The organism is Arthrobacter sp. UNC362MFTsu5.1 (assembly GCF_000685965.1).
Taxonomy (GTDB): Bacteria; Actinomycetota; Actinomycetes; order Actinomycetales; family Micrococcaceae; genus Arthrobacter.
On sequence record NZ_JMLE01000019.1, the window covers coordinates 1 to 93,550 of the forward strand.

78 protein-coding genes and 2 tRNA genes are annotated in these 93,550 nt (G+C 64.4%); 35 read left to right on the forward strand and 45 right to left on the reverse strand.

What is annotated here, in order from left to right; genetic code table 11:
• Positions 1 to 9: 9 nt before the first annotated feature.
• Positions 10 to 273, forward strand: coding sequence for a hypothetical protein (locus BS38_RS0116640; protein ID WP_028271826.1), 264 nt, complete (start codon positions 10 to 12; stop codon positions 271 to 273).
• A gap of 124 nt (positions 274 to 397) precedes the next feature.
• On the opposite strand, the gene BS38_RS0116645 is transcribed toward BS38_RS0116640, so the two are convergent.
• Complete coding sequence (locus BS38_RS0116645) at positions 398 to 1,360, reverse strand: EamA family transporter (RefSeq protein ID WP_051628988.1); 963 nt, start codon at positions 1,358 to 1,360, stop codon at positions 398 to 400.
• Positions 1,361 to 1,518: 158 nt separating this feature from the next.
• Here BS38_RS0116645 and BS38_RS0116650 point away from each other — a divergent pair, with 158 nt between their 5' ends.
• Positions 1,519 to 2,061: a CGNR zinc finger domain-containing protein gene (locus tag BS38_RS0116650; protein WP_028271828.1), complete on the forward strand. Its 543-nt coding sequence runs from the start codon at positions 1,519 to 1,521 to the stop codon at positions 2,059 to 2,061.
• A gap of 98 nt (positions 2,062 to 2,159) precedes the next feature.
• Here BS38_RS0116650 and BS38_RS0116655 read toward each other — a convergent pair whose 3' ends face one another.
• The 3 genes from BS38_RS0116655 to BS38_RS0116665 form a co-directional block, all read right to left on the reverse strand.
• A complete protein-coding gene (locus BS38_RS0116655; RefSeq protein WP_028271829.1) occupies positions 2,160 to 2,534 on the reverse strand; it encodes a hypothetical protein in 375 nt (124 codons plus the stop codon).
• Positions 2,535 to 2,616: 82 nt separating this feature from the next.
• A complete protein-coding gene (locus tag BS38_RS0116660; RefSeq protein WP_028271830.1) occupies positions 2,617 to 3,213 on the reverse strand; it encodes a hypothetical protein in 597 nt (198 codons plus the stop codon).
• An 84-nt stretch (positions 3,214 to 3,297) separates the two neighbouring features.
• Positions 3,298 to 4,650 carry an MATE family efflux transporter gene (locus tag BS38_RS0116665; RefSeq protein WP_028271831.1) on the reverse strand — a complete coding sequence of 451 codons (1,353 nt, stop codon included), beginning with the start codon at positions 4,648 to 4,650 and terminating at the stop codon, positions 3,298 to 3,300.
• A gap of 146 nt (positions 4,651 to 4,796) precedes the next feature.
• Here BS38_RS0116665 and BS38_RS0116670 point away from each other — a divergent pair, with 146 nt between their 5' ends.
• Positions 4,797 to 5,231, forward strand: a complete 435-nt coding sequence (locus BS38_RS0116670) for a DoxX family protein (RefSeq protein ID WP_028271832.1) — start codon at positions 4,797 to 4,799, stop codon at positions 5,229 to 5,231.
• 96 nt (positions 5,232 to 5,327) lie between these two features.
• Here BS38_RS0116670 and aztD read toward each other — a convergent pair whose 3' ends face one another.
• Positions 5,328 to 6,689 carry a zinc metallochaperone AztD gene (aztD, locus tag BS38_RS0116675; protein WP_331280057.1) on the reverse strand — a complete coding sequence of 454 codons (1,362 nt, stop codon included), beginning with the start codon at positions 6,687 to 6,689 and terminating at the stop codon, positions 5,328 to 5,330.
• Positions 6,690 to 7,096: 407 nt separating this feature from the next.
• Between aztD and BS38_RS27840 the strand changes: the two genes are divergently transcribed.
• Together BS38_RS27840 and BS38_RS25490 are read left to right on the forward strand one after the other, a co-directional pair.
• Complete coding sequence (locus tag BS38_RS27840) at positions 7,097 to 11,578, forward strand: rhamnogalacturonan lyase family protein (protein ID WP_269319513.1); 4,482 nt, start codon at positions 7,097 to 7,099, stop codon at positions 11,576 to 11,578.
• 109 nt (positions 11,579 to 11,687) lie between these two features.
• Complete coding sequence (locus BS38_RS25490) at positions 11,688 to 12,704, forward strand: acyl-CoA thioesterase (RefSeq protein ID WP_043439034.1); 1,017 nt, start codon at positions 11,688 to 11,690, stop codon at positions 12,702 to 12,704.
• Positions 12,705 to 12,713: 9 nt separating this feature from the next.
• On the opposite strand, the gene dnaB is transcribed toward BS38_RS25490, so the two are convergent.
• Positions 12,714 to 14,096, reverse strand: a complete 1,383-nt coding sequence (dnaB, locus tag BS38_RS0116690; RefSeq protein ID WP_028271834.1) for a replicative DNA helicase — start codon at positions 14,094 to 14,096, stop codon at positions 12,714 to 12,716.
• 691 nt (positions 14,097 to 14,787) lie between these two features.
• Between dnaB and BS38_RS0116695 the strand changes: the two genes are divergently transcribed.
• Both BS38_RS0116695 and BS38_RS0116700 read left to right on the forward strand, forming a co-directional pair.
• A complete protein-coding gene (locus BS38_RS0116695; protein WP_028271835.1) occupies positions 14,788 to 15,255 on the forward strand; it encodes a hypothetical protein in 468 nt (155 codons plus the stop codon).
• Positions 15,256 to 15,257: 2 nt separating this feature from the next.
• Positions 15,258 to 15,839 carry a hypothetical protein gene (locus BS38_RS0116700; protein ID WP_028271836.1) on the forward strand — a complete coding sequence of 194 codons (582 nt, stop codon included), beginning with the start codon at positions 15,258 to 15,260 and terminating at the stop codon, positions 15,837 to 15,839.
• Positions 15,840 to 15,896: 57 nt separating this feature from the next.
• Here the strand turns inward: BS38_RS0116700 and BS38_RS0116705 are convergent, their stop codons facing one another.
• Both BS38_RS0116705 and BS38_RS0116710 read right to left on the reverse strand, forming a co-directional pair.
• Positions 15,897 to 16,271, reverse strand: a complete 375-nt coding sequence (locus BS38_RS0116705) for a TFIIB-type zinc ribbon-containing protein (RefSeq protein ID WP_043439048.1) — start codon at positions 16,269 to 16,271, stop codon at positions 15,897 to 15,899.
• A 68-nt stretch (positions 16,272 to 16,339) separates the two neighbouring features.
• Positions 16,340 to 16,966, reverse strand: a complete 627-nt coding sequence (locus BS38_RS0116710) for an FMN reductase (RefSeq protein ID WP_028271838.1) — start codon at positions 16,964 to 16,966, stop codon at positions 16,340 to 16,342.
• 150 nt (positions 16,967 to 17,116) lie between these two features.
• Here BS38_RS0116710 and BS38_RS0116715 point away from each other — a divergent pair, with 150 nt between their 5' ends.
• Positions 17,117 to 17,539, forward strand: coding sequence for a DUF1801 domain-containing protein (locus BS38_RS0116715; RefSeq protein ID WP_028271839.1), 423 nt, complete (start codon positions 17,117 to 17,119; stop codon positions 17,537 to 17,539).
• A 140-nt stretch (positions 17,540 to 17,679) separates the two neighbouring features.
• Here BS38_RS0116715 and rplI read toward each other — a convergent pair whose 3' ends face one another.
• The 4 genes from rplI to rpsF form a co-directional block, all read right to left on the reverse strand.
• Positions 17,680 to 18,132: a 50S ribosomal protein L9 gene (rplI, locus tag BS38_RS0116720; protein ID WP_028271840.1), complete on the reverse strand. Its 453-nt coding sequence runs from the start codon at positions 18,130 to 18,132 to the stop codon at positions 17,680 to 17,682.
• Positions 18,133 to 18,149: 17 nt separating this feature from the next.
• Positions 18,150 to 18,389 (reverse strand): 30S ribosomal protein S18, encoded by a 240-nt coding sequence (rpsR, locus tag BS38_RS0116725; RefSeq protein ID WP_003800144.1) that lies wholly within the window; start codon positions 18,387 to 18,389, stop codon positions 18,150 to 18,152.
• A gap of 126 nt (positions 18,390 to 18,515) precedes the next feature.
• Positions 18,516 to 19,091 (reverse strand): single-stranded DNA-binding protein, encoded by a 576-nt coding sequence (locus BS38_RS0116730; protein ID WP_028271841.1) that lies wholly within the window; start codon positions 19,089 to 19,091, stop codon positions 18,516 to 18,518.
• 55 nt (positions 19,092 to 19,146) lie between these two features.
• A complete protein-coding gene (gene rpsF / locus BS38_RS0116735) occupies positions 19,147 to 19,452 on the reverse strand; it encodes a 30S ribosomal protein S6 (RefSeq protein WP_011693941.1) in 306 nt (101 codons plus the stop codon).
• A 266-nt stretch (positions 19,453 to 19,718) separates the two neighbouring features.
• On the opposite strand from rpsF, the gene BS38_RS0116740 reads away from it, so the two are divergent.
• Both BS38_RS0116740 and BS38_RS25495 read left to right on the forward strand, forming a co-directional pair.
• Positions 19,719 to 20,387, forward strand: coding sequence for a DUF1345 domain-containing protein (locus BS38_RS0116740; RefSeq protein ID WP_028271842.1), 669 nt, complete (start codon positions 19,719 to 19,721; stop codon positions 20,385 to 20,387).
• A 126-nt stretch (positions 20,388 to 20,513) separates the two neighbouring features.
• The gene (locus BS38_RS25495; RefSeq protein ID WP_231511295.1) at positions 20,514 to 21,866 is read left to right on the forward strand and encodes a hypothetical protein; all 1,353 of its coding nucleotides are present in this window, start codon (positions 20,514 to 20,516) and stop codon (positions 21,864 to 21,866) included.
• Between the two features lie 50 nt (positions 21,867 to 21,916).
• On the opposite strand, the gene BS38_RS0116750 is transcribed toward BS38_RS25495, so the two are convergent.
• The gene (locus BS38_RS0116750; RefSeq protein WP_028271843.1) at positions 21,917 to 23,302 is read right to left on the reverse strand and encodes a M18 family aminopeptidase; all 1,386 of its coding nucleotides are present in this window, start codon (positions 23,300 to 23,302) and stop codon (positions 21,917 to 21,919) included.
• A 63-nt stretch (positions 23,303 to 23,365) separates the two neighbouring features.
• Complete coding sequence (locus BS38_RS0116755; protein WP_028271844.1) at positions 23,366 to 24,274, reverse strand: intradiol ring-cleavage dioxygenase; 909 nt, start codon at positions 24,272 to 24,274, stop codon at positions 23,366 to 23,368.
• A gap of 604 nt (positions 24,275 to 24,878) precedes the next feature.
• Here BS38_RS0116755 and BS38_RS0116765 point away from each other — a divergent pair.
• Both BS38_RS0116765 and BS38_RS25500 read left to right on the forward strand, forming a co-directional pair.
• Positions 24,879 to 25,364: an Hsp20/alpha crystallin family protein gene (locus BS38_RS0116765; RefSeq protein ID WP_028271846.1), complete on the forward strand. Its 486-nt coding sequence runs from the start codon at positions 24,879 to 24,881 to the stop codon at positions 25,362 to 25,364.
• A 69-nt stretch (positions 25,365 to 25,433) separates the two neighbouring features.
• A complete protein-coding gene (locus tag BS38_RS25500) occupies positions 25,434 to 25,739 on the forward strand; it encodes a hypothetical protein (RefSeq protein ID WP_197024969.1) in 306 nt (101 codons plus the stop codon).
• A gap of 62 nt (positions 25,740 to 25,801) precedes the next feature.
• Here the strand turns inward: BS38_RS25500 and BS38_RS0116775 are convergent, their stop codons facing one another.
• The 10 genes from BS38_RS0116775 to BS38_RS0116820 all read right to left on the reverse strand — a co-directional run bounded on the left by BS38_RS0116775 (position 25,802) and on the right by BS38_RS0116820 (position 39,985).
• On the reverse strand, positions 25,802 to 27,235 hold the full coding sequence (locus tag BS38_RS0116775) for an amino acid permease (RefSeq protein WP_028271847.1): 1,434 nt from the start codon (positions 27,233 to 27,235) through the stop codon (positions 25,802 to 25,804).
• A 228-nt stretch (positions 27,236 to 27,463) separates the two neighbouring features.
• Entirely contained in the window at positions 27,464 to 28,270 is an 807-nt protein-coding gene (locus BS38_RS0116780; RefSeq protein WP_028271848.1) for a response regulator, read from the reverse strand.
• Positions 28,267 to 29,595, reverse strand: coding sequence for a sensor histidine kinase (locus BS38_RS0116785; protein WP_028271849.1), 1,329 nt, complete (start codon positions 29,593 to 29,595; stop codon positions 28,267 to 28,269). Before BS38_RS0116785 ends, BS38_RS0116780 begins: the two co-directional genes overlap by 4 nt.
• Positions 29,596 to 29,633: 38 nt before the next feature.
• Complete coding sequence (locus BS38_RS0116790; protein WP_028271850.1) at positions 29,634 to 30,560, reverse strand: ABC transporter permease; 927 nt, start codon at positions 30,558 to 30,560, stop codon at positions 29,634 to 29,636.
• 3 nt (positions 30,561 to 30,563) lie between these two features.
• Entirely contained in the window at positions 30,564 to 31,508 is a 945-nt protein-coding gene (locus BS38_RS0116795; protein WP_028271851.1) for an ABC transporter ATP-binding protein, read from the reverse strand.
• A gap of 127 nt (positions 31,509 to 31,635) precedes the next feature.
• Positions 31,636 to 33,156, reverse strand: coding sequence for a bifunctional phosphatase PAP2/diacylglycerol kinase family protein (locus BS38_RS0116800; RefSeq protein ID WP_028271852.1), 1,521 nt, complete (start codon positions 33,154 to 33,156; stop codon positions 31,636 to 31,638).
• Between the two features lie 95 nt (positions 33,157 to 33,251).
• On the reverse strand, positions 33,252 to 34,454 hold the full coding sequence (locus BS38_RS0116805) for an MFS transporter (protein ID WP_028271853.1): 1,203 nt from the start codon (positions 34,452 to 34,454) through the stop codon (positions 33,252 to 33,254).
• A complete protein-coding gene (locus BS38_RS0116810) occupies positions 34,451 to 35,221 on the reverse strand; it encodes a DeoR/GlpR family DNA-binding transcription regulator (protein ID WP_028271854.1) in 771 nt (256 codons plus the stop codon). The genes BS38_RS0116805 and BS38_RS0116810 overlap by 4 nt, the downstream gene beginning before the upstream one ends.
• Positions 35,222 to 35,384: 163 nt before the next feature.
• Positions 35,385 to 38,225, reverse strand: a complete 2,841-nt coding sequence (locus BS38_RS0116815; protein ID WP_028271855.1) for an FAD-binding and (Fe-S)-binding domain-containing protein — start codon at positions 38,223 to 38,225, stop codon at positions 35,385 to 35,387.
• Entirely contained in the window at positions 38,225 to 39,985 is a 1,761-nt protein-coding gene (locus BS38_RS0116820; RefSeq protein WP_028271856.1) for an L-lactate permease, read from the reverse strand. The genes BS38_RS0116815 and BS38_RS0116820 overlap by 1 nt, the downstream gene beginning before the upstream one ends.
• Before the next feature lie 145 nt (positions 39,986 to 40,130).
• On the opposite strand from BS38_RS0116820, the gene BS38_RS0116825 reads away from it, so the two are divergent.
• A complete protein-coding gene (locus BS38_RS0116825) occupies positions 40,131 to 40,823 on the forward strand; it encodes a GntR family transcriptional regulator (RefSeq protein WP_028271857.1) in 693 nt (230 codons plus the stop codon).
• A gap of 12 nt (positions 40,824 to 40,835) precedes the next feature.
• On the opposite strand, the gene BS38_RS0116830 is transcribed toward BS38_RS0116825, so the two are convergent.
• The 5 genes from BS38_RS0116830 to BS38_RS0116850 all read right to left on the reverse strand — a co-directional run bounded on the left by BS38_RS0116830 (position 40,836) and on the right by BS38_RS0116850 (position 48,531).
• Complete coding sequence (locus BS38_RS0116830) at positions 40,836 to 42,518, reverse strand: ABC-F family ATP-binding cassette domain-containing protein (protein ID WP_028271858.1); 1,683 nt, start codon at positions 42,516 to 42,518, stop codon at positions 40,836 to 40,838.
• Between the two features lie 30 nt (positions 42,519 to 42,548).
• Positions 42,549 to 44,354, reverse strand: coding sequence for an S-layer homology domain-containing protein (locus tag BS38_RS0116835; protein WP_028271859.1), 1,806 nt, complete (start codon positions 44,352 to 44,354; stop codon positions 42,549 to 42,551).
• A 151-nt stretch (positions 44,355 to 44,505) separates the two neighbouring features.
• Positions 44,506 to 46,497, reverse strand: coding sequence for a penicillin-binding transpeptidase domain-containing protein (locus tag BS38_RS0116840; protein WP_028271860.1), 1,992 nt, complete (start codon positions 46,495 to 46,497; stop codon positions 44,506 to 44,508).
• A gap of 58 nt (positions 46,498 to 46,555) precedes the next feature.
• Entirely contained in the window at positions 46,556 to 47,209 is a 654-nt protein-coding gene (locus tag BS38_RS0116845; RefSeq protein WP_028271861.1) for a response regulator, read from the reverse strand.
• Positions 47,206 to 48,531 carry a sensor histidine kinase gene (locus tag BS38_RS0116850; RefSeq protein WP_028271862.1) on the reverse strand — a complete coding sequence of 442 codons (1,326 nt, stop codon included), beginning with the start codon at positions 48,529 to 48,531 and terminating at the stop codon, positions 47,206 to 47,208. The genes BS38_RS0116845 and BS38_RS0116850 overlap by 4 nt, the downstream gene beginning before the upstream one ends.
• Before the next feature lie 200 nt (positions 48,532 to 48,731).
• Here BS38_RS0116850 and BS38_RS0116855 point away from each other — a divergent pair, with 200 nt between their 5' ends.
• Together BS38_RS0116855 and BS38_RS25505 are read left to right on the forward strand one after the other, a co-directional pair.
• A complete protein-coding gene (locus BS38_RS0116855; RefSeq protein ID WP_028271863.1) occupies positions 48,732 to 49,841 on the forward strand; it encodes an ABC transporter permease in 1,110 nt (369 codons plus the stop codon).
• A 51-nt stretch (positions 49,842 to 49,892) separates the two neighbouring features.
• Positions 49,893 to 50,603 carry an ABC transporter ATP-binding protein gene (locus BS38_RS25505; protein WP_043439041.1) on the forward strand — a complete coding sequence of 237 codons (711 nt, stop codon included), beginning with the start codon at positions 49,893 to 49,895 and terminating at the stop codon, positions 50,601 to 50,603.
• On the opposite strand, the gene BS38_RS0116865 is transcribed toward BS38_RS25505, so the two are convergent.
• Positions 50,567 to 50,926, reverse strand: a complete 360-nt coding sequence (locus tag BS38_RS0116865) for a winged helix-turn-helix transcriptional regulator (RefSeq protein ID WP_156037161.1) — start codon at positions 50,924 to 50,926, stop codon at positions 50,567 to 50,569. The genes BS38_RS25505 and BS38_RS0116865 overlap by 37 nt on opposite strands.
• A 122-nt stretch (positions 50,927 to 51,048) precedes the next feature.
• Here BS38_RS0116865 and BS38_RS0116870 point away from each other — a divergent pair, with 122 nt between their 5' ends.
• Positions 51,049 to 51,696, forward strand: a complete 648-nt coding sequence (locus BS38_RS0116870) for an NAD(P)-dependent oxidoreductase (RefSeq protein ID WP_028271865.1) — start codon at positions 51,049 to 51,051, stop codon at positions 51,694 to 51,696.
• Positions 51,697 to 51,763: 67 nt separating this feature from the next.
• Here the strand turns inward: BS38_RS0116870 and BS38_RS0116875 are convergent, their stop codons facing one another.
• The 5 genes from BS38_RS0116875 to BS38_RS0116895 all read right to left on the reverse strand — a co-directional run bounded on the left by BS38_RS0116875 (position 51,764) and on the right by BS38_RS0116895 (position 57,730).
• Complete coding sequence (locus BS38_RS0116875) at positions 51,764 to 53,203, reverse strand: phytoene desaturase family protein (RefSeq protein ID WP_028271866.1); 1,440 nt, start codon at positions 53,201 to 53,203, stop codon at positions 51,764 to 51,766.
• Positions 53,196 to 54,665, reverse strand: coding sequence for a glycosyltransferase family 87 protein (locus BS38_RS0116880; protein WP_028271867.1), 1,470 nt, complete (start codon positions 54,663 to 54,665; stop codon positions 53,196 to 53,198). The genes BS38_RS0116875 and BS38_RS0116880 overlap by 8 nt, the downstream gene beginning before the upstream one ends.
• A 184-nt stretch (positions 54,666 to 54,849) precedes the next feature.
• Positions 54,850 to 55,071: a hypothetical protein gene (locus BS38_RS27165; protein WP_156037162.1), complete on the reverse strand. Its 222-nt coding sequence runs from the start codon at positions 55,069 to 55,071 to the stop codon at positions 54,850 to 54,852.
• Between the two features lie 583 nt (positions 55,072 to 55,654).
• The gene (locus BS38_RS0116890) at positions 55,655 to 56,239 is read right to left on the reverse strand and encodes a histidine phosphatase family protein (RefSeq protein ID WP_442853350.1); all 585 of its coding nucleotides are present in this window, start codon (positions 56,237 to 56,239) and stop codon (positions 55,655 to 55,657) included.
• Positions 56,240 to 57,730, reverse strand: coding sequence for a CCA tRNA nucleotidyltransferase (locus tag BS38_RS0116895; protein ID WP_028271869.1), 1,491 nt, complete (start codon positions 57,728 to 57,730; stop codon positions 56,240 to 56,242).
• Positions 57,731 to 57,938: 208 nt separating this feature from the next.
• Here BS38_RS0116895 and BS38_RS0116900 point away from each other — a divergent pair, with 208 nt between their 5' ends.
• The 5 genes from BS38_RS0116900 to trxA all read left to right on the forward strand — a co-directional run bounded on the left by BS38_RS0116900 (position 57,939) and on the right by trxA (position 63,796).
• Complete coding sequence (locus BS38_RS0116900) at positions 57,939 to 58,439, forward strand: NUDIX hydrolase (RefSeq protein ID WP_028271870.1); 501 nt, start codon at positions 57,939 to 57,941, stop codon at positions 58,437 to 58,439.
• 57 nt (positions 58,440 to 58,496) lie between these two features.
• Positions 58,497 to 60,491: a murein biosynthesis integral membrane protein MurJ gene (murJ, locus tag BS38_RS0116905; RefSeq protein WP_442853351.1), complete on the forward strand. Its 1,995-nt coding sequence runs from the start codon at positions 58,497 to 58,499 to the stop codon at positions 60,489 to 60,491.
• A 167-nt stretch (positions 60,492 to 60,658) separates the two neighbouring features.
• Complete coding sequence (locus BS38_RS27425; RefSeq protein ID WP_028271872.1) at positions 60,659 to 62,260, forward strand: ABC transporter substrate-binding protein; 1,602 nt, start codon at positions 60,659 to 60,661, stop codon at positions 62,258 to 62,260.
• A gap of 216 nt (positions 62,261 to 62,476) precedes the next feature.
• The gene (trxB, locus tag BS38_RS0116915; protein ID WP_028271873.1) at positions 62,477 to 63,433 is read left to right on the forward strand and encodes a thioredoxin-disulfide reductase; all 957 of its coding nucleotides are present in this window, start codon (positions 62,477 to 62,479) and stop codon (positions 63,431 to 63,433) included.
• 36 nt (positions 63,434 to 63,469) lie between these two features.
• Positions 63,470 to 63,796, forward strand: a complete 327-nt coding sequence (gene trxA, locus BS38_RS0116920) for a thioredoxin (protein ID WP_028271874.1) — start codon at positions 63,470 to 63,472, stop codon at positions 63,794 to 63,796.
• Between the two features lie 6,375 nt (positions 63,797 to 70,171).
• Here trxA and BS38_RS0116930 read toward each other — a convergent pair.
• The 8 genes from BS38_RS0116930 to rpmH form a co-directional block, all read right to left on the reverse strand.
• A complete protein-coding gene (locus BS38_RS0116930) occupies positions 70,172 to 71,356 on the reverse strand; it encodes a ParB/RepB/Spo0J family partition protein (protein ID WP_028271875.1) in 1,185 nt (394 codons plus the stop codon).
• 65 nt (positions 71,357 to 71,421) lie between these two features.
• Entirely contained in the window at positions 71,422 to 72,486 is a 1,065-nt protein-coding gene (locus BS38_RS0116935) for a ParA family protein (protein ID WP_081818950.1), read from the reverse strand.
• Between the two features lie 87 nt (positions 72,487 to 72,573).
• Positions 72,574 to 73,224: a 16S rRNA (guanine(527)-N(7))-methyltransferase RsmG gene (rsmG, locus tag BS38_RS0116940; RefSeq protein ID WP_028271877.1), complete on the reverse strand. Its 651-nt coding sequence runs from the start codon at positions 73,222 to 73,224 to the stop codon at positions 72,574 to 72,576.
• 19 nt (positions 73,225 to 73,243) lie between these two features.
• A complete protein-coding gene (locus BS38_RS0116945; protein WP_028271878.1) occupies positions 73,244 to 73,810 on the reverse strand; it encodes a Jag family protein in 567 nt (188 codons plus the stop codon).
• Positions 73,810 to 74,790, reverse strand: a complete 981-nt coding sequence (yidC, locus tag BS38_RS0116950; protein WP_028271879.1) for a membrane protein insertase YidC — start codon at positions 74,788 to 74,790, stop codon at positions 73,810 to 73,812. Before yidC ends, BS38_RS0116945 begins: the two co-directional genes overlap by 1 nt.
• Before the next feature lie 16 nt (positions 74,791 to 74,806).
• Entirely contained in the window at positions 74,807 to 75,202 is a 396-nt protein-coding gene (gene yidD, locus BS38_RS0116955; RefSeq protein ID WP_028271880.1) for a membrane protein insertion efficiency factor YidD, read from the reverse strand.
• Entirely contained in the window at positions 75,195 to 75,605 is a 411-nt protein-coding gene (rnpA, locus tag BS38_RS0116960) for a ribonuclease P protein component (RefSeq protein ID WP_028271881.1), read from the reverse strand. The genes yidD and rnpA overlap by 8 nt, the downstream gene beginning before the upstream one ends.
• A gap of 42 nt (positions 75,606 to 75,647) precedes the next feature.
• Positions 75,648 to 75,785 carry a 50S ribosomal protein L34 gene (rpmH, locus tag BS38_RS26825; RefSeq protein ID WP_003800212.1) on the reverse strand — a complete coding sequence of 46 codons (138 nt, stop codon included), beginning with the start codon at positions 75,783 to 75,785 and terminating at the stop codon, positions 75,648 to 75,650.
• Positions 75,786 to 76,253: 468 nt separating this feature from the next.
• Between rpmH and dnaA the strand changes: the two genes are divergently transcribed.
• From dnaA to BS38_RS0117020, 12 genes are all read left to right on the forward strand, one after another.
• Entirely contained in the window at positions 76,254 to 77,675 is a 1,422-nt protein-coding gene (gene dnaA, locus BS38_RS0116965) for a chromosomal replication initiator protein DnaA (RefSeq protein ID WP_028271882.1), read from the forward strand.
• Positions 77,676 to 78,210: 535 nt separating this feature from the next.
• Positions 78,211 to 79,335 (forward strand): DNA polymerase III subunit beta, encoded by a 1,125-nt coding sequence (gene dnaN / locus BS38_RS0116970; protein WP_028271883.1) that lies wholly within the window; start codon positions 78,211 to 78,213, stop codon positions 79,333 to 79,335.
• Between the two features lie 41 nt (positions 79,336 to 79,376).
• Positions 79,377 to 80,327, forward strand: coding sequence for a phosphogluconate dehydrogenase (NAD(+)-dependent, decarboxylating) (gnd, locus tag BS38_RS0116975; protein WP_156037165.1), 951 nt, complete (start codon positions 79,377 to 79,379; stop codon positions 80,325 to 80,327).
• A gap of 45 nt (positions 80,328 to 80,372) precedes the next feature.
• Complete coding sequence (recF, locus tag BS38_RS0116980; protein WP_028271885.1) at positions 80,373 to 81,578, forward strand: DNA replication/repair protein RecF; 1,206 nt, start codon at positions 80,373 to 80,375, stop codon at positions 81,576 to 81,578.
• Positions 81,575 to 82,132, forward strand: coding sequence for a DUF721 domain-containing protein (locus tag BS38_RS0116985; protein WP_028271886.1), 558 nt, complete (start codon positions 81,575 to 81,577; stop codon positions 82,130 to 82,132). The genes recF and BS38_RS0116985 overlap by 4 nt, the downstream gene beginning before the upstream one ends.
• Before the next feature lie 412 nt (positions 82,133 to 82,544).
• A complete protein-coding gene (gyrB, locus tag BS38_RS0116990; protein WP_028271887.1) occupies positions 82,545 to 84,635 on the forward strand; it encodes a DNA topoisomerase (ATP-hydrolyzing) subunit B in 2,091 nt (696 codons plus the stop codon).
• Positions 84,636 to 84,696: 61 nt separating this feature from the next.
• Positions 84,697 to 87,405, forward strand: a complete 2,709-nt coding sequence (gene gyrA / locus BS38_RS0116995) for a DNA gyrase subunit A (RefSeq protein ID WP_028271888.1) — start codon at positions 84,697 to 84,699, stop codon at positions 87,403 to 87,405.
• On the forward strand, positions 87,402 to 88,058 hold the full coding sequence (locus BS38_RS0117000) for a DUF3566 domain-containing protein (protein ID WP_028271889.1): 657 nt from the start codon (positions 87,402 to 87,404) through the stop codon (positions 88,056 to 88,058). The genes gyrA and BS38_RS0117000 overlap by 4 nt, the downstream gene beginning before the upstream one ends.
• A gap of 98 nt (positions 88,059 to 88,156) precedes the next feature.
• A tRNA-Ile gene (locus BS38_RS0117005) sits at positions 88,157 to 88,230 on the forward strand.
• Between the two features lie 23 nt (positions 88,231 to 88,253).
• Positions 88,254 to 88,406 carry a DLW-39 family protein gene (locus tag BS38_RS27665; protein WP_231511296.1) on the forward strand — a complete coding sequence of 51 codons (153 nt, stop codon included), beginning with the start codon at positions 88,254 to 88,256 and terminating at the stop codon, positions 88,404 to 88,406.
• Positions 88,407 to 88,477: 71 nt separating this feature from the next.
• A tRNA-Ala gene (locus BS38_RS0117015) sits at positions 88,478 to 88,553 on the forward strand.
• Between the two features lie 172 nt (positions 88,554 to 88,725).
• Entirely contained in the window at positions 88,726 to 89,640 is a 915-nt protein-coding gene (locus BS38_RS0117020) for a DMT family transporter (RefSeq protein WP_028271890.1), read from the forward strand.
• A gap of 24 nt (positions 89,641 to 89,664) precedes the next feature.
• On the opposite strand, the gene BS38_RS0117025 is transcribed toward BS38_RS0117020, so the two are convergent.
• Positions 89,665 to 90,540, reverse strand: a complete 876-nt coding sequence (locus tag BS38_RS0117025; protein ID WP_028271891.1) for a glycosyltransferase — start codon at positions 90,538 to 90,540, stop codon at positions 89,665 to 89,667.
• Positions 90,541 to 90,671: 131 nt separating this feature from the next.
• Positions 90,672 to 91,607, reverse strand: coding sequence for a hypothetical protein (locus BS38_RS0117030; RefSeq protein WP_028271892.1), 936 nt, complete (start codon positions 91,605 to 91,607; stop codon positions 90,672 to 90,674).
• Positions 91,608 to 91,761: 154 nt separating this feature from the next.
• Here BS38_RS0117030 and BS38_RS0117035 point away from each other — a divergent pair, with 154 nt between their 5' ends.
• Both BS38_RS0117035 and BS38_RS0117040 read left to right on the forward strand, forming a co-directional pair.
• Positions 91,762 to 92,307, forward strand: a complete 546-nt coding sequence (locus tag BS38_RS0117035) for a peptidylprolyl isomerase (RefSeq protein WP_028271893.1) — start codon at positions 91,762 to 91,764, stop codon at positions 92,305 to 92,307.
• A 6-nt stretch (positions 92,308 to 92,313) separates the two neighbouring features.
• On the forward strand, positions 92,314 to 93,195 hold the full coding sequence (locus BS38_RS0117040; RefSeq protein ID WP_028271894.1) for a rhomboid family intramembrane serine protease: 882 nt from the start codon (positions 92,314 to 92,316) through the stop codon (positions 93,193 to 93,195).
• Positions 93,196 to 93,550 lie beyond the last annotated feature (355 nt).

A 93,550-nucleotide genomic window follows, 5' to 3' on the forward strand; every position in this document is an offset into this window, starting at 1 on the left:
AGAAAACTAATGGCTATTTGGGGTGCAGACATTGTTCAGCTCAAGGCGCTCGGAACCAAGCTTCAGGCTGGTTCGTCGGAGATTGAGAAGCAGAAGTCGCTGCTGACGAAGGCTCTCAACGGCACGGACTGGAAGGGCCCGGATGCGGAGAAGTTCCGCAGCGAATGGTCCGGTTCGCACGTGACGGCGCTGGCCAAGGTGGCGCAGGCGCTGGAGGAAGCCGGCAAGCAGGCAACCAAGAACGCCGCCCAGCAGGAAGAGGCTTCCCGCTAGGAAAGCCGCCTGCCCGCCAGGGATGGACTTCGGGAAACCACCGTTTCCTGCCGGATGCCCCGGACGCAACCATGCGTCCGGGGCATCCGCGTTTCAACCGGTGATACGGGAATCGTGCGTCCGCTTAGGGAACGGGCTCGACGTCGTTGGCATGGTCCAGCGGCGCCCGCACCGGCACTGCCGGAATGCCGGCGCCGCGAAGCTCGTCAACCCGGACCAGCACCACGCCGCCCACAATCAGCACCCCGCCGAGCAACTGGACGGGACCGGGCAGTTCGCCGAGCAGGAGCCACGCCCAGATGACGGCGAAGAGCACCTCGGTGAGCGACACAAAGGATGCCACCTTTGAACCAAGTGCGCGGGCGGCCACAATGCCGGAAACATAGGCCAGCACCGTGGCCAGCACAATCAGTCCGCCCAGCGAGACCCACCATGGAGTGATCCATGGCCCCAGTTTGGTGTCCGTGGTGCTGAACGCCATGGGCAGGAGCCCCGTGGCTGCCGCCAGCCACATCACTGCGGCACCCACCATCAGCCCGCCGGACGCCAGGACGATCGGCGGCAGGGTGTCATTTTCCTTGGCGGTGATAAAGAAGTAGATCGCCAGGCAGACCGCGGCGGCGATTCCCCACAGGACGCCGACGAAATCGATCTTCACGGCACCCGTCAGGTCGAGCACCAGGACGAGTCCGCCGAGCGAAAGCAGCGTTCCGGCAATGGTGAGCGTCCGGGGACGCCTGCGGCTCGCGGCCCAGAGCCAGAGGACGATGATTACCGGGGCCAGGTATTCCAGCAGCAGGGCAACGCCGACGGACAGGCGCTCGACGGCGTTGAAGTAGAAGAGCTGGCACGCCGCCACACCGATGAGGCCGAAGAGCAGGATGGTCAGCCAGTTGTTCTTCAATTGGCTCCAGCGGCCGCGCAAGGCAGGAATCGCGGGGATGGCGAGGATTATGGCCGCACCGGTGAGGCGGGCGGTCACCGCCGCGCCGGGTGTCCAGCCGGTTTCGAGCAGGGATTTGGCGAAGGATCCGGAAAGGCCGAAGACCGCCGAGGAAAACAGCGCCACGCCGAGCCCGGACGCCATGAAGCCTGCAGCGGACCGGCGGGCGAAGCCCTGCCGGGAAGCGGCGCCCTGGACGGACGCTTCGGCGCGTTTGCTTACGGCAGGCACGGCTGCCTCCTGTCAGGAGTAAAGTGGGGTAATGGTCATGACATTACGCCCGGACCCTGTAAGGAGTCAAGATGGTTTTTGCCCCTGACACTGAAGTTGCCCTTCGCACCGTGGTGGGGCTGATCAACAGCGCGGCAAACGGCGAGGAGCATCTGGCCACTATGGCGGACCTGGACCGCTTCCTCGAGACGGAAGGCTTCTCGGGCGCACGGTCGCGGGACGCGGCCGAACTGGCCAGCGTCCACAAACTGCGGAGCCAGCTTACTGAGCTGTGGACCATGGACGAGGACTCCGCCGTCGATACGGTGAACCGCCTGCTCCGCGACGCAAATGCACTTCCGCAGCTGATCAAGCACGACGAATGGGACTGGCACCTGCACGCCACCACCCGAGACGCTCCGCTGGCGGACAGAATGGGAACCGAGGCTGCCATGGCACTCGTGGACGTGATCCGAAGCAAGGAAATGGACCGGATGCTGGTGTGCGCGGCAGAGGATTGTGATGCCGTGGTGCTGGACCTTAGCCGGAACCGGTCCAAGCGCTATTGCGACACTGGAAACTGTGCAAACCGGGCCCACGTGGCCGCCTACCGCGCGCGGAAAGCCGCCTCATAGGAGCGATCTGCGGAAGTTTGGCGCAGGGGGAAGTTTGGTGCCGGGGGAAGCGGTGCGGGGAACCAGCGCCGGGGAAACGCGGAACCGGTCCGGCGGATCTAGCGGGAGTCGCCGGGCGCGGAATCCGGGGCGTCGGGAGCCTGGGCGTCGGGGCGTCCTGCCTCCGGCCGGGCTGAATATCCGCCGTGCCCGGAGGACCTCTTGGAACTCAGATTGACGCCGGACCCCTTGCCGAGGTGGTCTGCATTTTCCTTGTGGCTCATCGAGAGCATCGCCGCGATGACCAGCGTCACGATGAACGCTATTCCGGCCCCCGTGAGGGCGAGGTCGAAGCGCGGCGTCCGGGAGCTGCCGCCGGAGGCGAAAATGAGCACGGCAAAAAAGGCCAGGACAGCCCAGAATGCGGAGAACATGAGGGGTCCCTTGACCGAGGTCCGCAGCTTGCGCGGTTCTCCTGGTTTCCGTTGTGCCAAGGTGTTTCCTCCCATGCGGCGCGGCCGGGGCCGGGCAGCTTAAGTAAAGCCATTGTTCTACACGAAGTAGAACCGTTCCCTACTAGTTTACGGCCTCGCTGGAAACGGTCCGCGCATCGTGCCGCAGCGTCAGGGCGGCCAGGATCCAGAGGACGCCGGAAATGATCGCCCCGCCGCCCGCAACGCCGAGCAGGGCGTGCGCTCCGAGGCTAATGAAGAAGGGCAGCGCCACGGCAGTTCCCAGGCCGATGACACCCGAGGCCAGCCAGTCGCGCGCCAGGACGCTGCGGCCGCGGAAAAGGATTCCGAGGTAGAGTTCCGCCGCCCCCAGGAGTCCCAGGCCCAGGGCCGCCAGGACACCGAAGACCAGTTCACTGCCCAGGAACACAACCGCCACGCCGGCTCCGGTCATGATGGCCCCGGCCGCGGCCAGGACCTTGCCTGCAGGCGTTTTGGCGTCAAGGCCGAACTTTCCGATTCCGCGGAGCAGGGTCACGCCCACAGCGAGCAGGTACAGCCCGCCCGCCCAGCCCATTTCAGAGGCCGACGGCGACGCCCAGAAAACTGTCACCGCGCCGAAAGCGAGGGCAAGGACTGCCCTGGTGAGCACCGGTTTCCACAGGTCCGCGGCAGGAGCGGTCAGGGGAGCAGAATTGGGAGGAGATGCTGGGAGGGTCACGGGTCCAGTTTAGTGCGCAGCCGATTCGACGCGAACCGGCCGGCTTAAGGCCGGCCAGACCTGTTGGCCGGGCCTGAACGCCGACTACGTCGAACCAAGGACCATCCACCGGTCCGTTCTCGCTCGCAAACCTAGTGTCACCGCCCGGGCGCACATGTAGCCCAGCGAGAAGGCCGCCCACAGCCAGGTGAGCCCAGCTACTCCGTCGACGCCGGAGATCCGGACAGCGGCCAGCAGGGGCAGATACACCGCGAGGTTTACGACGCCGGCGATGGCCAGGTACTTGGCGTCGCCGGCGCCGATGAGGACGCCGTCCAGCACAAACACATAGCCGGCCACGGGCTGTCCGGCTGCCAGCACCCACAGGGCGAGCGTCAGCGCGGCCTGGACACCGGCGTCGGACGTGAACAAGGCGCCCGCCCACGGGGCCGCAACGGCCAGCAGCGCTCCGGTGACCACGCCGAATCCCGCTCCCCAGCGGATCATGGTCCGGGTCAGCTCACGGGCCGTGGCGGGATTGGCCGCCCCCAGTTCTTTGCCGATCAGGGCCTGGGCGGCGATGGCCAAAGCGTCCAGGGCGAATGCCAGGAAGGTGAAGATGGTCATGGCCAGCTGATGGGCTGCCAGGTTCACCGGCCCCTGGGCTGTGACCACCAGCACGGTTGCCAGGATCGCAATCCGCAGGCTCAGCGTCCGGAGCATGAGCCACGAACCCACCTTGGTCATGGAACGCACGCCGTGCCAGTCCGGCCGGAGGGAAACTCCGTGGTCGCGCGCATTTCGCCGGACGATCACCAGATACACCAGGGCCATCGCCCACTGGGCAATGCTGGTGCCCACAGCCGAGCCGGTCACGGACCAGCCCATGCCGTAAACCAGCGCCAGGTTGAGGAGGATGTTCAGGGTGAACCCCGCCGAGGCCACGGCCAGCGGGGTCCGGGTGTCCTGGAGGCCCCGCAGCACCCCGGTGCCGGCGAAAATCAGCAGCATGGCCACGAGCCCTGGCATGGACCAGCGGAGATAGTCGACGGCGAACTGGCGGACATCGCCCGTGGCGCCCATCAGATCGACCAGGAGCTCGGCGCCGGCGAACCCGGCCGCGGCGAGGACCAGACCCAGCCCCAGTGCCAGCCAGACGCCGTCCCGGCCTGCCGCGAGGGCTTTGGAAAGGCTGCCTTCGCCAATAGCCCGGGCCACTGCCGGGGTGGTGGAGTACGCGAGGAACACCATAAGGCCCACGGCCGTGTGGAGTACCGCGGAAGCCAGGCCGACGCCGGCGAGCTGGGAAACGCCGAGGTGGCCCACTATGGCCGAATCCGCCAGCAGGAAAAGCGGTTCTGCGATGAGCGCGCCAAATGCCGGAACGGCGAGACGGAGGATTTCCCGGGAGTTCCTGCCGGGGGGAACAGTCCGGGCGGCGGCGCGTGATTCTGGCACGGAGCCAGCCTAACCGGAGAGAACCGTCACATGCCGCCATAATTAGTTGACTCTTCAAGTAATGAGATGGCAAGGTTAAGACTGAATCCTCAACCGCGCTGCTCCCGACGCGCGGTGACGCCCCACGATCCGAATGGCGAACCCCCATGAACCAGTCCACACTGACCACCACAGCACTCACCGTCCTCCGCGTCATTGCCGGCTTCCTCTTTGCAGCCCACGGCTGGCAGAAGTTCAACGAGTGGACCATTGCCGGCACGCAGGCCGCGTTTAGCAAGATGGGCATCCCGGCAGCCGAACTGGCAGCCCCGGCAGTAGCCACCCTTGAGCTTGTTGGCGGCATCGCCCTGATCCTCGGCGTGCTGACCCGCGTCTTCGCACTCCTGCTCGCCCTGGACATGCTCGGCGCCCTGTTCCTGGTGCACGCCTCCGCGGGCGTTTTCGCGGCCACCGGCGGCTACGAACTGGTGCTGCTCCTGGCAGCGGGCGCCCTGGCCATTGCCCTGACCGGCGCCGGCAAGGTGGCCGTGGACAGGGCACTGTTCGGCCGCAGCAACTCCAAGCTCAGCGCCCTCGCCTAAAGCGAACACCAATACCCCGCAACGCCGGGCCGGTCACGCGAGTGGCCGGCCCGGCGTCGTCATATGCGTGGCTGGAAGTATTCCCAATGGGGAATATTAACCGGAAACTCCGGTCAGTTCATTGGGTACGTGCCGGAGATCAGCGGATTTGCCCACCTTGCCGGAGGCAAGGTCCACTGCGTGGATCGCGCTGCTTGAGGGCTCGGTGACGTAGGCGGTGGCCCCCTGCACAAACAGCGCGGGGCGTGGGTCCTGCCATGTTTCGGATTCCTCCCAGGCAGCAACCACTGGAATCGTCGACGTGATGTTACCGGTCAGCGGGTCGATGATCCGCAAGGAACCATCGGTTCCCAGAACCAGGGCTTCGCCCGAGGGCCCCCTCCCCAGCGACCGAAACGAATAGCTTGTGCCAAGTTCAACGAGCCGAAGTGCCGCCGTCTCTGTGTTCACCAGGGAGACCCGAGTGGGCCGCTCCAGGATTGCATCCTTGTCCACCTTGTAGTCGCCCAGGACGACTGGCGATTCGGGCGTACCGGCCTGGTTGCCCATGCGTCCGTACGCATCGGGGCTGGGCACTTTGGTAATCCGCCCGTCCCGGTAGACAAGCATGCCGTCTTCGCAGCCCACCACAACAGCATCCGGACCGGCCACCGCCTCTCCGTGGACACCCGGGCAGTCTTCATTGCGCAGCAGCTCCGCCCGGTCCTGCCCGGTTCCGGCAGCCAGCACGGCGATTCCCCGCCGGGACTCGTCGTTACCGAGGGTGACGAGCAGCTTTCCCTCCTCCAGCGGCACCGCCACGCCATGGTGGGCTTCCGGCGCAGTGTAGACGTCGCTTTCGGGACGTGCCGCTTCTGACGCCAGCCCGGACGGCTCGAAAATTTCGACCTGTCCGGAACCATCGCTGAACAGCGCGGTCCTGCCGGCATGGAAGACCGCGTGGCCGGACTTGCTGGCTTGGAACCCAACGTCCGTCAGTGCCGGCCGGGCGGCGTAGGAGTGCCCGTGATCGCCATGTTTTTCGGTCCACACTCCGGCATCAAAGACCTTGAACTCGCTTCCGGTGGAGACCAGGACATGCCGGCCATCCCCCGCGGGGTTGAGCCTGTTGAAGCCGTCAAGGTCCGCCTCCCCCACCACTTTCAGTGAGGCTGCGTCGAGCACCGTGATCCCGCCGGCGTGCGTCAGCACCAGCCTGGGGGCGGGCCCCTGGATTTCCCGGGCCGCATCGGGCGAGGCCGCCGGATGCCCGGCGGCTTGCGGGTCGGTTTCTGCGCCCGGGGCGCCACCGCCCCGCCCGGGATCGGAGGCACAGCCGCTCAGCATGAGCGCGGCCGCGGCGATTACCGCCACCCCTGACAGACGCATCGGGGTTGCCCGCGGGCTGGGGCTCCCCGCCGGATTCAGGGTTCCAGTGGAGGGCTTGAGGCAACGCAAAGCGTTAGTTCGAATCATCATAGGCTAAATGATAGTGATTCTCATTAGCTTGGCAAACCCGGCGACTCGTCACTGACGGCCATATGACTAAGTTGTGACATTGCATAACAAAATCTCACAGAAATGAAACAAAATCCTTGACCTTTGAAACGATCCACTGATAGACCTGTTCCGTACACCACGGATATACAGGCCTGACCGTGATGTAACTTCTGTAACATCGAACCGCTCACCGGGGCGCCCCTCGCAGCCCAGGTTTGACATTGCGCGGATCAGGTAAGGGGTGTCCACGATCGGACACCCCGGCCCGCCATCGGTTCACTGCACCCACTCGCTCCACGCCGACATGCCCGACTCCCTGAAATTGAAACGATACAAGTTCACTTCGACCTGGTTGGTATGTCCACAGCTCATCAAAGGAGATGTTCGTGAGTTATCCCCCTCAAAGAAGCACCCCTCAAAGAGGCACCCGGCAGGACACCGGCTCCGGTGCCCCGCCAAGCGGAAAATCCGGGATAGGCGACGTCCGCGCCGCCAACGAAACCCGGTTGGCCGGCGTACGGTCGTCCTCCGGCGTCCGATTCCCCGGCGCAAAGGCAGTCACGGCAGCAGTCGCCGCGGCTGCGGTGGCCTTCACCGGCCTGCCGGCGGTGCACGCCGAAACTGCCCTCCCGCCAGCCGGTTCGGGCTTCCGCTTCGACTTCGGCCCGGGTGCTACCGCCGACGGCTACACCCAGGTGAATGCCTCCCAGGCATACAGCGCCGCGGCGAGGTTCGGCTTCACTGACACCACCCTGACGTCCGGCGAAGACCGCGGCACCGCCGACCCGCTGCGGTCCGACTTCGTCCAGGCCCAGGGTGGAAGTTTCCTCGTTGATCTTCCCAACGGCGACTACACCGTCAAGCTCATTGCAGGCGACGCCGTCGCTGCCACCAATATCGCGATCACCGCCGAGAAGATCGCCAAGGTCCAGCTCACGGACAAGCCCGCGGGACAGTACCTGGAAATGGAATTCCCCATCTCCCTCGTGGACGGCCAGCTGAATCTTGATTTCAGCGGCACAGCGGCCAAGATCAACTCCCTGGTTATCGCTGCCCGTGCACCGAGGTCCGCCACTGCGGATCCCGCCGTCTACCTCGCCGGCGATTCCACTGTCCAGACCTATGACGCCGGCTACATCCCGCAGGCCGGTTGGGGCCAGATGATCGAACGGTACTTTGATGAGAAGGTCTCCTTCTTCAATCACGCGATCGGAGGACGCAGCTCCAAGAACTTCATCAGCCAGGGACGGCTGGATGAGATTCTCCGCGTCATCAACCCCGGCGACTACCTGATGGTGCAGTTCGGCCACAACGACGCCACCGTGGGCGTTGACGACCGGTACGCCTCCCCCGCCGACTACAAGGAATACCTGCGCACCTACGTCAACGGGACCCGCCAGCGCGGAGCCACCCCGGTGCTGGTCACACCGGTGGGGCGGCGTGATTTTGACGAAACCACCGGGAAATTCAACGTCAGCTTCCCCGAATACGTGGACAAGATGAAGGAACTGGCCGCCGAAGAAAACGTGGCAATGGTGGATCTTTCGGCGCTGAGCCGGGCCTACTTTGACGAAATCGGCCCCGAAGACACCAAGTCGGTCTTCCTCCACGTCGATGCCGGGGTCTACCCCAACCGTCCCACCGGAACCGTGGACAACACCCACTTCCAGGAGTACGGCGCCATCCAGATGGCACGCCTGCTGGCGGGCGGCATAAAGCAGCTCAACATCCCGCTGGCCGCACGCGCCAAAGAGATCGTCCCACCGTCGGCCGTTCCTGCGAAGCCCCAGGGCCTGGTGGCCGGCAGCATCTCCAATGCCGGCGCGCTCCTGAAATGGCAGCCCACCGAGGGCGCGGACATCTACAAGGTATACCGGAAGCTGTTGGCCGAGCCGGACACCGCCTACAAGCTGGCCACCACGGCCACCGTCCCCACGGCAAACCTGGCGGGCCTTTCCGAAGGCACCGCCTACAGCGTGCGGATCGCAGCAATGAACGGCAAAGGCCTTTCCGAACCCGGCGACGCACTGTCCCTGACCACCAAGGAAGCCAAGTACAAGTTCGACTTCGGCCCGGTGGGTGCACCGGTTGAAGCCGGCTACGCCGAGGTCAACCGCACCATGGCATACAGCAAGGAACGCGGTTACGGCTTCAAGGACCTCTCCGTCCTCAGCGACCGAGACCGCGGCGCCGTCACCACCAACCTGCTTCGCGACTTCGTACTCAGCGGCTCCAGTTTCGAATTCCAGCTGGACGTGCCCAACGGCACCTACGCGCTGAAGACCTACCACAGCGACTGGATCGGCTCCACGCGGACGGACGTGGCAGTAGAAGGCAAAGGCTATGGACAGGTTTCTTCCGGCAAAGCCTCCTCGGCGGAAAAGATCGTCAACCAGGTCCTGGTGACCGACGGCCAGCTCAACGTGACCATTAGCGGTTCCGGCCAGCGGCTCAACGGCCTGGAAGTCACTCCACTCCTGGTGGGCCCCACCAACCTGCGCACCACCGCAGTGGACGCTTCGGCTGAACCGGCGGTGGTGGAACTCGCCTGGGACGCCGTGGCCGACGCCGCCAGCTACAAGGTGTTCCGGCAGGCAAACTTCGAGCCGCAGCCGCAGCTCGTTGCTGAGCACATCACGGAAACAACGTTCAAGGACACCACAGCGTTCGCAGGGCTGCCCTACAAGTACCACGTGGTTGCAGTGGACAGCACCGGCCTTGAGTCAGTACCTTCCAACACCGCGGAGGTCTCCCTCACGGACCCGAACACACCCGTACCCGCGGCGCCTTCCAAGGTGGACGTCAAGGCAATCGAGAAGAGCAGCGTCAGCCTCAAGTGGCAGAAAGTCGGCGGCGCATCCGCCTACCACGTGTACCGCTCGACGTCGGCAGACGGCACCTTCTCCTACGCCGGGCGCGCCACCGAGGTGACGTTCACGGACACCACCGTGCTGACCACCATCAGGTACTACTACCGCGTCACCGCCATCAACAAGGGAGGGGAATCAGCAGCGTCGCCCGTGATCGGCACTGACAGGGTCACCGTGGTAAACCGGCAGGTGGAGAAGCTGGACCGCGCCCCCGTGGCCCTGCTCACCGGAGAAGGCGTCCGCGTGGGCTGGCGCATGCTGGGCCTGGATCCCGAACAGATCGGCTTCCATGTCATCCGCGACGGCGTTCAGCTCACCGTGGATCCGATCAGGAACAGCACGTCCTACCTCGATGCCGGCGGAACGGCCTCGTCCAAATACGTGATCAAGGCGGTGGGTGCCGGCGCAGACCAACTGACGGCCGAGTTCACGCCGATGTCCCGCAACTACCTGGCGATCAAGCTCGACAAGCCGGCGGACGACTACACCAAGGACGGACAGCCCTACAGCTACTCCGCCGGAGATGCGAGCGTGGCCGACGTCGACGGCGACGGCACGTACGAAATCATCCAGATGTGGTCCCCGTCCAACTCCAAGGACAACTCGCAGGCCGGTTACACCGGCACTGTCTACGTCGACGCCTACAGGACGGACGGCACCAAGCTCTGGCGCATCAACATGGGCCCGAACATCCGTGCCGGCGCCCACTACACCCAGCTGCTTGCGTACGACTTCGACGGCGACGGCAAGGCCGAAGTCGCTATGAAGACGGCGGACGGCACCCGGGACGCGGCCGGGACGGTGATCGGCAACCCGAACGCTGACTACCGGACCAGCAGCGGCTACGTCCTGACCGGCGATGAGTTCCTCACCGTCTTCCACGGCCTGACGGGCACCATCATGGACACCGTGAAGTACGAACCGCCGCGCGGCGACGTGGCGGCCTGGGGCGACGGCTACGGTAACCGCGTGGACCGCTTCCTCGGAGCGGTGGCCTACCTGGACGGCGAACACCCGTCCATGATGTTCAGCCGCGGCTACTACACCCGTGCCGTGCTGGCGACGTATGACCTCGTTGCGGGCAAGATCGTCAAGCGCTGGATCTTCGACTCCGATGTGTCCGGCACGCAGTACCGCGGGCAAGGCAACCACAACCTCTCCGTGGCGGACGTGGACGCCGACGGCAAGGACGAGTTCATTTTCGGGTCCATGACCATCGATGACAACGGCCAGCCGCTCTACACCACCGGGCTGGGCCACGGCGACGCGATCCACACCAGCGACCTCGATCCGTCGAGGCCCGGACTGGAGACCTTCGCGGTGCACGAGGACATGGGCTCCAGCGGAAACCGCGGAGCGACGTTCCGCGATTCCCGGACCGGTGAGGTGCTGTGGAGCATTCCGGCGATCAAGGACACCGGGCGCGGCGCAGCCGGGGACATCGACCCCCGCTACGCGGGGGCCGAAGGCTGGGCAATTGGCGGCACCGCGGCATGGAACTCGCCCGTGGGCCAGCTGATGTCCGCCAAGGGCGAGCTGATCGCTGAGAAGATCCCGGCCGCCAACTTCCTGGCCTGGTGGGACGGCGACCTGCTGCGCGAGATCGTTGACCACGATTTCGACGACGCCACGTACAGCGGTGTGCCGACCATCAGTAAGTGGAACTGGAACACCGAGTCCGGCGACAAGCTGCTGACAGCCACGGGAGCCAAATCCAATAACGGCACCAAGGGCACGCCTGCCATCCAGGCCGACCTCCTGGGTGACTGGCGCGAGGAAATCGCCTGGCCGTCGTCGGACAGCACGGAGCTGCGGATCTACACCACCACAGCTTCCACCGACGTCCGTCTGCGGACCCTGATGCACGATTCCGTGTACCGGCTCTCGGTGGCCCGCGAGAACATCTCGTACAACCAGCCGCCGCACCCGGGCTTCTTCATCGGTGAGGGCATGGAGATGCCGTCCCAGCCGGACATCGTGTACACCGGGGCCCGCTAAGGATTCCGGACCCCCGGCGACGGACGCCGCCCCACCCCATATGGCGGGTGGGGCGGCGTTTGTGTCATCCGGACCCGTTAGTGCGCGCGGTGGTCAGTAAACTCTCAGCATGAGCGAGTCTGCCGCCAATTCAGTGACCCTCCGCTTCCTTGCGGCCCCCATGGACGTCGGCCACAGCGGTTCCGTGGACGCCGGAACCGTGCTCGAGTGGGTGGACAAGGCGGCCTATGCCGCAGCAGTCGGCTGGGCAAAGTCCTACTGCGTCACGGCTTACGTGGGCAACATCCACTTTGCGGACCCGGTCAACAGCGGCGACATGGTCGAAGTCACCGCCACGATCGTCTATACCGGGCGCTCTTCCATGCACATCCGCACCGTCGTGTCCTCGGGCGACCCGAAGGGCGGCCCCGCCACCATGCGCAGCCAGTGCATGGTGATTTTTGTGGCCGTGGGTGCGGACGGAAAACCGGTGCCGGTCCCGCAGTTCGAACCTTCCACGCCCGACGAGATTGAGCAGCGCGACCACGCCCTGGCCCGGATCAAGGTGCGCGAAGACATTGTGCAGGCGATGAACGCGCAGCAATATACCGACGCCGGCACCGCCGAACGGGTTGTCCTCCGGTTCATGGCCGCCCCTACCGACGTGAACTGGGGCGGCAAGGTGCACGGCGGCATCGTCATGAAGTGGATCGATGAGGCCGCCTATGTGTGTGCGTCCCGGTACTGCGGCAAGGACACCGTCGCGGTGTTCTCCGGCGGGGTGCGTTTCTACCGGCCGCTGTTGATCGGCCACGTGGTGGAAGTGGAGGCACGGCTCGTGTACACCGGCACCAAGGGCATGCATGTTGCCGTCCACGTCCGGTCCGGCGATCCCAAGGGCCGGGAGATGAACCTGACCACGTACTGCCTCACAGTCATGGTGGCCAGGGACGCGTCCGGGAACTCGGTGCCCATTCCGCCATGGGTTCCGGTTTCTGAAGAGGACAAGCGCCTGCACGCCCACGCCCGGGAACTGCTGGAGATCCGGGGCCGGGCCCCCGGAAACCGGCTACCCAACCACCTGCTGTCAGCTGGCGGCGTTCAGGCCGGCGGGGCGCCTGCCGGCGGGGTGCAGGCGACCTCGTAGTCCGGCCGGCTAGAAGCCGCCGCCGCCGGCGTCCGCCGCCATGTTGGCGAACCGCGAGTAATGCCCCTGGAAGGCCACCACAATGTCCTTGGTCGGGCCGTTACGGTGCTTGGCGATGAGAATGTCAGCTTCGCCGGCGCGCGGCGACTCCTTGTCGTAGACGTCCTCGCGGTGGAGCAGGATCACCATGTCGGCATCCTGCTCGATCGAGCCTGATTCACGGAGGTCCGAAACCATGGGCCGCTTGTCCTGGCGCTGTTCGGAGCCACGGTTCAGCTGTGACAGCGCAATCACCGGCACCTGGAGTTCCTTGGCCAGCAGCTTCAGGGCACGGGAGAACTCCGAGACTTCCTGCTGGCGGGATTCCACTTTTTTGCCGGAGCTCATGAGCTGCAGGTAGTCCAGGATGACCAGCTTGAGGTCGTGCTGCTGCTTGAGCCTGCGGCATTTGGCCCGGATTTCCATGAGCGACATGTTGGGGCTGTCATCAATGAACAGCGGGGCCTCGTTCATCCGGCCCATGGTGGTGGCGATCTTGGACCATTGTTCGTCCTTGATGGTGCCCTTGCGGAGGTCCTGGAGGCCGATGGTGGCCTCCGCGGACAGGAGGCGCATGGCGATTTCGTTCCGGCCCATTTCCAGGGAGAACATCACCGTGGCGAGGTTGTTCTTGATGGCCGCGGACCGGGCAAAGTCCAGGGCGAACGTGGACTTACCGACAGCCGGGCGGGCCGCGATGACAATCATCTGCCCCGGGTGCAGGCCGTGTGTGAGCTCGTCCAGTTCGTAGAAGCCCGTGGGCACGCCCGTCATGCCTTCGTCGCGGTGGCCCGAAGCTTCAATCTCGTCCACCGTGGATTCCATGACGTCCTTGAGGACAACGTAGTCCTCAGCCGTCCGCCGTTCCGCCACCGCGTAAATCTCCGCCTGGGCTTGGTTGACGAGGTCTTCCACTTCGCCGTCCGAGCCGTAACCCAGCTGGACGATCTTGGTGCCGGCATTTACCAGCCGCCGCAGGACGGCACGTTCGGCAACGATCTCTGCGTAGTATCCTGCGTTGGCGGCAGTGGGTACGGTCTGAATAAGCTCGTGCAGGTAGGCGGGTCCGCCGATCCTGTTGATCTCTCCGCGCTTGGTCAGCTCGTCAGACACAGTTACGGCGTCGGCAGGTTCGCCGCGGCCGTAGAGGTCAATGACGGCCTCGTAGATGGTCTCGTGGGCGGGACGGTAGAAGTCCTGGCCCCGCAGGATCTCAACGACGTCGGCGATGGCGTCCTTGGACAGCATCATGCCGCCGAGAACTGATTGCTCGGCAGGGATGTCCTGGGGCGGCTTTCGGTTGCCTTCGGAACTCCGGGTGCCCTCGATTGAGTCCAGGTGCGTAACTGACAAAGCTGCCGTCCTCCGTTGTGTACCGCGGCGTATCTCTTTAAGCCGTCGGTGCTGTGTTGCCATGTGCCATTGGGCTGACCTGCGAAGCCGGGCCTCGCTGTGCGCCATGACCAGAACTACCACCCGGCACTGACAGTCTTCCCGTGCAGGAAGGTGCCTGCACCCGCAGTTCCTGCCGAATCCCTGGTTATCCCCAGTTTGCGGAGGTTATCCACAATTGCTTGTAGGACTCTGCATCCGGACCGCCCGCAGGGGCTCGGTCCGGACTGCGGAAATCAAGTACCAATGCCCCAAAAACAGGTATCCCGCTACGTTAGTACCCCTGCCCGCGGCCACCAAGCCCACATACATGCACACCTGTGGATAAGTTGTGGATTAAGGGGTCCTGCTTGTGCACAGCCTGTGTGGCAACCTGTGGAAACAAAAAAACTTTGAGCCACAATAGGCGCCTGACCTGCGAAAACGTCCGAAATGCCATGTGGATGAAAAATACTTCTAAGGAACATTCATCCACAGCTTTCAGGTTCCCACTGGGGATACCGGCCGGTAACCCGGGCGGAAGTGACGAAAGATATACCCGGGCTGTGATCTACATCATCACGAAGGCGTCGAATTGACGGCCGCCCGGCCGGGCTGTATGCGAGCCGCAGAATATGCTGTGGATAACAGCGAACTGGCATAAGCTCTATGCATGGGCGATGTGTTGATAGTTATACTGCCTGCCCTCATCCTTGTGGCAGTCATCTGGGCCGTGACCACGGCCCTCAAGCCTCGGGACACCGGCATCTCAGACGCCGAGCGGTATCAACTTGAGCTGGCCCTGCGGTCGCAGGCACATTATGCCGCCCAGGTGAAAGCGGCCACCGCCGCCCGGGCGCGGGTTGATGCCGCCACCCGGCCAAGCCAAAACGAGCAACAGCAGTCACAACAGGCCGACCATGCGCGGGCGGCCCTGCACGCCCAGGCGGGGTCAAGCCCGGGCGTGGGAATGCACGGCTATCAGGGCCCGGTCCTGCCCGGAGGCCAATTGAACCCGCAGTTCGCCCTGCAACTGCAGTCCATGGCCCGCAACGGCCAGAAACTGCAAGCCATCAAGATGCTGCGGCAGGCAACGCATTCAGATCTTTTGACCGCCAAGAATTATGTAGATCGGCTATAGCAATGGAATCACTGGTGATCCCCGTCCTGATCCTTCTCCTCGTGGGAGCCGCAGTCCTGCTGGCGGCCCGCGCCGTGGGTCGCCGGACCTCCGGCCCGAAGGCTTCAGCCGCCACGGCAGCCGGCAGCACGCCGCCCGGCGAGCCGGTGGAACTGGCCCGGGCCGCGGCAGCGAAGCTCAATGAAGACCAGCACCGCAGGCTGTACGCCCTGATAGCGCAGGGGCAGGCCATGGCGGCCATCAAGCTCTACTACGAAGCCTCAGGCGAGGGCCTGCGGGCCTCCCGCGACGCCGTCGGCGCCCTGGCCGCCCACCCCCAGCCGTTTACCCCAGCGGCCCCTGAGGTGCCGGAACATGACGATGACGACGCACCCGAGCGTTTCCCGTACCGGTACCGCGCGATTGCCAGCAAGGGCGATGTCACCCGGGAGGTCAGCAGCAATATGCTTAACGACGAGATCTACGGTCGGATTCGCACGCTGGCCAAGAGCGGCGACACTGAGGCGGCCGCAACGGCCCTCACCAAGCATTCGGACATTTCACTTAAGCAGGCCCGCGAGTTTATCGCCCTGCTCGACGACTGAGCGGCCCGGACTCGCGCACTGCCGTAGGGCTGAGGGCACGCCGTTCGGGCGGGGCGCCTAGAAATCGAAGAGCTCGCCGAGCCAGCCTTCCTTTTTCTTGGGCCGCCGCCGGTCGTCATAGCGCCGGTCGTCATACCGGGGTTGATCGTAGCGGGGACGGTCCCGCCGGTCGTCATAGCGGCGATCATCCGGCCGCCTGTCGTCCCGGCGCGGATCCGGATTGTTGTACAGCGGCGGCGGAATAAGTCCGGGGACGGGGGGCGCGGCCGGCGCAGCCGGCGTTTGCGGCCCTGCCAACTCGGCGGCGCGGTCAATGATCTTGTCCAGTTCGCCGCGGTCAAGCCACACGCCCCGGCACTGCGGACAGTAATCGATCTCCACTCCGCTGCGCTCACTCATGACCAGGTCTATTGAATCCACAGGGCATTTCATGTTCCGCACAACGACTGGAACTGCGGAAAAGTTCGACATGCACCGGGCGGGTCCGCCGGAGGTTGCACCTAGCGGCCGTTCGAGATTCCCGCCAGGAGCTGTTCAAAGGGCAGCGACTCAGCGGCGTCCGTCTTCCGCCGCGTCGGCGCGGCCGCGACCAGGGCCGCGAATTCATCGGCGGCCCGGTCGATCCGCACCGAAAGGGGCGTGCCGCCGTCGTCCGTGTTGCCCCAGTCCTGGGGGCCGGCGAAAACGCCAGTAGCAGCCACCCGGGTCCGCAAGTAGCTGAACAGGGGACGCATGGCATAGTCCAGCACCATCTGGTGGCGGTCGGTGCCGCCGGTGGCCCCGAGGAGGACGGCCTTGCCCTCCAGGGACTTGGGATCCAGGACGTCGAAGAAGGACTTGAAAAGGCCGCTGTAGGAGGCGCTGAAGACCGGCGTGACAGCAATGATGCCGTCGGAATCCTCCACGCCGGCGATCACGTCGGCAAGCCGGGGTGCCGCGTAACCGGTGACGAAGTTGTTGGCAATATCCACAGCGAGGTCACGGAGTTCCACCACGTCAACGGCCACCGCGTACCCCGCGGCAGCCAGCTGGCGTTCGGCTGCGGCAGCGAGCTGATCGGCCAGCAACCTGCTCGACGACGGTACGCCAAGTCCGGCGGAGAGGACGGTAATGCGGCGGGTTTCCACGGTTTGCTCCTGAAGGTCATCGGTAAATCCAGAGTACATGCGTTTGCATCTATCGACTAAACCCGGCTGTGCCTGGGTTTATTCCGCAGCCCGGGATCACTGCCGTGCGGCCCTGCTGACAACAGTGGCGGCGTCTGCCAGACTGCCGTCATGGCTGAAAACAAGACCCAGGCGACGGACGCTTCCGTGGAGGAGTTCCTGGAGGGCGTGGAGAACGCGGCACGCCAGCGGGACGGCCTGCGGCTTCTGGCACTTATGAAGGAAAACACCGGCGAAGCGCCCGTGATGTGGGGTCCGAGTATCGTCGGTTTCGGCAGCTACCACTACCGTTATGAGAGCGGTCGCGAGGGGGACACGGTCGCCGTCGGGTTCTCCCCGCGGAAGGGGAGCCTTTCGCTGTACGGGCTTACTTACGCGCCGGAGGCGGCCGAGCTGCTGCCCCGCCTGGGAAAACACAAGGTCGGCGCGGGATGTCTCTACATCAACAAACTGGAGGACGTGGATGAGGCGGTCCTGGCCGAACTCATCCGGGCCGGGCACCGGCACTCCACCACCGTGATGCACCAGGAATAGGACCCGGAAGAAACCCTGCATTGCAGGCAGTACCCGGTGTTAAGAACAAAGGCCCCCGCGCCCGGTTCCCAAGGGAATCCGAATACGGGGGCCTCCAGCAGTTCAGGACTGCGTAGTGCTCTGGCGTTAAGCCGGAGGAACTACTTGCCTGCGACTACGTCGAGTTCGATCACTGCGGCAACGTCGTCGTGCAGACGGACGTTGGCCTGGTAGGAACCGACCGACTTGATGTGTGCCGGCAGTTCAACCTTGCGCTTGTCGATCTTGCCAAGGCCAGCGGCCTCAACAGCGTCGGCCACGTCGCCCTGCTTGACGGTGCCGAACAGGCGTCCGGTCTCGCCAGCCTTGACAACGAGCTTGACCGGCTTGGCGGAGAGTGCAGCGGCCTGCTTCTGAGCGTCTTCCAGGGAAGCGTGCTCGCGGGCGGCGCGGGCAGCCTTGATGGACTCAACCTGCTTCTCGCCACCCTTCGACCAGGTCAGGGCGAAGTTGCGGGGCAGCAGGTAGTTACGTGCGTAACCGTCCTTGACCTCGACAACGTCGCCAGCAGCACCGAGACCGGTTACTTCGTGGGTCAGAATGAGCTTTGCCATTTTAGTTAATCCCTTCCTTAGCCGCGGCCAGCGCCGGAGTAAGGCAGCAGAGCAACTTCGCGGGCGTTCTTGATTGCCTGGGCGATCTTGCGCTGTTCCTGCACCGTGACGCCGGTGACGCGACGGGCGCGGATCTTTCCGCGATCGGAGATGAACTTGCGCAGCAATGCTACGTCCTTGTAGTCGATGACAGTGATGTCAGCGGCCTTCAAGGGGTTGGACTTTGGTTTGGGCTTACGGAGTTCAGCCTTAGCCATCGTGGAGCTCCTATTCTAGGGAGCCCGTGGATATTGATCCACGGGATGGTGGTGGTTCGACGGCGGCACTCACCCGGGAGCCGTGAGGCATCCCGGCGGGTTCCGGCGCCGGACCTTAATTATTGGTTAGAAGGGAGGTTCGGAATCCGGGCCGTTGCCCCAGCCGCCGCCTGCATTACTGACCCCGGGCGTTGCCCAAGGGTCTTCCTGCGCTGCGGGCTGGTTGCCGCCCCAGTTTCCTCCGGTGTTGCCGCCCTGGTTTCCACCCTGGCCGCCACCGAATCCACCGCCGCTGTTGCCTCCGCCGAAGCCACCCTGACCACCCTGACCGCCGGAGCGCTGGGTGCGGTTGACCTTGGCGTTGGCGTAGCGCAGGCTCGGGCCGATTTCATCGACTTCGAGCTCGATAACGGTGCGCTTCTCGCCTTCTTTGGTTTCGTAGGAACGGCTCTTCAACCGGCCGGAAACGATAACCCGCATGCCCTTGGTGAGGGATTCTGCGACGTTTTCGGCTGCTTCACGCCACACGGATGCGCGGAGGAACAGGGTTTCCCCGTCCTTCCACTCATTCGACTGGCGATCAAAGGTGCGGGGCGTAGAAGCGATGGTGAAATTCGCTACTGCCGAACCTGACGGTGTGAACCTCAGTTCGGGGTCATTGGTGAGATTACCGATGACCGTAATAGTGGTTTCGCCTGCCATCTACTGCCTCCTTGTTCGTTCCTGCGGGGTAAAGATTGAATGCACGGAGCTGAAATTACTCAGCAACGACCTTCTGCTCTTCGGGGCGGGTGATCTTGGTGCGCATGATGGTCTCATTGAGACTCAGCTGGCGGTCAAGTTCCTTGGCGGTATCCGGCTTTGCGGTGAAGTTCACCACTGCGTAGATACCCTCAGACTTCTTCTTGATTTCGTAAGCCAGGCGACGACGGCCCCAGATGTCAACCTTTTCGATGGTTCCACCATCGTTGGTGATGACGTTCAGGAACTTCTGAAGCGACGGCTCAACGGTACGCTCTTCGACCTCGGGGTCGATGATTACCATCAATTCGTAAGGACGCATATGTGAACCCACCTCCTTTGGGCTAAGCGGTTACGGCATTTCCGTAACAGGAGGTTCATTTGCGGTGCCATGCTCATCCAGTCCCCCAAACGGAGGCAGGACGCAGCACAGACTTCAATATCTTAGTGCATTTAGGCCTGTTTCGGCGATTCGTGGCCCTTTCAGGCTAGTCCCGGGGCCATACAGGGCGGAAACGCTCCGGCCGCTATGTGGAAAAGCCGTGCGAAGCCGGGTCCGGCGTGTTTGTTTGGCTAGAGTAACGACACATGGACACCAGACCTCCGCCCGCCACGGTCAAACGCAGCCGGCTGCGGTTCTTTGCGATGGTCGCGGCAGGAACTGCGGCCGCTGCGGCAACCGGTTTTTCAGGACTGTGGGTGGAGGCGCCGGCGGTCGGATGGGGCAGCGCCGCCCTGGTTTACGTCGTGTGGGTCTGGCTTGTGGTGGGCAGGTTGGGACCTGCAGAAACACGCGCGCACGCGACCTCCGAGGATCCGTCCCGCAGCACCACCGACCTGCTGATCCTGGTGGCCAACGTCGCCAGCCTGGCTGCAGTTGCCGCAGTGGTGGTGGACTCCCACAGAGCCGACGGCGGCTCGCGGCTGAGCGGGGGGCTGCTGGCCCTGGCATGCGTCGCCTTGTCGTGGATCCTGGTGCAGACTCTCTTCACCCTCCGCTATGCCGAGCTGTACTACAGCCCTGGAAAGAGGGGCGTCTCCGACGCTGGCGGCATAGATTTCAACCAGGATCGGCCGCCGCAATACACGGATTTCGCCTACTTGGCCACGAGCCTCGGCATGACTTACCAGGTGTCCGACACCAACCTGCAGAATCACCTCATCAGGGCGGAAGCGCTCAAACACAGCCTGCTGTCCTACCTTTTCGGCACCGTCATCCTTGCCACGACCATCAACCTGGTGATCGGACTCGCCTGACGCCTGCGCTGCTGCCGGCGGGCGGCACGATGCCGCAGTGATCGGTAGCGGTCCTTGACCCGCACGACGCCGAAGAGGACCATGTCAAAAGTACCGGTCTCACCTCGGCGACATTAGGGGTAAGCCATGGAAAAAATCACTCCCCGCAGAACGGCATCAGCCAAACGCTTTGGCCTCGGTATCCTTATTGGATCCGCTCTGCTTGCCTCAGGGCCGTCGCTGGTTTGGGATCAGACACCGTCCTCGGCTGCCCCCGCCCAGGCAGTGGCCGCCGCCGACCCCCTTCAATTGCGACAGGTTGACGGTGGCCCGGAGTATTTTGCGAAGTATCCCAAGTCATTGCCTGCCGATCCCTCGTATTTTCCAATTGGCGTTTGGCTGGAAAGCCTCATGGAGCCGACAGATGCTCCGAGGGATCATCTCGTCGGTATCAACCTTTATGTCGATCTGACCAGCAGTTCAGACATCACATTCGCCACCAACCAGGGAATGCGCGCCCTGACCAGCAACCCGGTATCCGGGGCCGTAGGGTGGGTCATCGCGGATGAACCGGATATGTGGGCCGGCCCCGGAGACGCTCCATGGACCCGCAACTGGCCGGGAGCGGGCCCGATTTGCACGCCGGAGACAGAGCGCTGCGGCTATACCATCCAGCGCGAAATGCGCAAAGGCATACCAACCGGACAACTCGTGTATGCCAATTACGGAAAAGGCGTGACCTTCTGGGAGACCAATGAGCAGGCGTCCATCTTCGTCAATGAATTCCAGGACGTGGTGTCCGCGGATAACTACTGGTTCACCGATCCGTATATCTGCGGCCCCTCCGAAGGCGGTGCCGTGCTTGCCGCCGGCGCGGAGCTGTCGCCCGAGAAATGCAGGCTTGCGGCCAACTACGGCTGGACCGTCGACCGCGTGCGTTCCTTGGTGCAGCCGGCCATGAGCAAACCCGTCTGGGCATTCGTGGAAGTCGGCCATCCGTTCACGGATCCTAAGGCTCCCACCATCTCGGGACCGGAAGTCCGTGCTGCTGTCTGGAGCAGCCTTATCCACGGGGCCAGGGGGATTGTTTACTTCAATCACAACTTCGGCGGCGCCTGCCTGTCCCAGCATGTGCTGAGGGAGTCTTGCGGGGACGCAGTCAGGCCGTGGGTGACGGATGTCAACGGACAGATCAACCGGCTGGCACCGGTGCTCAACGCACCATTCCTGGATAACGCGCTGTCGCATGGCGAGGGTGTCGACGCGGCCGTCAAAGTGCATGACGGATCACTGTATGTCCTTGCCGGTTCCGCGCAGGCAGGGCAGCAAGATGCCCTTTTCCAGATGAGCTGCCTGGCGGGCGCTGACGCGGCCGTCACGGTCCTGGACGAAAACCGGACTGTGGCAATGACCAAGGGCGTCTTTAGCGATCACTTTGCCGACGGCAACGCCGTCCACCTTTACCGGGTCGACGGAGCCGCTGCATCCTGCGTCAGATAGCAGGTAGCCCGCGGCGGCCGCGGCCTGCCTCCGCCAGGGTCCGGAAGGACCTACGCCGCTGTCCGGAAGAACAGTTCGGTCACCCGGGCCAGCCGGAACGGGTCCTCGACGCCGCAGAGTTCACGGGCGGAGTGCATCGACAGCAGCGGCACCCCCACGTCCACGGTCCTAATACCCAGGCGCGTCGCCGTCAGCGGCCCGATCGTGGACCCGCACGGCATCACATTGTTGGACACGAACTCCTGGTACGGGACGTCCGCCTCACCGCACAGCCGTGCCCAGAAGGCGGCACCGGGGGCGTCGGTCGCGTAGCGCTGATTGGCGTTGATCTTGAGCAACGGGCCGCCGTTGAGGACCGGGCGGTTCACGGGGTCGTGGCGCTCGGCGTAGTTCGGATGCACCGCGTGGCCGGCGTCGGCGGAGACGCAGAACGACGCCGCCAGGGCCTGCCGACGCTGGCTCACCGACGCGCCAAGGCCGTCCGAAACGCGCACCAGGACGTCCTCCAGGAGGGGTCCGCAGGCGCCCGAGCGCGAGTTGGAACCGATCTCCTCGTGGTCGAAAGCCGCGAGGACGGCGATCGGGCCGCCGTCCGCCTGCTCCCCGGCCTCGGCGTGGGCGATGATCGCGGCCAGGCCGGCATGGGTGGCGGACAGGTTGTCCAGCCGTCCGGACGCGAAAAATTCACCCTTGGCCCCGAAAACCGCGGCAGGCTGCGTGTCTGCCACAACGACGTCGTATCCGCCGATCTTTGACGGATCCACCGGCGCGGAGCCGGGATCCGCTGCCGTGGCCCGTTCGGCCAGCAGCGCCAGCAGGTCCTCGCCTGCCGGATCCCCCAGTCCGAAGACGGGGTTCATGTGCTGCTGCTTGTCCAGTGCCAGGCCCTCGTTTACCGCCCTGTCCAAATGGATGGCGAGCTGGGGGAACCGGAGCAGCGGCCCGGTGGCGGTCAGGCACTGCGTGCCGTCCAGCATCACCAGCCGTCCGGCCAGCTGCAGTTCCCGGTCCAGCCAGGAGTTGAGCAGCGGGCCGCCGTAGACCTCCACGCCGGCCTGCAGCCACCCGAACTTTCCGGTGGTGGGCTTGGGCTTGAGCTTGAATGACGGCGAATCGGTGTGCGCCCCCAGGATATTAAAGCCCGTGGTGGGTCCGGCACTCTCCGGTGTCACCCAGGCGATCAGGGCCCCGTCGCGGACTACGTAGAACCGCCCGGCGGCGCCCGCACCCGGACCGCCGGCGCCCGGACCCGCGTCACCCGGACGCGTGCCACCCGGACTGCCGGCCGGCCACGCGGCCAGTTCATCGAGCCCGGTGAAGCCAGCCTCATCCAGCCGCAGCGCGGCTTCCTGGACTGCATGGAAGCTCGACGGCGACGCGCTGACATACGCGCCGAGGTCCTGGATGTGGTCTGCGGCAGTGGCGTGGGAAGGCATGGCTCCGAGTCTAGCGGGGCCGCGACGGCCCGCGCCGAACCCCGGTTCCGGGAGGCACCGCACCTACACCGTGACGTTGAGTCCGGCCGTGTAACCGGCGGCCGACGAACCGGACATGGTGGCCAACTGGTAGATGCCGCCGTCGTCGCCAAAGACGTTGTCTGAGGTGAGCGTGGTGTTGGGAAAGTTCCGGGCGCTGGTCTCATAGCCCGTCGTGGCGTAGACCTCGTTGCAGGCCGCCTCTGTCATGGCGATCTGGGAGACAGCCAGTACCTGCCCTGCCACCGTGGCATTGCTCATGGATTCGAAAACTTCGAAGTGGATATGCGGCCAGCGGCCGTTGTACGCCCCGGGATAGATGGTGGTGAACGTAACCTGGCCGTTGGCATCCGCTTCCTGCACCCCGCGGAGGAAGTTCTCGTTTTCGAGGCCGGCGTCGTACATGGAGTACTTGCCGTCGCGGTCGCAGTGCCAGGCGTACACGGCGGCTCCGGCGAGGGGTTTGCAGCCGTTGGCGTTGTCCAGGAGCGTCAGGGTGACCGTCAGCGGGATGCCTTCGGCCTTGGTGGTGGAAGTCCCGAAGCTGGCCGTGATGTCCTGCCGCACGACGCCGGACGCCTCCAGGACGTTCGGGCCGTTGGAACCGTCTCCCGGGTAAGGTCCCGCCGTTTCCTGCGGAATTTCCACCCCGCATTCCGCGATGGCCCGGGTCAGCGTGGGTGACGCCGTGGCGGACGCCGACGCTGAGGGCGTGGCAGTCGCCGGGGCAGACGGCGTCGCCGTCGCGGTGGTGGAACTGCTGGCGGTTCCCGGTGTGGAGCCCGGCGTGCAGGCTGCCAGCGCGGCGGCCGCTGTGCCGGCACCGAAGAACAGGCCCAGGGAACGGCGGCTCATCAAGGTGGAGAGGTCGAACTCCAAGCCGCGGTCGTGATTGGGGTGGGGTTCGTGGGGCGGCTGCGGTGAAGTGGTCATGGACCCATAAAACTCCGAAGGGCTATGCCGCGCATAGGCCCTTCCTGTGTGCACGCTGTGTTGCTGTGGAGGATGCCGGAGACTGCACTGCAGCTGGGTGGGCGTTGGCGGTCCGTGCCTTGACCGGCTCACTGATGGGAGGGCACAGGTTGCTGATCAATCCGGTGCCCGCGCATTCACGCATCGCCTCGATGCCGGCGGCCGCCGCCCTGGTGTCCGGAAATGACCGGGAAACGCCCAGTTCCGAACCGTCCGGCCCTATCATCCTGAATCGCACGCCCGATGCCTCGTCCACATAAAGTTCGAATCGTCCCGCCATGGTTTCCTTCCAAAAGGTGGTCGTGGGGATCCCAAACGATGCTGCCCGGTGGTGTCCGGCGGAAGAAGGGGCAAAAGTCCTTTTACCCGTGAGTAACTCCGGTCCTGCGCCGACGTGCGCCATTGCGCCATTGCGACGGCGCGGACCATCCGGGGACTTTGGGCCCTGTTGGTCGTTACGGGATGGGTATCTACTGGTCTGTGAGCCGGGCCGCTGCGTTGCTGCCTTGCCAAAGGAAAGCCCTGCCAGTAACCCGTCCTGCCAGGCAACAACCAGGAGAGAGCCATGTCCGGTGCGTTGAAATGGTCCCCGTTCGAGTCGGCCCGATGGCCGTCTGCCCAGGATGGGTCAGACAGGAAACCGTCGCAGTTCACCGGCTCCAACGGGCGGTCCTTTGAAACCACCGACAGCCTGGTCCCCATCCTCGTCGAGGAGGTCAGCGTTGACGAGTACGTCGACCAGGAGGCACTCGTTGTCCGCGCCTACCTGCCCGGCGCTGACCCGGACACGGACATCCAAGTCTCCGTGGCCGGGGGTGTGCTGCACATCCGTGCGGGGCACGAGCACGCCGGCGGCCGATCCGAGGGCACCCGCATTCAGTCCGGGCAAAGGTACCGCCCCTTCGACCGCAACCTGCCTTTGCCGGAGGGCGTTACGGACGAGGACATCAAGGTGACCTTCAGGGACGGCGTCCTCGAAGTCAGGACCCCGCTTCCCGCGGTGCCCGGAACGGACGCTGCAGAGAAACGGCTCCCCATCAGCCGCGGTTAACGGCGGCTCCGCCAATCAACAGCCGGGCAACCGGGAAAGAGGCAAAATACACATGGAACGGCGCGCCCAATGGAACTGAAATCACAGTGGCACCTGCTAGATCCCGCCACCCGCAGGTGGCTCATGGACAACCCGGGCTGCGTCGTGCTGCCCCGGACGATCGCGACCCGCGTTGCGAGTGTTGCGGACGAACCGGTGGTCCGCGACCAGCACGGTGCAATTCAGCTCAGCGCGGCCGACGTCAGCTTCATCCGCACCCGGGTTCACAGTGCCGCGACCAGGGAGCACCGTTTCTTCGACGCCGTGCAGCCCGGCAGCCCGGCTCCGGCGGATGCCGGAAATCCGGAGAGCGCGGAGTCCGGGCACCTGGACTGACGGCACCCGGACTCCGGTTTGGGGGCGGCTGGTGCCGCACCTGCTGAGATGTAACCTTTGGTTTACGACGCCGGACCGGCACCAACGCCGGCTTCCTCTGCCGTTGCTTCCTCTGCCGCGGGCTGTTCCGTTCCGGCGCCGGTGGCGCCGAGACCCTTGCGGTAGCGCCAGACGCCGACACCGACCACCACTGCGGCCAGTGCCAGTGAGAGCAGCAGGGACTCCCGGGTGGATTCCAGGATCACCATGCCGATCAGGAGTGCAATGATGCTGGCAATGGCTACCCAGGTCAGGTACGGGAAGAGCCACATCTTGAGGGCCAGGTCCTTGGCGGCGGCACCCATGCGCCGGCGGAGGATCAGCTGTGACGACGCGATGACCAGCCAGACGAACAGCGCAATAGCACCCGAGGTGTTCACGAGGAAAAGGAACACCGTGTCCGGCGCGATGTAGTTCAGGCCAACGGTGATGAAGCCCACCACGGTTGAGGCCAGCACGGCAGCGGCCGGCACGCCGCGCTTGGAAATTTTCGTCCATGCCCTCGGTGCGTCACCGCGGCGGGAAAGTGAGAAGAGCATGCGGCTGGCCGTGTAGAGCCCGGAGTTCAGGCAGGAGAGCACCGAAGTCAGCACCACGACGTCCATGATGGTGCCGGCGCCGGGAATCCCGAAGAGTTCGATCACTGCGACGTAGGGGCTCTTTGCCACGGAGGCGGAGTTCCACGGGAGGAGGGTGACCACAATGGCGATGGAGCCGATGTAGAACACCAGGATGCGCCACACGGTGGACTTCACGGCCTTCTTGACGGCGTCCACCGGATTCTCGGATTCGCCGGCAGCGATCGTGGCGATTTCAGCGCCGAAGAACGAGAACACCACCACCAGGATGCCGGCCAGGACCGCACCCGGGCCGTTGGGGAGGAAGCCGCCGTTATTGACCAGGTTGTCCAGTCCGGGGGCGGGAACTCCCGGGATGAGGCCCAGGATGGCGGCAACGCCGAAGAGCAGGAACAGCACGATCGCGGCCACCTTGATGGAGGCAAACCAGAATTCGAATTCTCCGTACGATTTCACCGATCCCAGATTGGTGAGCGTCAGCAGCACCATAAGCACCAGCGCCCATACCCATTGGTCGATGCCGGGAACCCAGCGGTGCATGATGGCGGCACCGGCCGTGGCTTCGATCCCGAGCACAATGATCCAGAACCACGCGTACAGCCAGCCGATGCTGAAGCCTGCCCACCGGCCCAGGGCCTTGTCTGCATAGGTGGAGAAGGATCCGGTTTCGGGGTTGGCTGCAGCCATTTCGCCGAGCATCCGCATCACCAGGATCACGACGATACCTGCGGCCATGTAGGCGAGCAGAATGCCGGGGCCGGCCTGCTGGATGGCAGCACCGGAACCCACAAAGAGTCCGGCTCCGATCACGCCGGCAATGGCGATCATGGAAAGGTGCCTTGGTTTCAGGGACTTGGAGAGCTGTTGGTCAGCGTGCATGGAAGCGCCGTCCTTCGTTGAGGGTGTGGGCCCCGGACGGACACGGATTCCGTGTGTCAGGCCACATTTCTTTTTCACCCTAGACCGGATGCCGGAGGACAGATCTTGTGCAGTCGAACATTTTGACGGCCCCCGAAAAGGAGCTTCCCACAATGCCGAGCATCAATGGGCAACAAAAGTGGCTTACCGAGCAACTTTGAAATGTGCTCGAAATCTACCTCTGAGTAGCTAATAGTCCGGATTGCTGGGCACTACCAACCCAGTCTCGTAGGCGTAAACCACGGCCTGCACCCTGTCCCGGAGATGCAGTTTGGCGAGGATGCGGCGCACGTGCGTTTTCACCGTGGCCTCGGACAGGAAGAACCTGTGGGCGATCTCGGCGTTGGACAGTCCCTCGGCCATGGCCCCCAGCATTTCCCTTTCGCGGGGCGTCAGGGCTTCCAGCAGGGGGTCCTTTTGCTGCTCTTCGCCATGCGGATTCCTGCCTTTGCCAACTGCCGGCACGGAGGCGGCCGTTCGGTGTCCGCCAGTCATAATGTCAGCCGTGGCCGCAGGGCGTCCGTTCACCGCAAAGTCTCCGGGGACGGCCGAGGGATGGTCTCCGCGGACATACGCTTCCAGCAGTCGGCGCGTGACGCGGGGGGCCACCACGGCATCTCCGCTCGCCACGACCCGCACCGCGCTAACCAGTTCAGCAGGGGCCACGTCTTTGAGCAGGAACGCGGAAGCGCCCGCCTGCAGGCCGGCGAAGGCGTATTCATCGAGGTCGAAGGTGGTCAGGATGATCACCTTCGCGGCGGACCCCGAGGAGGCCACCGCCCGGGTCGCTTCGATGCCGTCCAAGACCGGCATCCGAACATCCATGAGCACCACGTCGGGGTTCACCTCCCTGACCTGCCGGATTGCCTCCGCCCCATCGGAGGCTTCTCCCACCACCCGAAGGTCATCCTCACCCTCAAGGATCAGGCGGAAGCCCATCCTCAGCAGCGGCTGGTCATCCACCAGCAGGACTGTGATCGGTGCATTGCCATTCATGTTTTTCCTTGGTCCCCATTCCAATTCAACACTGCCCTGACGCGCCATCCGCCCCCGGCGGGGCGTCCGGCTTCCACCGTACCGCCGTAAATCCCGGCCCGCTCGCGCATGCCCGTCAGGCCCTGCCCCGACCCCAGGGGCCTGGCACCGCCGGCCGCTGCCACCGGCGCGGCGGCGGCCGCGTGACCCACGGTGCCTTTGCCGTCGTCGAGCACTTCAATGGTGACGGTACCGTCAGTGCGCGCCATATTCACATCCACCCGGCCAAGCGCCCGTCCGTAGCGGAGGACGTTGGTGAGTGACTCCTGCACAATCCGGTAGACGGTCAGTTGGAAGGCCGCGTCCTCAGGCAGGGCGGGTCCGGTGTGCGAGTAGTGCAGCGGCAGCCCCGCGGTGCGGAAGCCCTCCAAAAGTTTGGCCAGGCTGTTCCCTGCGCTCAGCGGCTGCCGGGGAGCCTGGCCTACCGGTGATTCGTCGCGCAGGACGCCCAGCACGCGACGCATGTCCGCCAGAGCGGTTCGTCCGGTCCGGGAAATTTCCGCCAGGACCTCGGCGGCGCGGTCCGGACTCTTCCTGACCACCACTGCCGCGCCGTCGGACAAGGTGAGCATCACCGTCAGGGAGTGCGCCACGACGTCGTGCATCTCCCTGGCGATCCGGTTGCGTTCGGTGACCGAGCCCAGTTCGGCGGTCCGGGCCGCCCACGCGGCGATTTCCTGTTCGTGTTCCTGCCGCTGCCGGACGGAGATGCCGATACCGGTGGCAATGATGTTGGACAGCGTGATGGTGATGCCGGCAACGATTCCAAACACCAGCTGCGAATTCTCGGGTGCCGCCGGTCCGCCGCTGGGAAGGGCACGTTCCAGCGGGCCGACGAGGGTCAGGAAATACAGCAGGGACAGCGGGGTGTTGGATAACGCCAGGGCGGTGATGGAGAACCTGCGGGGCCGCTGCACCGCCAGTGCATAGAGGGCAAACCACAGGCCCGCGGAAACATTGGAGCCCCAGGGGTGCAGGAGCGTGATGCCCACTTCCAGCACCGCCACGGCGGCAACAACGGCCACCGGACGGGTCCGGCGGAAAGAGAGCGCCGCGGCGACGGCGGCAAGCAGCGCGGTGGCTGCCCAGCCGCCGTCGAGCACGGCGTCCACCGCGGTGGGCGTGACCAGGAGCAGGTAGCACAGCACCACCACCGCATCCATCGCCCGGGGGTGCCGGTGGAGGTACCGGCGGAGCCGGCCCCGGCGGCGGTCGGCGAGTGCGGCAAAGGACACATCGACCTGGGTGAGGGCTGATGCGTCCTTTGCCGGCAGTACTTCATGCATGTGTTGAGCCTAGACGGCGGACCGGCCGCCCTGCCCGCTCAAACGTCCCGCTTCTTCAGCAGGACCATGGCGAGGACCGCCGGAACCACCACCCAGGCGCCGAGCACCAGGGCAGCCTGCCAGACCTCGAGGTTCCCGTCCACGTGTTCAACGGCGGTCAGCGGCGTCACGGTGTTGCCGGGAAGGTACTTGCGGGCTTCTTCGAAGAAGTCGCCGGGAATCAGCTGGAAGGCGATCGGGGCCACGAAGAACAGCCCCACGAGGCTCATGATCCCGCCCGCGGAATTGCGGATGATGCTGCCGAGCGACATGCCGATGGAGGCCACTGCGGCCACGTAGAGGCTGTTGACCACCAGCAGTTTGACGGACTGGGAGCTGGCCAGGTCCAGGCTCAGGCCGTAGTTGTCCAGGATCGGAACGGACACCAGGCCGGCGACGAGGGTGGAAACGCCGGTCAGGACGAAGGACACCACCACTACCACGAGGAACTTCGCCACGAAGGCCGGGATCCTCTTGGGCACGGCCGCGAACGTGGAACGCGCCATTCCGGTGGTGAATTCTGAGCTCATCAGCAGCACGCCCAGGGACCCGAGGATCAGCTGGGCAAAAGCGATACCGGAGGTGGGGGCACTCACCGCGATGTCACCGCCCTGGGCCGCCATCTGGGCTGCGGCCTCCGGGTCGGAGGCCATCTGCTCGCGGAACTGACCGGTGGACCACGCCGCCAGGGCCCCAAAGCCCACCATCACCAGCATGGTGGAGCCGAGCAGGATCAGCGTGGAGAGCAGCGTGCGGAACTTGATGAATTCCGAGTTCAGCACGCGCAGGAAAGTGGGACCGGGACCCGGGGAAACGGGACCGCCGGCTGAATGGGCGGCCTGCCCGGAGGGCGCGCCGGCCTGGGGTGCTGCGCCGCCCTGGGCCCTGCGGCCCGAAGGGTTGGGTTCCAAAGTAGTTGAGCTCATGGCTTATTTGCCTCCGGTCTGGGCGGGAACGGGGGCTCCCGTAGTAATGAGCGAGTGGTATTCGACCTCGTCCTTGGTCAGCTCCATGTAGGCCTCTTCCAGGCTGGCCTGGAGCGGGGTGAGTTCGTAGATCATGACGTGGTTCTCAAGGGCGGTCCGGGCGATCTGCCGCGGATCCAGTCCCTTGACCTCCAGCAGTTCGTGGTCCTGGGCCTCTATGGAAACTCCCGTTCCGGCAAGGAGGTGCATCAGCTGGTCCGGCTCGTCGGTGCGGACGCGGGTGCGGCTCGCGCCCTTCCCGGTGATGATGTCCTTGATGGGGGCGTCAGCGATGATTTTTCCGCGGCCGATCACAATCAGGTGGTCCGCCGTCACGGCCATTTCGCTCATGAGGTGGCTGGACAGGAAGACGGTCCGGCCCTCGGAGGCCAGGTACTTCACCAGGTTCCGGACCCACACCACGCCCTCCGGGTCCAGCCCGTTGACCGGCTCGTCCAGGATGATGGTCTGCGGATCCCCCAGTAGTGCCGCGGCAATACCCAGCCGCTGGCCCATGCCGAGCGAAAAGCCCTTGACCTTTTTCCTTGCGACGTCGGCCAGGCCGGTCATTTCGATGACCTCGCTGACACGCTTTTTGGGAATGCTGTGGGTGGCGGCCATGGCCAGCAGGTGGTTGTAGGCAGAACGGCCCGTGTGGACGGCCTTGGCGTCCAGCAGGGCGCCCACCTCACGCAACGGAGCCGCGTGCTTGGTGAAGGGGACACCGTTGACGGTGACGGAGCCCGACGTCGGCGTGTCCAGTCCCATGATCATCCTCATGGTGGTGGATTTGCCGGCTCCGTTGGGGCCGAGGAAGCCGGTGACCTGGCCGGCCTGGACAGTGAAATCCACTCCGCCCACGGCGGTTTTGTCGCCATAGACCTTGGACAGGCCTCTTGCTTCAATCATGGAAGCGTTCCTTTGCGTAGCTGCGGATGCGGTGACGGCTTCTGCATGCCGCAGATCCGTTCGTACCACCCACGCTACAGACGCAACGTTCCCATTTCGCCGGTCTCAGGGATGATTCAGGGTGGAATCAGGGTAGTCCCAAGGGATGACCACCAGGCGGCGGACAGTAGTAGGTGAGCGCTCCGGGCAACACGGAAAATTCGACGCGGCGCACACCCGGCAGGGCTTCACCGTCCACCGCCAGCGCCATGGGGGACTCTGCAGCGTCCACGGTTACCGTGGTCGATTCGCTCAGGTGGGTGATCCGTGACGTGGCCACGGTGCCAGTCAGCACGGACCAGAGCAGCCGTAGCCGCGCGAAGGACTCATCCGCGGTGATCATCCGCAGGTCCAGCACGCCGTCGTCCATCACCGGGCGCACCAGCGGTGCATGGTCGCGGGGGTAGTAGCGGCCGCGGCCAATGTAGAGGATCCACAGCTTGTGGCGGACGCCGTTCACAATCATGGTGGTGGGGGTGCCGGCCGCGAACGTCCTGAACATGGCAGCCACCCCGGCCAGCGGTTTTCCGAGGGCAGGCTGAAGCTGTTCGCGCCGCCGGACCAGGTTGGGATAGAGGCCGATGCTGGCCGTATTGAGCATGATCCGTTCCAGCTTTTCGGGGTTTCCGGCGAGGCCCCGTTCCACGTGGACATGCCCCACATCGGCCCGAGCGGCCGAACCGGAGGACGCCGCCTCCACGGCATCCTCAAGGGTGGAAGTTCCGGCGTCCCGGGCGAAGTGGTTCAGCGTTCCGCCGGGGAGCACCAGGAGGGGGAGGGACAGTTCGACGGCGGCCGCCGCGGCCGTACCCACGGTTCCGTCGCCGCCCCACACACCGAGCGCCTTGACTCCCTGGCCCTCGGCCGCAGCCCTGATCTCGGCGGCTACATCGCCATCCTCATCAATCTCGTGTATATGCGCTAAAGGGAATACATCCTGGAGAGCCTGGACGGTTTCCGGCGCATAGGAGCCGCCCAAGGTGTTGACGGCGATGCTCAGGCCTTCGCCGCCGGGCAGCTGTGCCGCCTGGACTGCGTCGCGGGTGGTCGCCGGGAAGGGCGGACGGACGGGCCACCACTTCCGGGTGATCATGGCTGCGCCGGCACCTAGGGCGGACCCGAACAACACATCCGTAGGCCAGTGGGCGCCGGTATGGACCCGGGAGTAGGCAACACCGGCGGCAAGGGGCGCCAGCGCGGCTCCGATGGCAGGCTGGACGAGGCCCACCCCCACGGCAAAGGCCGCCGCGGATGCCGAATGGCCGGACGGCATCGACGAGCTGGTGGGCTGCGGGTTGACGAACCTGAACACGGGAAGATGCTCCGGCAGCGGCCTGGCCCGCGGCAGCAGTGTTTTGAACACCACATTGGTGACCGCCGATGCCACGCCCTGGGCAATCAGCCCGTGCAGCGCCGCACGCCGGGGTTTGCCCGGGATGAGGGCCAGTCCTCCGGCCACCGCAAACCACAGCTTTCCATGGTTTGCCGCCGCCGAGAGCCGGCGGAACAGGACATCATGGTTTCCGCCGGGCAGGTTGGAGACGGCTTTGAGCAACGTCCGGTCCAGCCCGGCCAGCATGCCCGGGCCTTTCCTCAGCATCCTTCGCATTTCCCCACCCTACCTCCGGCGCTGCGGAACACCGGGTTGGCTGCAGGGGTGGCTGGGTTGGCTGCCGGGTGACTGCCCGGTGGCTGCGGCGGGTGCTACTCGTTGCGGAGCGGCGCACCGGGCAAGGGTTTCGCGGCGCCCGCGAGGAGGAGCGCCACAAGGATGGGCACCATGATGGCGAGCAGGGCGAGATGGATCCCGGTGAGGTCACCGAGGTAACCGAGGAGCGGCGGTCCGGCCAGGAAGGAGATGTAGCCCAGCGTGGACACCACGGACACCCGGGCAGCAGCCTTCTTGGGGTCGTCCGCCGCGGCGGACATGCCCATCGGGAAGGCCAGCGCCGCCCCGATTCCCCACAGTGCCGCGCCCGCCGTCGCGAGCCACACATTGCCTGCCAGGACGAAGAGGCCAAGTCCCGCGGCTGCCGCGGCCATACTGGCCCGCAATACGGCAACACGGCCATATTTGTCGATCACGAACCCGCCGCAGAACCGCATCGCCGTCATGGCCAGGACAAAGACTGCGAACATCAGCGCGCCGGTGGATTCGCTGGTGCCGAGACCGTCCACGGATGCTTTGGCGATCCAGTCGTTCCCGGCCCCTTCGGTGAGGGTGGCACCGAGGACCACAACGCCGATCAGCAGTGTGCGGCTGTCCCGCCAGGCAGAGTCACCCTTCGGCGTTGCGGCTTCCCCGTCGGAAGGGATCTCGGCGGCGATGTGCGGCAGGAAGTAGCGGGGAGCCACCATGGTGAGCACCGCAACGACGGCGGCGATGACCAGCAGGTGGGCAGGCAGCCCCACTCCCATGCCGGAGAGGCCGGCGCCGATCAGGGCTCCCACAAAGGCGCCGCCGCTGAACGCGGCGTGAAACTGCGGCATGATGGTGCGCTTAAGCCGGTGTTCGACGTCGGCCCCTTCAATGTTCTGCGAAACGTCCCACAGTCCCACGCCAATTCCGAAGAAGAACAAGGCGACGGCGGTGCCGGGCACTGACTCGGCGAGCAGCGAAAGGGCGATGCCCACCCCGGCCAGCGCTGCCAGCAGCCCGCTGGCGCGGACGGCATTGGCCGTACCGATCCGCCCCACCACCCACCCTGCCGTGGGAAGGGCGATCAGCGAACCGACCGCAGTGCAGAGCAGCAGCGTTCCCATTTGTCCGGAGGTCACGTGCAGGATTTCGGTGACGGCGGGGATGCGTGCGGCCCAGCTGGCAAACACGAGTCCGTTGATCCCGAAAACGAGGAACGTGGCGGCGGCCGCGGCGTTCAGCTTTTGGGTGGTGACGGCGATGCTCATACGTTCACTACTTTCACTGAGTGTTTTCCAAGTTGTGTGAGTTCCTGCGGGCTGAACACCCGGTCCGTGACGATGACGTCTACGGTTTCCAGCGCGGCCACGAGCGCCACCGCGGCGGCATTCCATTTGGAGCCTGCGCAGGCGGCGATCACCCGTCCGGCGGATTCGAGGCCGGCGCGTTTGACGGCGGCATCGTCGAGGTCGTGGGCCAGCAGTCCGTCTTTGAGGTTTACTGCGCAGGGCGTCACCACTGCGGTGTCAAAACGCAGGGAGCGGATGTTGGCCTCCGCCAGCGGGCCCCGGAAGCACAGCTCGCCGGGGATCAGGCTTCCGCCCGGTACCAGGAGGGCGGGGCGGTGCCCGGCCTGGCCCTCCGCTGTTAATGCGTTGAGGGCGGGCAAAGACATGGGCATCAGCGTCAGTTCACGTTGCCGCAGGTGACGGGCGATTCCGGTGGCGGTGGTTCCGCTGTCGAGCCACACGTGTTCCCGGTCCTGGAGGAGACCCGCCACGCCGGCGGCGATCCGGGCTTTGGCGTCCTGTTCTTCCAGGTCCCGCTGCCCGTAGCCGGGATTTTCGCCGCGGAGCACCAGGCTCTTCGCCCCGCCGTGCACCCGCCGGAGTACGCCGTGGACTGCAAGGACATCCAGGTCGCGGCGGATGGTGGCGCCGGACGCGCCGCACTCGGCCATCAGCTCGTCCACGGTCACCTCTTCACGGCTCCGCAGCAGTTCACCGATCAACCGGTGCCGCTCTTCAGTCCTCATGTACAAATGCTAACCGGAAATGATCATTTAATCAGAATCCATGAGCGTATGGACTCAAGCGGATCCAACGCTCTCTCACCTTTCGCACCCAAACCACCAACGCTCTCTCACAGGGTGAAAGAGCGTTGGTGGAAAACCCGCAGGAAGTGAGAGAGCGCCCGGCTTACCGGGTGACTTCCTCCAGCAACTCCAGCACGTGCCGGTACTGGGCGCCCGTGGCGCGCGTCATGCCCAGCTCGCAGGTGCGGTTGCACGAGGCGTGGGCGGCTGCATCCATCTCCGCCACCTCCGCAGCCTGCCTGGCCGTCGCCGACTCCGTCAGTTCGGGGTGCAGCATGCCCCGGTCCCCCGCGAACGCGCAGCAGCCCCAGTTTTCCGGGATCTCAACGCGGTCGGCCACTGCTCCGGCAACGGCGCCCAGGGCATCGTTGAGGCCCATCCGGGTGGACGAACAGGTGGGGTGCAGTGCCAGGGACTCCAGCTTCCCGTGGTCCGGCAGCCGCGGCAGGATCTGTTCCGCGGCGAAGTCGACGGCGTCCACCATGCGCAGCTCACGTTGGCCCGGCGCGGGCGTGTCCGATTCGACGGCCTGCCGCAGCCCTTCGGTGCACGAGGACGCGTCGCAGACGATGGGAAGTTCACCGTCCCGGGTGGCTTCCCTGAGGGCGGCCAGGGTCTTTTCCCGCATCGTTGCCTGGCCTGCGGACATGCCCTTCGAGGACCAGGGGGTGCCGCAGCAGAGCCCGTCGATGCCTTCCGGGACGAGGAGGGTGAGCCCGGCGCGGTCGCACAGCTGTTCAAAGCTGTACTGGACACCGCGTCCTTCGGTGCCGTGTTCCCCGGTGTAGGGGCCCGCGCCGGCGGGTCCGAACATGGTCCCCACGCACGCCGGGAAGTAGACCGCGTCAACGTCACCTGCCGGCGTCGGGCGCTTCCGCGCAGAACCGCCGCCGGGCAGTTCGGCGGAGTACAGCGGCACGGTGTCCTTCCCGAGGACGGCCCGGGCCGCCTTGTTGGGCGGCGTGATGGCGGCTGCCGGGAGCTTGTCCACCACCGTCAACGCCAGCGAGGCCCCGCGCGTCACGCCTTCCCAGTGCTTGGCCGCGGCGTTCCACGCACCGTTGGCGAGCGGACCGGCGTCGGCCTTCCGCATGCGTTTCACGAGCGATCCCGTGTTGATGTCCACCGGGCAGGCAGTCTGGCACATCCCGTCCACGGCGCAGGTGTCCACGGATTCGTAGTCGTAGTCCTTTTCCAGTTCCCGCACCAGTGCCGTATCCCCGGCCAGCCTGGCTGATTCGATGGCGCGCAGTGTCACGATCCGCTGGCGCGGCGTGAGCGTGATGTCCTTGCTGGGGCACACCGGCTCGCAGTAGCCGCACGAGACGCAGCGGTCCACTTCCTCGGCCACGGGCGGCGCCGTTTTGATGTGCCGGAGGTGAGCCAGCGGATCCTCGTCCATCAGCACGCCCGGGTTGAGCATCGCGGCGGGGTCGAAGAGGCGCTTGATGGTTCGCATGACCTCGTACAGCTCATCGCCGTACTGCCGGCGCACGAAGGGAGCCATCACACGCCCTGTCCCGTGCTCGGCCTTCAGCGATCCACCCTCGGCCAGCACCAGCTCCACCATGTCCTCCGTGAACGCGCTGTAGCGGTCCAGTTCGGCCGGGCTGGCGAAGCCGTCGGTCAGCATGAAGTGGACGTTGCCGTCCTTGGCGTGGCCGAAGATCACGCTGTTGCTGTAGCTGTATTTGTCGAAGAGCCGGATCAGCTCACGGCACGTCCTGCCCAGCACCGGAACCGGAACCACGATGTCCTCCAGCAAAGCGGTGGTGCCCTGGGGGCGGGCGCCGGCCACGGAGGCGTAGAGTCCCTTGCGCAACTGCCAGAGCTGCCCGCGTTCCCGCGCGTCTCCGGTGAACCGGGCCGGGGCGGACAGCCCCAGCGCCGGGAGGACGCCTTCGCCGTTGAGCTGCAGTTCCGCGAGGTCACCGGCACTGCCGGCGGAGTACTCCACGAGCAGGGCGGCATGCTCCCGGACTGCCAGGTCATGCACGACGGCGGGCGTCCCCTTCAGGGACTGCCCCACCTTCAGGGACAACGCATCCATGAGCTCGATGGTCGCGGCGCCCGTTTCGACGAGGGCCGGCAGCGCAGCGTTGGCGGCCTCAAGGTCGGGGAACACGAGCAGGCCGGCGGCGGCGTGCTGGAGCCGCGGAATAGTGCGGAAGACAGCCTCTGCCACAAAGCCCAGGGTGCCTTCGCTGCCGACGATCAGGTGGGCCATGATGTCCACCGGGGACTGGAAGTCCAGCAGGGAGTTGAGGCCGTAACCCATGGTGTTCTTCATGGAGAACTGCTGCCGGATTTTGCGCACGGAGTCCGCGTTGTTCCGTACCCGCCCGGCCAGCCGGGCCAGGCCTGCGTAGATCTCCGGTTCCAGGGCGCGGAGCTTCCGGTCCGCGTCCGGCGCTCCGGTGTCGATCACGGTGCCGGAGGGCAGCACCACGGTGAGGGATTCCAGGGTGCGGTAGGTGTTGTCCACGGTGCCGCAGTTCATCCCGGAGGAGTTGTTGGCCACCACGCCGCCGACGGTGCACGCCGCCTCGCTGGCCGGATCCGGGCCGAACTTCCGGCCGTAGCGGGCGAGCCTCGCATTGAGCGCCCGCACGGTGACGCCGGGCTGAACGCGGACGCGCGCGCCGCCGTCGAGCACTTCAATCTCCCGGAAGTTGCGGCGGACATCCACCAGCACGCCGTCGGTGACCGCCTGGCCGCTCAGGCTGGTGCCGCCGGAGCGGAAGGTCAGCGGCACGCCCTGGGCGGCACTGGCCCGCAGCAGCCCGCCCACTTCCGCTGCACTCCCCGCCGTCACCACGGCCTGCGGTATCAAGAGGAAATGCGAAGCGTCATGGGCGTTCGCGTGCAGGTCGATGGCGCGGGTCCTCACCTGCGCGGGATCCTTCACCGCCGCACGGAGGCCGGCCGTGTCCAGCGGCGCCATCAGGGGACCATCCAGCCGAGTACGGGGGTGGACTGGAGGAAGATCAGCACGGTGATGAGCGCCAGCAGGCCCAGGCTCCAGCCCAGGAGCTTCCGGAAGAGGGTCCCCTCGGCGCCGTCAAGGCCTACGGCGGCCGAGGCCACGGCGAGGTTCTGCAGCGAAAGCATCTTGCCCATCACACCGGCGGAGGAGTTGGAGGCGGCCATCAGCACCGGTGAAAGGCCGGTCTGCGCGGCCGCGGTGGCCTGCATCTGGCCGAACAGCGAGTTGGAGGACGTGTCCGAGCCGGTGAGGGCCACACCAATCCATCCGATCAGCGGTGAAAGGATGGCGAAGAAGCCGCCCGCGGAGGCCAGCGCGAAGCCGAGGGTGGTGGTCTGGCCGGACAGGTTCATTACGAAGGAGAGCCCCAGGACGGCGGTGACGGTGACAATCGTCCAACGCAGCTGGACCACGGTGTCCCGGTAGATCCGCAGGCCCTGTGATGCAGTGATTTTGTACAGCGCCATGGTCAGCAGGCCGGAGAACATGAGCAGGGTGCCGGTCGCCTTGAGGTGGTCCAGCTTGAATTTGGTGGCTGCGACCGGCCTGCCGGCGGAATCGGTGATGTCCAGGCCGGGCCAGGCGAACGTCACGCTGCCCACCTGGCTGAGCCAGGTCTTGACGGCCGGAATCTGTGCCACCGAGAACACCGCGATGATGATCAGGTAGGGAGCGATCGCCATCCAGATCTTCCGCGGTTCGGGCCGCGAGTTGTCGGCGGGCACCGCGGTACCCCGGTCGGGCGCAGGAGCCGCCTGTTCGGCGCCGGTCACGGAACCGGCGGCGGTCATGGAACCGGCACCGGGGCGGCCGTCGCGTGCGGCGGTGCCGGCCACAACGACGGCGGCAGCGGCGTGCGCAGCTTCCGGTGCGGCGTCGACGGTGCCGCCCATTCCGACGGTTTCTTTCGGCTGCCAGACCTTCAGCATCAGCAGCACGGCGGCAACAGTCACGACGGCGGCGACAACGTCAGTGAGTTCCACGGCGAAGTAGTTGGAGGTCACGAACTGGGCCGCTCCGAAGGCGACGCCTGCCACCAGGGCCACGGGCCAGGTCTGCTTCACGCCGCGCCGGCCGTCAACGATGAACACCAGCAGCAGCGGCACGATCAGTGCAATGAACGGCGTCTGGCGTCCGGCCATCGAGGACAGGTCGTGCAGCGGTAGGCCCGTCACACCGTTCAGGGCGATGATGGGCGCAGCCATGGCGCCGAAAGCCACGGGAGCGGTGTTGGCCAGCAGCGAGACAACGGCCGACTTCAGCGGCTTCATGCCGGCTGCCATCAGCATGGCCGCGGAGATCGCCACGGGTGCGCCGAATCCAGCGAGGGATTCCAGCAGCGCGCCAAAGCAGAAGGCGATCAGGATGGACAGGATGCGGAGGTCGTTGGAGATGGAGCGGATGGTCCGACCCAGCACTTCGAACCACGGGGTGGCCACGGTGAGCCGGTAAATCCACAGCGCGTTGACCAGGATCCAGAGGATCGGGAACAAGCCGTAGAAGATGCCGGCCGCGGTGGCGCTCAGGGCCTGGTTGACCGGCATCTGCCAGCCGACGATGGCTAGCACCAGGGACAAAGCAAGGCTGGCGAGGGCGGCCTTGGGTGCCTTGACCTTGAAGACACCCAGGAGGACGAAGAGCAGGACGAGGGGAAGCGCAGCGCAAAGGGCTGAAATCACTAGGGACCCGGCAATGGGGTCGAGGATCTGCTGAAACATGTGTCTCCAGATTTGTGTTAGGCGTCACAACACCGTGGCGCCCTTCGATTGTCTAACAAGTACACATGCTGGTCAAGAGAGTCTTGTTGACTTGTCTGGCAAGATTGAGGTGAATCAAGAAACTCTTGGCGGGAATGGAGCTTCGGTGGCCGGGCGAATCACAGCAGTTTCGATCGTGGACGCGATCGCCGCGGATCTGCGGGCGCGGATTTTCTCCGGTGATCTCGGTTCCGGCCATACGCTCACCGAAACAGACGTGGCCTCCACCTACGAGGTGGCGCGTCCCACGGCGAAGGCGTCCATTGAGAAGCTTGTGGCCGAAGGTCTGCTGGACCGCGGGACGCACAAGACCGCCCGCGTGGTGGAACTCGGACCGGATTCCGTGCGGGACATCTATCTGGCCCGCGCCTATTTGGAAAGCGAAGTGCTCCGGCGGCTCGCGCGCACCAAGGACGTGCCGGAAGGGGCCGTGCAGGCCAACCGGGACATTGCTGCACTGCAGACCGGAGCCCCGCTCGACGTCATCGAACCTGACATGCGGTTCCACACCAGCCTGATCGACGCCGTCGGCAACGAACGCATCAGCAGGATGTACCGCTCGCTCGTGGGCGAGGTGAAGCTGTGCATGGTCCGCATCCAGTCCCTGCACCTCCTGGACACTGCGCTGATCCAGGCAGAACACCAGAGAATCCTCGAACTGATCGAGGCTGGCCAGGGGGACGCCGCCGCCGAACTGCTCGACGAGCACCTGGGTCGCGCGCGGGAACGGCTGGTCTCCGCCATGGGGGGAACTGCCGGACCGGAAGCCGACCTTCCCTCGGATCTGCTGCCCGAGTAGCCCGTCCCGCGGCTACCGGACGCGTTCCACGCGCTTCTCGTCCCAGACCGGCTCGGCGGATTCGTACACCTTGCCGTCGGAGCCGAACACCAGGAAGCGGTCGAACGTCCGGGCGAACCAGCGGTCGTGCGTCACGGCCAGGACCGTTCCTTCGAAGTGGTCGATCGCCCGTTCCAGGGCCTCGGCCGAGTGCAGGTCCAGGTTGTCCGTGGGCTCGTCGAGGAGCAGGAGGGTTGCCCCGGAAAGCTGCAGCAGCAGGATCTGGAACCGCGCCTGCTGGCCGCCGGACAGGGATTCGTACTTCTGCTCCGACTGTGACGCCAGGCCGTATCCGTCCAGGGCACCGGCTGCAGCCTCGCGGCCCAGCCCCGAGCGGTGTTCGTCGCCGCGGTGCAGGATCTCGAGCAGCGTCTTGCCCAGAAGGTCGGGCCGGACGTGCGTCTGCGCGAAGAAGCCGGGACGGATGCGGGCGCCAAGTTTCACGGTGCCTTCGTGCGGCACTTCGGCGATGTCGACGTCGGACACCGGCAGGTGTTCCCGCTCGGGATCTGTTCCGCCGGTGGCGAGCAGGCGCAGGAAGTGGCTCTTGCCGGAGCCGTTGGAACCCAGTACGCCCACGCGGTCGCCGAACCACACCTCGGTGGAAAACGGCTTCATCAGCCCGGTCAGTTCCAGCCTTTCGGCCACAATCGCACGCTTGGCGGTGCGGCCGCCCTTGAGCCGCATCTGCACGTTCTGCTCGATCGGCAGGGCCTCGGGCGGGCCTGCTTCGAGGAACTTCGCCAGCCTGGTCTGGGCGGCGTGGTACCGGTTGGCCATGTCGGAGCGGAACGCGGCCTTGTTCTTGTACATGTTGACGAGTTCCTTGAGCTTCACGTGCTCCTCGTCCCAGCGTTTGCGCAGCTCCTCGAAGCGGGCGTTGCGGTCAGCGCGGGCCTCGACGTAGGAGCCGAAGCCGCCGCCGTGGACCCAGGCCCCTGCCCCGTTGATGCCGGGTTCAAGCGTCACGATACGGCTCGCGGCGTTGTTGAGGAGTTCGCGGTCGTGGCTGATGAAGAACACAGTCTTCTTCGACTCGTTGAGCTTGGCCTCGAGCCAGCGCTTGCCCGGGACGTCAAGGTAGTTGTCCGGTTCGTCGAGGAGCAGCAGTTCGTCCGGGCCGGCAAAGAGTGCCTCCAGCACCAGCCGCTTCTGCTCGCCGCCGGACAGGCTCGACGCCGGGCGGTGCTGCGCGCGGTCGAACGGGAGCCCCAGCGCGGCCATGCAGACCTCGTCCCAGACGGTTTCGACGTCGTACCCGCCGGCGTCTCCCCAGTCCACGATGGCCTGGGCGTACTGCATCTGGGTGGGCTCGTCGTCGTGCTCCATCATGGCCAGCTCGGCTTCGTCGACGGCTCGGGCGGCGGCGGCCAGGGCGGGCGGCGCAGCGGAGACCAGCAGGTCGCGGACCGTGGATTCGTCCCGGACCTGACCCACGAACTGGCGCATGATGCCCATGTTGCCGGACCGGCCGATCACGCCTTCATCCGGGACCAGGTCGCCGGAGATGATGCGGAAGAGCGTCGTCTTTCCCGTTCCGTTGGGTCCGATCAGCGCCGTCTTGGTGCCGTCCGGGACCTTGAAGGTCACCCCGTTGAGCAGCTGCGTGCCGTCGGAGAGGAAGTAGTCGATGCCGGAAACGTCAATATGAGCCACGCGTTCAATCTTCCCATGCCTGCGTGGGGGCTAGGCGGGGCGGCAGCCTCCGTTGGCATCCTGGTAGGTGTCCAGCCGGTGGATAAAGGCGGCCATGGCCTCACGCGTGATGGCGTCCAGGGGCCGGTACGTTCCGTCACCCCAGCCCTTGGAGACTCCCGAATAGTTGGTCCAGGCGATCTCGCCGTAGAAAGGCGCCGGAACAGGAACGTCCTTGAACGGCGCGACCGGCGGCTCCGAATAGCCCAGGGTGGCAGGCAGCCGGCAGTATTCGCCGCTGTACCTGTAGATGAAGGCGGCCATGGCCTCACGGCTCATCGATGCTCCCGGCCGGAAAGTGCCGTCCTCCCAGCCGTTGGCCAGCCCTTCCGCCTCGAGCCATGCGATCTGCTTGTAGAACAGGCTTCCGGTGGGGACGTCAACGAACGGTGACTTAGCCGGCGGAGTGTAGGCGGGGCTCCCCGCGAGCCGGTACATGAAGGCAGCCATGGCCTCGCGGCTGATTGCCTGGTACGGCCGGTAGGTTCCGTCGCCCCAGCCGGTGCTCAATCCGGTGTCGTACATCCAGATGATGTCCGAACGGAAGCCGGATCCGCTGATGTCGGTGAAGGGCTCGGGGGCCGTGATGGTGACACCTGCCGCGTCCCCGGACACGTAATCGATCCTGACCCTGGTGCCGGCGTGGGTCACGAATGTGCTTCCGGCCTGCCAGGCGTGGTTCGTCGCGTAGTAGCCGTCGAAGGGAATGGTGGACGGCATGAGCAGCAATGAGGAGACTGCTGTGGCGCCGCCGCGCTGGACGATCTTGACGCCCTTGTTGCCGTTCACGGCGAGCCGGGCGTCATAGCCCACGGGCAGCCGGAGCTCCATGAAATAGACCTCCCCGCTTTTGGGGTCCGTGAATTTCAACGCGCGATTGGCTTCGGTTCCTGCCCAGGCCTTGAGGGTGTAGCTCTTGCTTCCGGCGGCAATCCCCGTGTTGCGTATTTCGTCACCGCGGCCGAACCCTCCGGCCTCCCAGTGGCTGGAGCTGATGGTAGGCAGCTCGAACCAGCGCGAGGCGCCCATGAGGTCCATGGTGTCGCCGTACTCCCGCACGGAGCAGGAGCTGTCCATGTAGTTTCCGTTGATATCGGATCCGACGTCCGCCTTGCCGCTCAGGCACTGCAGGCTGTCAGCGTGCATCAGGCCCAGGACGTGTCCGAACTCGTGGGCCACCACGTTGTTGGTGAAGTTGCTCGGCAGGGGCATCAGTATGCGCCCGCCCTGGTTTCCGGCGCTCCATCCCGCTCCCAGTGCCCCCCACGACAGTTCCGTCATGGGCACGAACACTACGAGCGCTTTGTAGGGCGCATTGACCCAGCCCAGCTCGCGCGTCACGGTGTCCATGATCTCGTAATAGGTCTGGGTGGACTTTGCCGCCGATGGAACACCGGTCCGGGTGGTCGCCACGGACATCGAGAGCCGGTTGTTGGACATGGTCTTCCAGAAAGCACTGGATGCACTGATTCCGGCTTTTGCGGCATTCAAGTCAATGGCCGCCGTCTGCTCCGCCGATTTGTCAGCAAGCTTTACGGTCACCAGGGTCACCTGGATGTCTCCGGCCCGGGTCAGGCTGCTGGCGGCCCCCTGCGGGGTCTCCGCCTCCCGGATGGCCCTGAGGGCTTCGGGCTCGAAGGTGTGGTCCGAGTGCGGTGTCCCCTCCGCAGTCGAGGAGACGGGAGGCACTGCCGGGTCGGACGGGGCCGCCTGCGCCGGAACGGCAAGGACGTTGATCGAGGCCATCGAAAGAAGCAGGGCCGATAGGACGGCGGCCGTCCGGTGAATGAGCTGCATCGGGCGTCAGTGCTTCTTTCAGTGTTCAGAAATCAGGTGCAGTAAGCCGCCACGGGGCGAGCCCTCCCAGAATATGGTTCGCTTGCGTACTTTCCCGGTGCACTCGCCAAAAACTGACGGAATCCTGCGCCGAACCTGCGCTAACGCCGGGTTAACCGGCGGCGACGAGGAAGTCCTTGAGCAAAGGACCGGATGTCGTCGCTCCCAGGCCGCCTTCTTCGACGAAGACCGCCACGGCCAGATCGCCGTGCACCGCCACGATCCAGGCGTGCGTCTTGGGCGGGTTCTCATTTCCGAATTCCGCCGTGCCCGTTTTGGCTCCCACGGGTTCCCCCGGCACGGAGGCCAGGAATCCGGCGTGGCCCGAGGTGACCACGGCGCGCATCATGTCGGCCAGCGCGGCCGCTTCCGCCGCCGTGACCGGCTTCTCGGCGGCCTTGGCCGGAGCAGGAGCCGTGGAGGACGACGACGATGTCCCGTCCGCCGTCGGCGTTCCGGACCCTTCGGGGGCTGCTGTGCCGGAGCCGGCTTCCGCGTTCAGGACGAGGACGGGTGACACGGGGGAGCCCTTGGCCACAGAGCCGGCCATGACGGCAGCAGCCAGCGGCGAAAGCAGCACCTTGCCCTGGCCGATCATGGAAGCGGCATGCTCGGTGCCCTCCGCCTCGCCGGGGACCGAGCCGAGGAAGGCGGCTGCCCCCAGCCCGGGCGCCTCAACGGCAACACCAAGCGAGGTGGCCGCGGATTCAAGCTGCGCCTGGCTGACGGAGTCGCGGGCCGCAATGAAGGCCGTGTTGCAGGAGTGCGCGAACGCGTCCCGCAGGGTGACGGATCCCAGGGAGCTTTCCGGATAGCCCTCCGCGTTCTTGAACGTCCGGCCGTCCACCGTGAGCGTCGGCGTGCATTCAACTTTGGAGTCCGGGGTCAGGCCGTTGCGGATCATTGCCAGGGAATCAACCATCTTGAACGTTGAGCCGGGGGCGTACTGGCCGAGCAGGGCGGTGTTGTAGCCGTTGCTGCCGGGTCCCGAAGCTGCTGCCAGGACAGCGCCGCTGGAGGGGCGCAGGGCCACGATGGCGGACGCCGGCCCGACCTCGGCCAGGACGTCCTCGGCGAGCTGCTGCAGGCGCGGGTCCAAGGTGGTTTTCACCGGCGTTCCCTGTTTCATGTCAACCTGGAACAGGGTCCTGCGGCCATTGTTGGGCAGCGCTTGTTTCTCCTCGGCCGAGAGCCCTGCCTTTTCGGCATAGACCTGGATTCCGTCAGTGCCGCGGAGCTGTGCATCATATTGCTGCTGAAGCCCACCCGTTCCGGTGGTGTCCCCGGCCTTGAGCGTCCCGCCGGATTTTTCGATCTGTTCGGCATTCGCCTCGGCGGCCGTCCCCAGGAGGGCGCGGGCGAAGGTGCGGGTCGGCGCCAGGGGCAGGAGGCCGGCGATGGACCGGGCGCCGGGGATCTGGCCAATTTGTTCGTCGGTAATGGTCCGGCCGTCCTGGCGCAGGGTGATGGCGGTGACGAATGCCTCGGGACCGGCTGCCTGTACCTGCTGCGTGTACGCGGCCGGGTCCACGCCCACCAGCTGGGCGAGTTTGGCGGCGGATGCGGCGGGGTCGGCTGAACCCAGCTTGGGCTTGTCGATGCCAACGTTCACCACCGGCCGGTAAGTGACAAGCTTGGCGTCGCCGGCGCCCAGGATATCCGCACGCTGGGGCGCCTGGGCGCCCGCGCCAATGACTTCGCCTTCTGCCAGTTCGGGCACCAGCAGGGCAGGCTTCCACACTGTCAGCCATTTGTCGCCGGACTTCTTCAGTTCGGCTGTCGCGGTGTACTTCCACTCTCCGGAGCCGATCTTCCAGGTGTAATTCAGCGGGACCGTCGCGGTGTCCTTCTCCAACGTCAGCTCTCCGGATTCCACGGCCGGTTTGGCGGGATCCAGAGCCTGGAAGACTTCTTTCAGCTGTTCGTTGGCGGCTGCGGACTCCTTGCCCTCAAAGGCGACGGAGCCTACGTCCAGCGCAGCCATGGCAGAAGCGAGCTTTTTCGCTGCGTCCTGCGCACCGGCACGGCCGTCGTCGCAAGCCACCAGCGATCCGCCAACTATGAGTCCCACAAGGGCAAGCGAAAGTTTCTGAAAGTTCCCCATCGCGCCATTATGCCCGCAAGCCCGGACAATGTTCTTGTCACATGGCGCCGGCCCGCAGTCAGGGGCGGATGATCCGGCGCTGCGTGGCCACGGAAATCGCCGCGGTGCGGTTGTCCACGCCGAGTTTTCCGTAAATGTGCACCAGGTGGGTCTTGACGGTGGCCTCGGAGATGAAAAGCTGCCGGGCGATGGCACGGTTCGGCAGTCCGGTGGCGAGCAGCTGCAGCAGTTGGATTTCCCTGGCGGACAGTGCGGGTTCAGGGTTCCGGATCCTGCCCATCAGCCGGGCGGCCACCTCGGGAGCCAGCGCCGTCCCGCCGGCCGCTGCGGAGAGGACGGCCTGGCGGATGTGCTCGGGCGGGGCATCCTTCAGCATGTAACCGCTGGCGCCGGCTTCGACGGCGGCCAGGATATCGGCGTCGGAATCATAGGTGGTGAGGATCAGCACCGGCGGTGCAGGCGTGCCGGCCTCGCCGGCCTTGATCTTTTGCGTGGCCGTGACACCGTCCATGCCCGCGCCCATTTGCAGGTCCATCAGGACAACGTCCACTGGCTCGCCCAGGGCGCGGAGCCTGGCCAGCTGGGCGAGGGCGGCAGCACCGTCGCCTGCTTCGGCGGCCACTGTGATGCCTTCGAAGTCGCTCAGCATGGCTCGGAGCCCGGCGCGCACCACCGGATGGTCGTCCACCAGCAGGATCCGGATGCCGCTCATGGCCGATCCCCGCCGGCTGGTTTCCCGTGTGCCGGTTCCGCCGTTGCCGATGTGTCCACGAGCGGGAGCCGGATGGCCACCACTGTTCCCTCGCCCGGGGCGGACTCGATGTCGAGGGTGCCGGCCAGCGCCGCCACCCTCTCCCGGAGCGACCGCAGGCCGTATCCGGAACCGTCCTGCGGCTGTGGTTTGTCCGGCCCGACCCCGGATCCAGCCGCTTCCGGGCGGAACCCGACGCCGTCGTCGTAAATGTCCATGGCCACTTCGGCACCCAGAAAGGACAGGGTCACGACGGCGGTGCTTGCCTTTGCGTGGACCCACACGTTCGCAAGGCTCGCCTGCGCCGCACGGAGGAGGGTGGTGGAGTACGGGTTGGGCAGCTCCACGGGCGTGCCTTCGAGGTCGAAGCGGCACCTAAGGCCCGCCCCGCGTGCCGCCGCCTCGGCCTCGGTCTTTTCGCAGAGCCGGCGCAGGCTCCCCGCCAGGGACATCTGCTCAAGCGCCGGTGACTGCAGGCCGCGGACAAAGTTGCGCGCCTCGGCGAGGTTGGCGGACGCTGTCTCCTGCACCGTGCGGAGCCGTTCGCGGGCTGTGGCGGTGTCGCCGTCGTCGAGCGCCTTTTCAGCCGATCGGCCCATCAGCACAATGCTCGAGAAGCCCTGGGCCAGGGTGTCGTGTATTTCGCGGGCCAGCCGTGCGCGCTCGGTGAGGGTACCGGCGTCGTGCTGGCTGCGGGCCAGTTCGCCACGCGTCCGTCGCAACTCCTCGGCCGCGAGTCGCTGGTTCTCCGCTTCAAGGTACAGCGCCCGGTACGCGAGGCCGGTGATCACGGCGAATGCGGCACCGAACACGGGCCCCAGCACCATCGGCAGCTCCAGGGCAGGCCCGGCTGCGCCCCTGTTGTGGAACCAGAGCGCCACCACCACCAGCACCGTGGACACCGCAATGACCGGGAGGGCCACGCGCCGCCGCAGTACGTGGAGCTGCAGGAAGAAGAGTGGAAAGGCCAGCCAGACGAAATCCGCGCTGGACCAGATGAGCACCAGCCACAGGGCGGAGACTGCCCCGAGCCACCACGGTGCATACCGCCGCGGATCAAAGCGGTTCGCATCCGTGGAGTGGCGTTTCTCCAGGACCGTGCCGACGAGGTAGACGGCGGCGAGCACCACGGCAAGGACCAGGGTAAACCAGCCGGACAGCTCCGGACCGGACATCAGCACGCGCGCCATGGCCACCAGAAGCAGGACGGCGAAGCCCACGTGGAGGCTGATTCTCAGGAGCCGCAGGATTATCGCGGAACCGCTGGGTTCGCCCTGGATCACCACGTGCCTCGCATCAATCCAGCGTATCCTCCGCGACTCCCGTTTCACGGTGAAATCGGGCCCGGCTCCCGGAGATCAACCATTTGGTTGAGCCGCTGCTCCACCCGCTGCCTCCTGATGGCCAATCGGGAGGCCGATGTGCGCTGCCTCCCGTGGCGGAAGAGTGGAAAGCAACACCACACCACCACGAAAGGAACCACGTGTTTCTAGCCATTCGCGATCTCCGCTTTGCCAAAGGACGCTTCGCCCTGATGGCAGCGGTCATCGCCCTGATCACCTTGCTGCTTGTGATGCTCTCGGGACTGACCGCCGGCCTGGGCAACCAGTCAACGTCGGCGATCGCCGGGCTGCGGACCGACCAGATCGTCTTCGGCGCCCCGGCCGGCACTCCGGCCAAGGCGTCGTTCACCGAGTCGGAAGTGACCCGGGAGCAGCTGGCTGCCTGGTCCGCGCGGGACGGCGTTGCCGGGGTGGAGGCGCTGGGCATCAGCCAGGTCCGGGCGCAGGCCGTTGGCTCAGCCGGTGCGCCGGGCGGCACCGCAAACGTGGCCGTTTTCGGCGGAAGCAACGGTTTGTCCGCGGGCCCGGGCCGTCTCCTGCCAGATCCCGCGGGTGACGGAACGGTTGTGGTGGGCGAAACCCTCGCAGCGGACCTGCACCTCAGCCCTGGCAGCCTTCTGGCAGTGGGCGGCCTTGAACTTGCCGTTGCGGGCATCGTCCCGGACCAGTGGTATTCACACACCGGCGTGGTCTGGACGTCCTTGAATGACTGGCGCCAACTGGCCCGCATTGGCAGCGGATCGGTGGGCACCGTACTGGCGGTGACGTTCGACGCCGGCGCCCAGGTTGATGTGGACGCCGCCAATGCTGCGGCCGGGACGGTCAGTGCCACCCGTGACGGTTCGTTCCAGGCCCTCGGATCCTTCAAGAGCGAGAACGGCTCGCTGATGATGATGCAGGCGTTCCTGTACGGCATCTCCGCCCTCGTGATCGTGGCGTTCCTGACGGTGTGGACCGTTCAACGGACCCGGGACATCGCCGTGGTCAAGGCCATGGGCGGCTCGCCCGGCTACGTACTCCGGGATGCCATGGGACAGGCCGTGATGGTGCTGGCCGCAGGGACAATTGCCGGCGGCGGAACGGGCCTGCTCGGCGGCTTCGTGGCGGCGCAGGCGGCGCCGTTCCTGCTCACCCCGGCCACCACGCTGGCGCCCGTCGCCGGCATCCTGCTCCTGGGCCTGTGCGGCGCCGCAGTGGCCGTCCGCGGCGTCACGAGGGTTGACCCCCTCCTTGCCCTCGGCGGCAACTGACTCTCCCCCGTGGTCCCCTCCACACGTATATTCCTTGAAAGGCATACTCCATTGGATACCCCGCTCAACCTGGTCAACGTAACGCTCGAGTACCCGGACGGAGACACCACCCTGAAGGCGCTGGACTCCGTGAACCTCGCACTCGGCGCAGGGGAGTTTCTCGCCCTCGTAGGACCGTCCGGATCCGGCAAGTCCTCCATGCTTGCAGTCTCGGCGGCGCTCATCCGTCCCACGTCGGGCGTGGTGACCATCGACGGGCAGGAGGCCACCGGCCTGCGGGACGCTGAGCTGACAGCACTGCGCAGGGAGCGGATCGGCATCATCTTCCAACAGCCGAACCTTCTACCGTCCCTGACCGCGGCCGAACAGCTCCTCCTGGCCGATCATCTGCGCGGGAAACCCCTGGCTGCGGCCCGCACGCGGGCCGCGGAACTTCTGGACGTCGTCGGACTCGGTGCCGTGCGGGACAAGCGCCCGCATCAGCTTTCCGGCGGACAGCGTCAACGCGTCAACATAGCCCGCGCCCTGATGGGCCGCCCCAAGGTCCTCCTGGTGGACGAACCCACCGCGGCCCTGGACCACGAGCGGAGCGGAGCGATTGTCCGGCTCCTGCGCGAGGTCACGGACGAATTCAACGTGGCCACCGTGATGGTCACCCACGACACCGAATTTGTGCCGATGACGGACCTGGTTGCGAGCATGCGGGATGGGCGGATTTCTGCCCTTCAGCCTGCCAAGGCCCCTTCACGGGCGTCATCGTAGGCTTCCCTGGCGTCCAGAATGCTGGGGACATTTGACTCGGCCCATTCCCTGAGCACGGTGAGCGGGCCCAGGAGGGACACCCCCAGGTCCGTCAACTGGTAATCGACGCGGGGCGGGACCTGGGCGAACACCGTTCTGGTGATCAGGCCGTCCCGTTCCAGCGTCCTGAGCGTCTGGGTGAGGACCTTGGGGGTGATGACGTGGACGTGCTTGCGCAATTCGGAGAAACGGACCGGTCCGTTGGCCAGGACCTGCACCACCAGGGAGGCCCACTTGTCACCGACCCGCTGAAAGACAACCCGTGAGGGGCACTTCGGATCCATGATGTCTCCGCCCGGCCAGGCGTCAAGCTGGTTCGTATCGATGAGGCATCCTCGTTTCTTTCGCGCCCCTAGGTATCCTAGAGATACTGTGAATTTCTACGATACCCAGTGCGAGGAGCGGCATGAAAATCGCGGTGTACGGCGCCACCGGTATGGTGGGCGGTCAAATCGTCAAGGAATCGCTGCGGCGGGGCCACGAAGTCACCGCTATTTCGCGGACCGGCGCCGCACTCCCCGGCGCCACGGCCTGCAGCGCAGAACTGGCGGACACACGTATGTTCGCCAGCATTGCCAGCGATCACGACGCCGTGGTGCTGGCCACGGTGCCCAGCCGCACGGGCGGTGATCATGGCGAATGGCTGGCTGCCATGAAGGCAGCCTTCGGCAGTGCCGGTGCGACGCGCCTGCTGGTGGTAGGGGGCGCGGGCGCTCTGCAGATTAACGGTGTGCGCCTGTGTGATTCCCCCGAGTTCCCTGAGCCCTACCGCCCCGAAGCCCGCACCATGGCCGCCGCCTACGATGAAATTCGATCTGCTCCGGAGTCCCTTGACTGGACCATGCTTGCGCCCGCTCCCGTCATGCAGCCGGGCATCCGCAGCGGCAAGTATGTGACGGCGGACGACTCACCCGCCGGCCGGTCCATCACCACCCAGGACTTTGCCGTGGCAATGCTGGACGAGCTGGAAAATCCGTCCCACCATCGGGCACGCTTCACGGTAGCGAACACGGATGCCAATGCTGTTGGCGAGCCGGGGTACCCCGTTTCCTGATCCGGAGGTGCCCCGGCACTCGGCCACGCGCCACCGCCTAGGGCCCTGGGCGCCTGGAGCCCTGGGGCTAAAGACCGAGCCGGGGAAGCGGCAAACCGAATATGTCTTTGAGGGCATATTTAGCGGCGTGGAAGCCCGGCATGCCGGTAACGCCGGGGCCAGGCGGGGTGGAGGAGGAACACAAGTACACGCCCGGCAGGGGAGTTCGCCACGGGACGGGACTGACCACGGGCCGCTGTACCAGTCCGCGGAGATCCATCAGCCCCGCCGCGAAGTCGCCGCCCACGTAGTTCTGGTTGTATTCCGCCAGTCCGGCCGCCGTCGTCACCTGCACCTGCACCACAAGGTCCCGGAAACCAGGGGCAAAACGTTCCAGCTGCGCCGTCACCGCCTCAGCCATATCCACGGTTGACCCGGCGGGGACATGGCAGTACGTCCACAGGATGTGCCGTCCTTGCGGGGCGCGGGAATCGTCAAACCGCGAAGGCTGGGAGACCAGGACGTAGGGACGATCCGGGTGCTTTCCGGCGGCCACTTGGTTTTCGGCTTCGGCCATCTCTGCGCGCGTGCCGCCCACATGGACCGTGCCGGCATCGGCCAATTCTGCCGCCTGCCACGGAACCGGTCCGGCGAGGATGAAATCGACCTTGCAGGCGGCGTTGCCGAACCGATAGGAGGCCAGGGAGCGGCGGTACCCGGCGGGCAGGCTGTCCCCGGCCAGCCTGAGCAGTGCCGGGGGAGCGATATCCAGGAGTGTCGCCCTGACGGCCGGCAGTTCCGCCAGGGAATCGATCCGCCGGCCGGTTTCCACCGTCCCGCCATGCGCTTCAATGTCCCGGACCATGGCACTGGCGATGGAAGCGGACCCGCCCACCGGAATGGGCCAGCCTTGCGCATGCGCCAGCGTCCCCAGCATGAGCCCCGCACCGGCGGGCGCCAGCGACGGCAGGGCGCCCACGGAGTGCGCGGCAACACCCGTCAGGAGGGCCGGTGCCAGATCGTCCCTGAATCTGGCGTTCCACGCCGCTGAGCCCTGCTCAAGGGTCCGCAGCCCGAACAAAACGGCGGCAACGGGGTCGTGCGGAATCCGCAGGAGCTGGTTCAGGGTGAAGTCGGCAACGCCGGCGGCCCGGGCGACGAGGGGTGCCATCAGGCGGCGGTACGCGGGGCCGTCCCGTCCTAGCCCCGCAGCAGTGCGGTCCAGGGAGCGGTACGCCAACGCGGCCCTGCCCCCGTCCAGGGGCGACGCGAAGGAAAGCTCCGGCGTGATGAGGTCGATGCGCCGCGCCAGCTCGAAGTCTTGAAAGAACGGGGAGGCAAGCGCCATGGGCTGGACTGCCGAGCAGATGTCGTGCAGGTGGCCGGGCTGCATCAATTCGGAGGTCCGAAGGCCGCCGCCTGGAGTGGCAGCCTCCTCAAACACCTGCACCTTGAGGCCGGCGCGGGCCATGGTCACCGCTGCCGCCAGGCCGTTGGGACCGGAGCCGACGACGGCGACGTCAGGCATCGCTGGCCGCCCGCCGCCAGGGGAGCACCGATGCGGCCGGATTCGCCGGATCCAATCGCAACCAGTCGGGTGCGCCGTCGAACGGCCCTCCTTGGGGATCGTCCAATGAGTGGCGCCGGATGATGTCGTAGCCGGGGTCCCAGATATCCCAGGCGACCCGGACCATCAGGTACGCGGTGGCAATCATGTGCAGGCCCACCGCCAGCACGTAGTAGGGCATGTCGATGTTGTGCTGCGTCGGGCCGCCGCTTGTCACCTGCCCCAGGTACATCCAGACCGCCGCCCAGTGCAGGCCTTCGATGCCCTGCCAGATCAGGAAATCGCGCCAGCGCGGGCGGGCCAGGGCCAGGAGGGGGACCAGCCAGATGACGAACTGGGGTGAGTACACCTTGTTGGTCAGGATGAACGCCGCAACGATCAGAAAAGCCAGCTGGGCGAGCCTGGGGCGTCGCGGTGAGGTCAGCGCCAGCAAGGCAATGAGCACGCAGCTGATGAGGAACAGGTTGAGGGCGAGGGTGTTGATCGCCTCGGGCCCGAGGGGCGTCCATTGCAGCCGCCCGGCCACCAGGTTGTAGGCGAACCAGGGGGAGCTGTAGCCGGCCGGGCGGTCCTCGGTGAACTGGTAGAAGTACTTCCAGCCGGAGGGGTTCATTGCAGCGATGGGAAGGTTGATGGCTAGCCACGCGGCGGCGGCCGCGGCGGCGGTGACCAGCAGGGGCCGGATCTTTCCGGTCCGCAGCGCCAGCAGCAGGATCGCTCCGAAGACCAGGACCGGATACAGCTTGGTGGCCGTGCCCAGGCCGATCAGCACGCCGGCCAGCACCAGCCGGTCACGGGCGAAGAAGTACATCCCGACGGCCAGCAGGCACACGGCCCACATGTCCCAGTTGATCACCCCGGCAAGGATGATGCCGGGGGCCACTGCCACCATGGCGGCGTCCCACGGCCGGCGCCGGCTCATGCGCGCGGTTGCCAGGACCGTGACGATCCAGACGGCGGCGATGAGAGTGGCATTGACGTCGAAGTAGCCGAGAATGCGCGCATCGGTGGCGCCCTGCCCCGGGACCAGCATGGCAGTCAGGCCGGCAATGATTCCCATCAGGACGGGATATTCGAAGAAGCTGCCTTCACTGAAGAAGGGAAAAGTGCCGTCGCCCAGTCCGCGGTTGCGGAAGAGTTCCGGGAAATCCGAATAACAGGTGGAGTAGAACTGGCCTGGCGACTCCCAGCCGTTCGCGCGGCAGTAGTTCTTGACCATGATGCTTGCCAGGGCGGCCAGAACCGTAAGGATGATCAGGACGCGTTCAACGGTGAATATACCCGGCGAGACGACTCCGGGTTCAGCCCGGCGCCCCATGGGCCCGCCGATCAGCTCGGTGAAGTTCCTGAGCAGGAGGTCACTTCGGCTCGGGATAACCAGGCGGGACCGTTTCCGGTGCGCCGGCGGCATTGTCTCCTGCATTCCTCGAGCTTACCGTCGCAGTTGCGCACCAGCCGTCCCGGCTTGGCGGTGTACCGGCCAACAAAAAGCCCACGCGTCGCCGCGTGGGCTTTTTGTGCATGAATCTTGCTCGCCGCCATTGGTTCTCCTGGATTTTTCCGTTACCGGCTGCAGCTCGGTACTGAAGGGAACGACGATCGTTTGCTCAGCGAAGGACGCCGCCCATCTGGTGCAGGACGACATACACGTCTTCACGGTTCTGGTCGAGGAGCTGGCCGTTGAACAGCGTCTTCTCCTTCAACGCCGGCTGCCAGCCAAAGCGCAGAACGCGCCGGAGCCATTTCATCGTGGGTACCTCCTTCCGGGGTGTTGTCAGGCGTCGTCGGCCGCGGTCGACTTGTTGCATGGTGCTGGCGGTGCTGCTCACGTGTGGTCCTTTGATGTGTGGTTGTGCCCGGAATTGGGCATGACAAATAAAGCCAATTAATTAACGGAATTAATGGCACTAAATTAGGCATGGAAATGCCCGGTGAATTAGCTCCGGCATAAAGACCAAAGCAGATGATGGATTTCGCTACGCGAAGAGTGGCCCCAGAGGCAGCTACGCCGCAGACCCCAACAAGAAGCGGGGTTCTGAACTATGGGGTGTTGCGTAACCGCATGGGGCCCGCCTACGGATGACTGCCGGGAGCTTCCTGAATCGGGAAGCCGTTACCAGGATTCGGCCGGGAGGCCGGAATCGCTAGGTTAGGAGGCGGTCACTCCGTGAAAAGGGCGCGTGGCAGCAACTGAGGCCGGGGTGGCGGTGATGGTCATCTTCCATCCGCTAGTCAAAGTAATCATTTTTCCCAACCTCCTTTTCTGTTCTGCCGCTGTTCGGTTGACTAACCGGACAGCACGCGCCGACGACCCTGGCAAAACGCACTGGAGTCAGGAATAAAATTACACCAGCAATGGAGCATTTGACTAGTGAATTTAAGCAATTCCCGGAAATATTTGATAAATCGTCTTTATAGTCCCCAGCGGACCACGGCCGGGGTCCTCTTGTCCCATCCCAGCGTGCAGACTTTCGCCGTCCCCAGGATGAAATGCCGGCCCTCGTGCGGGTCCAGTCCCAACCAGCGTGCGGTCAGGATCCTGGAGAAGTGTCCGTGGGCCACAATCAGTACGTTGTCCAGTCCGGATTCGAGCACGCGGGCCACGATCTTGTCCGCCCGGGCAGCCACTTCCTCAAGGGCCTCGCCGTTGGGCACGCCGTGGGTCCAGATCAGGTATTCCGGGTTGTCCTTGCGGATCAGGTCGGAACTGATGCCTTCGTAGTCGCCGTAATTCCATTCCACTGCAAGGGGTTCCTGTTCAGCGTCGGGGAATCCCGCAAGTTCCGCCGTCCGGCGTGCCCGCCGCAGGGGGGAGGTCAGCACCAGGTCGAAGTCAACGCCGTCGAGAATCTTCCGCGCCTCCACGGACTGCTGCTCGCCCTCCACCGTCAAGGGCAGATCGGTGAGTCCGGTGTACTGGCCGCTCTTGGACCATTCAGTCTCACCGTGGCGCAGGATCCAAAGCTGGGGGCGTGCGGTGCTGTTAGCTGAAATCACTTATGACTCCTCAGTAGTGGAAAGTTCGACGCCGGCGGCCGGCTGCTGTTCTGCGGCCTCGGGCTGGCCTGCCCACCACTCCCGCAGCCTGGCCTCTGCCACTGCGGGATCGAGCGGGCCGTGCTCCATGCGCTCGTCAAGCAGGAATTTGTAGGCCTTGCCCACCACCGGCCCGGGCTTCAGCCCGAGCAGGGCCATGATCTGGCCGCCGTCAAGGTCAGGCCGCACAGCTTCCAGCGATTCCTGCTCGCGCAGCGCCGCAATGCGCGCCTCGAGGTCGTCATAGGCGAAGGAAAGCCTGTCGGCCTTGCGCTGGTTGCGTGTGGTCACATCAGACCGCGTCAGCCGGTGCAGGCGCTCCAGGAGGGGTCCGGCGTCCGTCACGTAGCGGCGGACCGCGGAGTCGCTCCACCCGGCCTCGCCGTAGCCGTAGAAGCGCATGTGCAGCTCGACCAGCCGCGCCACGGCCTTGATGGTGTCGTTGTCGAAGCGGAGGGCCTTCATCCGCTTCTTGGTCAGTTTGGAACCCACCATGTCGTGGTGGCGGAAGCTCACGGCACCGCCCGGTTCGAAACGGCGCGTCGCCGGCTTGCCGACGTCGTGCATGAGGGCAGCAAACCGCAACACAAAATCGGGGCCGGGCACGGCGCCGTCGGAATCCGTTTCCAGGGATGCGGCCTGCTCCAGCACCTGCAGGGAATGCTGGTAAACGTCCTTGTGGCGGTGGTGTTCGTCGGCTTCGAGCCGCAGCGCGGAAACTTCCGGCAGGACGAATTCGGCCAGTCCGGTGTCCACCAGGAGGTCGATGCCCACGCGGGGGTGGGATCCGCAGATGAGCTTCACCAGTTCCTCGCGGATACGCTCCGCGGAAATGATGGTGATCCGTTCCGCCATCCGGGTCATGGCCTCCTTCACGTCTGCACGGACGGCCACACCTAGCTGCGAGGCGAAGCGGGCCGCCCGCATCATGCGCAGCGGGTCATCGGAAAAGGACGACTCCGGCGAACTTGGCGTGGCCAGCAAGGAGGCATGGAGGTCGCGGACGCCGCCGAACGGATCAACCAGCTCCATCGAGGGCAGCCGCAGCGCCATCGCGTTAATGGTGAAGTCCCGGCGCAGGAGGTCATCCGTGAGGGATGAACCGAACGCGACGACCGGCTTGCGCGACTCCGGGTCGTAGGCCTCGGCACGGTAGGTGGTGATTTCGATCTGGAAGCCGGACTTCCGCATTCCGATGGTGCCGAATGCCCGTCCGATCTCCCAGAAGTTGTCCGCCCATTTCTTGATCAGCGCCAGGGTCTGGTCCGGCGTGGCGTCCGTGGTGAAGTCCAGGTCAGGGGAGAGCCTGCCCAGGAAGAGGTCACGAACGGGACCGCCCACCAGCGACAATTCGTGGCCGGCGTCGACGAAGCGCTGCCCGAGCTCCAGGACCACCGGGTCCACCTGGAAATCGACGGTGTGCGGGTCGGACTTTTGATGTGCGTGCGCCATAGTTACTTAAGCTTGTCAGAAAACCACGCCAACAAGCACCAATCGGGGCCGCCTAACCGCGCCGTTACACCGTTGCTTCGGGAATCTACGTCACACGCAGTCCACTTTCTTGTCATGTTCCGGTCATCAGGAACGGGCAAGAGTCGTTAGAGTGGACTTCATGGCCCATCCCGTACCGAGTGCTCCTGGCAGGAGGACAAACCCACCGTTGCCGTCGGCAATCGGTGCCCATGTCGCGCCCGCCCAGCACCCGGGACCGGCCTCGCTGCCCACCGTTGAGGAAATCTCCGCCGGCGGCGTTGTTGTTGATACGTCCGACGGCGAACTGAGGGTTGCGATCATCGCCCGCCTTAACCGCGGGGGTCGCCTCGAGTGGTGCCTGCCGAAGGGCCATCCGGAGGGCAAGGAAAAGAACGAGGAAGCGGCCGTCCGCGAGATCGCCGAGGAAACCGGCATCAGCGGAAACATCCTGGCCCCGCTGGGCAGTATCGACTACTGGTTTACCGTCAGCGGGCACCGCGTCCACAAGACCGTCCACCACTACCTGCTCCGGGCCACGGGCGGCGAGCTGACTATCGAAAACGATCCCGACCAGGAAGCCGTGGATGTCGCCTGGGTGCCCATCCAGGAGCTCGCCCGCAAGCTGTCTTTTCCGAATGAGCGCCGCATCGCGGACCTCGCCAGGGAAGTCCTGCCGGAACACCTCTGAGGTTCTGTGACTGATTCCAAGACTGTCCAGCCAAGCGAAGCCCGCTCCAGTGCCGTCATGGCGGCCGGAACCCTCGTCTCCCGGTTCCTGGGCTTCGGCAAGACCTGGATGCTGGGTGCAGCCCTTGGCCTCGGCTCCACGGTCAATGACACCTTCATCAATGCCAACAACCTGCCCAACCTGATCTTCCTCCTCGTGGCCGGTGGTGTGTTCAACGCCGTCCTGGTTCCCCAGATCATCAAGGCCAGCAAGGCCCCGGACAGGGGAGCGGACTACATCAGCCGCCTGCTCACCCTGGCTGTCCTGGTGCTTCTCAGCCTGACGCTGCTGGTGACCCTCCTGGCTCCATGGGTCATTGAGCTGACCACGCAGGGGTATTCGGCCGAACAGAAATCACTCGCGGTGTCCTTCGCGTTCTGGTGCCTGCCGCAGATCTTCTTTTACGGCCTCTATGCCCTGCTCACGCAGGTGCTGAACGCCAACGGGGCGTTCGGACCGGCCATGTGGGCGCCCATCCTGAACAACATCGTGGCCATCGCCGGCCTGGGCATGTTCATCTGGATCCTCGGGGCCAACGTCACCAATCCGCACACCCTGGACAACTGGGGACCCACCCAGACGTTCCTGGTGGCCGGGTTCTCCACCATCGGCGTGGTGGCCCAGACCGCCATCCTGCTGATTCCTGTATTCCGCCTCCGGCTGGGACTCCGCCCAAAGTTTGGCTGGCGCGGCGTGGGCCTGGGGCAGGCCGCAAAGCTAAGCGTCTGGACGCTCCTTACTGCCGCCGTCGGCCAGCTCGCCTTCCTGTACGTGATGCGCATTGCCACCATTCCGGGTACCGAACGCCTGCGCCTCGAGCGTGCCGGGGATCCGGCGGCCGGTTTCCTGCCGGGAAACGCCGTGCTGGAAGTTGCCAGCCAGCTGTACCTGCTGCCGCACTCGATCATCGCCCTCTCACTGGCCACCGTTCTGTTCAACAGGATGACGCGGGCCTCCCAGGACGGCGACAGGGGGGCCCTGCGGGACGCCCTGTCCCACGGCTTGCGGACCATGGCGGTGGCCACGGTTTTCGGTGCGCTGGCTCTCTTCGCGCTGGCCGGCCCGCTAGGCATGTTCTTCTCCGGCGGCAAGGTGCAGGACGGCGTGATGCTCGCGCAGACCCTGACCATCCTGGCCCTCAGCACGCCGTTCATGAGCGCCAACTTCATGATGTCCAGGGTCTTCTACGCCAACGAGGACGCCCGCACTCCCTTCTACATCCAGCTGGTCCTGGCGATCGTCAACGTGGTGGCGGCCTTCGCCATCCAGTTCCTGCCGTACGACCAGATCATTTTTGCCATCGCCATCCTGTACACGGGCGGGAATATCCTGTCCGTGATTGTGAGTGCGCACTTCCTCCGCCGCCTGCTGGGGCACCTTGACGGCCCCCGCATCGCCAATTCGTACATCCGGATGGGCTACGCGGCTTTGGGGTCCGCCGTGGCCGGCGCCGGTGCGCTGTGGCTGATGGGCAGCTACAGTGCCGACGGTTTTGCCTGGAGCGGCCGGATCCAGGCCTTGGTGACCATCGTCGTCGTCGGGCCCGTGATGCTGGTGGCGTACCTGTTCCTGCTGAAACTTTTCCATGTCACCGAGCTTCGCGACCTGCTGCAGCCGCTTCTGGGCAGGCTGGGGCGGGGATCCGCGCCATCCGCACCGACGGGCGCTGCGGCGGATACGTCGCGGGACACCGCAGGACTCCGGGAACGCACGACGCCGGAGCGCGCCACCGTTTCGGTTGACACCGGCCTGATCCCCCGCATTTCCGGAGAGTTCGATGCGGCATCGTTCCGTGCGGGACCGCAGGTTGAGGAACCGGCACCGCACCATGACGAGCACCAAACCGCTTCCGCAGGCGAGTACCTCCCGTCCGAGGATGTACCCACCACCGCGCGGGGGGGCTTCATGCGCGAGGAAATACCGCTGCCCGGACGCCGCACCTTCCAGGGACCGGCCGGGCGCAACCCGCACTTCAGCGCACGGTCGGAAGGCCGGCGGAAGAAAAAGAGGTGAACTGGCGCGGTTTCACCGTGCCTGTCTCACACGGCCGTAACGCACCATCGGCTAGGATCAGAAGCTAACTAGGGTAGTAGTAACAGACCAGAAATTAACCGGCTAACCGGCGTATCCGCTTTCGCATGATTAAGGCGGGGATTCCCCGGGCAGTCTAGGAGGAACCCGTGTCCCACCCGATCGATGTTGGATCAGTGCTCGGCGGCCGCTACAAGGTCACCGCCACCGTATTGACCTCACACGACCATGATCTGGTGCTGGATGGTGTTGACCAGGTCCTCAACCGGCCGGTGAGCATCCTGGTTGCGGGTCCGGACAACGCGGAGCAGGTGGCCCAGAGCGCCCGCGAGGTGGCCACCGGTGAACGGCCCGGAAACGTGCAGATCCTCGACCTTGGCGTCAGCGAGTCCACTACCTACCTGATCACCAACCACACCTCAGCCGCCGATCTCCTGGACCTCGTGGTTGCCTCCAACCCGCCGTACGTGGAGCCCTTCTTCACGGACACGCTGGGCAGCGAAATCTTCGGTACCGCCCGGTCCCACGAGCCGGAAACCTATGACGGCCTGTACGACGAGGAAGAAGTCGACGCAGGCTACATCAACTACGGCAACAACCAGCCGGCCGGCCAGGACCGCAAACCTTCGTCCCCGCCGGTGGTCCCTCCCGTGGTGCCGCCCCGCACCGCGCCCGTTCGCCCGGCGTCGGCTCCCTCCGTCGGTTCCGCCGGATCCGACTCGGGCCAGGCACGCGGTCAGGGAGCCGGCGCAGCAGCAGCCGCCGGCGCCGCTGCTGGCGCTGCGGGGCTGGCCGCCGGTGGCGCAGCCGCAAGCAAAGCGTCCTGGGAACCCACCACTGCACCTCAGGCGACCACTCCGCAGCAGGCCGTACCTGCCGCACGGAACACGGAATCGCTCAATGCCCCGGCACCTGCAGCCGAATCACCCAAAGTCTCCCTGTGGGCGAACAACGACTATGACTACCCGGAAGAAGAGGCACCCTCCACCGGGCCGGCCAGGACTGCCCGTGAACGGATGGCAGCCACCTTCCCCGCATTCGCCGGCGGCGGCCGTGGCGACGAAACAGACGATTATTACGACGACGACGAGCCCCCGGAGCGCGAGCCGAGGTCAATGCGGTGGCTCGTGGGAGGGCTGCTCGCTGCCGTGCTGGTGGTAGGCCTCATCTTTGCCGTCTCCAACCTGGGGAGTCTGTTCAAGACCGAACCGCAGAGCAACCCCGCCCCCGGAACGACAAGCAGCGCGTCCCAGCCACAGTCCAGCGCCGAGCCGACAGCAAGCCAGTCCACCGCGCCGGCGGCAGGTCCGCCCGCCGTCGAGGGCGTCTCCCGCCTTGGCGACTTCGACTTTGCCGCCACCTACGATGGCGACCTTTCGAAGACGTTCGACGGCAATGCGGCAAGCTACTGGTCGGACATGGAGTTTGCCACGGACAACTGGGGCGGACTTGCTCCCGATGTTTCCCTGGTGGTGAAACTGAAGAGCCCCTCCAAGGTTTCGTCCATCACCCTCAGCCAGCTTGGCGGTTCCGGCGGCAATATCAGCGTGCTGACAAATGACCGTCCGTCCCTAGAAGGTGCCAAGCAGGTCGGGACCAACAGCTTTACCTCTCCGGATCTGACCATGCCGCTCCCGGAACCGGTCACAGCGCAGTACGTGATCGTGTCCATCAAGAACCTGCCCAAGCTGGCTGCACCGAAAACCCGCTTCGGCTACGGTCTCCGCCTCGGCGAGATCAAGGTTCAGTAGCGGCCCGACACCCGGCCGGCACGGGACAGCCACGGGCAGCAACACCTTCCGGGCCCGGTAACACGGCTTCTTCCGGAACGACTAGGCGGTACCCTGAGTGGTGGCGCCTTGTTGGCCTACCTCCATGCCCGGAATATTCAGGATCAACAATGGGTTGTGCCATGTGGCCGGCCAGCAAAAGCAGGCGCATCGACTAAGGAAGAGGTTCACCGTTCAGTGAGCACCGCAGAAAACACCGCGTCCCAAGTACGTGATGTCATCATCGTCGGCTCCGGCCCTGCAGGCTACACGGCTGCAGTCTATACGGCACGTGCCAACCTTAAGCCGCTGCTCCTTGCCGGTTCCGTCACGGCCGGCGGGGAATTGATGAACACCACCGACGTGGAAAACTACCCCGGTTTCCCTGAAGGCATCATGGGTCCTGACCTCATGGAGAACTTCGAGAAGCAGGCAGCCCGGTTCGGCACGGAGATCCAGTTCGAGGACGTCACCGCTTTGGACCTCGACGGCGACATCAAAACCGTCACCATCGCGACGGGGGAGACCTTCCAGGCCCGCGCCATCATCCTGTCCACCGGATCGGCTTACCGTGAGCTCGGCCTTCCGAACGAAAAGCGACTTTCAGGGCACGGCGTTAGCTGGTGTGCAACCTGTGATGGTTTCTTTTTCAAGGACCAGGACATCGCCGTCATCGGCGGCGGCGACTCGGCCATGGAGGAAGCACTGTTCCTCACCAAGTTCGCCAAGTCAGTCACCGTCGTGCACCGCCGGGACACGCTCAAGGCTTCAAAGATCATGGGCGACCGCGCACAGGCCCACGAGAAGATTAACTTCGTGTGGAACACCGCTGTCGAAGATGTCCTCGGCGGCGACAAGGTCACCGGCCTGAAGCTGAAGAACCTCGTGGACGGCAGCGAATCCGAACTTGCTGTCACCGGAGTCTTCGTGGCCATCGGAAACGATCCCCGCACCGAACTCATCAAGGACACGCTGGAGATCACCCCGGCCGGCACCATTGCCGTTGAGGGACGCAGTTCCAAGACGAGCGTCAAGGGTGTGTTCGCTGCCGGCGACGTCGTGGACCCCACCTACCGCCAGGCCATCACCGCCTCCGGCTCGGGCTGTGTCGCAGCCATCGACGTCGAGCACTACCTCGCAGATTTCCACGCCTAACAGCGCACTATTGATCCGAAGGGAAACAACAAAACAATGAGCAACGCGAAAGACGTAACCGACGCAAGCTTCAGAACGGATGTACTCTCGGCCGACAAGCCGGTCATCGTGGACTTCTGGGCAGAATGGTGCGGTCCCTGCCGCAAGCTTGGCCCCATCCTGGACGAAATCTCCGTTGAGTACAGCGAGAAGGTCAATGTCGTCAAGGTGAACGTGGATGACAACCCGGCAATCGCAGCCGAATATGGCATCACGTCCATTCCCGCCGTCTACCTGTTCCAGGGTGGCGAAGTGAAGAACACCGTTATCGGCGCCAAGCCGAAGCAGTTCTTTGAGAAGGAATTTGCTGACGTCCTCTCGTAGTACGTTGCCCGTCTAAGCGGCATCATGCGTAACCCGCAGTCCGGGTTAGCAGCAGCGGTGGCCATCACCTGAACAGGTGATGGCCGCCGCTTTTTGTTTCCCTGGTTTGAGGATTCTCGCTGGGGGCGGGCGAGGGTGGGCGGCTTCGCGGTTGCGGGGGCGGGGTCGGGCTGCTTCGCGGGCGGCGGGTAGGCTTCGCGGTTGCGGGTAGGCTTCGCGGGCGCGGGGGCGTCGCAGGCAGGGGCGGCGTCGAGCTGCCCGACCGGTAGATCGTGGTCGGGGGGGATGGCTGCGAACTGCCAAGCCGGCAGGCTAACGAGGGCGTCGGCGCGAAGGGCGGCGTCGAGCTGCCCGACCGGCAGATCGTGCGCGGTTGTGGCCGTCGTCGCAGGTGACGGCGGCTGCGAGCTGCGCGACGGCACGCACGCGGGCAGGGGAGCCTCTCCGCGAGCCGCGACGGGGTGGTTCCCGACCTACTGCCGTCCAGCGAAACCCTGCACGCGCGATGGAAACTGCCATAGTAACTTTGGCCGGTTGTTTCGAATAGATAACTTGTTCAGAGCTGGATCTCGATGCGAATTCCCTTGCTTGGCTTACGGGAGGGTGTCCTGGGGGATTGCTGTCTGCTCAGATGTTGCGGTGTTCCCGGTCAACTAGTGGTTATCTTGGGTAGCTGATCAGGTCAGACTATGATCTGATCTTGCAGCCGACACCCACCGGCTGATGGACCCGCTTCCAAATCTGAGATTGTTTCACGTGAAACGCTGCGCCTCCTGTTCAGGAGGCCACATCATCTGGGGGATTCCAGATGGTGCTGGAGATGGAGTCTCGCCCTGACGGCGGGTGTTTGGAACTGCCAGGACCTCAGGGGCCGTAACTGCTGATCGCAGTCGACCGGGGCGGGTTCCCGCATCCGCGGAAAATTGTTTCACGTGAAACGCTCCGCAATGCTTTACGAAAACATGGCGAGACCCACCCGCTGATTACGGCGACATCGCGCGATCCCGCGAAGGAGTTCGTCGGGTCAACCTTCTTTCAACCCGGTGAAAGCACTGCCAAACTCAGACTCTGTTCTTCCCGCGGGAACAAACCCACCCTGAGGTCGTGGGCCACCAGCGTACCGGTCACCGATTCCGGTCCGGTTCACATTGAGCGCCGGCCGCCTTCGATCCTCGCTGCCTATACACGGTATCCCAGCGCCATCATCGCCACGATGCCTACACCTGACAGTGGGCGAGGCTTTGTGTGGGCCAAAGGGATCGTCCTCTGCCGACCCAAGGAATGCCAGAGACAGACTCGCTCTACGCCCTCACGCAGGTGCGGGATTTCAATGCGCCATCGACCAGGCCGGAGAATACAACCGGCAGCGGCCGATCGGCCTCCCAAATGCGCCGCGAACTCGGCAAGTCAGTGCATAGGAAGCTTCATTCTGGCTATAAGCCAGACCGCAAGGGCGGGAACAACTTTCCCTCCAACATCCTCCAACTGGTCGAATTCCACACGAATCGGATGCCTCACTCCTGCACCAGAGCGGGCAACAAAGGGCTCGATTTGTAGGGGGAGTCATCGAAATCTGAAGGTAGACGCAACATGATCGCCCGCGGGTCGCGCTTGTTCACAGTCTAGATCTGACCCGTCACGCGAATTCAGCTAGCAACCCCTGGCGAGTCGTGTCTCGAGTCGCGCGTCCCAGGTCCGGAGTATTCGAATCGAAGCCTCGTATGCCGGCACCAAATTGACCCCGACTAGACTGTCTCCGGGGAGTACCTGAGCAATCTCTCCGGCGGCATGCCTGAACTCATGATTCCCAGACGGGTGAGGTAATCACCACTAGCGTCATTACGATGCGCCCGTCGGGATCATTGCTGTTTCACGTGAAACATCCAAGGGTGAGAGACTTCGACCTCGAACTTCCACCATTGTGATCCCCGCCCTCCTGCAATCCGTGGACCATTCGGATGAGTCCAATTGAGTAAGCGCTGAATGTTGGCAGTCGTCTTTGCCGGATTTCAACGGTCCGCTCACGTACTCCTGGACCATTCCGCGTACTCATGTCATGACCAGCGACTGCCACAATGGGCGTCATTCGGAAGGACACCCAGCGTCTGGGACGACAAGGGCGAGCACTGCCGAACACAGAGAGCGTTGGGAGTGCAGCAATTCCGTTAGGGAGGACGCCCCCTGCATTGATGCACAGCCGTCGAGCTTCGCCAATCGTCCCGGCTTGCTCTGCCTACGGGGGTCCGGACAGGAACCAGGCGTACCCGCACCCTGGGGCTTCGGCGTAGTGGCGCACCAGGAAGTGAACTTAAGACGACTAACGGAAGCCCCTGCTGCTCCGGCCCGCCTTCCTGATTGCTCCTGTTTCACGTGAAACATGGCCTCTCCTGGCCCTTAGTAACCAATCCAGTTTTCAATTCTCGTGTCCATCGATTCGAGCATTGACTCCCGCGCTCTTGGCAACTTCGCTACACCGACGCTAGAGAACTGATGACTATCTGAGGTGGGTCGCTCCGCCGTCGGCCCCCGTCCGCCCAAATCCGTTATCCCCACCTATGTGAGCCCCAGCTGCCAGCGCGAAGCACAGTGTCCGAAGAGAGCCGGGCGATGGGCCTGTCAGCTCAATACCCTGAAGTAGGTATCTGTCGCCGGTGAATCACATTTCGCGCCTCCGAAGGTGGACGCCACGGCGCCTCTCGGAATACCCACCTGCGCACTGGAGAAACGGTGTGCCGTCGGAGGTAGACCCGAAGGACGTCGTGCCGCCCGGACCTCACCACGCCTTTGACGCAGCGGGCCTCCGCCAGAAGAGTGAGTCTTCCCTCAACTAACCTCCAGCGACCCAATCCCGCAAGGCCAACAGCGACCATAACTACCCACCCCCATGACGGATACCCCCCAACCGTCAACCGCTGCGGGTAATAGCGCACTGCGCTGATTTGAAGGCCTGCGCGAACCAGGGGACAGTCAGCACCATAGCACCGGAGGGCGCCATGACCGGGACCTCGAAACTAGCTCATCCACCATAGGGACAAGGCACATCCCCGAAGAAACTCCCGGCCCGGCCTCTCCTGACCGTCGGCGACCCTGCGGGCTCCACTGCCATCCATCCCGGCCAGGCGCCCCCTAAGTGGACCCAGGACAGCAAGCCGACCGAGGATGGAGTGCCCCGGGAGCAAAGGAACCGATTCCCGCAGCAGGGCAGGAGAACACTGACCTGCCACTTGTGGGGCTTCCTCCTGACTGCCAAGTATTCTTCTGCGACGCCAGCCAGCCTGTCGCACCGGCACCTCGAACCGCACCATCAGAGGCTTGCACTATCAGAAGCCTGGACTACCGAAGAGCCGGCCGACTGTCCTTGTGTCTTCCATGGCCATCACCATCTCCGGAGCGGGGTTCGAGGCCACATCTCGGACTTGATATAGCTACGTGTTGATACCGCCGGCGCTGTCTTGGCCCTTGAGGACTGCCTGCGCTTCCCTCGTTTGCACGGGTGGTCATGAGGGTACGGCCGCCTCTTTTGCTGATTCGACCTACCTGGCACCTCGCGATCGTCCCGAAAGTGCCTACGACGAACGGTGAATTACGGAGTGGTGGCTGCCTCTGACCTTCCTAACGCGCGCGATGAAGACAAGTAGCGGCGAGGATTCTCCATCCGACTGTCGATGCAGAGTTGTCGCAGAGCAAGTGTTCGTCGAGTTTTTCCCCAAGTCCATTCGAATTGTCCACATATGATATCCACAGGTTTATCCACAGCACTTTCCACAAGGGGGTAGCTGTGATTTTCGCCATGATTTCTGGTCGACGCGATCCAGTGCCCCACGTGACAGGAGTCACTTAAAAAGTCCTAAGTGGCGCGAGGTTCAGGGTGGTAGAAATTGCCACCAAAAAACGAAAAAAGTGCCGAGATTCGGCGAGTTTGAGGCTTTTAGTGTCGAAATCGCCGCCCAATCGGCCACTTGTCATGTTTCACGTGAAACACGGGTATCCGTTGGCAGCGCTACGCCATGCCAGCTTTGAATGAACGACCCTGAAGCATCCCCACGATCGGGGGGGACCGATCCATTGTCCACAAAGTTATCCACAATGATATCCACCGGGTTATGCACCGGTCACCCCGCCATCGACGACCCTGTCAACGCGGCAGACAAGGCACCGATCGATTCATGCGGGCACCTAACAGCGGCCCCGTACGACGGCTCTCCACGTTGAACGCAGCCGTCGCTGGAGCTTTGAACTCGGCTTGTTACTGCGTGCAGATGAACAGGGGAGGGCCAGAAGGGTGCGACCGCGGGAGGAACTGACCTTCCGATCGGCGCAAGGTCACTCACCCCTGCGACATAGCCAGGCGAACCGGGGAGGTCATCCTGGCCCGGATGCTGCATCCAGCCATCGGCCCCACCTTTACGCGTGCCTCGAGCGTTCACTCAGGTGGAGCCGATCTCACCGTGCAGCTGCAGCACCATCGGGCAATCGCGGTCAGTCATGGCGGCCATGCCTGATGTCAGCACTTCCGCGGGGAGGAGCCGGGCGTTGAATCAGTCTCCATCGTCGACTGCGCGGCAACCATGGAGCACTTGTGGCAGCGACGCCCTCATCTCTCATCGCGCCTGCAGTCGGAATACACCTGACCTGATCTGACCTGACTAATCAGATTTTCGGACACTCCGGAACCTATCTGCGAACGTCCGGTTTCCAATGCACCATCCCAGTCTGACCGTAGCTCTTCCGCCGCAGGTTGACGAAGTCACAATGCCTAAGCAAAAGTTTCCGAGCTTCCCCCGGGCAGGACTCTGGCAACTCTTGTTGACCGGTTCCCCACATGACACCACCCGGCAGTAGTGCCCGGTATTCGGGGTGGGTTCACGGACGCATCGCAGAGGCACCTTCCGGGAGTCGGGAATGACAAATGTCGATGGTGACCTGGATTCACCGTCCACACCACGTTTCACGTGAAACATCAGCAGCTTTCCCATCAGGCGCAATGCGATTTGCTTAGCTCTAAAAGCTGGCGCGTCGGGGGAGCGCCCTATGACCTCATCCCACGCCTTGGGCCATTCCCAGGCTGCTTCCTTGCTCGGTCGAGGGGCTGGTCCGGATCGACGAACCCTCCATCGAAGAAGTTCTGGTTCTGAAGTCAGCCACGAAATTGAGCGAAATAGCCGACAGCCCTCCTCTCCTCACCACGGACCGGAATTCCCTCAGTCTGGTCTACTCTTGCGCGCCAACAGTGAAGACTAAGCTACTCCCAGTTCCTGCACGCCCACCACAGTCCAAGCGAAGCACGCACCCACTGAACATCCGACGGAGGTATACGTAGAGGAAGGCACAGTCAGCGGAAGTCACGCTGCTAAGGGTGTCGTGTTTGCTGCCTCATCATGCGGCGATCACGTCCTGGCCCTTCCCGAGAATACCTGTACAACTGAGCAAATGTGCGCCTTGGTTCCACGTGAAACAACATGGCAATCCGTTCACGCAACAGTTGAACCCATCTTCGCCACTCCCTAGAATCTCACAAAGGGAGACGAATCCGTTTCGTCCGACTCGGCGAGAGGGGCTCTGCAGAAGCCCCAAAGACCCTCCATGTTTGCCAGGAAAGACAAACTGTCATGCGCCGACGATGTGCCCCGGCTGTAAGAATCTGTCCTAAACGGCGTCCATAACCGGACCCTTCTGGATGCACTGCCCCCTTTCTACCTCTACAAACACAACGCCGGCGACACCCACACCAGAATGCATGGCGATAACAAGCCGATATGGTGTTGCTGCCGCAACCCAGCGAACCGTCTCCGAATGAATCGAAAGACCGAAATCTCAAGATCAACTGGCATCGGCAACTTCACTCGCCGAAGACAACCCGATCAGATCCCGACCTTGCCACATCTCGGTTTCGCCCAGGCGGCACCAGGCCAGGCGGTGCCACGACAGAGCCGAGGTGGGCATTCAGAGCCATTCACGCCACATTCCGGTCGTCGGGCGCTCTATGGGCCCGATCTGGCTCGCATACTACGGTCCTGTCAGAGTTCTCTAGCGTTGAAGCCCAAGCGCCGTAGAACGGCACTCCGGGCCGTTTGGGCCCGTGCCAAGGACGCGCGGGCGACCCTTAGGACACATAAGTCCACATATGGGAGCACAGCAACGATCTCGAAAGCGGCGGGCTCCGCAATGGATAACCTGCGGTTGGCGACAGACCACGGGCTGGCGCCCCTACGTCATAGGCTGCCGGCCACATAGGGGTCCCCTGAAACCTAAACTCGATGCGAACCAGGCACTACCGACTGCTACTTTCGGAGCTGCCTCGCCAACAAGGGGCAGAGGACAAACAAAAAAGAGGGCCTGTTTCACGTGAAACAGGCCCTCTCCGTTTGCTTAGATCTAGTTCTCAGATCCAGGTGAAAGAACTTCCATGATTCGGTTCAAGTCTTCCACGCTGGCAAATTCGATACTCACGCGGCCTTTTCGGGCACCAAGGGAGATCTTTACATTCGTATCCAGTCGATCCGACAAGGACGATGCAAGGTAGTCAAGGCGTTCATGACGAGCGCCTGGACGGGGGACATTGTTCTTGGAGGTGGTTGCCGGACTCTGATACAGAGTGACAGCTTCCTCGGTTGCCCGAACGGACATTCCCTCCGCGACAATCTTCTGTGCCAGGCGTTCCATGGCCGCTGCATCGGGAAGGGCAAGCAATGCCCGTGCGTGACCTGCGGACAGCACACTCGCGGCGACCCTTCGCTGGACCAGCGGCGGCAGCTTCAGGAGGCGCAAGGTGTTCGAAACCTGCGGGCGGGAACGGCCGATTCGATCCGCGAGCTGCTCATGAGTCGTACCGAAGTCCTCCAGCAGCTGCTGGTAGGCGGCCGCTTCTTCAAGGGGATTCAGCTGGCTGCGGTGCAGGTTTTCGAGGAGTGCATCTCGAAGCAGGTCATCATCGGTGGTGTCCCGGACGATTGCAGGGATGGTTTCCAGCCCTGCGGCCTGTACTGCACGCCACCGACGCTCACCCATGACGAGCTCAAACGGTTCGCCACCCTTTTCGGTTGACGTCCGGACCACAATTGGCTGAAGAACGCCGATTTCGCGGACGGAGTGAACCAGCTCCGCCATGTCGTCCTCATCGAAGACGGAGCGGGGCTGTTTGCGGTTCGGGTGAATGTCGCCGACCGGAATTTCCGCGAACCTGACGCCCGGGACTTCTACCAGTTCAGGTCCGGCATCGGTGACAATTGCAGCCGCTGATGAAGCCGCCTCTTCCTCGTCGGGTTTCTCCGCATCGGCAGGCTTGGCCGCGGACTTCCGGGCAGGAGCCTTGGATTCAGCCGGAACCTTCGACTCAGACGGCGATGCGCTGCCGACAGACTTTTTGGGTGCCGGGGAAGCCGGCGCTGGCGTTTCCTCTTCCACGGGAACGGCAGCGGCCGTGGACGTCTTGCGTGCCTCGGGAAAGAACAAGTCCACTGGTCGTGAAGGCGCTGTGCCGTTGCCGGAAGCGTTAGCCGGAGCGGAACTTGGAATGAGTGCGCCAAGACCACGACCGAGGCCGCGTCGCTTATCGCTCATGGATAAATCCCTCCAATGGAAGAGCCCGGCAGACCCGGCTCTGGCTAGTGCAATTGTTGAAAATTCTAACGTTCAGCGATTTCGGCTGCGGCTTCCAAGTAGGACAGTGCACCGCTGGAGGAGGGGTCGTACGTCATCACAGTCTGCTGGTAACTGGGAGCCTCGGAGATCCTGACCGATCGCGGCACCACGGCACCGAGGACCTGGTCCGGGAAGTGCTGACGAACTTCGGCTGCCACCTGCGCGGCCAGGTTCGTCCGGCCGTCATACATGGTGAGAAGAATGGTGGAAACAACCAGCTCTGCATTGAGGTGCTTCTGGATCATCTCAATGTTCTTCAGCAGTTGGCTGAGGCCTTCCAGAGCGTAGTACTCGCACTGGATGGGAATCAGGACCTCGTTGGCGGCGCAGAAGGCGTTGACCGTCAGAAGGCCAAGGCTCGGCGGGCAGTCAATGAAGATGTAGTCAAGACGGGCCTCGCCCGACTTCTCGCGTTCCTTGGCGTAAACATCAATCGCGCGTCGGAGCCGCTGCTCCCTGGCGACGAGGGAAACAAGCTCAATTTCAGCGCCGGCCAGGTGAATGGTGGCGGGTGCACAGATCAGGTTGGCGATGTCGGGGCACGGGGCCACCACGTCTTTGAGGGGAACGTCGTTGATCAGGACGTCATAGATGCTGTCGACGTCCGCATGGTGTTCGATGCCCAGTGCCGTGGAGGCGTTCCCCTGGGGATCGATGTCGATGACCAGGACATTCAACCCGGCGGCAGCAAGGGCAGCGGCAATGTTGACCGTGGTGGTTGTCTTGCCGACCCCGCCCTTCTGGTTCGACACCGTGAAGATACGTGTCTTCTCCGGCTTGGGAAGCTGCCGTCCAATCAACCGTTCGCGGCGTTTGTTTTCATGGGCCAGGTCCCGGGCAATCGGGCTCGAGTCATCAATGGTGTCCATGATGTTTCCGCTGACCGAGTCAGTTTCACGTGAAACTGCCGCGGACTTGGACCGGTTTGTAACCGAATTCAGGTGATTCCACGAATCCGTGGGCGCAATTGAGGGCGCAACCATGGCCCGTGCGGACCCCAGGGACACGAACGGGGGGATCCGCTGTGTGGAGGCTTCGCTACTGGTCACTGTGACACACTCACTCTCATTCGGCTTTTTCTGCCGTTCACTAGCCTAACTGGTTCCCCCAAAAGTCCTGCGGCACCGGGCCAGCGGTTAGGCAATCTTTTGCGTCTTATTAACGATGATTCGGACCACAGTGGTGGGTTCCTCGAGGATGTCCTCGCCGACTACCACTACGGACGTCTGTACGCCGCCGAGCTTGCGGATCGCTTTGGCAGCCTTCTCGATCTCTTCCCCGGCGCTGCGTCCTTTGATAGCCACAACCTCGCCCTTACCAGCGAGCAGGGGGATCGTCAGGCCGGCAAGGTTGGACAGAGCCGACACCGCACGGGCGGTGACAACGTCGGCATTCACCATACCCACGGCCAGTTCAGCGCGCGTGCGCATGACCGTAACGTTGCTCAGCCCGAGGTCGTCCACAACCTCCTGAAGCCAGATCACCCGGCGTTCCAGCGGTTCGATGAGGGTCAGTTCGAGGTCCGGCCGCGCAATTGCCAAACACAGTCCCGGCAGTCCGGCACCGCTTCCAACATCCGCAACATGGCTGCCTTTAGCAATTTCCCGCTCGATCACGGCGCAGTTCAGAACGTGCCGGCTCCAGAGCCTGGGAATCTCCCGCGGTCCGATAAGGCCACGTTCAGTACCGGACGTGGCCAGGTGCTCCACGTAGCGCTTGGCCAGCTCGAGGCGATCGCCAAAGATGGCCTCAGCCGCCTTCAGTTCGGCGTCGGTAATGTCAACCATTGTCAGCGTCCCGGAATCTTCAGTCTGCGGAGACAACGATGTGCCTCCCGGCACCTTCGCCTTCGGATTCGCTGACGAACCCGAGATCGGCCACAGCGTCGTGGACAATCTTCCGCTCGTAGGCGCTCATCGGCTCCAGTGCCACAGCCTGACCGGATTCCTTCACGGAAGCCACGGCGTCCTCGGCGATCTTCTGCAGGTGGCCTGCGCGCTCCTGGCGGTATCCGTTGATGTCCAGCACCAAGCGGGAACGGTTCTCGGTGGCGGAAAGGACCGAAAGCCGGGTCAGCTCCTGCAGAGCTTCGAGCACTTCACCGTCGCGTCCAACGAGGCTTTCAAGGCCTGCAGATTCTTCCTCTGCCACGATGGAAATGTAGGTCCGTCCGTTGCGGACCTCGATGTCGATATCTCCGTCAATGTCGGCGATGTCCAGCAGTTCTTCCAGGTAGTCGGCTGCGACGTCGCCTTCTTCTTCCAACCGGCTGGCCGAAGACCCCTTGCCTGCATCCTGGATCTCATCCTGGGCGTCGTCCTTGTCTTCAATGGCCTCGGCGGAAACGGCGTTTTCGGTGCTATCGACAGACATTACTTCTTCTTCCTGTTCTTACGTTGTGGCTGGATGCGCTGGCTCTTGGCCTCGGCGACCGCGGCAGCAGCGGCAGCTTCAGCCTCGACGTCGGCCTTCTTACCTCCCAGAATGGGCAGGGCCGGAAGGCCCTTGGCGGCACGGCGCTCGGCGAGGGCCTTGGCGGCGGGGGATCCCGGCGTCGGCATGCGGCGGATGACGAAGAACTGCTGGGCCATGGTCCAGAGGTTGGTGGTGGTCCAGTAGATGAGGACACCGATGGGGAAGTTAATGCCACCCACGCCAAAGACGATCGGCAGGATGTAAAGCATCATCTTCTGCTGGCGCATGAACGGGCTGGCCATCGCCTCCTCGGACATGTTCTTGGCCATGATCTGCTTCTGCGTGATGAACTGCGACGCCGTCATGGCCAGGATCATCACGATCGAGAGCGTCCAGACGGCCACCACGTTGCCGCCCGCAGGTGTGCCGTGAAGCAGGGTGGCGGACAGCGGAGCACCGAAAATGCTCGACTCATCGAACTGGACAACTTGTTCGTGGCTCATGGCGCCAATGCCGGCACCCTTATCGCGGGCCGCCGTGATGCCGGACAGCACCTGGAACAGGGCGAAGAAGAAGGGCATCTGGATCAGCATGGGCAGGCAGGCCGAGAACGGGTTGGTCCCGTGCTTCTTGTACATGGCCATCTGTTCCTGGGCCATGGCCTGGCGGGACAGCTGGTCCGTCTTGCCCTTGTACTTGTCCTGCAGCTTCTTCAGGTCCGGCTGCAGGAGCTGCATTCCGCGCTGGGCCTTGATCTGCTTGACGAACACGGGGATCAGGGCGGCACGAATGACCAGCACCAGCCCGATGATGGACAGCGTCCAGGTCCAGCCGTTCGCCGCCGGCAGGCCAATGGTGCTCAGTCCCTCATGGAAGCCCACCATGATGATGGACACGAGCCACTTGAACGGAAACATGATTGTTTCAAAGAAGTCCATACGATATCCCTATTCGTCAGGCCGCAGTGCGGCCTTCTCCATCAGTCTGAGCAGCCAGGTACTTGTCCGGGTTGTTCAGCACAACAATTGTGGGGGTCCGGTTTTCGGGCCAGTGGCGGTGACCGGCGGGGACATGGTCCACTCCGCCGGCGTTCCAAGGATGACAGCGCAACAGGCGCCGGGCCGCAAGCCAGCTTCCCTTGACGGCGCCATGCACCGTGATTGCCTCGAGGGCGTACGCCGAGCACGAAGGAAAGAAGCGGCAGACCTGACCGTACAAGGGCGAAATCACCTTGCGGTAGGCCTTCAGCAGCAGAATGAGAAAGTTGCGGGGCAGGTTCCAGAGCACTGTGCCCACCAGGACCGCTGCCGGTTTGAGGAAGTGGACGACGGCGGCAATGGAGTTACGCACGCGGTGTCCCTTCCTGTGTTGTTTCCCGTGAAACCGCTGACGCGGCCCGAGGAAGGCGGCCGCCCAGCCGTTTCATGGTCGTTTCCAGAGCGGCATTGTAATCTGCCAGCAGTTGGTCCCAACTGGCAGCCGCGGCCGCAGGCAGTGCCCGGACCACAATGGCGAACCCGGTACCGTATTCCTGCAACGACAAAGCGCCGGCTTCCCTCAGTCTCCTCTTAACGAGGTTCCTGACAACAGCGTTCCCGACACTCTTGGAAACGATGAATCCGATCCGGCTTGGTTCGTCAGCAGCAATAGCTACCGTATATAACACTACGTTCCGGCGTCCATTGCGGACGCCGGAACGTACAGTTGTTGAAAAATCGGTTGAAGTCCTCAGACGGTTCCTGGTGGCTAGCACCGTTAAACTCGCAAAGGGATGTTGACCGACGAGTCAGTGTATTTAGGCCGACAGTTCGGTGCGGCCCTTGCCACGACGGGCTGCCAGGATGGCACGGCCGGCACGGGTACGCATACGAAGGCGGAAGCCGTGCTTCTTGGCTCGACGGCGGTTATTCGGCTGAAAAGTCCGCTTGCTCACGTTAGTTACTCCAGTGGATCAAAGGTGCGCCCACCCGATCAAAAAGGGGAAGAACTGGCCGACGCTAAGTTTTGTATGTGCACACGCTGCCCTCGGCTCGTAGGACGCGAACGTCAGAGAGATTCAAATGAGGTCGAAAAGCGGACACAAAGGACTTCACAACGTTAGGCCAAAAAGCATCCGGTAGTCAAACCGGGCTGCCCCTCACTGCCCTGCACCTGCTGTGGTTAACCTCAGCCCACAGCCTGTGGATGAAGTGGCTCACAGGGCCCGTTTTCGAACCACAACGGTGTAATTATCCACAAGGCTCTACCCAGCTATCTTCTAGGCTTTTCATCCCCTAGAGTGGCTCAGTAGCCGATTATCCACGCTCTGTGCATAACCCTGTGGATATAAGCCGGAACCAGCCCCTGGTTCAGGACTTGTGGCTGCAGGTAATGCAGGCAAGCAAGTTTGAGGAACTGATTGATGACAGTAGACGAAGCCAACCACGCGAATACTGTCGGAAGTTCCTGGCGGCGGGTTGTGAGCCTTCTGGAGCAGGACCACCGGGTTTCACCCCGGCAGCGCGGCTTCGTAATCCTCGCCCAGGCGCAAGGACTGATCGGTTCAACCCTCCTGGTCGCTGTGCCCAACGAACTCACCCGCGAAGTCCTGCAGACGCAGGTCAAGGAAGCCCTTGACGATGCCCTGCACAACGTCTTTTCCGACGACATCCGCTGCGCCATCGACGTCGACACCGATCTGGTGCCCCTCCATGTGGAGCCGGAACCCGCCGTCGAACTTTCCCTCGCAACCGATCCCATGGTGGAGCAGAAGCCGCAGCCCATGCTGCCGAGCACTTCCCATGAATTCGGCAGGCTCAACCCGAAGTACGTCTTCGACACGTTCGTGATCGGTTCCTCGAACCGGTTTGCGCATGCGGCCGCCGTCGCCGTCGCCGAGGCACCGGCCAAGGCCTACAACCCGCTGTTCATCTACGGTGACTCGGGTCTGGGAAAAACCCACCTGCTGCACGCGATCGGACACTACGCCCGCCGGCTCTACAGCGGCATCCGCGTCCGCTACGTCAACTCCGAAGAATTCACCAACGACTTCATCAACTCCATCCGGGACGATGAAGGCACCAGCTTCAAGACCACGTACCGCAACGTGGATGTGCTGCTGATTGATGACATCCAGTTCCTGGCCGGCAAGGACCGCACGCTGGAGGAGTTCTTCCACACGTTCAACGCGCTCCACAACAACAACAAGCAGGTTGTCATCACCTCGGACCAGCCGCCCAAGCTGCTGGCCGGATTCGAAGACAGGATGAAGTCCCGTTTCGAGTGGGGCCTGCTGACCGACATCCAGCCGCCCGAGCTGGAAACCCGGATCGCGATCCTCCGCAAGAAGGCCCTCAGCGAAGGTCTGTCTGCACCGGATGACGCCCTGGAGTACATCGCGTCCAAAATTTCCAGCAACATCCGTGAACTTGAGGGCGCACTCATCCGGGTCACGGCCTTCGCCAGCCTGAACCGGCAGCCGGTGGACGTTGCCCTCGCCGAGATGGTCCTCAAGGACCTCATCACGGACGACGGCGCCCAGGAGATCACGTCGGCGCAGATCCTGACCCAGACAGCTGACTACTTCAAGCTCAGCATGGAGGAGCTCTGCAGCAAGTCCCGGACCCGCACCCTGGTGACCGCACGCCAGATCGCCATGTACCTGTGCCGGGAGTTGACGGACATGTCGCTTCCGAAGATCGGCCAGGAGCTCGGCGGCAGGGACCATACCACCGTGATCCACGCAGACCGCAAGATCCGTGAACTGATGGCCGAGCGCCGTGTGATCTACAACCAGGTTACGGAGCTGACCAACCGGATCAAGCAGCAGCAGCGGGATTCCTAAGCCCGGCTTCGCCTCCGCCTCCTTACCTTATTAACAGGCACATGTGGATAAGCCTGTGGATAGTTAAGGGGACAACCGCGGTTAATGGGCTTAAAACCCTTAAGGCATCTGTGGATCAGCGAAACGGCCGAAAAAGTTGTCCCCATCCACACCCTGTTTAAAACCTGCGTCGCCCACAGCGGATGAACAGGGCTTAACCGCGGAATCGTGCCGTGAAACAGGGTTATCCACAGTTTCCACAGCAGTTATTAACACTACTAATCCCAAAAAATTGAAATTCCCTCAAACAACAATCTCGTTCCCACCCCCGGACAGCCTCGTGGCCTCGGCCACGAAGGGCCGGCGTCCCGGCCGGGGATGGGGAAAACGGGAATCTTCCGGCTAAGCTGTCAGCAGCGCTCCCATCCTTGGGTCTGTTTGTGGTTCAGCAAGCGCGGACCATGCAGGTTCCGGTGTCCGGGGGCAAGGTTTTCGAACTCCCTGCGGGAGTTCCCGTTCAGAAAATGGCAGCAGCAATGAAAGGCGGCACCCTTCCGTGAAGTTCAGAGTCGAACGGGACGTCCTGGCAGAAGCCGTCACATGGACCGCCCGGTCGTTGTCTCCGCGGCCGCCGGTTCCGGTGCTTTCCGGGCTCCTTCTCAAGGCTGAGGCCGGCACGGTCAGCCTCTCGAGCTTCGACTACGAAACCTCGGCCCGGCTTGAAATCCCGGCTGATATCAGCGTTGAAGGCACCATTCTGGTCTCCGGCCGCCTCCTTGCGGACATCTGCCGAAGCCTGCCGTCGGCCCCTGTTGAGGTCGAAACCGACGGCAACAAGGTCACGCTCACCTGCCGTCGCAGCAGCTTCCACCTGGCCACCATGCCCGAGGCGGAGTACCCGCCGCTGCCCGCGCTGCCCACCATCAGCGGAACAGTTCCGGGTGACTCCTTCGCCCAGGCCGTGTCCCAGGTGATCATCGCCGCCAGCAAGGACGACACCCTTCCGATCCTCACGGGCGTTCGGATGGAGATCGAAGACGATCTCATCACCCTCCTCGCTACGGACCGCTACCGTCTGGCCATGCGCGAAGTGCCGTGGAAGCCCGTTACCCCCGGGATCTCCACCAGCGCCCTGGTCAAGGCCAAGACCCTCAACGAAGTTGCCAAAACTCTCGGCAACAGCGGCGACATCAACCTCGCCCTCGCCGACGATGACAGCCGGCTGATCGGATTCGAAAGCGGCGGACGCACCACCACGTCCCTGCTGGTGGACGGCGACTACCCCAAAATCCGTTCGCTGTTCCCGGATGCCACACCGATTCACGCAACTGTCCAGACCCAGGAACTGGTCGAAGCCGTCCGGCGCGTCTCCCTCGTTGCCGAGCGCAACACCCCGGTCCGGCTGGCGTTCACCGAAGGCCAGCTCCACCTCGACGCCGGCACCGGCGAGGACGCCCAGGCGTCGGAAGAATTGGAAGCACAGCTGACCGGCGATGAGATCACGGTTGCGTTCAACCCGCACTACCTCATCGAAGGCCTCAGCGTCATCGAAACCAAGTACGTCCGGTTCTCCTTCACCACGGCACCCAAGCCCGCCATGATCACGGCACAGGCCGACGCCGACGGCGAAGACCAGGACGACTACCGTTACCTGGTCATGCCGGTGCGCCTCCCCAACTAGGTAGCAGCTGATGTCGTTATGGGCAGCCAAAACGACATCTAATGCGACCCCGTTGGGCCCGCCATCGCAGCCCCTCCACCACACCAGCGCAGAAAAGAGTTCCTACCGTGCACATCGGACTGATCGGCCTTGGAAAAATGGGTTTCAACATGCGCGAGAGGCTGCGCAAGGGGGGCATTGAGGTCACGGGCTTCGACCGCAACCCTGACGTCACGGACGTCGCCACCGTGGACGAGCTCATCGCAGTCGTTCCGGCTCCGCGCGTCGTCTGGGTCATGGTTCCGGCCGGCGAAATCACTGATGCGGTGATCACCGAACTGGGTTCCAAGCTCGACGCCGGCGACCTGGTGATCGACGGCGGCAACTCCCGCTTCACGGAAGACCAGAAGCATGGTGCCGCGCTGGCCGAGAAGGGCATCCGGTTCGCTGACTGCGGTGTGTCCGGCGGAGTCTGGGGCCTGCAAAACGGTTACGGACTGATGGCCGGCGGCGATGCCGCCGACATCGAACGGGCGATGCCCGCATTCGATGCGCTCCGTCCCGAAGGCGACCGCGCGGACAGCTTCGTCCACGTTGGCGGCATCGGTGCAGGCCATTACGCGAAGATGGTGCACAACGGCATCGAGTACGGGCTGATGCAGGCCTACGCGGAAGGCTATGAGCTGCTGGCCGCCAAGGACATCGTGACCGACCTGCCGGGAACCTTCCGCGCCTGGCAGAAGGGGACCGTTGTCCGCTCCTGGCTGCTGGACCTTATGGTGAAGGCACTGGACGAGGACCCGGGCCTGGCCTCGATCGATGACTACGTCGAGGATTCCGGGGAAGGCCGCTGGACCGTTGAGGAGGCAATCGCCAACGCCGTTCCTGCCCCGGCCATTACAGCTGCGCTGTTTGCGCGTTTCTCCTCCCGCGAGGACAATTCCCCGGCCATGAAGATGGTGTCCGCCCTGCGGCACCAGTTCGGCGGGCATGCCACCCGCCCGGCCAAGTAGCAGCAGTCCGAGCAGTCCGAGCAGTCCGGGAATCCTGAAGACGGCGTGTACCTAGAAAAGCTTTCGCTGACCGATTTTCGCAGCTATGCCCAGGTGGACCTCTCCTTCGAACCCGGAGTGACGGTCCTCGTGGGGTACAACGGCATCGGCAAGACCAACCTCATGGAGGCCATCGGGTACCTGGCCACGCTGAGTTCACACCGTGTCAGTTCGGATGCTCCGCTTCTGCGCTTTGGTACCGAACGGGCACTGATCCGGGCCAAGCTGGTTCGGGGCGAGCAGTCCACTGTGCTGGAACTGGAAATCAACGGAAGCCGTGCCAACCGCGGACGCATCAACCGCAGCAACCCAGTCCGTGCCCGGGACATCCTGGGCATCTGCCAGACGGTGCTTTTTGCGCCGGAGGACCTTGCCCTGGTGAAGGGTGATCCCTCCAACCGCCGGCGTTTCCTGGACGAGTTGCTGGTCAGCCTCATGCCGCGGCATTCCGCCACGCGGACTGATTATGATCGTGTGCTCAAGCAGCGCAACGCCCTTCTCAAATCAGGCCGGACCGGTAAGTTCACTGCCGGGCACGAGGCAACCCTGGATGTGTGGGACCAGCACATGGCCAAGGCCGGTGCCGAACTGCTGCACGCCCGGCTGGAACTGGTGGAAAGAATCCGGCCCCACCTGAGAGAGGCTTACGCGCAGTTGACCGACGGGTCCAAGGAAGCGGACGCGATCTACCGGTCCACGCTCCAGGACATGATGGACGACGACGGCGCCAGCCCGGGTTTCGCCGCGGAACCCGCCGCCGTCGAACGCGTCGAAGACCTCCGGGAACTGTCCGTTGAGGACCTGACCGAACGCTATGTGCAGGCTTTTGCGGCCTCCCGGCGCAAGGAACTGGAACGGGGCGTTTCCCTGGTGGGTCCGCACCGGGACGACGTCGAACTCATCCTCGGCGAAGCGCCGGCCAAGGGGTATGCCTCGCACGGCGAAACATGGTCCATGTGCCTCTCCCTGCGGCTGGCGTCCTACTACGTGATGCTCGATGACGCCCGCACAGGCGGGTCCGCACCGATCCTCATCCTCGACGATGTGTTTGCCGAACTCGACGTCCAGCGGCGGCGTAAACTGGCGGCAATAGTATCCGGCGCCGAACAGGTGCTGGTCACCGCCGCCGTCGACGCCGACATACCGGAAGAACTGGCCGGGCGGCGGGTGAAGGTGGTCCCCGGAGGAATCGATGAGTCGGAATCCCGATGAGTAAGGATGCTGGCGGCCTGCAGCCGGGCCGCGATCCGGACGAAATAGATGCGCCCCAGGCGGCGCTTAACCGGATGCGCGAAGCTGCCGCTGCCCGCGGCGAAATCCGGCGCAAGTCCCCGCTGCCCGGAGGCGGAGCCAAGAAGCCGGAACGCAGCGCCGGCGGAACACGGGGATTCACCCAGTTCCACGGCACGGGCCGCGACCCGTTGGGCCTGGGGAAAGTGGTGGGACGCCTCGTGGCCGAACGGGGCTGGACTTCGCCGGTTGCCGTCGGATCCGTGATGGCCGAGTGGAGCACGCTCGTTGGCCCTGAAATTTCGGCACACTGCACGCCGGAAAGCTTTACCGACACCACGCTCCACGTGCGGTGCGACTCCACCGCGTGGGCAACCCAGTTGCGCCTGCTCAGCTTCAGTCTCCTCGAGAAATTCCGGAGCGAACTGGGCGAAGGCGTCGTGACCAAGATCCAGGTCCTCGGGCCTGCGGCGCCTAGCTGGCGGAAGGGCGGACGGACAGTCAACGGCCGCGGTCCCCGGGATACTTACGGATAGCAACCGGCTGTGGCGGCCCGCCGGATTTCCGCGGCCGCCGTCCCCGACCCTTGAAAAATGGCCAAACGGCGTGTAGGGCGCTCTAACGCCCCTGGGCCGTATAGGAACCCAGAGACGGTACCCCTGGAGCCTTGCAGGCGGGGCCAATGGCCTGTCAGCACCATATTCCCGCGCGTTTGCGGCCCTGGAATGCGGGATTACGCTCTCCAGCACGGTAGAATCGGGGTAGATAACTGGGCGCCGGTGAAACGTTGACTGAGTCCGTTTTTCGGCGCTTTTCCTGCGGCCGGGGCACGGTTCCGCCAGTCAACGAAGTAATCGGCGTTATCAGTGACGTGCCTGTTGGCAGGAGCCTCTTCTATCGGAGACGGTGACGGCCGGCCATACGAATACAGAGGAGTCGAAAGCGCCTGTGGCTAACGACAATGCAGATATCCCGGCAGTGGAACCCGCAGCTGAGGATGCCCGTACAACTGATGCGCCGGCGGAGGCAGCCGAACGCAAGGGATACGGTGCGAGCGACATCACCGTCCTTGAAGGACTGGAAGCTGTTCGGAAACGTCCCGGCATGTATATCGGGTCCACGGGACCCCGCGGACTCCACCACCTTGTGTATGAAGTGGTGGACAACTCCGTGGATGAGGCCTTGGCAGGCTACTGCACCCACATTGAGATTGTTCTCCAGGCCGACGGCGGCGTCAAAGTGGTTGATGACGGCCGCGGCATCCCGGTGGACATGCACCCCACCGAGCACAAGCCCACGGTTGAGGTTGTAATGACCATCCTGCACGCCGGCGGAAAGTTCGGCGGCGGCGGATATGCCGTTTCCGGCGGCCTCCACGGCGTGGGTATTTCAGTGGTGAATGCCCTCTCCAGCCGGGTGGATACCGAAGTCCGGCGCCAGGGCCATGTCTGGCGGATGTCCTTCGCCGACGGCGGCAAGCCCCAGGGCAGCCTGGTCCAGGGTGAAGAGACAGACCAGACCGGGACCACCCAGACCTTCTACCCGGACGCCAGCATTTTTGAGGTCACGGAATTCGACTTCGAGACGCTTCGTGCCCGGTTCCAGCAGATGGCGTTCCTCAACAAGGGCCTGCGCATCACGCTGACGGACGAACGCCGCGTTGCCCAGGAAGGCTCGGAGGACGAGGACCTGGATCTCGACGCCGTTCCCACCGAGGGTGAAGTGGCCGCCGAATTCCGCACGGTTGTGTACCAGTACGACGACGGCCTGCTGGACTACGTGAAGCACCTTAACTCCGGCAAGAAGGTTGATGTTGTCCACGAGGACGTCATCGCCTTCGAAACCGAGGACAAGGAACGGAAGATCGCCCTGGAAATGGCGATGCAGTGGACCAATGCGTACTCTGAAAGCGTCCACACCTATGCCAACACCATCAACACCCATGAGGGCGGCACCCACGAAGAGGGCTTCCGGGCCGCGATGACGTCGCTCATCAACCGCTACGCGCGCGAGAAGAACATCATCAAGGAAAAGGATGACAACCTCACCGGTGATGACATCCGTGAAGGACTCACCGCCGTCATTTCCGTGAAGCTGGCGGAACCGCAGTTTGAAGGCCAGACCAAGACCAAACTCGGCAACTCCGAGGTCAAGGGCTTCGTCCAGCGCGTGGTCACCGACGGCCTGGGTGACTGGCTGGAGCGCAATCCCGGTCCGGCACGCGATGTGATCCGCAAGGCGATTTCCGCAGCCCAGGCCCGGATGGCAGCCCGCAAGGCCCGCGACAACGCGCGCCGCAAGAGCCCGCTGGAGTCCTTCGGCATGCCGGGCAAGCTCTCCGACTGCTCGTCCAAGGACCCGGAGAAGTGCGAGGTCTACATCGTGGAGGGCGACTCCGCCGGCGGTTCCGCCAAGCGCGGCCGCAACCCCGAAACGCAGGCCATCCTCCCGCTGCGCGGCAAGATCCTGAACGTGGAACGGGCACGGCTGGACAAGGCCCTCGGCAACAACGAGGTCCAGTCCATGATCACGGCATTTGGTACGGGTATTGGCGAGGACTTCGACCTGAGCAAGCTCCGGTACCACAAAATCGTCCTCATGGCCGATGCCGACGTTGACGGGCAGCACATCACGACGCTGCTGATGACGCTGCTGTTCCGGTACATGCGCCCGCTGATTGAAAACGGATACGTATACCTGGCCCAGCCGCCGCTGTACCGCATCAAGTGGTCCAATGCTCCGCACGACTACGTCTACAGCGACCGCGAACGCGATGCCCGGCTTGTTGCCGGCCAGGCCGCCGGGCGCCGCATCCCGAAGGACAACGGCATCCAGCGCTACAAGGGCCTTGGCGAGATGGACTACACGGAACTGTGGGACACCACCATGGACCCCGACCACCGCACACTCCTGCAGGTCACCATGGACGACGCCCTCGCGGCTGACCAGATCTTCACCGTGCTGATGGGCGAGGACGTTGAATCACGCCGAAACTTCATTCAGCAGAACGCCAAGGATGTCCGGTTCCTGGATATCTAGAGCTCCACAAGAGCCTAAATATCCCTGAAGCGACATATACCTGAAACGGAAAATATAGACTATGAGTGACGAAACACCCGAGGTTCCCGCGGACTCCGCCGGACCCGTCGAGCCCGTCCTGGAGGGCGATGTGCTGGTGGACCGCGTGGAGCAGGTGGATCTGCAGACGGAAATGCAGCGGTCCTACCTGGACTACGCCATGGCCGTTATTGTCGGCCGCGCGCTGCCGGACGTCCGCGACGGCCTGAAGCCAGTCCACCGCCGCGTTCTCTACGCCATGTTCGACGGCGGCTACCGCCCGGACCGCTCCTTCAACAAGTGCGCCCGTGTGGTGGGCGAGGTCATGGGCCAGTACCACCCGCACGGCGACACAGCCATCTACGATGCCCTGGTCCGCCTGATCCAGGACTGGACCATGCGCTACCCATTGGCGCTGGGGCAGGGGAACTTCGGTTCGCCGGGAAACGATGGCGCGGCTGCACCGCGGTACACGGAAACGAAGATGGCCCCGCTGGCCATGGAAATGGTCCGGGACATCGACGAGGAAACCGTCGATTTCCAGGACAACTATGACGGCAAGAACCAGGAACCCACCATCCTGCCGGCCCGGTTCCCCAACCTGCTGGTCAACGGCTCCTCGGGTATCGCCGTCGGCATGGCCACGAACATTCCGCCGCACAACCTCCGCGAGGTTGCCGACGGCGTGCAGTGGTACCTGGCCAACCCGACGGCAAGCCGCGAAGAGCTGCTGGAAGAACTCCTGCTCCGGATTAAGGGACCGGACTTCCCGACCGGCGCCACGATCCTGGGCCACAAGGGCATCGAGGACGCCTACCGTACGGGCCGCGGCTCCATCACGATGCGCGCCGTGGTGAATGTTGAGGAACTCCAGGGCCGCACCTGCCTGGTGGTCACGGAGCTGCCGTACCAGGCCAACCCGGACAACCTGGCCATCAAGATCGCCGAACTCGTCAAGGACGGGAAGATCTCCGGCATCGCCGACCTCCGTGACGAGACCTCGGGCCGCACCGGGCAGCGGCTGGTGATCGTGCTCAAGCGTGATGCCGTGGCCAAGGTAGTGCTGAACAACCTCTACAAGCACACCCAGCTGCAGGACAACTTCGCCGCCAACATGCTGGCGATTGTGGACGGCGTCCCGCGGACGTTGAGCCTCGATGCCTTCATCCGGCACTGGGTCGCCCACCAGATGGACGTCATCGCCCGCCGGACCCGGTACCGCCTGCGCAAGGCCGAGGAAGAAGCGCACATCCTGCGCGCCCTCCTCAAGGCCCTGGACATGCTGGACGAGGTCATTGCCTTGATCCGTGCGTCCAACACCACCGAAGCTGCCAGGGACGGCCTGATGCAGTTGCTGGACATCGATGAGCTGCAGGCACGGGCCATCCTGGACATGCAGCTCCGAAGGCTGGCAGCACTGGAACGCCAGAAGATCCAGGACCGCCACGCCGAACTCGAAGCCCTGATCGCAGAGTACAACTCGATCCTGGCCTCCGAGGAGCGGCAGCGGGAGATCATCAGCACCGAACTTTCCGAGATCGTGGCCAAGCACGGGGATGACCGCCGCACGAAGATCCTGATGGGCTTCGACGGTGACATGTCCATGGAGGACCTGATCCCCGAAGAGGAAATGGTGGTCACCATCACGCGCGGCGGCTACGTCAAGCGCACCCGCAGTGACAACTACCGCTCACAGCAGCGCGGCGGCAAGGGGATCAAGGGTGCCCAGCTGCGTGGGGACGACGTCGTGGAGCATTTCTTCGTCACCACGACGCACCACTGGCTGCTGTTCTTCACCAACCTGGGGCGCGTCTACCGGGCCAAGGCCTACGAACTCGTGGAAGCGGGGCGTGACGCCAAGGGCCAGCATGTGGCCAACCTGCTGGCCTTCCAGCCGGATGAGCACATTGCCCAGGTCCTGGATCTCCGGGACTACCAGCACGCTCCTTACCTGGTGCTGGCCACCAAGCGGGGCCTCGTCAAGAAGACCCGCCTGGAGGACTACGACACCAACCGCTCCGCCGGCGTGATCGCCATCAACCTGCGCGACGGCGATGAACTCGTCTCCGCCCAGCTGGTTTCGGAAACTGACGACCTCATGCTGGTTTCACGAATGGGCCAGTCCATCCGCTTCACGGCCACGGACGATGCACTGCGGCCCATGGGCCGTGCCACGTCAGGCGTGACCGGCATGAAGTTCCGCGAGGATGATGAACTGCTGGCCGCTGACGTCGTCAAGGACGGCTCGTTCGTCTTCATCGTCACCGAGGGCGGCTACGCCAAGCGGACCGCGGTGGAGGAATACCGCCTCCAGGGCCGCGGCGGGCTCGGCATCAAGGTTGGAAAATACCAGGAAGAGCGGGGCCACCTCGTAGGTGCCCTCATCGTCCAGGAAGAGGACGAAGTCCTCGTGGTTATGGAAGGCGGAAAGGTGGTCCGTTCCTCGGTGGCCGGAGTGCCTGCCAAGGGCCGCGACACCATGGGCGTCATCTTCGCGAAGCCGGACAAGAACGACCGCATCATCGAGGTGGCGCGGAACAGTGAACGCGGCCTGGAGGGCGAGGAGGCGGAAGCCACCGACCCGGAAAACCCGGCTGAAAGCCCGGCAGCCGCCGGGGATGACGTAACGTTGGCTGAAGGTGCCGGATCACATGATGGGTCCGCAGAGGCAGATTCAGCACCGGCCGTGGAATCCGACGAGTCATCGGACGACGCTGAGCTGGACGAAGAAAATACCGGAGGTAACGAGTGAGTAATTCCGACTCATATCCCAAGCCGAACAGCAACACTCCCGGCGGGATCAGGCAGCCGGCGTCCGCTCCGCGCGTGAACGCCCCCGTACGTCCCCAGCAGCGGCCGTCGACGCCGGGTGCTCCGGCGCAGCGCCCGGTGGTCCCCGGCCAGCGTCCGGCACAGGGGCAGCGCCCCGGTGTTCCGGGCCAGGCCCCCCAGGGCCAGCGGCCCGGCGTGCCCGGTCAGCGACCCGGCCAGGGCTCCGCTCAGGGTGCCCCCGGCCTGGTCAAACCGGCCCCGAAGGCCAAGGTCCGCCGTGCGCGCCTCCTCGTCAGCAAGGTGGACCCCTGGTCCGTGCTGAAGATGGCCTTCCTGCTGTCCGTAGCCCTGGGCATCGTGACAGTCGTTGCGGCCATCGTCCTGTGGACCGTGCTGGACCTGACGGGCATCTTCGACCAGGTGGACAGCCTGCTCGGAACGCTGGCCGGATCCGAAGGCGGCGGGTTCGAACTGAAGAAGGTTGCCTCGCTGGGCCAGGTCGCTTCCTTCGCGGTCATCATCGCCGTGGTGAACGTGGTCCTGCTGACCGCACTGTCGATGCTCTCAGCCGTGCTGTACAACATTTCCGCCACCCTCGTGGGTGGCATCGGCGTGACCCTCACGGACGATTAGTCCGCGGATTTTCACCGGAAATCCACCGGTGAAATGCCTCGATTTGAGATCGGGCCGGGATGTGCTGTAAAGTCATGTCTCGGCCCGATGAGGCATCGGGGCGTATAGCTCAGGCGGTTAGAGCGCTTCGCTGATAACGAAGAGGTCCCAGGTTCAAGTCCTGGTACGCCCACGGAACCTGCACAGGTTTTGAAAATGGTTCGGGTAAAACCGAACCGGAACGGGGTGCATGTGAAGAAGTTGCTGGTTGTTGCAGTAGCTATCGCAGGCGCGCTGCTCTTCAAGAAAGTGCAGGAATCCGAAGCCCGGAAAACGGTCTGGAGCGATTCGACTGACACAGTCGAATAGTCCGGATCCTGGTGCGGACGCTGGTCAGAAGCGTTCCGGAACTAGGGTATGATTGACGGGTTGCTTCTTATGGGGGCATGGCGCAATTGGTAGCGCACCTGCTTTGCAAGCAGGGGGTTCGGGGTTCGAGTCCCCGTGCCTCCACCATAAGAAAGGCCCCGGAATGCGGAAACGCAGTCCGGGGCCTTTTGCTTTGCCCGCCAGGCAGTCCGGCAGTCCGGCACCCGCCAGGCAGTCAGGCAGTCCGGCAGTCCGGCAGCCCGCCAGGCAGTCAGGCGCCGTCCCGGCCCCTCATGTCCCGGCCACTAGTGTTGGAACGGTGAACTTCTTCCTCGCCGCTTTAGGGGTCCTGGGTGTGGCCTCTTCCGGTCCCCTCATTGCCGCTACGCTGGGCGCCACCTCTGTCAGCGCCCTGGCCATCGCCTTCTGGCGCAACGCCATTGGAGCCGCTGTCATGGCCTCGCCGGTCCTGGTGACCAATCCACGGCAGTTCGGCCGGGTGACGCCCCGCGAGTTCCGCTGGGCGGTCCTGGCCGCCGTCGCCCTGGCACTGCACTTCGCCTGCTTCATCACATCCCTCCAGCTCACCTCGGTAGCGGCGGCTACAGCGCTTGTCTGCCTCCAGTCGGGCTGGATCGCGGTCTTCCAGCTGTTCCGGGGCGTACGGCACCGCTGGCAGGTTCTGGTGGGCCTGGGAATGGCCTTCGGCGGCGTCGTGGCCATCACCGGCTTCGACATGGGCACCTCCCCGGACGCCTTGCTGGGAGACCTCCTGGCGGTGGCGGGCGGCGCCCTGGCGGGCCTCTACACCCTCGCGGGCGGCAAGGCTCGGGAGACCATGGGCACCGGCACCTACACAACGCTTTGCTACGGCATGTGCGCGGCCGTGGTGGCGCTCCTTGCCTTGATCTCCCGGCAGCCGCTGGTGGGCTTCGAGGCAGCCGGCTGGCTGGGAATCGTAGCCATCACCGTGTGCGCGCAGCTGGTGGGGCACACGGCGTTCAACCATTTGCTGGCCACCATGAGCCCGCTGCTGGTGTCCATGATCATCCTGCTGGAGATTCCCGGTGCCGCGCTGCTGGCGGCTGTGTTCCTGGATGAGAGCCTGCCGGGCGGCACCTACGCCGGCCTGGCGCTGATCCTGGTCGGGCTCGCCGTCGTGGTGGCAGGCCAGCGGCGCAGAAGGCCGGAACGGCCCGGCGAGGCCCGGGTGGCGGAGCTGGGCACGGACTGAGGCCCGGAAAGGGCCGGGCCGACGCTACTGGCCGCCGCGGCGCACCGGCTGGGCGGAGCTGACCGTGTGGATGGCGCGCAGGAGTTTGGCCGGGAAGTAGACGGAGAAGAACACCACCATCGGTGCCTTGAGGGCCATCTTTTTGACGTTGTGGGCCTTGTACGTCCGGTCGAACCTGGTGACGTAGTACCGGTAGTCGCGAGGAGAATCCTCGAGGCGGCGGGCGGACATACCGGAGACCATCTGGGGCCAGTACTGGATACGCAGGTCATGGTCGGCCAGGTGCAGGGACAGGTCGATGTCCTCGTGCATCTCGTCCTTCTCATCCCGGCAGGTTTCTCCGCGGATGGTTTCCCAAGCCGAGCGGCGCAGCGCCATGTTCGAGCCAAAGAGGAAGTGGTACTGGTGTTTGGCCAGCTTGAGCATCAGCTGGCGCATCTTGTCATCGGCCTTCAGGCCGAAGCGGCGCATCGGCATGTCGTAGTACACCACCGGACCGGTGGCTGCCTGGACGGAAGGATCAAGGAAGGCTTTCTGGACCTGTTCCACCCAGTCCGGTTCCACCACGGAGTCCGCGTCGATCCGGCCCAGTATGTCGCCGGTGGCGTGGTTGAGGCCGAAGTTACGGGTGGGAATGAGGCCCTGGGACCTGTCCTGGGTGAGCAGGATGATGGGGCTCTCAGGGTATTCCTGCTGCATCTGGCTGACGATGTCGGCCGTGCGGTCCTTGGACATGTTGTCCACAACAATGATCTCCGTGGCCGGCACCGACTGGTAGATGGCCGCAATAAGGCACTGCCTGATGACGCTGGCCTCGTTATATGCCGGTATGACGATGGATACGCCCGGCATAAGCGCAGCGTCGTGCGAGGCATCCTCGGCGGATCTATCGGGTGACATCACCACAAATTTAGCACCCTTAGGCGTCCCAGCCCGGGACGGCGGGTGAAGGTACGGGAAACAACGGAGGAGCCCCGCACATTTTGCGTGCGGGGCTCCTCCGTTGTTGTACCGGCCGGCGCGGCCGGGCTTTACGTGTCGGTGGGCTTTGCGGCACCGTTGTTCATGCTGGACGCGATGTTCTTCACGGCAGTCTTGGCGTCCGTGGCAACGGCGGCTGCCTGGTCCTTGGCGTCCTCGGCCGCTTCATCAGCCTTCGCAGCGGCGTCGCCGGATGCTGCAGCAACAGAGTCAGCTGCGTCAACAGCCTTCTCACCGGCGGTGGCGGCCGTGGCACTCACGTCGTTGACGGTTGTGGCCGGAACGGGCGCGGGCGTCACAGGAGCAGGTGTCTTCCAGGGATCCTCCACGGGCTTGGAAGCCTTCCACGCGGCCACACCGGCGGCGACGGCTGCGGCGATGACGCCGAAAATCAACAGTCCGCGGTGCTTGGGCTTCTGCGGCTTGGCCACCTCACCGGTAACAACGCGCGTGGCCTCCGCGGCAGCAGCCTTGAGTTGGTGGCCTGCGGCCTGGGCCTGATCCTGAATGGAGTGCACAACGCCGGAGTCCGCAAGCCTCTGGGCTACGGCATCCACATGGGAGGGAGCGCTTTCCAGCGTGCGGTGTACGGCCTCCGAAGCGTGGCCGATCTGGTCCGAGAGCCGCGGAAGGTATTCAACTACGACGCGGTCGCGGGCATTCAGGATCACCGGGGCGGCCTTGTCCAGCGCCTCGTGCAGACGCGGGGTGGCGCCGTCTACGGCATCGTGGATCTTCGGCGCAAGGTGCGCGAGACCGTCCTGGATGCGCGGCGTCACGGTGGCAACGCCGTCGGCCAGGTTGTGGGCTGCCGATTTGAGCCCCTCCTGGATCTTCGGGGAAGCGGTGTCAATACCGTGCTGCAGGCGGGGAACCGCCCAGTCGACGGCTGCTTCAACGCGGGGGGCTGCCCAATCCTTGGCGTTCTCTACCGCGCTGCTGACTGACTGCTCCAGGTCACGGGCAATACGATCCGATTTCTTCACAACTACCTCCCGATTAATGTGACGGTTCTGTTGTTAGCCTACGTGGATTGCCCCGCACCGGCTATTCATCAGGGCCATTTCCAGCCGATTTCACCTAGCGCGGAACTGCCCGGCAGGCCTGATGTGCAATAGCCCGACGTGGAACAATGGGCCTATGACTGCCATCGCAACTGCAAAAGCAACCATCCACACCAGCCTCGGCGACATCGTCGTCAACCTCTTCGGCAACCACGCGCCCAAGACGGTCAAGAACTTCGTCGGCCTGGCCACGGGCGAGCAGGCTTGGACCCACCCGGAAACCGGTGAGGACAAGACCGGCACCCCCCTGTACAACGGCACCATCTTCCACCGCATCATCAAGGACTTCATGATCCAGGCCGGCGATCCCCTCGGCCGCGGCGTGGGCGGACCGGGCTACAAGTTCGACGACGAAATCCACCCCGAGCTGACCTTCAACCAGCCCTACAAGCTGGCCATGGCCAACGCCGGCATCCAGATGGGCAAGGGCACCAACGGCTCGCAGTTCTTCATCACCACCATCCCCACCGACTGGCTGCAGGGCAAGCACAGCATCTTCGGCGAAGTTGCCGATGAGGAGTCCAAGAAGGTCGTTGACGCCATCGAAGGTGTCCGCACCGGCATGGGCGACCGCCCGGTCGAAGATGTCGTTATCAACAGCATCGACGTCGAGCAGCTCTAACACCCCATGAGTTACGGAATTCCGGCGGCCGAGCCGTCCGCGCAGATTCCGGTGTGCCCCAGGCACCCGGACAGGCCTTCCTATGTCCGGTGCCAGCGCTGCGGGCGCCCGGCATGCCCGGAATGCCAGCGGGCGGCCGCCGTCGGATTCCAATGCATTGACTGCGTCAACGAAACAAAACGTACGACGCCGGCAGCCAGGACCGTTTACGGCGGAACCGCTGTTGCCGGCCGGCCCCTGGTGACGTTCGGGATCATCGCGGCCTGCGCGCTGGTTTTTGTACTGCAGTGGATAGTCCCCAACGACGGGATTTACCAGAACTTCGCTTTCGCCACGGTCTACGCCACCCCCGAGTACGGGGTCTTCGAACCGTGGCGCATGCTGACCTCGGCGTTCCTCCACTCCCAAGGCTTCATCCTGCACATCGTGCTGAACATGTACATGCTGTGGATGTTCGGCCAGGCGCTGGAACCCCTCCTCGGGCGCATCCGCTTCCTGGCGCTCTACTTGCTGTCCGCCGTCGGCGGATCGGTCGGCTATCTCCTTCTGACGCCGACCTACACTCCGGGCCAGCCCCTCGCCGGAGTCGTGGGCGCCTCCGGCGCAATCTTTGGACTCTTCGGCGCCATGCTGGTGGTCCAGCGTCACCGCGGCGGTGACACAAAGCAACTGTGGGTACTGATCGCCATCAACGGCGTCATCGGCTTCATCGTCCCGCAGATTGCCTGGCAGGCCCACCTGGGCGGTTTGGTGACGGGCGCTGCCTGCGCCGCAGCCATCGCCTACGTTCCCCGTGGCCCGCAGCGCTGGCTCTGGCAGTCGGCCGGCCTGGTGCTGGTGCTGGCTTTGCTCGCCGGCGCCACCTGGCTGCGAATGGCCGGCGCCTAAACACGCCCCGCCTTCATACCCTCCTCCCCTCAGCACCCCAGCACGCCTGCCTCCGCGGCGCCTGCGCTCTCTCTGTCGCAGCCCGCGGTACTTCAGGCTGTGACGTGGTGTTGCGGGCGCTCCCCGCGGGGACCCTACCTGCCAATATCTGCACCCCGCCTGAGGGCACCGTAACCACCTCGTGCGCCGGCACCCTCGCCCTCTCCAAGAGTTTTCCACAGAGGTTATCCACACTGTTGGTAACTTACATGCTTGTAGTTCATCCCCCTTCCCCGGTGATGCCCTTGCCAGCTGGCGATTATCGACAGGGGTGGTCCACGTTGTCCACAACTGTGGATAACGTGGACCGGCGGGG

Coding starts and splice junctions, on each gene's coding strand:
- BS38_RS0116640 (WP_028271826.1), top strand. CDS start 10: ATGGCTATTTGGGGTGCAGACATTGTTCAGCTCAAGGCGCTCGGAACC.
- BS38_RS0116645 (WP_051628988.1), bottom strand. CDS start 1,360: ATGGCGTCCGGGCTCGGCGTGGCGCTGTTTTCCTCGGCGGTCTTCGGC.
- BS38_RS0116650 (WP_028271828.1), top strand. CDS start 1,519: ATGGTTTTTGCCCCTGACACTGAAGTTGCCCTTCGCACCGTGGTGGGG.
- BS38_RS0116670 (WP_028271832.1), top strand. CDS start 4,797: ATGAACCAGTCCACACTGACCACCACAGCACTCACCGTCCTCCGCGTC.
- aztD (WP_331280057.1), bottom strand. CDS start 6,689: ATGATGATTCGAACTAACGCTTTGCGTTGCCTCAAGCCCTCCACTGGA.
- BS38_RS25490 (WP_043439034.1), top strand. CDS start 11,688: ATGAGCGAGTCTGCCGCCAATTCAGTGACCCTCCGCTTCCTTGCGGCC.
- BS38_RS0116695 (WP_028271835.1), top strand. CDS start 14,788: ATGGGCGATGTGTTGATAGTTATACTGCCTGCCCTCATCCTTGTGGCA.
- BS38_RS0116700 (WP_028271836.1), top strand. CDS start 15,258: ATGGAATCACTGGTGATCCCCGTCCTGATCCTTCTCCTCGTGGGAGCC.
- BS38_RS0116705 (WP_043439048.1), bottom strand. CDS start 16,271: ATGAAATGCCCTGTGGATTCAATAGACCTGGTCATGAGTGAGCGCAGC.
- BS38_RS0116715 (WP_028271839.1), top strand. CDS start 17,117: ATGGCTGAAAACAAGACCCAGGCGACGGACGCTTCCGTGGAGGAGTTC.
- rplI (WP_028271840.1), bottom strand. CDS start 18,132: ATGGCAAAGCTCATTCTGACCCACGAAGTAACCGGTCTCGGTGCTGCT.
- rpsR (WP_003800144.1), bottom strand. CDS start 18,389: ATGGCTAAGGCTGAACTCCGTAAGCCCAAACCAAAGTCCAACCCCTTG.
- BS38_RS0116730 (WP_028271841.1), bottom strand. CDS start 19,091: ATGGCAGGCGAAACCACTATTACGGTCATCGGTAATCTCACCAATGAC.
- rpsF (WP_011693941.1), bottom strand. CDS start 19,452: ATGCGTCCTTACGAATTGATGGTAATCATCGACCCCGAGGTCGAAGAG.
- BS38_RS0116740 (WP_028271842.1), top strand. CDS start 19,719: ATGGACACCAGACCTCCGCCCGCCACGGTCAAACGCAGCCGGCTGCGG.
- BS38_RS25495 (WP_231511295.1), top strand. CDS start 20,514: ATGGAAAAAATCACTCCCCGCAGAACGGCATCAGCCAAACGCTTTGGC.
- BS38_RS0116750 (WP_028271843.1), bottom strand. CDS start 23,302: ATGCCTTCCCACGCCACTGCCGCAGACCACATCCAGGACCTCGGCGCG.
- BS38_RS0116755 (WP_028271844.1), bottom strand. CDS start 24,274: ATGACCACTTCACCGCAGCCGCCCCACGAACCCCACCCCAATCACGAC.
- BS38_RS0116765 (WP_028271846.1), top strand. CDS start 24,879: ATGTCCGGTGCGTTGAAATGGTCCCCGTTCGAGTCGGCCCGATGGCCG.
- BS38_RS25500 (WP_197024969.1), top strand. CDS start 25,434: ATGGAACTGAAATCACAGTGGCACCTGCTAGATCCCGCCACCCGCAGG.
- BS38_RS0116775 (WP_028271847.1), bottom strand. CDS start 27,235: ATGCACGCTGACCAACAGCTCTCCAAGTCCCTGAAACCAAGGCACCTT.
- BS38_RS0116780 (WP_028271848.1), bottom strand. CDS start 28,270: ATGAATGGCAATGCACCGATCACAGTCCTGCTGGTGGATGACCAGCCG.
- BS38_RS0116785 (WP_028271849.1), bottom strand. CDS start 29,595: ATGCATGAAGTACTGCCGGCAAAGGACGCATCAGCCCTCACCCAGGTC.
- BS38_RS0116790 (WP_028271850.1), bottom strand. CDS start 30,560: ATGAGCTCAACTACTTTGGAACCCAACCCTTCGGGCCGCAGGGCCCAG.
- BS38_RS0116795 (WP_028271851.1), bottom strand. CDS start 31,508: ATGATTGAAGCAAGAGGCCTGTCCAAGGTCTATGGCGACAAAACCGCC.
- BS38_RS0116800 (WP_028271852.1), bottom strand. CDS start 33,156: ATGCGAAGGATGCTGAGGAAAGGCCCGGGCATGCTGGCCGGGCTGGAC.
- BS38_RS0116805 (WP_028271853.1), bottom strand. CDS start 34,454: ATGAGCATCGCCGTCACCACCCAAAAGCTGAACGCCGCGGCCGCCGCC.
- BS38_RS0116810 (WP_028271854.1), bottom strand. CDS start 35,221: ATGAGGACTGAAGAGCGGCACCGGTTGATCGGTGAACTGCTGCGGAGC.
- BS38_RS0116815 (WP_028271855.1), bottom strand. CDS start 38,225: ATGGCGCCGCTGGACACGGCCGGCCTCCGTGCGGCGGTGAAGGATCCC.
- BS38_RS0116820 (WP_028271856.1), bottom strand. CDS start 39,985: ATGTTTCAGCAGATCCTCGACCCCATTGCCGGGTCCCTAGTGATTTCA.
- BS38_RS0116835 (WP_028271859.1), bottom strand. CDS start 44,354: ATGCAGCTCATTCACCGGACGGCCGCCGTCCTATCGGCCCTGCTTCTT.
- BS38_RS0116840 (WP_028271860.1), bottom strand. CDS start 46,497: ATGGGGAACTTTCAGAAACTTTCGCTTGCCCTTGTGGGACTCATAGTT.
- BS38_RS0116845 (WP_028271861.1), bottom strand. CDS start 47,209: ATGAGCGGCATCCGGATCCTGCTGGTGGACGACCATCCGGTGGTGCGC.
- BS38_RS0116865 (WP_156037161.1), bottom strand. CDS start 50,926: ATGGATCCGAAGTGCCCCTCACGGGTTGTCTTTCAGCGGGTCGGTGAC.
- BS38_RS0116870 (WP_028271865.1), top strand. CDS start 51,049: ATGAAAATCGCGGTGTACGGCGCCACCGGTATGGTGGGCGGTCAAATC.
- BS38_RS0116875 (WP_028271866.1), bottom strand. CDS start 53,203: ATGCCTGACGTCGCCGTCGTCGGCTCCGGTCCCAACGGCCTGGCGGCA.
- BS38_RS0116880 (WP_028271867.1), bottom strand. CDS start 54,665: ATGCAGGAGACAATGCCGCCGGCGCACCGGAAACGGTCCCGCCTGGTT.
- BS38_RS0116895 (WP_028271869.1), bottom strand. CDS start 57,730: ATGGCGCACGCACATCAAAAGTCCGACCCGCACACCGTCGATTTCCAG.
- murJ (WP_442853351.1), top strand. CDS start 58,497: ATGGCGGCCGGAACCCTCGTCTCCCGGTTCCTGGGCTTCGGCAAGACC.
- trxA (WP_028271874.1), top strand. CDS start 63,470: ATGAGCAACGCGAAAGACGTAACCGACGCAAGCTTCAGAACGGATGTA.
- BS38_RS0116930 (WP_028271875.1), bottom strand. CDS start 71,356: ATGAGCGATAAGCGACGCGGCCTCGGTCGTGGTCTTGGCGCACTCATT.
- rsmG (WP_028271877.1), bottom strand. CDS start 73,224: ATGGTTGACATTACCGACGCCGAACTGAAGGCGGCTGAGGCCATCTTT.
- BS38_RS0116945 (WP_028271878.1), bottom strand. CDS start 73,810: ATGTCTGTCGATAGCACCGAAAACGCCGTTTCCGCCGAGGCCATTGAA.
- yidC (WP_028271879.1), bottom strand. CDS start 74,790: ATGGACTTCTTTGAAACAATCATGTTTCCGTTCAAGTGGCTCGTGTCC.
- dnaA (WP_028271882.1), top strand. CDS start 76,254: ATGACAGTAGACGAAGCCAACCACGCGAATACTGTCGGAAGTTCCTGG.
- gnd (WP_156037165.1), top strand. CDS start 79,377: ATGCGACCCCGTTGGGCCCGCCATCGCAGCCCCTCCACCACACCAGCG.
- BS38_RS0116985 (WP_028271886.1), top strand. CDS start 81,575: ATGAGTAAGGATGCTGGCGGCCTGCAGCCGGGCCGCGATCCGGACGAA.
- gyrA (WP_028271888.1), top strand. CDS start 84,697: ATGAGTGACGAAACACCCGAGGTTCCCGCGGACTCCGCCGGACCCGTC.
- BS38_RS27665 (WP_231511296.1), top strand. CDS start 88,254: ATGGTTCGGGTAAAACCGAACCGGAACGGGGTGCATGTGAAGAAGTTG.
- BS38_RS0117025 (WP_028271891.1), bottom strand. CDS start 90,540: ATGTCACCCGATAGATCCGCCGAGGATGCCTCGCACGACGCTGCGCTT.
- BS38_RS0117035 (WP_028271893.1), top strand. CDS start 91,762: ATGACTGCCATCGCAACTGCAAAAGCAACCATCCACACCAGCCTCGGC.
- BS38_RS0117040 (WP_028271894.1), top strand. CDS start 92,314: ATGAGTTACGGAATTCCGGCGGCCGAGCCGTCCGCGCAGATTCCGGTG.